Here is a 95,003-nt window from a genome sequence, read left to right as displayed (position 1 = left end):
TGGAGGCGCCTCCCGGAGTCGAACCGAGGTCCACGGATTTGCAATCCGCTGCATAGCCACTCTGCCAAGGCGCCTTTTATTACGCTTCAGGGCTCTACCCCGTTGCGTTGGTGGCTACTTTACGGATTGAGAGAAGATAGTCAAACAAAAATATTTCATTTTCTGTTCGTTTGATTTCTTTTAAGTCAATTCGACCAAAGTTCGATCTTATTGGCTTAAAACGAAGCAATATAAATCTCGCTTTCAGTTCGTTTTGTCCCATGAAACATTAAGGCGTTTAATAGTTGCTGACCCTTTTTAGCAATCTTCCCACAACATTAGGGTGATAAGACCAAGTGTGATCAAACATCGACATTAATGCAGGATTTCCGTATTTCGATAAGCTAATCGCGTGAAAACGGTTTTTCTTCGCTTTGAGCGCATCCACTTTGGCCAGTAACTCGTCTTGTTGTTTTGGCGCGATAAAGTCGGAAATGACTACCATGTCTGCGTTTTTATATTTATCACCGCTCATCAAGTCGATAGATTTAATCAAAGTTGGCTCTAAGTCTGTACCACCATGGAAGCTATAAGTTAGAAAGTCCGCCGCCTCGCGCAGACCATCTTGTTTGGTTAGTTCGTAGGTAATGTGTTCCGTAGAAAAAATAATGACATAGCAATCACGTTGCTCCGCTAGTGCGATTTGCATCAGAGCATAAGCCATGGCTTTGGCGCATTGCTCAGGAAAGCCACTCATGGAACCGGACGCGTCCACACAAACAATGAAGGGGCCTTTTTCGATATCTACCGCTTTATGGTCAGGTCGGTGAGCTTTAACTTTACGTAACGTGCGCGATTTGCCTTGTGTACGATAGTTCATGAGCCGTTTATCAACTAAGTGTTTATAGAACACAACTTCAAGTTCAGGATACGCCAAAAACATCGTTTCGTTGGGAAGTAGCTTATTTAGATCATCGCTTTCGTGAATACCGACAATATCATCCGTCGCCTCATCACTTTTCTCTTCGACCAATTGAAGTTCTTCAGTGGGCGCACGATTTAGTTCAGGATCATTTACTTGCCCCGCCATACGACCGAGTTGCTCCGCAATTTCTTGCAAGCCTTGGTGCTTCTTCAGAAACTCAGCATGGCGTTTCATCACCGTTAAGTCTGTTTTACTCAACTTGGCAGATGCCATATCCCACAGGCGCCCTACACTTTCAGCGTCACCCGACTCCGTGACTTTATCCATATTACGCATGGTTTCCATACGTTGATACAGGTCATTCAGCACCTTTTCTTTATTGGCTTCAAGCTCGCTTACTTGCGCTTGTTTTATAGCATCGGTGAGGCTTTGGTACCATTGATCACAAAAGTAATGAGGGAACATAGGGTTATTCATCCCTTTGTTCTTTTCCATCATTCGGCGAGCTTGCATGTAAAACGCAGAGTGCCATTCTAGCTTTTTAATCACATCTTCGATGTTTTCAAAAAACGCCTCTTCATCCCAATGAATAACCTCTTGATATAAAGACAGCTCTTGTTGGAAACGCTCTGTCTCACATACCTTGGTGATCCGTTTTTTGACGCTGCCTCGCCACTTTAACAAGTGACCTTTGACCGAAGATTTAACACATCGGTTTTCTGCCATCATCATGACTTGTGAACGCGCCATCAAATCATTAACTGCGCTATCGATGATGCCGGAGTCGGCCACCATCAGCGCGAGGTTAAGTCCGTCTGCACCTAGCATGTCGTCTCCTTATGAGAAAAACTGATTTAAGTTTTTAAAGCGTTGGATAACTTTTTCACTTTCTGCTTGGATTGATTCAAGTCTCTGACTTACCTGTTGCAGACTCGACTCCATTAGGCGGGGTAGTTCAGGATCAACAAAGCTATGCGGAAGCGCATCATGAAAGTTCGCTTTCACCTTGCGCATATGGTGTTCTGCCTCACTAAGCTGATTTACGGTTTTTTCGCTCTGCGTTAACCACTTTTGGTAAAGCTCTACATCCAAGCCCTCTTGAGTCACTAGGCTAACCAAAATGCCTCGGTTCGCGATATCACGGATAACTAGGTTATTCGCCGCGTCAACATCAAATCGTAAACGGCACATGTTGGTGTTTTGATTGACGTAACCATACACATCACCGCTTCCCTCTTTAATGACTCGATCTAACTCATCTTTGGGTACATAAACCCAGCGGCTATCACCTTTTTCTGATTCTGAAACCGACATGTTGCTTTGCAAGACAACCAATTTAACTAAGTTAACGGCTGCGCCAACTTTGTACATCTTGGCTTTAGAGGTATCAAAGCGCATGGTTTCTTTACGCAAAATACCCGTTGCCGCTTCAGACGTTAACGTCATGCGGTAGGCATCTTCAAGTTCATGTTGAACATCAACCAAAGACTCACGGCAGTACTCAATTTCCTGCTCCGCGTCTTGTTGATCAAATGCATGTTTTAAGGCGAACTCTTGAACCACTTCACGTACCACATCTCGCGATTCAGGACTGTTCCATAAACAATCTTGCAGCAGTAGAAGGTCAAGCGGATTGATTTCATCGCGACCATTAAAAAACGCGCTCGCTTTTAACAACTTCACGGCTTTCTTCCAGCGGCGGTCAGAGACATACATGTCGGTATTGGCCACATCACCAAACTGAGCTTCAACTTTGCTTTCTAACATCGTTTTAAGCTGGAAAAGCTTTTCGAATGCATTGTCGGTTAACGTCAATTTGTCGAGCTGTTGTTGCCATTGATGATATTCTTCATCAGTTATCGCTAGGCCTTCTGGTACTTGTGCCTCTTGCGATGTGCCAACAGTCAACATCGACTTAAAGTTTTGTTTATTCTGAATTCGATTCACAAACACACGCACCAACATGCGGTCGTAGAGGGCATCCAATCCACTATCTTCATCGGGTAATTCATTGGAAGCCGATACCAACAAGCGCATTGGTACACGCTCGATATCGCTGCCATTTTTGAATGTTTTCTCATTAACCACTGTCAGCAATGTATTAAGAATTGCAGGGCCCGCCTTCCAGATTTCATCCAAAAATACGACTTGTGCAGTTGGCAAATACCCTTTAGTTAAGCGAACATAACGGCCGTTGTCTTTTAGCTCTTGGATACTCAGTGGCCCAAACACCTCTTCAGGGGTTGAGAAGCGCGTCATCAGGTATTCGAAGTAACTGCTGTTATCGAACGCTTGGATGAGTCGTTTGGCAATTAAGCTTTTTGCAATACCAGGGGGACCTAAAAGAAAAACACTTTCACCAGCAAGTGCAGCAAGAAGGCAGAGCTTGATCGTATGTTCACGCTCATAAACGCCATCCGTTAACGCTTTCGCCAATTTATTGATGCGTTCTGAGAGAAGCGCTTTTTCGGCATTTGAGGCAAATAAGGTTTGTGTCATACGTTCTCCGGCTGCTGAAGTGGTATTGCGTTAACATTTTTATACACTTGTTATAACTTTGTTACAAATGTATTTTGTCGAATTCCCCTTATAGCAGATGCTTTTCCCCTTCTTGACGAAGCAATCAAAGTTTCCATTTATGAGACATTGCTCACTTAAAGTGCAAACGCTTTCGTCGTGTTGCAGTATTTTTTGCTTTTGTTTCCCACCATTTGTGGTTAATGTCGAAAAACGTCAAAAATGCGGTAACAGCTAGGGTTCATAACTGCATGAGCAAGATAATTCATAAATGGAAGCAAATTTCTCTGATTGAAGAAGACGTTGTGCTTCCTACAGGACAGGCAATTACGCACACCACAATCCATCATCCGGGTGCTGCGGTGATTCTCCCTATTACAGCGGAGGGTCACATTGTCCTTGTCCACCAATTTCGGCCTTCACTTAATAAATGGCTATTGGAACTTCCTGCTGGTACCAGAGAAGGCAACGAAGAGCCACTCTGCTGCGCCAAAAGAGAGCTAGAGGAAGAAACGGGGTTTAGTGCAGAGAAATTCACGTCTCTCGGCCAAGTCACCCCTCTTGCCGGATTTTGTGATGAGATACAGTATCTATTTGTTGCCGAAAAGCTCAATAAAACAAACCGTTACGAGTGCGATGAAGACGAAGTGATTGAGGTCGTCACCTTGTCAATCAAGCAACTCGAAGAAAAGATTGTCGATGGCACGATCACCGATGCCAAAACGATCGCTTGCTTAAGCAAAGCGCGCCTTTGCGGATATATTTAGGACTTTGACCAAGGAGACATTCATGGATTTTCGATCAGATACCGTTACACAGCCCACCCAAGCCATGCGAGAAGCCATGTTTAAGGCCCCCGTTGGGGATGATGTTTATGGTGATGACCCTACGGTCAATGAGCTTGAAAAATTTGCTGCGCAGCTTGCTGGTTTCGAAGCAGCTTTGTTTACCACTTCAGGCACTCAAGCCAATCTGCTCGGTTTAATGGCGCATTGCGAGCGGGGAGATGAATATCTATGTGGGCAACAAGCACATAACTACAAATACGAAGCTGGTGGCGCGGCGGTTTTGGGATCAATTCAACCTCAACCAGTCGAAAATAACCCAGATGGCACGCTACCATTTGATAAACTGGCTGCTGCGATTAAACCAGATGATTGTCACTTTGCTCGCACTAAGCTTCTCAGCTTAGAAAACACAATTAATGGTAAAGTACTACCTCTGTCTTACTTAGCAGAAGCACGTGACTTCGTGAATAAACATAACTTGCAGATGCATCTAGATGGCGCTCGCGTTTTTAATGCAGCCGTTGCACTTGATGTTCCGGTAAAAGAGATCGGTCAGTACTTTGATTCAATGACGATCTGTCTGTCGAAAGGTCTGGCTGCCCCTGTTGGCTCGCTACTGCTTGGTAGCAAAGACTACATCGCAAAAGCACGTCGCTTAAGAAAGATGGTCGGCGGTGGTATGCGTCAAGCGGGTATTCTTGCCGCAGCAGGCAAACTTGCCCTTACCGAACAAGTGGAACAGCTAAAACAAGATCACATCAACGCAAAAACCTTAGCGGAAGGCTTAGCAGAACTGCCTGGTTTTTCAGTCAACCCTGAATTTGTTCAAACGAACATCGTGTTCGCGAAGCTTGATCCTCAAGTGGACATAGTAAGTATCGCAGCGAAACTAAAGGAACAAAACATCACGATAACCCCTGGAAATCCAATTCGTTTTGTAACTCATAAAGATATTTCAGCGAAAGACATCGACACTTTCTTATCAAGTATAAAATCTCTACTTTAATTTGATTTTGATCATTGAGCTTCCCCTAAGGGGAAGCTTTATTGTATCGGCATGATTTTTAGCGAATAGATAACCTCCATGCTCAGATTTGTACTTCTAATCTCTTTTATTTTCTCTTCCGCTATCCATGCCGAGCCGTTTGGTGATGCTGATAAAGGTAAAATCAAATCACCTAGCTGTGTCTATTGTCACGGTGTTACAGGCATCGCAACGAACAACACCTATCCAAGCCTTGCTGGTCAAAATACTCAGTACCTTTACAATGCAATGAAATCTTACCAAGCCGGTGAGCGTAAAGGGCCACTTGCAGAAATGATGGCAGCACAGTTAAAAATGTTAAATGATGAAGACCTTCGTGATGTCGCTGCTTTTTATGCAGAACAGAAGGAAATCAAGTGATTAGATCACTTGTAGATGCACTATGAAAGCTCGTGAATCATCCAAACTCAACGCATATTGAAACATTAACCCAACATTTGACCACAAAACAATCAAATTAACTTCACTTCAAATATTTGATGAATTTATAGTTCAACATAAGCATTAATATTGACTTTTTATTCTATTTTATCGATATTTCATGCTTTATTGAATTTGACGTGAAGTAAGTTATGTCTCACACACATGCGCAACCAGCAGACTCGGTTGCTACCCCTAAGTCGTGGCAGATGCCAGATACCCTCATTTTGATCTTCATTGTTGGTATTCTTGCTGCGATTCTTACCTACTTAATTCCTGCTGGTCATTTTGATAGCCAACAGGTGACCTACATGGTCGACGGTGCAGAAAAAACTCGCACAGTTATCGATCCTTCTTCTTTCTCTTATGCAACCGACGAAAACGGTGAATTGGTTTACAACAAAGTTGGCCTGTTTGCTTCTGGTGGTGGCATTGGTTTGATGAACTTCCCTTTCGAAGGGCTAGTTTCTGGCTCTAAATGGGGCAGCGCAATCGGCGTGATTATGTTCATGTTGGTTATCGGCGGTGCTTTCGGCGTTGTAATGCGCACAGGCACAATCGATAACGGTATCCTGCGCCTTATCGATAAGACCAAAGGTAACGAAGCGCTATTCATTCCAGTGCTATTTTTGCTGTTCTCGCTAGGCGGTGCGGTATTTGGTATGGGTGAGGAAGCCGTAGCGTTTGCGATTATTATCGCGCCGCTTATGGTTCGCCTTGGTTATGATGGTATCACTACGGTAATGGTTACCTATGTTGCGACTCAAATTGGCTTCGCTACTTCTTGGATGAACCCTTTTTCCGTAGCTATTGCGCAAGGCATTGCGGGTGTACCTGTTTTATCCGGCATGACAGTACGCATGGGGTTATGGGCTGGCTTTACGTTAATCGGTATCGCTTTCACAATGATCTACGCCGCTCGTGTGAAGTCAAATCCTAAACTTTCTTACAGCCATCGCACAGACCAGTATTTCCGTCAGCAAGAGCTTGGCAATCAAGATTCTCGTTGGAACCTAGGTGACACACTCGTTATCCTTACGGTTATTGCGACCACGGTGTGGGTCGTTTGGGGCGTAGTCGCTAACGCATGGTACATCCCAGAAATCGCTTCTCAATTTTTCACTATGGGCTTTGTTGTCGCGATCATCGGTACGATTTTCCGCCTAAACGGTATGACGCTAAACTGCGCAGCTGATGCATTTAAAGAAGGTGCAGCTATTATGCTTGCACCTGCCCTATTAGTGGGTTGTGCAAAAGGGGTATTGTTGATCCTTGGTGGTGGTACAACTGATGAAGCGAGTGTACTGAACTCAATTCTAAACAGTGCTGGCGGCGTGATCAGTGGGCTTCCTGACGTAGCTGCAGCATGGTTAATGTATGTATTCCAATCTATCTTCAACTTCTTTGTCACTTCAGGCTCAGGACAAGCGGCACTAACGATGCCTCTACTGGCCCCTCTGGCAGACATTGCAGGAGTTACGCGCCAAGTGGCAGTTTTGTCATTCCAACTTGGCGATGGCTTTACTAACGTTATCGTCCCTACTTCGGCATCTCTCATGGCAACGCTTGGTGTCTGCCGTATCGACTGGGGTGACTGGGCAAAATTCTGCTGGCGATTTATTCTATTACTCTTTACCCTATCAAGTATCGTCGTTATCGCAGCTCATATTATGGGTTTTGCGTAAAACGAAACCAATTGGTAATTAAGGCGAGACATGTTCTCGCCTTATTAATATTCATGGTATGACGACGCTAAGGTTTTAGATTAGCTTATGGTTTTGGAGTGGTAACTTTAATGGCAACACAATTTCTCGATGACATGATTCAGGGTCATCAAGTGATTCAATCTCTCAATGTAGCAGACCTAAATTCGGGCGAGCATAAGTTTTGGTTTCGCATCGCAACGAATGCTCTCTCTCAGTGGCAACACCTACCTGTGCTAGTGTTCAAAGGTGAAAAACCTGGCAAGAAGATCATGATTACCGCAGGGGTTCATGGTGATGAGTACAATGGTGTGTTAGCAGCGCAGAAAACTGCTCGAGAGCTCATCGGCACTGAAGTCGCTGGTACTGTCACTATTGTTCCAACCATTAACATGCCAGGTATGCTAAACCACAGCCGCGATTTCTATTCCGCAGACCCTGACGCGTCTCCTGCAAACTTAAACCGCTTTTTTCCTGGTGACCAAAACGGCAATGAGGCCCAACGTTACTTATATGCATTGTGGAATGATTTGCTCAAGCCAAATGCTGATTTAGCCATTGACCTTCACACTCAAACCAGTGGTGCGGCCTATCCACTTTACGTGTTTGCAGATTTCCGAATCGAGCAATCATTAGAAATGGCTCGTCTCATTAATCCTGATGCGATTTTAAATGATCCTGGAGATGCTGGCGTCCTTGAAACGGTTTGGAATAACCATGGTGTCCCAAGCATTACAGTTGAAGTAGGTATGGGGCGATACACCGAGCAAGAACTTATCAGTCGAACTGTAACAGGCATTTTTAATGTGCTGAAAAAGCATAACATTGTTGAAGGTGATATGGACCCTATTACGTCATGCTTGGAAGGAAACGAAATCGTCAGTGTAAAAGCGACACACGGCGGCTTTGTACTGCCTCATGTCAGTTTGATGAATTTTGTCGAGCAAGGCCAACTTCTTGCGATTCAATACGACAGCTTTGGCGCTGAGATTAAACGCTACACCGCCCCAACAAGCGGCACAGTACTTAGCCACAATGTTGAATCTATTCGAGCACCAGGTTCCCTGATCGTTCGTTTGATTAAGTAAACCATAACCGTTTGTTGATAGATCAACCTTTCGACGCTCACTCAAATTTATATAAGCCCCATCACGAGTAATCACAAATGATGGGGCTATATCCATTTTGACCACATTAAGTTACGCGGTAACAAATTACTGTTAAGCGAAATGACAAACTGAGCTCTTAATTAGGAAGCTGCCCCTCTGTCCGCTTTTTCAGCCACGCTGATGAACTTAAAGCTGTCTTTGTTTCTCTTGTTCAACAAAAATGAGCTCGTCGATAGCGAAACCTTTCTCTTTAGCTACGTACTTAAAGCGCTCCACTACTCTCTCATCAACGTTAGGCGTTCTAGACAATAGCCACAAATAGTCGTGGTTGTAACCGGAAACAAACGCATAGTCATAGTTTTCACCTAGCTCAAAAACAATGTAAGAAGAGTATATTGGCCCAAAAAAGGAAACCTTTAAGTGTCCAACCGTTTTATCTTCAACAAAATAAGCTTTGCCTTCAGCTTCTGACCACTGTCGCTCTTCTTCGGAATATCCACGGTTTATCACCTTAACCCCACCATCCTCGCGAACCTGATACTCAGCGGTAACGTTGGATAAGCCTCGCTCAAATGAATGGTCTAGGCGTGCAATTTCGTACCACTTACCTAGATATGGCTCTAAATCGAAATTATTGACGGGTTCCACCCCATCCGGCTTCGAGGTACAACCAAATAAAGTTGCAAGTGACAAAAGTAAAAATATTTTTATCGATTTCATACAACACCTAAATTTTAATTAGTGATTGATTTTACTCTAGAAGATAACAAATCGATCACTAAGCCGCACCATCACCTTCATAGGTACACATCACAATTCTTCATCAATAGCGCACTGAACACCGAAACCTCGTCATCTCAGCAAATCGTTAACAAGATTGCTCTATTTTTGACTTACAAGCTGACCATGCTTGTACATTTTGTCAGCATTTAACCCTATGCATATAGAAACTTTGCACAACATAGACATTCGTAGGCATATCACCCTCCTATAATACGTTGCGTTATAGACAGAGGTTATTGTTATGAAATTAAAAACAGTGTCAGTTTGTGCACTTTTGGTGTTACTTGCAGGTTGTCAGCAGGAAAAGCCGAGCGAAACGACACAATTAACGACCTCAGCAGATGTATGTAATGCACAAGGAAACATGCCAGGTGGGTGGAATGAGTTTAACGCGACCCCTGATGCACAAAAGGCAATGGCCTTTGTTTTAGAGAAAATGGACACAATAGCGTCGTTTAAACAAATACTGAATGTTCACGCGCAAATCGTTAGCGGCGTCAACTATGCTATTGAGTTTGAATTGGATGATGGCTCTGTTTGGAACACGATTGTTTATCGCAACCTCGATGGCGAATATGCGATTACCCAATCGCCAAAAGAAGGCCACTTTTGCGAACAGTAGCGACTTAGTCAGAAAGCCCCAACATTAGGGGCTTTTTGATCTAACAGTAGTCACTGAATTAGACAGCGAAGCGACATTGAGATTTAATCGACACCGTTGAACCAAGTCTTGATGGTTCTACATCAATCCTCTGCGCCATTTGTTCTTTCAACTCAGAAACGTGAGAAATAACACCGATCATGCGCCCAGTCTGTTGCAGGTCCACTAGCGTTTGAATAGCAAGATCTAAAGACTCTGGGTCTAAACTACCGAAGCCCTCATCAATAAATAAAGTGTCTAAACGAATACCGCCACTATAGGATTGCACAACATCCGACAAACCAAGTGCCAGAGCAAGCGCTGCCATAAATGATTCACCGCCGGAAAGTGTCGCAACATCACGCGTTTTTCCTGTGTAGCCATCTTCAACCATTAAATCTAAGCCGCGACCCGCAGCACCTTTGAAGCCCTCTGTTTTTCGAGCAAGAATATAGCGCCCTTTACTCATAAGGCTTAAACGTTGAGAGGCCTGAATCAGCACATCATCCAACAGTACACCAAGAACAAAGCGATGTAGGCTAACCCTGCTGCCTGTTTTACCACTAGCAACGTCGTACAACGTACCAAAGACTTTGTATTCTTCTTCTAACTTACTATTTTTCTCATGCAACACGGCAATATCTTTACGAACCTTTTCAAGACGTTCAAATATTGAGCGTGTGGTATCAAGTTGATTCCTTACTTCAATATATTGCGCCTGCAGAGTGGTTAACCTGTCGTTAAACGACTCTAAATTAGGCCTTTCAAGATCTTTCAATGCATGATTTAAATCATGTAGTGTTTGCTCAAGCTTGGTTTGTGCCTGTTTGAAGCTGTCTATTTCTTGCTGCCAGGCTTGAAGTTCATCATCTCCCACTCGACTACTTAGATAATGGCTTTCATCTTCAAATTTACTCGCCTGTAGTGCCTCATTCCACGCTAATTCTGCTTGGCTAAGTTTTTGCTCTGACTCAGATAACCACTGCTTGTTCGTCGCTAAGTGACTTTCCGCATTTGATTTCTCCAATATCGCTTGCTGCAAAGCGTTTTGCGCCTTTTCTAAGCCTGTGTTCAAACTCAGAATTTGCTCTTTTGTCAGCAAAATTTCACGTTCAAGCAAGTCAGCGGAACTGTATTTTGGGTCAATAAAAGCTTGTAATTGAGCCAATTGTTCTTGGTTCGCTTTAACGGTTGATTCATTTGCCGCCATTTGATTCTGCAGCTCATGAATTTTATTTTCACCCACGACGCAGCGTTGATTAAGCTGTTCAACGTTCCTTTCTAGTTTTTCAATATCAATAGCTTGTAGACGTAGGAGTTGAGCATTAAGCGCTTGCAAATCATTTTGAACCGTCGAGATCTCAGATGTAGCATACTCACCCAACTCCTCTTTCAACTGGTTACACTGATTCTGATACTGACTAATGACAACGTTATGTTGTTCTAGCTGATTGCTTAGTTGGTTCAACAAGGTTTGAGCTTCTCGCTCTTTAGCTCTAGCCGCCTGAACTTGCTCTTTTGTAACGGCTTCTTCAACAAACGTTGCGGGGTTAGGATGCGTTTCGCTACCACACACCGGGCATGCTTCACCTGCTTTTAGTCGCTGCGCTAATACTGCCGCTTGAGCGTTGTGCCACTTAAGCTCTATCGTATCAGCGGCTTGTTGACGCTGCATATAGCGCTGACTGGCTTCGTGTAGTGACTGCTGCTTGCCTACAGTTAGCGCATTGAGTTTAGAGAGCTCTAAAGTAAGATCATGCAGCTTTTGTAGATCCTGTAACAGCCGTTGTTTTTGTTTTATTTCCGCATCGATGCTGCCAATAAGCGCAACATCAACTCGTGCTTTCTCTAGCTCCTTCTGTCCCTGCTGGGCCTGTAACGTTAACTTATCTTTTAGTTCTATGTACTGTTTTAACGTTGCTTCAAATTGTTGTTTTTGTTGATAACCCGCCGTTATTTTACTTTCCAAATTGTCTTTCTCGACCAACTTGTTTTTCATACTTTCAAGTTGATACTGCAGTTGCGTTAACTGCGGGACCTTTGCCGCTGCCTCTTTTGCACTTTGCTGCAAGTTTTCTTGTTCTCTCGCAACGACATTAGCTTTTTCGAGACTCTCTTCCAAAGCTACGATTTTTTGCCTAAGCTCTTGCGTTTGAGCCTTTGCATTTTGTAATGAGATGTAGGGCAACTCTATCTTATTGGCATTTTTAGCGTTTTCTAATTGCTGTTGACGAGCTTTTATCGAATCTGAGTGTTCTAGATGCAGCTTGAGTGCGCTTTCTGCTTGCTCTCGTTTCGAAAACTCTCCATTCAAGGTTTCCGCTTTTTGCAATTCAGATTTAGCAGTATTGAGCTTATCTAACGCTGCTTGCTCATTCTTTTTATCAGACTCTAATTGCTTAGTTACTTGTTCCAGTTGTTGTAATAGTTCTTGTTCAGAACTCGCTTCTGCAACTTGTAAAGCACCTCGAATTTGATTATCAAATTCGCCTTTCGCTTTACTAATTGCACTCGCTTTATCTTTGAGCGCGTACTCAATTTTTTTATATATGTCAGTTTGAAAGAGCTGGCCAAAAATTTCTTCACGCTCTTTAGAGCTAGCAAGCAACAGTTCTCGGAATTTTCCTTGAGGCAACACCATAACTTGACGAAATTGAGTTTCATTCAAGCCAATAATATTGCTAACTTCAGTTTTAACCTGAGTCGTCTTGCTGGTGATAAGCGTTTCAGTCTCACCGAGTTCATAAAGAGCCGCAGTGTGCTTTTTAATCGTCATCCCTTCACCACGGGCCTTGGGCGCTTCCTGCTCAGGGGATCGAACAACTCGGTATTGTTTGCCGTGTAACGAAAATTCGAGAACTACTTCGGTTGGTAAGTCTTGCGCGGATAAGTCACACCGCATCTGAATACCTTGTCGCTCATTACCTGTGGTTTCACCATAAAGGGCGAAGCAAATGGCATCTAAGATCGACGTTTTACCGGAACCTGTAGGACCATTAATCAAAAATAGAGGGTTACTGCCAAGCTTCTCAAAATGAATGATTTCAGTTTTTGCAAACGGACCAAAGGCTTGCATGGTTAGTTTAATTGGTTTCATCTTTGGTCCCTATTGCTGTGATAATTGCTTAATAATGTCAGTAACAGCTTGCTCTTGCTCTTTAGACAACTGGCTATCTTGCGCCTCAATAAAAAAATCTCGGAACATATCAATTTCGCTTCGCGCCAACTTTGCTTGCGCCATTTCCTGCTCTACCCCAATTAACATGCCAGGTTTCTCAAGGTGTAAAACGTTTGGATACACTGAACGAAGTTTTTCCATTGGGTTTAAAATCGCATGTTTATCCATCAAACGAACTAACAAATAATCTTCATTCTTGGGGTCTGTTTTCCCTTGCTCAATAACTTTATCCAGCTCGCCCTCTACAATACGCATTTCATGAGGAGCCGTAAGATCAATATGCTTTGCAGAAACGAATCCTTTCTTGTCCAGTTCAACTAACGTGAAACCTTTTCTCTGGTTCTGTTCACCAAAGCTATACTTCATGAGAGAGCCAGAGTAACGGATATGCTCTGCGCCTTTCTTTTGAGGCTGATGCAAATGACCAAGTGCGACGTAGTCAAAATCTAAGAAGTGTTCATGACTCACGCGATCAGAACCACCAATAGATAATGGTCGTTCAGAGTCTGACTCGATAGCCCCATCAACAAAACAGTGACTCACGAGCACGCGCTTTTGCTCAGAGATAAAGCGCTCTTTAATTTGCTCAACAAGCAATTGATGAGCCTCATCATGAGTGGATACCGAGGCTTTGTAGGCAAACCTGACCTGTTCAGGGTCGTTATAAGGCATACCATAAAACGCGACCTCGTCCGCAGAGTCCGTTTTTATGATGATGGGAGTGAGCATCTCTTCAAAGTTGCTAACAATATGGAGACCTGCATTTTTCATTTGCTCTGAGCCGAAACCTAACCTTTCTGCACCATCATGGTTGCCAGATATCAATATCATTGGTGTTTCTAACTCGGTACAAATGCGTTTCACGACTCGATTTAACAGTTCTATTGCAACCGTTGGTGGCACCGAACGGTCATAGATATCTCCCGCCACTACAACTGCATCGACGGGGTTGCGTTCAATATAGTTAATCAGTTGTTCGAGTACTGCTTGTTGATCTTCGAGTAGTGATACGTTGTGGAATTGTCGACCAAGATGCCAATCTGAGGTGTGGATAAACTTCATTCGAATTCACTTTCCGCCAATTCTATGAGTAGGCTTGCTTCTGTCAGAGTCCATGTACCGTTTATAAAAAGGAATGCGTCACGGGTGGGATCTCGAACAAACCAAAACTCAAGTTATTTTATATCGGTAAGGATATCTTGAGTCGAACAGCTTTTCATGTGGTTTGTGTTCTATGGCTGGCTATTTAATCAGAAAGCGAGAAGAACACTGTAAAAACGCGGTGAGCAAAGCTATTTTGAAAAGCAAGCTGCGCCTAGTCATTGTCCAAACATCATTAAAGGGCCAGTTTCGAGTCAATCCCCCATAACATTTGCATCACTAAAACCTCAGCTACTAGAAGGAAAAGCAATAGCCAGACCTATTCACTACGCCAATTGTATATTACTCCTACCGCATAGCCATCTGACTCGATGTCGGCTTGCAACACGTGAAAGTCTGGGCAGGGGCTGCTTCTTTGAAGCTCATCAATCACTAACGCTTTTAAAACGCCGCCACATGCACCCAATCCGCCAAGTTTGATATCAACAAATTGATACTGAGTTTGATCGGTCACCCACGGAGACAAGAATTGCATTGAGTTTAACCATTGCGGTTCTTCCTCATTAACGGATAAATACAATTGACTGAGTGGATGTTCACAACTTACTCCTAATTGCTTAAACACTTTGTCCACGGCGATGCGTTGTTGTTTGGCATCTAAATCAATTCGAACAACATCAGGCACAAGACCTGAATGTCGAAAAAAACACTTGGTTAAAATGATAGAGCTTTGAGGTTTGACATGCCCTTCTACATCACTCGTAACCTCTATAGCCAGTATCCAAGTCGCTTGCGTTTCATTAACTTCACGATTTATCCGATTTAGTGCCATCAAAAATGCAGCTTGGCCATAAGGATAAAAGTAAATTTCAGTATTGACAGTTTGGTCAACGAAAATAGAAAGCTCGCTTATCAATGCTTTAAGCAAACTTTTGTCCACCGAAGATGGTAAAAGAACACAGAGATTCTCCTTGATATCAGCTTGCTCAAGACTCTCGCGCTCAGAGCGCACGAGGCTTAATATATGCTCATCTATTGATTGAGCAAAGTCAGGGGGTCGGATTTCCTCGGACAATCTAAAAGAATCATCAGCTATCTCGCGAACGGTGTGTGAACGGCCATTAAAGGATAGAAGATGCGTTTGAAATGCGAGTGGCATCTAGCCTCCGATTAAAACCGTAGGCATACCAGATAGAATTTTGCCACCATGAGACGTTGAATCGCCGACTCTCGCGGCTGGTTTACCGTTGATTGTTACGCTAGAAGAACCTGCTGAGATACTATCCGGAGGACCGATACAAATAAGCTTGTCGCCTTGTCTTGCCGCAGGTATCCCGCCAATCGTTACGTTTGGTGAACCAACAACGACGGGACCACCGACATGCGGTATCTTTCCTGTTTTTTTAGGGCAAAGATGAAAGCTGCCCAAAATTGCGGCTGGTTTACCCACTTTAAATCACCTTAGTTCAATGAAATTTGCCCAGCTTTAAGAGCAATAGCTGAGCCGTTAATGGATATTTTATTACCTTTGATATTGATTTCTCCAGAGCTAGACATCTGAATAGAAGCACCACCTACTTTGATCTCGACGCTCTTTCCTGCATTAAAAGACAGTACTTCACCCGTTTCATTCGAAAAGTTTTTACCTACTTTCAAGCTCGCGTTCTGACCAACCTCTTGATTAACATCATTGGTCACTTTTTCGGTTTTACTGTTTTCAACGGCGATATCAACACAGTCTTCAACTAGCATTTGGAACAGTTTTTCAGCATGAAGATAAATGTGCTCTTCACCAGGCTTATCATCGAAGCGCAACTCATTAAAACTGGATGTACCTTTTTGTACAGAGCGTGATTTATAACCACTCTGAGAACTTTGCTCTGGTAAAGCGTAAGGAGGGAGTTGACTACCGTTATATAGTGACCCCGTAACGATTGGTTGATCAGGGTCTCCGTTAACAAACTCGACGATGACCTCTTGTCCGACTCTAGGGTGAAACACCGACCCCCATCCGTTACCTGCAATATTTTGCGCAACACGAATCCAACATGAACTATTTACATCGTATTTACCAACACGGTCCCAGTGAAACTGAACTTTGATACGGCCATGTTTGTCTATGTAAATTTCACCATCTTTGTTCCCCGTAACTACTGCGGTTTGCAAACCTTTCATCTGAGGTTTCGGGTAGTTAACTGAAGGACGCAGGATTGTCTTTGAGTCAACACAACTAAACGAGACTTTGACACCTTGCGCACCGGTCCCACCTTGACCAGTCTGGTTATAAACAGCAGCAGACAAAAAAACAGAAGACAGTACATATTCTTTGCCGACTCGAGATTTATCTTCATGCTTTTTAAACTTGAAGCACTTGCCCACACTGAATGTTCTGCACGTAGCCTCGCCACGACACAAATATGCATTTTGCTGTAGTGCTTCTATTGCATGCGTGTTTCTTAGTGCGTATTGATCATTGCTCTCCATTTCACCCATGTATTCAAAATACTCGCTTCCAGGTACTGTAAAAAAATCACTTTCACCCTTTGCAGTATTTTTAGGATTCGAAGAAGGCTTGAGCATGTTATAGCCTGACTTTTGACTCGCTTTAGTAGTCAGAATTTGCGTTTCATGCCAAGAAGAAATGTGGCTAGATTTCGCCGTACCTGTATCAAAATCGACTAAAAACTCAGTACCCGGCTTATAAAAACTGATGTCATCAAAAATACTGAGCGTATGGGCAGACTTAGTATGTGTAAAACAAAATGATAGCCCCTCCTCCGATAACAGACGTCGAACAAATTCAAGATCTGATTCTTCATATTGTACTTTGTATGTGTATTTAGGATAGGACTTGGTTAACTCAAAACTAAAGGCAACACTATGCTCCGATAGTACTTCAGAGATAATTTCCTTTATATCTTTATGCTGAAATATTCTGCAATTTTTTCGATATTCAGCGAAACGTAATTTAGGCTCTATTAATAATTCTATGTTTTTATAATTTTCGCCTTTATGTGTATTAGAAACCCTTTTCCCTTCTAATCTTGCAGCAGAAACATAACCATGCATATAACGAGGATTTGAAGAAACATCCTCATTATTTTCAAGGGTAATGGTAACTTCCTTACCAATAATTTCGTTTAACTCACTTCGTTGATCATTAAAGTAAGCTTTAGCACGCAATGAAAAAAGTTCTGAGATCTCTTCTCTATACTCAAACGAGTTTAGTATGATGGCATCTTTACCGAATGGCGAAGAAATTCGGATGAAATTGTTATCTTGAGTTGCTCTTTTCATTAAATACTTCTTTCAAAAAAATGCGGAGGAATACTCCCCCGCATGAAAATTACATTTGTTGACCTTTAACACCGCTGTAGCCGTATACCAATGGAGCAGAAGTGTTGTTCTTATCGTCAGTAGGAGTCACTGTCATCATCATTTCTGTGTAAGAAATTGTGATAGTTTCAACTGGACGATCGTCTTGGATAGAAACTGAGTAGTTAGAAATCATCGCATCAGTCAGTTCGATCTTCATGATCTCTTCAACCTTCTCACCCTGCTTAGTAATATGGAAAACCGCTGGTTTACCTTTACCAATCGTCGCTTCTTTAAATAAGTCAGGAGAAGAACGGTCTTGAAGTTTAGTGATAGTCAAATCATATAGACGAGTAGCGCTCGCTTCACGGTCCATCGCTGTACCAGTGTATGATGAGATCTCACGACCTACACTCCAATCTACAGATAGTAGTGTAATCAAATCTTTGTATTGCTCGGCTGTTGCCTCACCCTTAATATCTGCGTATTTAAGATACGTATTAGACTGCATGCTAATCTCCTATAGCATTATTAATTGACATATATCGTAGTAATTTAATTATCTGACGTTTGGTGATAATTAGTGATTAATGTATCAAAAACTTCATTTTAAATACGCCCTGTTATATCTTTAAATAAGATTTAATTTAAGCGTTTTTTATAAAAAATAATAGTTAATATGAACCAACTCCCAATTATTATTGAGAGTGTAAAGGATGTTAAACTATTGAGACATCAAGTCCACTAGTTGTACCTTTAACAATAATTTCATCAAACGTCTTATCATTAAGAATTGCATGCAATATTTCATGAGAAATCTTCGGAAGCAATGTATTTTCTATGGTTGTTTGTACCACACGCGCACCACTCCCAGACTCATTGCTATTGTCTACAATATCATTAATTAGTTCCTCATCAAAAAACAGGTCAGCGTTATAGTGCTTACGAATACGAGTCGTAATTTTATCCAACTTTAATTTTGTTATTTCTATCAATACTTTTCTTGATAGAGGCAAATAAGGTAATACGTTCACACGCCCTAAAAATGCAGGTTTAAAGTCGACCAACAAATCATCGCGTAAAGCATCTTTTAGTGCTGACGGCTCAGGAGATAAATCAGGATCAGAATACAAAGACATCGTCGTTTCGGTCCCTGTGTTCGCGGTCATAATAATAATAGTGTTTTTAAAGTCTATATCTCGACCTTCACCGTCTTTAATTGAGCCTTTATCAAACACCTGATAAAAAATATCTTGAACACCAGGGTGCGCTTTTTCCATTTCATCGAGGAGAATTACACTATAAGGTTTACGTCTAACAGCTTCAGTCAGTACACCTCCTTCTCCATAACCGACATAACCAGGAGGAGAACCTAATAGCAATGAGACTTTATGCTCTTCCTTAAATTCTGACATATTGATAGTCGTGACATTTTCTTCACTACCATACACTTTCTCTGCAATCGCCAAAGCCGATTCGGTTTTACCCACTCCGCTTGGTCCGGTCAGGAGAAATACACCATTTGGTCGTGTCTCATCCGTGAGCTGCGCACTCGCGGTTTTTATCACTTCAGACATGAGCTCTAAAGCGTGATCCTGCCCGACAACTCGCTTACACAAACTTTCTTTCAAACCCAATACTGCTTGGATTTCATCATCCTGAAGTTTACCCAACGGTATACCGGTCCAATCCGAAATAACTTCTGCGATTAGCGCTTCATTTACATGCGAAAAAACTAAGGGCTGTGAGTTAGCGGAGAGGTTATTTTCAAGCTCTTGTAACTTGTCTCTCGCAGTCTCAGAACCCTCCTGGATTATTTGGGTTCTAAGTGACTTAGCTTCACTTACCCATTCTTTTTCTTTTTCCCAAAGTACTTCTAATTCAATAATGTCATTAGATAGCGCATCAATCTCTTTTCGGACACTTTGCAGCTGCACATCAAGAGATGCTCCTAGCCGATTCTCTTGGCTAAGATGCTCATACTCAGCTTGCTTTGCTTTAAGTTTATTTCTTTTCGCATCTAGGCCTCCCGGTGTAGATGACTGACTTAACGCAACTCGAGAGCAGGCCGTATCCAAAACAGAAACCGCTTTATCTGGCAGTTGACGACCATTAATGTATCGAGCTGAGAGTTGGACCGCTGCATTGAGAGCTTGGTTAGTGATATGAACATCGTGGTGTTGTGCCATTACATCAAGTAAGCCTCGTAACATTTCGATCGCGAGTTCAGGGGCAGGCTCATCAACCTTTACGACTTGAAAACGCCTAGTTAAAGCTGCATCTTTTTCAAAATACTTTTTATACTCTGCCCACGTTGTTGCTGCGATCGTTCTGAGTTCACCTCTCGCTAATGCTGGCTTCAGAATATTCGCCGCATCACCTTGGCCCGCTTGCCCACCACCGCCAATTAGGCCATGAGCTTCATCAATAAACAATATAATAGGCTGTGGAGCGTCGTTTACTTCCTTAACAAGGTTCTTAAGCCTGTTTTCAAACTCACCTTTCATGCCTGCGCCGGCTTGCAGTAACGCCAAATCCAGAGACTTAATTGCCACATTTTGCAGAGCGGGAGGTACATCGCCATCAATGATCTTTTGCGCCAAACCTTCAACAACGGCTGTTTTTCCAACACCAGCTTCTCCCGTAAGAATCGGGTTGTTTTGTCGGCGTCTTAATAAAATATCGATCATTAGGCGAATTTCATTATCTCTACCAATCACCGGATCTATTTTACCTTCCCTAGCTTGCTCAGTAAGGTCTGTTGTAAATTGATTCAAGGCGGAATTCGCGTTTGACTGCGCTAAGTCATTCGATCTTGATTGAGGCGCATTACTTTCTTTAAAGTTCAATAAGCGAGATGGTTCTATCTTGTTTAGTTCAGGACTAATCGAACCAGCCATGTTGACTAACGTATCATCAGACAAGTAGGCAAATAAAAGATGGATGCACCCCAACTGTTCTTGATTGAATTCAATGGTTGCAGACAACAAGGCATTTTGCATAACAGTCACCGTATGAGCTGATAGCCCAGGCACCGACTGGCATCCTGTTTTGTATTTTTCTAATGCCTTTTGAATATCGGTTTCAACCTTGATTTTATCGACATCAAATTCGTCAAAAACTTCAGAGTAAATATCGTCAGGATGGCGGATAATCATCATTAACCAGTGAGACATTTCAATACTGTGATGAGTTCGGGAGCTTGCCATAGCAGCTGCCTGTTCAAGCGTTTCCTTAGCCTGAGGAGACAATCTTTCGACCAACGCTGAAAGTGAGAGTGAAGCCATTACATTTCCTTTAAATAGTAATTGTTATAGTTCGATCTTTTGTACGTTCGTGTTTTTTAAGCACAGAACCAATACCTAACTGCCCCTGCTGTTTCGATAAACAAGCTTGTGGTAGCAAACTATGTTTGGTGGTGAGCTGCCACTTCAGTTGTTTATGTTTTCCAATCAACTCATAAGCAGCGTTCTTAATGATTGCTATATTGGGTTGGTTAGGAAGCAATTTACTAACTAGCTGTTTATCTTTTGGCAGAAATTCTATTGTTGTCCCCGCGTTGATGTTCCATGCTTTCGAACCCAAAGACGCTCCTAAACCAAGTTGAGCAAACTGCCCTTCAGGCATAGTTCGGGATGCAAGGCGTGTTTGCTCTTCTTTCGTAAGGTGTAACCATTGTCCTTGAAATTCATGAACTTTTACTTGGCATCCAGATAAACATTCAAGAATACTTTTTAGTCCACCTTTACTTCTCACTGGTGAAGCAAACACACCACCATAGTGCCGGGACAGTGAACTCCCTTTCCCAGTTAATGCCGATTTACAGCTTTCTAACGGCGAACGCGCGCCCTGCGCATGCGCACGAGACTGAACAGTCAGCTGACTCAGTTGCCAACATCGATAATAAAGAGATAATAAGCGATGATTGAAAATATCGTAGAAGTCCACCATAGCCGTATCGCCTTCTTTTTGGCGATGTAAAGCTAATTCACTATAGTGCTGGGGAAGCACACCTTGCTCACCCGTTAGGCCTATTAAATTGGTCTCAATCTCTAACTTGCTGTCATCTATATTTTTCAGTTCACAAAGCTGAGCATTTTCAAAACCTAATGATGGATTAACCTTTAAGTTTAGCTTTTCATGCTTCGGTAACGCATCTGTTCCTATTTGCGCCTCTGCTTGCAGAACTTCGTGTTCAATAAGATGAATCGCTTCAAACAATGGATGTTGCTTTAATTCTCGATAAAATTGTTCCGCGCTCATAGCAACACCTTATCGCCAGTTAATGCGGGCCATAGGTGGAAAGACTTTCCCGTGGACTTAAGTCTTATTTCTAACTGCGTAAAAATGTTAATTTCAGCATATTGCGAGAAGTAAACAGATAAAACACTACCTAAGAGAAAGATCTGCTCTTTGGGTAAAATTTGATCAGAAACCGTCAAAATAATTTTTATACCGTGCGCAAATCCAACTTTGCCTTTCTGACTAATTCTTCCTGTAGTAGGCTCAAACTCTAACTTAGTTAAAGCATCGATTACCGCTTTCGTTTCTGCTGTCCCAGAAAATGCATAGAGATTAAGGGTCTGCTTCAAAGTTGCTAAACCATCTTCCTCGGTAAAATGGTTTAAAGTTAAAAGCTTAGTTAACTGCCATCGTGTGCTTTCATCCATTTCTGGCCGAATAGTTTCTGATAAAGAAACTAAACAACGAACAGATTCGAAATTGTCATTTACCTCCGGTAAAGATACTTGCGGCAGCCCACCTCCAAATGGAAGTTTCTGCGCTAAGTTGCGGTTACAGCACTCAGCTTCCACGTACATTAACCAGTTTTCCCGGCTATCCGGGCTGAACAATTGATGTTTTTTATCAACAAAAGAAATGTAAGTTTCTCTACCTGGCTCATCATACCCACCAGCCCAGTTCTTATCCTCACGTCTCATCAACCAATAAATCTCACTAGTGTTCGTATAATGCGTGTGCTCACCAGCGTGATAACATGGCAAATTGTGGTACGTTTTGTTCCAATTTCTCAACGTTACGTCAGAAATTGAGACAACCTCATTACTTTCAGATTCTTGGTATTGCGGAGACAAGTGGTAATCGTATTCAGTTGGTAGAATACGCTTAGGCTCCATAATACTTTTAAATAAGTTGATTACAGGCACACAACCTACCATTAAGCTTTCTTCGTCCACTTGCTTTGGAAGCCAGTCATCGTTGGTATCAAAGTAAAAATACAGTTCGAATTGCTCTCCAAGATCTAGCTCAGATAATCCAAGTTCGGTGATATCAAAGAACATAAACTTCTCAGGAAAGTGCAAATACTCAACAAGTAATCTTGCTCCTGAAAAGCTTCTTTTACTGTATGACACAACTTTCTCATCTTCTGAAAATCCCACTTCAGAAAGATGTCTTTTGGTTAAAGGACGAACTTCTTTGCCATCCACAACAACAGATAAACCAATTAGGTTTTGAAACAGCATTTGGTAGAGCTTAAAAGTCAATTGAGATTGACCGTTTAAATAGAAGCGCAGCCGTTCTATCCCCATTTCACCAAGAGGAGTCTCTTCATCTTGAGCCGTGAGCTGTACTTTCAAAACTGAATGAGCATTGCTTTCCCATCGTGAGCCAACTGGCTTGAAAGGCGCATTTTTAAAAACGCCAGAGGTCACATCAACAGGATACATTCTGACCGGATAACAAGTTCTAAACTCGCACTCATGATATCCAGGAGCACCGATAACAACTCGCTCGCCTTCTTCTACATCAAAATAAGAGGAAGTGGAGTTAGAACAGCTCATTTTAATGACTGACATTGACGGGATTGGGGCGTGAAAATCCGGATATAACTGTCCCATCAAAGACTCTGTAAACTGAGGGTAACTATTGTCTAAGCTTTGTCTAATCCTTGCTGTTAGAAATGCGCAGCCTTCTAACAATCTTTCTACGTGTGGATCGTCAACCTGTTCCTCACTAATACGAAGTCTCGCAGCGATCTTAGGATACTGCTCACCAAACTCTTGCCCTTTGTGACGCAAATAAGCTAACTCGCGATTATAGTACTTGAGAAACTCTTCACTCATTTTGCTCTACTCAGTTTCATACCTAAATTTACCGGCTCTACTTCAGAATTGAATCGCACTTCATGAATACTGTTATCAATTAAGCAAGTGGCATTTATCTGTAACCTCAATACCCTATCAATAACGTTTTTCTCGTCCGAAATCTGGACATGAGGGTTCCTTAACCTCGGCTCAAACTCTTTAATTGCATCATGAACGATGTCGCAAAGCTGATTCTGCCCTTCTTGGCTGCTATAGGGCATTGAGGAAAAATCTGGCAGCCCATAGTTCAATATTGAATAACGAACTTCTAGAAGATCATCAGGAATATTTTTCCATCCAATACGACTATTCAGCATCGACTCTAGATCTCTAAGTAAGCTGCTCAACATCTGTTGCTGGCTTGCAGGGAAGTCTTTCTCATCTCGAGTGAGAGGATCACTATCTATCAATTTGTCGAGCAGAGAAACGGTTAACGACATGATATTTCTACGCTATTTGTTTCTGTTCTAATAATGTAGTCAAATCACAGATTGGAAGCGCTGAGTCACCGACTAACCAACATTTTTGACCCAAGCCAACAAAAGATTCTTGCTCACCAATCTGCTTCCAATCCGTTTCTCGACCTAACTTTTGCGCATCGGTCTCTGAGTCAACATATGTCAACGGCATATGGCCTTCGCCTTCACCAAGTCCATCGATATCAAACTCGACAGGTCGCCAAATACTCTCTAACAAAGAAGTAGGTGCTTTAACTTCTAGCGTATGGATGCTCGATATGGGTACAAGAAAATAGTTACCTGCTGTAGAAAACAGTTCAATGTAACCACCTAAACGATCATCAATATCTCTAGCATCTTCGTAGTTTGTGCCGTTTACGTTAAACCCTTTAATAGTGCGATGCTCTTCAATGCGATGCGATAGACGTGACGCTTCTTCGTACTCTTGATTTCCGAGAGCAAGATTAAATCGAACAAGCTCTTTAGTTAATTCCTCATCACCTAATACTTTGGCACTAGCCGCACCATTGATAAAATCCTTTCTAGCTTGAGCTGCTTTCACTAAATGTCGTAGCTGACTTGCACCAGGCAGATACTCAGGAAACAATTTAATCGATTGCATGAGCTGAGCGTCCGCACGCTCGAAGTCCCCATCAATGCAAAGAAGCTCAATGAAGGAACTTCTCAAGCTCGCATCTTTAGGGGTTGCTTTAATTTCATCAATTAATTGCTCTAGAGCGTGTTGCAATAGGCCTTGGGACAAAGCATTTTTCCATTGAGTCATTGTTATTTCCTTACACCATGTGCTCTGGTGATAATTCGGTAATTAATTTAATGCTAGATACCATTTGATCGAGTTGAAAATGCGGTCGCAAATGGATAACTGAGTAATAATGTCCAGGAGTTTCTCTTTTCTCTCGAACTGTAATTTTCGCTTCATTTAGGGGGTATTTAGCTCGAAGCTCATCAGACGCTTCATCTGATGCGGTAGTGTACTGATGTAACCAGCGTTGAAAGTCACGCTCTAGGCTTTCTGCGTCTTGATACCCACCAATTTTGTCACGCCCCATAACCTTGAGATAATGTGCGACTCGCGATACACACAATGTGTATTGCAACATCGATGTCAGTTTTGCATTCGTTGAAATATGCTTTTCTGCGTATTGTTTGGGCTTGTAGAGAGATACATTCGAGGTCATCCCCACCATATCGGTCTCAGGTATTGGAGAAATAGAAATAAAACCGCACTCAGACAATTCTTGTTCTTTTCTCTCAGAGATTTTCAAGTTTAACGGACATCTTTCACGATCATTCTTGCCATTAACACGCATCTTGCTCCTTGTAGGAGCGACGATAATACCCTGACTGTAATCGCCTTGTTTAATCCCTCGCATATGCGTGAACCAACCATGTTCCTGAAATGCTCTAATTGATACGGCAGCAAAACAGTACGCACTACTCCCCCATAGCAAATCTCGGTTGGAGTCGTAGATGTGTTCTTGAAAATTGAATTTATCATTCCGCGAGCCATCACTTTTGTATGGCTGACGGAACAAGACGTTAGGTGCAGTCAAACCAATAAATTTAGCGTCATCGTTGTCTCTCAAACTACGCCACTTTGCATAATCTTCCTGTTCAAATTGGGCCGCTATATCTCTTATCGCAGAGAGTTGAGCGAAACTATCAACACCAAACATCTCTGGCGATGCAGACATGATAAATGGGCTGAATGCTGCAGCTGCAGACTGAGAGATCTTACTCAACACAGACAGATCTCTATCAAAATAATTTTTACTAGGATCACAGCGAAGCTGATAATCTCCAACCACCACACCAAAGGGTTCTCCCCCTGCCATCCCATATTCATTTTGATAGAGCAACTTAAATAGTGCTGATTGGTCAAACTCGATGGCTTTTAAAGCATCTTTACTGATTTCATTCCATGTCGCCGTTAAAACCTTAACTTTTACAGAATCCGATGAACGAGAATCAAGCTGTTCACATAAATACCTAACTCCAACCCACCCCCTTTCGAGCTGTTGAAACTCAGGATGATGTAATATTTCATTTAGTTGAGATTCTAATAGCTCATCAATGCGGTTAATTGTGTTCATCACACTATGACGAAAGCTGTCCAAATCTCTTGAACGTGTACCTTCTAGCCAAATTCGAGCTGACGATACAAGATCAGAAGATTCATTGAATCGAGTCAACCACGGGCTATCAAGTTCAGCGTAGCCTCCGGTACTGAACTCATGTTTTAGCTTGCTAGGGTCGCGAAAGTTAAGTGACACTGCTAATTCCATCTAGAACATAAAGATTGGTCATGGCTGGCCTTTCGACCAGCCAATTCGTTTCTTATCCACCTGACTGAGGGATCTTGGCCACAAGTCGCAAAGATGTAGTCAGTTCTTCCATTTGCAACCAAGGTTTCAGCCATGCTACGGCATTGTAAGAACCAGGTGCGCCAGGAATTTCCTTAACCTGAACACGAGCGTCTGCTAGAGGGTATTTCGCTCTGATCTCTTGACCACCGCCTTCAGAAGCATTGACGTAACCTAGGATCCAGCGGTTCAGCCAAGACTCAACGTCTTCTGCTTCCATAAAGCTACCAATTTTATCTCGAGCCATTACTTTCAAATAATGCGCAAAACGAGATGTTGCCATCATATAAGGTAGGCGGGCAGAAATGGCCGCATTGGCCGTTGCTTCAGGGGATTCATGGTTCGCTGGTTTTTGACAGGTTTGCGCACCAAAGAACACTGCATAGTTGGTGTTTTTGTAGTGACAAAGCGGTAAGAAACCAAGCTTACCAAGCTCCGCCTCACGTCTGTCGGTAATACCAATCTCTGTTGGGCACTTCATATCAGGGTCGCCATCATCACTCATGAAGAAATGCGTTGGCAAGTTATCCACTCGACCGCCGCCTTCTGCACCACGGATGGCAGTACAAAATCCATATTTTGAAAATGCGTCGGTTAACTTAACACCAAGAACATACGAAGAGTTCATCCAACAGTAGTCGTTATGTTCAGCGTTAACAGCAATACCTGAAACAGGATCTACTTCGAACTCTTCAAACCCAAACTCTTCGACTGGAGCGGTAGCTTGTCCGTATGGCAAACGAGCAAGGACTTTTGGCATCGTCAGACTAACGAAGCGCGAATCGGCACTCTCGCGGAACGAACGCCATTGGGCGTATTCTAGTGATTCAAATACCTTATCTAGGTCGCGTGGTTTTGACAGCTCAGTCCACTCATCAAAGCCGAATAGTGCTGGTGAAGCCGCGGACAAGAATGGAGAGAAGCCAGAAGCCGCTACATTTGACATTAGGCGTAACGACTCAATATCTTCTGGGTGGTTGGTAAACTCATAGTCTCCAATCAATGCACCATACGGTTCACCACCAGCACTACCAAACTCAGACTCGTAAACCTTTTTAAAGATCTGGCTTTGATCAAACTCAACAGCTTTGCTCAAGTCTTTATGTAGCTCTTTCTTGGTCATGCTCATCATGCGAACTTTCAGAGTAGAGCTAGTCTCTGAATTCATCACTAGATAATTTAAGCCGCGCCAAGAACCTTCGAGTTTCTGTAATTCTGGGTGATGCATTACTTCAGACAACTGATCAGAAATCTGCCTATCGAGCAAATTAATCGCTTCACGAAAAGTTACTGTTAGGTTTTTGTTCCAAGTAACTGTCCCTTTCATTGCTTCTTCAGCGAGCGTTTTAATCAGCTCCTCAGCACGAGAAGCTTCGGTCTGCTTAGTCGCACCAATAGCTTGATCTAAGAATGAAGTTGTCTGTTCATTAACTGTTGGATCTAACTGTTTTTCAGCTTCAGTCGTCATTATTCCGCTCCTTCAGTACTATCTGACTTCGCTTTCTTGTCAAGATCTAACTCGCCTGCAAGTCTTGCCAGATTGTCTGTATTGTTCAAAACATCCTCTAGGATATTTTCAAGCTCTTCTGAGCGGTCAACTTTTGTCATCAAATCACGCAGTTTATTACGCGTTTCCATCAATTGGCGTAGTGGATCAACTTGATTTACGATCGCAGCAGGCTCAAAGTCTTGCATTGATTTAAAGTTTAAATCGACCTCAAACTGTGAATCGTCATTCGCAAGCTTATTCGCAACTTTAAACTTCACCGATGGATTCATTTTTTTGAGTACATCGTCAAAGTTATCTCGATCGATCTGAATAAAACGGCGGTCTTTTAATGGCTTCAACGCTTCTGTGTTTTGACCAGCGAAATCACCCATTACACCTACAACAAAAGGCAGTTCTTTCTTAAGAGTTGTACCTTCAGTTTCAACATCATAGGTAATGTGGACACGAGGCTTCCGTACTCGTGATAGTTTCGAGTGGATACTCGTCATACCATTCTCCCTTTATTAATTTTCATTTTGTTCTGCTATGCCAACCAAACGGAAGTAGCTTTTCTTTGCATCCCCGTCGGAGATAAGTTCCGCCAGTAACTCCGGCAGAGGCATCCCACACCAACGAATAATCTGTTCGATGGAGTAAGAAACTGGTGAGTGAGGTTCACTCTCTCGGAAGAAATCAGCTACTTGCTGCAATTGTCTAATTGCCTGCTCTCGTGATTTCATGTTTGTCGCTAATAATGCATCACAACTTTGTGCACTTAACGGTTGTTCAGAAGAAGATTCATCAAGATCCTCTAGCTCTTCAATCACTGCTTGTGGTTGATTAAAACGATCTCCAAGAAGGTGCTTTAATGCCGAGTGTATTGATTCAAGTCTTTTTGATATATAAGAGCTAGGAGTCACATCACCGACCGCTTCATCTAATCGCTGACTGAATTCATTAAATGATTCCGTAGCGAACTCCAAATCCGTGATTAATTCTCGATAAAACGTATCAGAAGTCGACTTAACCGTAGTTGTAATTTCAGATAGCTCCACAGCCCCAAGCTCGACTCGATTTCGGCGCTTATCTTCGTCTAAGCGCTCAAGCTCTATAGCTTGCTGATATTCCCAATAGGCATAAGCTTGCTCCACGCCTAAGTCAGTCAATGGTATACAAGCAATTGGAAAAATAAGTGTTCCTTCACTATCGATACCATTGAGGCCAATAATCGCCGATATTCTTGTCTCAATACCATCTTCATCAGGCATTGGGTACAGATCATCCCAAAAGTTCTCAATTAAACTGGTTGCGAGTTTGTAGCCAACGCCCATACCACGAAAACCATACAATCGAGTTAGGGCTTCTATAAGCCAGGCAACAAATTCCAAATCTTTAGACTGATTCGTGAGTATTTCTGGGACATCTTCAATAAATACTCGCCATAAATTACTGTGGGTATAGATACTTTCTTCTTCTATAAGAGCATTACGTTCAGCGTTGCGGGCGGCCATACGCTGATCTTTCAACCGATAGTAAGCAGACTGTGGTGATACATCCTCTCTAGGATCAACACCTGTAGGATTTTCTTGAGATATAGGAGCCAACGCTTGTTCATACCAATCAAACATTTCATTACTCATAAGCTCTCCCTCTTAGAAAGACAGGTATTGTTGCGTCTTCTCTAGTTACTGTTTCGCACTCCGTTTGCGCTTGGCGAACTTTGATCAAAGCACAAGTTACGTTATCACTTGCGCCCCGAACCAAAGCCGAATGCATGAGCGCTAATCCAGCTTGGTTGACTGAGTCTGCATACAATGTCCGATGAATTTCATCACTCGTAAGTTCCTTAGAGAGCCCATCGCTACAGAGTAAAAACTGATCGCCGTCAGCCAATTGCCCTGAAACTTGATCAATAGTGACACTTTCGTCGACCCCAACAGCTCTGGTAATAACATTTGCAAGAGGGTGAGATTCGGCATCTTCAAATGCCAATAAGCCCTGATCCACTAAGTCCATGACTTGACTATGATCACGTGTTTTTTGGACAAAATTACCACTTCTAAGCTGGTAAATTCGGCTATCACCCACCCAAAGACAGTGGTAATACCCATCCTGAATAAACAACAAAACAAGTGTTGTTCCCATCGTTTTACCGTCTAAGTGATTTTGTGCGTATTGGTAAATTTCTAAGTTCGCTTCTTGAACCACTCTTCGGATATCATCGATATTAGTACTGGAGACATCCTGCATGTGGCGCGCGACTCTATCCACTAGCATCTGGCTTGCTATATCGCCAGCACTGTGTCCACCCATTCCATCGGCAACCACCCAAATATGCTGTTCTGTCATATCCAACAGAGCATCCTCGTTATAAGGGCGTACTTTTCCTGCGTGCGATTTAGCAAAGGTAAAATAGTTCCAATTCATTCTTCTATCCTACCAATTCCACTTTTTCCAGCCGCCATCAAGCATGGCTGAAAACTGACCAATTGAAGGGAATCCACTAGTAATGAACATGCATGGTTCAACCTTCGTTGAACCTTCAGTCCACCAAAAACATGGTTTACTCAATTTCTCTTTAATGAGGAAATTCAAAAGCGTGTTTTGATCAGTATTGCCGTGATCATGAAAAACTGTAGATATTTGGCTTTGATAAAGAAACTCCAGAGACCTCACTTCACTTGTCACATTCGCAACGAGGTCATTTTTTTCTTGAGTACTCTTATGCCAAACATCAAAGACAAAGTCGTCCTCAAGTACTGAAAGAGCAAGAGCGGCACTGTCCTCGGTCCAAGCTCTGTCACCCCAATATTGCGCAGCTTCACCTTTTACGGCACGAGCTATAGTAAAGAAAAAGTATCTACCGCATGCATCAACACTAGGAATCATGCTACCAATGTAGGTTGAGTCTTCTAAATAGCTAATATCCAAAGCAAAGTGCCACACAGGAGCCGTTAAAAAGTGCTCATTCCAGCTTTCGCCCAGTTGTTCCCTGCTGACTGCAATAACCGCCTGTTGCCAATCATGCCAACGCTCCGAGAAATCTTGTGATAAACCATCTTTCACAAAGTCCCCTTTTGCAGGCATTTTACCGATATATCCCCAGCCTGATGTTATAAGGTTCGTGGACATCTGAACCTCTCCATTTCATTTGACCAAAACGGATTAATGGCACTAGAAGGAATAAGCTCTAGTTGCACCTTGTTTCCCTTTAAATCAATCATAACTATATTGTCTTTACGCGATTCTGGCCTTGCTTTAAGTGATTGATCCAAAAGCTTGAATATGCCCCACTCACCTTCATAGGTATGCGCAATTTCGCGTTTAGATTCAGGTGGTGTGAACACAATTCGAGTCTGATCTTGACCGGCAGGCCAACTCAACGATTTAGCTCTTGCTGGTCCATGCTTATAAACCAAATCTTGTCCACCCAACTCTAAGACAAATCGAGTAATGTGCTGGTCTAGATAAACAGGCTTCATACCAAACTCTACGCGTAATGAATTATCAGATTCAAAGAAAGACTGCCTGATACGTTGCGCTCTTTGAAAGACCATTAGTGTTTCTGGACGAACTCCAATTTCCTTTTCTAATCGCCAACGACTTTTCGAAGTATCCACAAACGGTTCGAGGTATTCTTGGAAGAATGCGTCAAGCGTGCCCCCATAACCAAAGAATCGCTTAAAGTCTTTCAATCTGACTTCTCTGCTCGCATTGGGCTCGAATGGATATCTGCCAGCAATAGTCCGCTGATAAGGACGCACCACTTGTGTTACCCAAAGTTGATTTAGATGATCCTTCGAACCGCTCTCCGCAAACTTGACCGACTCTTGAGAAAGCTCACCTAGCCATTGATTAAATGGTCTCGGCAAAAGTTCTTTAGCACGAGCAAAGGAAGCTGCGACATCTTGTGTAACGGTTCCATCTAAAATACTTTTGTAGGCAATTTTCTGATTGTTACCAGAGCTTGATAAGTCACTTAAATACGAACGCAAGTTAATCATTGCTTGTTGAATATCATCAAAGTCTTGCTCACCAAGGCGTAAAATCTCTGAGAAATGTGATTCGACTTCTTTACCTGGCAGAGCAACATTGAAACCGTTTTCTTCAGGTAAATACATGTCTAGTCTATCTGCCGTATTTGAAAACTTAACTTTGGCAACTTTACCAGCAACTTCAGAAGCGGCTTTTTGATTTTCTGACAATGATACTTTTGATAGAGCAACCTCTTTTTGGATTGCTCTCAACAAAGATTCGATTGGTCTTTCAACTCCAGATAAAACCCTCGCTTGCTCTGTCGCAAGTTCTAGGCTCGGAGCCTGCTTCAATTGAATATCTTCGATCAACGTTTTCCATTCATTAACATAATCTTGATAGTATCGAGACTGAACGCCTTGGATGGCACTATCTTGATCAATTTCATGAGCCTTAAGATCGTCACCATAAACCCAGTTCTCTTCCATTAGGCTTTTTACTGTACGGTTGATCTGAATCTGAAAAATGCTATGAAAACCATTGTACGTGTAGAAACCCGAAATGCCTTGTGATAGCGGTTTTCCACTAGCTCGCTCGAACTGCTCAAGCCCTTTAGGTCCCAATACATCAGTCAAGCGAAATGAAGGTACATGACTCTTAGAAAATTGTATTTTCATTCGCTGATAAGCACGTTCAGGTAGAGACATTTGAGTCAACACTTCTCGAGCACTCGTCACGGCAGCAGTGTTGTAAGTAAAGCCTTGTCCATCGTTGCCTAATAAATATTGAGTGTGCTGTAGCAAACGTCTTCTTAAGTCTGCGTTTAGCTCACCCGGATATTGACGTTCGAAATAAAAGTTAAACCAAGCCAACACTTCATCTTGTTGATATTTGTCTGGATTGAATAACATCAAATACGTTTTTAACGTTTCGTACAAATACTCACGATGCTGTTGATTGCTCTCCATTTCTGACACCAAGCTATCAAGAAGCAGAGGGGCGTAATATTGGGTCAAAGCATCAGAATATGCATTGTTTGCCGCCTGAGACACTTTGTCTCCCTGATAGAGACCAAACCTCTTTACAGAGTCGGCATCACCGTAGTCGCTTTGCTTTCCGAGAGGAAGCGTCATCAACTTATCTAATGTTTCTACAGCTGAAACAATATCCGCTTCAAAATCTAAACTTTGAGCGCCAATCATTGCATCAATATGGCTCGCTTGTTCATTGGTATCGACAATTAACTGTGAGTTCCACTTATAACTCATCAACCAAAGCGCAGAAGCTCCTAGCAGTAGCATTGTACATCCAATGTAAACACCTCGACGCATCCAACCTGACTGCTTTTGATAGTGACGATTAACTGTTCCTAACAGTTGCTCTTTGAAAATAACCTTGTCAAAAAGATTCTTTACGAAATAACTATGAGAACCAGTCTGACTCTTTGCTAGAGCTAAACGATTTAACCCAAGTCCATTGGTTGATTCATTCATCAGCTTATCGACTGGTAAGCCTTCTTGAACCGAACTCAACATAAACACACCACGAATCAAGGCAGGCTCTTCAAAACTGTTTTGTGCAAAAATTTCAGCTAAAAACTCGTCAAGATTAGCTTGTAGCACTCTTAATTGCTTTGGAAATTCAAAGATAAGCGCGCGTTTATCTAAATCGTCCTCAGTTTCAAGTATTCTAAGCATACGGGCATCAAGGCGCTCCAACATGCCATGAAATTCTTTGTTGAATAGAGAAATAACGCCTCTTTCATCATCCACTTCACGAGGGAACATGAAACCAAATAAATCATCTCGTTCTTCCTTACTTAAATCGGCAAAGAATTCATTGAAACCGGCAACTAAATCCATTTTGGTGAGCAATACGTAAATCGGAAACTGCATGCCTAACTGGTTTTTCAGTTCTTGAAGTCTCGACTTAATTGCTCGAGCATGAAGACTTCGCTCGGTTCGAGTCTGAGACATCACGCTGGCTAAACTTATCGTAACAATCGCACCATTAATTGGTCTTTGCGTTCTATACTTTTTCAACAATCCTAAGAAACCATGCCACGCTTTAGAGTCGACCTTTTCTTGACTGTCTTGTGTCGTATACCGGCCAGCCGTATCTATAAGAACTGCTTTATTTGCAAACCACCAATCACAGTGGCGAGTGCCACCTACACCGGCAATAGAGTCAGAGCCAAGGCTGTCTCCTAATGGAAACTCTAACCCCGACTGCTTTAATACGGTTGTTTTCCCCGTTCCAGGAGGGCCAATCAACACATACCACGGTAAGTCATACAAGCTTCTCTTGCCTTTGTGTGTTTTCGTCACTACTTTGACAGCTTGCTCAATACGCTCGCGCATTAAGTCAATTTCACTTGCTGCTTCTTTATCTGATTGGCTATCAACCTCAAGCAACGTTTGAATACTTTCGTCTTCTTTCACCTTTTGCTTATGCTGCTTGGTAACGTTAAATATCGCCCAAAGCAACACCAACACTAGAATAGTGACTAGCCGTTGAAAGTCACTCTTTAGGGGCTCATATCCCGCTATCGCAATAAGTGGACCAACAACCCAAATGAAAATAGAACAAGCAGCGACACCGATAAGACCGAGAAACCATCTTTGAGTAAATATTCTGCCAATTTCTTTAATACGCATCTCTATCTACCTATTATTAATTCGCGACAAGAAGGTCGATTTCAATCCGGCGGTTAATAGCTCGGTTTTCATCACTACTGTTTTCAACTAATGGTCTTGCATCCCCCAATCCCTCGGGTATCACTCGCCCTTCTAATGCACTATTCGAGATCAGTTGTTCAGACATAGCAGTGGCTCGAGCTAATGATAGGTGCCAGTTCGAGGGATATTTACTCGTGAAAATAGGCCTATCGTCGGTGTGACCAGTAACAATGATCTTGCCTTGGGTCGACTCCAATGTTCTCGCAAGCTTAGAAATAACGGGTTGGATGTAAGCGACAACATCAGCACTACCTGATTCAAATAGATCTTGAGACTTTAACGAAATTCTTACCCTGTCTTGCAGCGGCTCAACATTGATTAGCCCCTTACCGATCTCAGTTGCTAGATACATTGAAATCTTTTCTGCAATTGGCGCTGATTTTGATTCTGACGTTGCATCTTGGTTAAGTTGTTGCGGTTGAATCAAATTGACTAATTGAGAAAAGGTGCGATTGGATGCCTTATTTAGCTCATAGCTAAAATACATATATATGCAGACCAATAATGCCGCCGTTACAGAACATACAACCCAAAGAGGGGCTCTATCAGAAGCCTTTGAGCCATTCAAAATGTGTTGGTCGATACTATTACTTAGCTCCTGAGGGACTCCTCTCCCATAAGACTTAAGAGTAGCAATAACCTGTCTTCTCAATTTCCGGTGCGATTCCAGTCCATTTTTTTCTAAACGGTATTGACCCAGAAACCCGAGAGATAAGCACACATACATTAGTTCAAGCAAATCTAAGTTCGCATCTGGTTTCGCCATGCACTTATCAAGATGCTTAAAAAACGCTTCCCCACCTTGACTGCTAGCATAGAAGGAGCTAAGTAATGAATCGTGACTCCAGAATGAATGCCCACCCCAATTGGTGTTAAGGACAACTTCATCTAGTGAACAGCATAAACAATAACGAGCTGTATCAATGGTATCCAAATCAACGTCATGCTGACGTAATCGGTTCTCATAATCTCTAAGCTTTTGTGCCAATGTCTCTTTTAGAAACAACGGATCGGAATGAGTCGCTGTCGACCGAATTTGACCGATAATAGATAACAGGCCATTCGCCTCTGCTAGTAGAGAGTTATTCCCATAAGCGACCACTGAATCATTGTTCACCAATTCAGGGCTTTTTGAGATAACTACGGTATTATCCACAGACTTTTCTGATTGTGGTTTCGATGCGGGAGCTCTTCCACCCGGTGTTGGTTTTACTATCGTTTGTTCCATACAGAGCGCGCCTATTTATTAATACTCCAAAGCTCAAGTTCAGCATTCGGAAAATGCCCTGATAGGTGAAGCGCAATACCGCCACTATCTTTTAGCCTCATCCAAAATGGCCCTTTCTTGACAACTTCGAAATAGACATAACCCGTTTGGTAAGGAATCTGTCTCGGGACGACACTCAACGGCACTACGTTTATACCGTTGATCTGATTATTAATTAGATCGCGAATCTGTTCTGCGGGGCCAAACTTGAGTTGCGCTGGGACCAGGCGTCTTATTTCATCTGTTGTGGTATCTGCTTTAATTGCTAGCACAAATTGGCATGACTCAAGCAAGCGTTTATCTGGAAGTGGCGTCACTTGAATACCGTACTGGCGAGGCTCCAACGGAAGTTTGGTCGCAGTTTGGTCAAGAACAACACTGAGGTACTGACTGAGTATCTGATTCAACTCGCTATAGACACTTGATACATCTAAGTGATCATACGCAAGCAAACTTGGGACTCTTTTAGTTTTATTAGAAAAAGTGGCTAACTCACCAATGTAACCTTTAAGTGTCGTCGCTAATTCCAGTGGATGTAACCTATCTAACTCACTGAAATGCTTTAACTTAGCCTCATATCGGTTCAGCATTTGGAGCATGATGAAATCAACAGCAGATGCCGATGCAGATTTACCCTTAATCAAGCGCTGCGCAATAACGTCAGCACGCATCTTTGTCATCGCGATAACGTTACGTAGATAAGCTGACATAACTTTGTCGCTAAGGAGGTTGATAAGCGGAGGAACGTACTCATCGTCTAGTATAACTTCCCCTTCAGGAGTTACCTCTTTGATCCTTAAGATAGGTAACTCCACATAACCCGCTAATTTGTCATTACTCGCTTTCAACTCTAGGTTAAGGGCTGCAACTTGGATGGTTTCTTCATCTTGTCCTGTAAGGTTATCTATCACGTCGATATCTTGAAGTACATAACGAGAGACGATCGATTCGCTTACATCCGAAACGTTTTTACCTGTAACACTTGAAAGAGGGAGAGTTATTTTTACTAACGTATTTTCAGTGTTTTTATCAATAAGTAGAGGCGAAACTGAATCGTTGGATATTAACGTATTAACCAACGTCATATCTGGCAAAACAGCTTCAAGATGCTCAAGTTCAATAAGACCACCTTTTAGCGCGTGTTTTTTTACTCGACATTTCCAAACTCCCCAATTGTAAGCCCCACCTAACTGATGTAAGCCCTTGAATTCTTGAGAGGTTGCGCGTTCTTGTTGTTGGAAGTGCTGGGGACGTAAAAACATTCCTTCGCACCAAGCCGTCTTGGAGTATTGCGTCATTTATAATTAGCCAACTAAACGTTATTTAACGACCAAAGACAGATCTTCTAACAATACTTGATATGTGTTGTAACCGGTCTTATCCACTTTAATGACTTGTCGCCAATTTGAGTTTTCAATATCTCGAAACGCTACGACAATGCCTAAATATTCTGTCTTTGGAGACATACTTGCTTGATATGTTTCTTTCTGACCTGGAGTTAATGAAACTTCATATTTATTCACTAAATCAGGTCCTAAGACTTTTTCACTTTCTTCATAAATAGAAAAAAAGTCCTGGCTTTCGAAAATGGTATTTGACGTTAATTCAAATACATACACCACTACAGGAGAAGGCCTGCCGTTTGAATCAGGATTAATGTTATGACTTGCTGCTATTTCTAAATCTGAGTATGGATCAACAACTAGGTTCGCTGCTGAGCACCCAAATAAATCTATTGAAATTAATAACAAAATATATTGGTAAAACTTTTTCATCACCCTAATTCCTAGCCTTTGTTTTTTAATGCTAATTCATAGTGCTTAGCGAAGTCTTCTAAATAGAACGGAGACTCTTTATTGATAATATCATCGGATAACTTTTCATGAATATCCTCAAACCTCTTCCAACTTTGAGCATATTTTCTAGCTGGAATAACCATATTAATAACCGTGTCTTTCGCTAAAGCATCTGAGTATATAGAAGTAGGTTCAACAAGTGACATAACACTCGAAACCGTACCTTCAACACCTTTCATTAAGGCTTGCTCATGACTTTCGATGTCATTAAATGCTTCTTTAATGGCTGCATTTGGCTTTAAGAAGCTAGCGGTTTGACGGTTATATAAGTTATGAATCGCATCTTCTAAGTTTGCAGAAAACTTTAAAGGGTTATTTTCTGACTTACGAAATGCGGTATGACTAAGTCGATTTGTTTGTTTAAACACTGCTCTGTTATGCAGTGTTTCCATTAAACCAACTAGCATCAAAGAAAATGACTCCCCCAGTTGTTCGAACCATTCCTCTCGGTTATCGCTGGGAATCATCATTGGATCTATACCCACCCCTCTAACAAAAGCCGCAAGTTCACCCCCATTGGTATCAAAGTTGGGAGTCGATAGGTGTTCTGATTGTCGGTTAACTTTCGGTAAAGTTTCAGATACGGTGCTCTGTTTTTCGGGCTTTGGGATATCAATAAAATCATCGACTAAACCAATATCTAGCTGAAAGTCAGAAGGAACACTTTCGTTTAAGAGTTCACTAGCACTAAGGCCTAGGTCAACAAATTCTGCTTCCGATGGACTTGAGACTACTTCAGGGGGTGCGCTAGAAAGACTTTTACTTGTCTCAAGACTGAATACATCTGTATCTGTTTGAATAGAAACTGAAATTTGATAATCCCCTAAGCTAACCATATCGTCATCGCTTAGTGCTATTTCATTTCCTTGACCCACAGGAGTTACAGCATTATTTACAAAAGTACCATTAGTTGAGAGGTCTTTTATCAAGTATTTGTCACCAAACTTAATCAGTTCTCCGTGGGTTCCGGATACCACTCTTTCAGGATCTGGTAGTGTCCAATCACATTGTTCAGACCTACCAAATGTAACCTTGGCATGTTCATCACTTGACTCAAACACGAACTCACTCTCAATCTCTGGAGTAAATTTGTGAAAACTTGTTATGGTTAAAACCAACTTCATGTAAACCTCGCCAAAGACCTGCTAGATATTATTTTTAATTTTATTATTAACTGCTTTCTTATTAACAGTAAGATTAATAAAAATCTTAATACTGCCATTGAAAATCATGCACGGAATAATGAATCATTTTTTTATCAAAGCAATCACGTATTGTTCAACAATTTTAATTATCCAACCAAGTTCAAATTTTTGACACTTAGACTTTCATCAATAAAAAAACGAATGTTAGTTTGGCCGAGAAATTCTAACATAATGACTTTTCATTGAGCAGAAAGGTATATATTCCCCCATCATTTATACGGAGTTCTTGTGATGGAAGACAGTAATAAAAACAATTCTATAAATAACGAAGAAAGCGGAGATAAAACTAAAATTGTAAAGACTCAAAAACGAGACAATGCAATTAAATCAACCAAAATCACTAATAATGAAACCTCCGTTAAAAATAAAAATGAAACAAATACAAAACTGTCTCAAAAAGAAAACACTCCGTTAGTTAATAAGAAAAAAAACAATAAAGATGACCCATTAAATAATAACAAAGATGTTATTAACGAAAGCTTAATAGGAACGACCGTTAAAAATCGGTATGAAATTGAGTCGGTTATTGGGCATGGTGGGCTTTGCGATGTTTACTTAGCTAAAGATAAGATTCTTGAATCTTCAGGTTCAGAAACACCCTACGTTGCGTTAAAAATATTACAGAAAGAGTTTGCTTCTCAACCAGAGACTGCACGCATGTTAATACGTGAAGCTCAACAAACTCAAAGGTTAAGCCACCCTAATATCATTAGGGTTTTTGATTTTGGTGTTGATGGCGAAATATACTTTTTAGTTATGGAGTATATTAACGGAGAAACATTAGAGAGTTTAATACAGCGTTCTAGGCCCCATGGGCTGAAGTTTAATGCAACTTTATCAATCCTAAATCAGGTACTCGATGCACTCTCATATGCTCACTCTCTTGGTGTAGTTCACGCCGACCTAAAGCCCGCTAATGTGATTTTAACGTCTGAGGGTAACGTTAAGCTGCTTGATTTTGGTGTATCTAAAACTCATCAATTAAAGCAGGATCAATATGCGGCTAAACGTAAATCCGAAAATGTTGAAACGCTTGGTTATACTCCCAACTATGCATCACTCAACCTGTTATCCGGTAAGGAACCGAACTTAAGCGACGATATGTTTGCTCTATTTTGTATTGCTTACGAGTTATTGAGTTGCAAACACCCTTACGCAAGAACTCCAGTTAATGAAGCTCTCAAACAGAAGATCAAGGTCTCTAAACCAACTAACATGCCCGCATCTAAGTGGCCAATATTTTCAAGCGTATTTTCAACTGGCATCATTCCGAACGAGCTGACCCCTGAGCAGTTGAAACGCAAATTGAATATGCGCTATTGGCCTATCGCTAGCGGCGCGGCAGCGAGTATATTATTAGTTAGCGGCATTGTATTTGGTTATCAGCAGCAACAAGAAACCATCGCCACTTTGGAAACCGTTATTAGCAAGCAAAATGATCAAATTGCCGGACAAGAGTGGCAGCTTGATACGCCAGCAGAAAAAAGTTTGGCACTGATTGATAGTGAAAAAAGCTTACATCCAGTCGTTAAGGCTGGCTTATTACGCTTACACAAGACCTATATTCTCAGCGAGTTTGAATCTGAAATTGATCAGGTTTTGAATTCTGATGCCAACAACTACCCGAATTATGATGAAATTGAGTCCATACTTGATAAAGCAAAAACCTACTACCCTGACTCACATAAAATAGAAGTTCTTGCCTTAGATATTCAGTCAAGCAAGCACTCCACGTTACTTTCGATAGCAAGGCAAATCAACAGTCAACTTGAAAAGTCTCGGTACAGTAAAGAAGACGGCAGTAAATCCATCTATGAGCTCAAGGATGAGTTAAATCAGATTCATCAAGGTTATCCTTTCACGCCAAGTTCGTTATCTAGCGATGTTTTCGGTCAGCACCTCACTGAAGCACTCAAAAAGAAAGACGCAGCTGCACTTGTTGCTCTTATTAAGGTTGGGAACACCTTCTTTTCAAACGTAGAAGAGCATCAAGAGAACTTACAGATAAGTAATGCGATGAAAGATGCAGTGCTGGAAATGAAATTATATGAGACAGCGCTAGATTCCAACAGCCCTCTACCGTTTCCAGAAGATGCCGCTAGAATCCTGTTCCAAGAAGAGTTTGAAAACTTTTATTCTCGCCTAGAAAAGGCAAGGACGACAACTCATCTAGATAACTTGGTGAAGGATGTGGATCTGTTCTCGAAAAACTTTCCTATTGGTTTTCAGGATGTTAACGATTTAAGATTCAAAACTGCTGATAAATACTTACGCTTCTCCGATATATTGCTTAATAAGCGAAGGACTTCAAGCGCAAGACGCGCTATGAAGAAAGCCAACGAGCTTATGAAGCAAATAGAACAGGACTCTAAGCAAAGCTAGTAATACAAAAGGGACGCGAGTCCCTTTTTTGCCGTAGATTACTTGCCAATATGCAACTAGATTGCTAATTTATACTTGTACTTAATGAGGAGAGTTAGCCTTGACTGAAGGAATAGTCAAAGTTGGCGAACGTCTGGCGTCCGTATGTAACGATAGCCTTAAACTAGGACTGCAAGACACTTACCGACTCGGCGTTTTACTTGGAAACATCCCCTTTGCTACTTGTGTTAAAAACACGCGAGTTGAAGTTTTTTCATCCCTACATTTCGACCATTGCCGTTTGGATATAAGTCAAAATATCTTTAACAATGACTTTCTTTTTGTAAGTTTATCTCAAGCGACAAGCAAACTATTTCTGCTCAAATACTGGTTATGCCATTCATACCTTCGGCTAAGCCTTCATTATCCGAAACATTCCTCTACCTCAACGTTTAATAGGGGTATACATGATTAATTTTGATGTTCTCAATACATACATGGATAACGACGTAGATCTGATCGTCACTGTTTTTTCTACATACCTTGAAGATCACACGAATGATATAGAGCGTATAGATGAGCTATATACAAGCAGATGTTGGTCAGAACTCTATCTATTAGCGCATAGTTTAAAGGGCATTCTAGAGAGTTTCGGAGAAGACACCGCGGTCATTGCGTTTCAAAGAATAGAAGAAAAAACCAGAAACGATACAGCGCCAGATAGCTCAGATATAGCTATAGTTACTAAAGAGCTAGCTGCAATTAATCAACAAATCTTCACTTACTTGAAGAATATGCAATAAAGAAATTCAAGGCTTAACTGGGGGAAATATGGCAATGAATAATAGCAATTTCAGGGAGTTGATTGAGTCTCTCAAAGACTTAACACCAACTCAAAAAAGGTACTTACTTAGCCGTACAAAGATGGCGCTAGATGATGAAAGTAATATGTTAAACATCAGTGATATTCTAACACCAGAAGAGTTGGAGGCGTTACTATCACCGGCACCAACAACGAATACAAAATAACAATGATATACAACGCAACCGTCAGATTAACGCTAGGGACCAAGTGAAGCAAATCGACTTTGCTTGGTTGTTAGTTTCTCTCCCTATTCCTTTTCACTACAACAAACGTATTGTTTTCGAAACCTTTTTCCAATGTAAACAGGTCAGATAATTGAGCGACTAACATCAGTCCGCGACCTGAGGAGGACCAACTATCGTCATCCATTAAGTTAGGTGCCTCAATCTGTTTATTTTTATGTTGGATGAACGTCTTTTCATTGATCGGCGCTCCGCAATCAGAGACTCTCAGTTCCACGAAACCGGACACTTGGTCATCCCCAACCCTACACTCCACTTCAATTGGTAGGCCTTCTATTTCACTGTAAGAATGAATATAAGCGTTATTCATGAGTTCAACGACACAAAGCTCCAATGATTGAATTGCATTTAAGGGGATTTGATGACCCATCAAAAACCGAACAACGTCTTTGCTCGCACTTCGTGAGTGAGTAAGGGAGCTCCCGTAAGTTCGTTTAAATTCGCTCTTTGACATTCTTTTCCTTAAAATCGAGCCTCTCACCATGCCATTTTACCTGTAAAAGGCTGGCATCATCATCAAACTCATCTTCGTTATGCCAAGATTGTACTTTTTTAAAGACGTCTCCCACTTGGTCTTCAACTGTCAGCGTGCAAACAGCTTTTATACTCGATGCCAATCGTTGTAGTGAAAACATCTCCTCACCCTGCCTCGCTTCAATCAAACCATCCGAATAAAGCCACAATGCATCGCCCTCATCCAGACTAATTTGGTTACCGATATATTCCATCGGCTGCATTGCACCAACGATAAAGTTATCGTCACCTATCTGTTCCATCGTTTTCGTACTCGTTCGCCAAACTAAGATCCTGGGGTGGCCAGCCGTGCAATAGCTAAGTTGCCCTGATTTTGTGTTAAGAATGGCGTAAGCCATAGTAAAGTAAAGTTGACTGTTTCTAGTTTGCTGATAACGCCGATTTAGCCGTTCAATCACAGATGCAGGCTCACTTACGCAATAGCCGTCATCTCTCAACTCCATCGTGATCGAATCAGGCCCCTGACTTTGAGATAGCGTCTGTTGAATAGAAAAAGCCATCAAAGCTGAAGAAATACCATGACCAGAAACATCAAATACATAAAACGCAACATGTCGTTCATCGAGCTCCAAATACCCCAACATATCACCACCAATCTGGGAGCATGGTTTGTAGACATAGCTAAAATTTACATTCTGAATAGTTGATTCAGCAGGGAGTAGTTGCTCCATCAGATGACTAGCAGACTGTAGGTCTTGGTGAATTGTTTGATAGGCCGCATCTAGCTCTTTATTTCTCTCAACGAGTTTGTTGTGCAGTTCTAAAGTACGAAACCCCGCACGGATTCTGGCCTGAAGTTCCTCTACAGACGTCTTCTTATCTACGAAATCATCTGCGCCAGCATCAATGCCTTTCACGATCGAACTTTGGTCATTTCTAGAAGACAGTAGAACAAAGAAAATGTAACGTTCGCTAACTTTAGATTTTAATTGGCGACACAATTCAATACCATTAATTCCAGGCATCATTAAATCACTCAGCACAAACTGAATATCAGGGCGGTGGGTTAGCACTTCGAGCGCCGCTCGTCCGTCTTCAACAGCAAGCACTTCATAGCCTTGCTTTTCCAATGCACTGCTGATGTAAAGCAGTACTGTTTTACTGTCATCGACCAAAAGAATGGGTTTCATCTTCCGCCTTAATACGGTTGCTTTACTGGCTAACGCAAAACACTAGTCACTGACTGCTCATTTCTAAAACGGCTGTAGTCTTCGGCTAATAATTGGTGTTGATATCGAGTGTAAGACAACGCTTCATTAGAAATTAGTATCTGATGCTCTTTTTCGATTAACTGACTTTGCAGCCTTTCAATCTGTTCATTCTGCTGTGTGTAATTGAGGTACAGTGCGAATAGACCAAAAACCGAAACCATTAACAGGGCGATTAGAATATTATTGATAGTTTTCACTTGAATACTCATGACCTCTCCTTGTCTATTATTAGACTTTCCATGATGAAAGAGAGCGTCTACGGACCAAGAGCTCAAGGCTCTAAAACGCAACGAAGCAAATTGAGGTTGTTTTTCCAATTATAGGCGATAGGAGAAAAAATAAGAAAAATCTGAAAAAATTTGAATATCCTGCTGAGTTAAGAATCGGTAAGGTGGTAGCAGCGAGCTATCATCCACTCGCTGCAATACATTAACTCTGAAATGCAGGTCTAGCTAAAATTTGGTTATACCATCGAGCAATGTTTGGCGACGTCGATAGCACATCAATTTCTAGGCCTTTAATTGCGAAACTGATCAAAATAAAGCCTGTTATATCGACGATAGTAAAATGGTCTACGGCGATAAAATCATTATGTTCAAGGCGCTTGTCTAAGACAGGCAGAAATTCGTAGACGCGTTGTTTTGATTCTTCGCCCCATGCTTCAACGCAACGTTCTCTGTCTCCATAAACTCCGGTCATGTTTCGAAACGCCTGAAATGCCGCATTTAGTCCTTGGAACTCCACCACACGATGCCACATTTCCACCTGAGCACGTTCAAGCTGGTTAGCACCAAACAGCGCCAGATCATTTTCAAACGCTTCATCTAGGTAGCGACAAATCGCCACGCTTTCGCAGATCGCTGTACCATCATCCAGTTCCAGTAAAGGCACTTTGCCGTTCACGCTTTTCGATTTAAACGGTTCAGATAGGTTATCGCCCTCACGAACGTTCAGCGCAATTCGCTCAACCTCGCCACCGATTTCCTTTAGAAAAATGCTAACTCGCTTACAACTTGGAGTCATTGCGGTTTCATAGAGCTTCATTTCACATCCTTTTATCTTTTTCTAACCGATTGGTTAGGATATACTGTAGCCAGTTTATAAACGATCAGTCAAGAACTTCACTATCAAAAATTTTCAAACAGTTGTGGGTCTGTTTGCTGAGCGAGATTTTTGATGCCGTTTGTGAGTTCACATGAATTTGGGGGCTGATACCCAAGAATAGATGGGTATTCATCATATTGGTTCAGTTCGAACGCTAGAGGTTCTCTGTACCATCCCTCCAAAGCAATTTAATTACCCGATAAGCAGACCCAGGCAGGTAATTTATGGCAAGAAAAGCCAACTTCGACCGAGATGAAAAGCTTCTCGTGGCTATGGATGTGTTTTGGCGCAAGGGCTTTGCGAACACGTCTATCTCGGATCTCACCGACGAGTTGAACATCAACCGCTTCAGTCTTTACAACACCTATGGTGACAAGCAACAGCTCTACTACGAAGCGCTCGATACCTACTTGAAAAAGGTCTCGCTACCGTCACTGAATGATTTGGAAAAAGACGACGCGTCTTTACCTGAGTTAGAATCGTTCCTCAAATCCTTTGCTGAGCTGCAGCGCAAACGTAACTGTGGGTGTTTTATCCAAAATGCGTTGATTGAGCACGCTGGCGAAGACGATGATGTGCTGCGTAAAGGGCATTTCTTATTTGACCATCTTATCGACATCATTGCAGATGCGCTGACCAATGCGCAAAAAGAAACCTTAGTGCCGAAAACGCTTAAACCAGAAGAGCTTGCTCGTTTTGTTCTCAACAACATGCAAGGCATGCGCGTACTTGGCAAAGCCAAACGTTATGCCGACTTGGATACGGCGCTTTCCTGCTTGCTGGTATTGATTAGGAAATAACATGTCGATTGAAGTGATAGCAGTACGTCTTACCAAGGGCATGGACTTAAAGCTGATCTTAGCGAAATTGGTCGAGCAGCATGGTATCAAAGCAGGCTCGATTGCCTCATGCGTTGGCTGTGTCTCTCACCTCAACCTTCGTTTGGCAGGTGCAGAGAGTACGTTAACCAAACAAGAACCATTTGAAATCGTCTCTGTGATGGGAACCCTAACGCCTGAGCATCAGCACGTTCATATCTCGGTGTCTGATCGTGAAGGACGAGTTTGGGGTGGGCATTTAATGGAAGGCACGGTTATAGATACCACCGCAGAATTGATCATCCATTCTTACTCAGAACTTGAGTTCACTAGAGCGATGGACGACTCGACTGGCTATACCGAACTACAAGTGAACCCTTCCAAATAATTAAAAGCTCCAGAGCCATACTGTGCTGTCTCTGGAGCTTTATTCGCTTGTCTCTTACGCTAAGAATTTACTCATATCGAGCAAGCTAATTTCGAGGATCATTCTTCGACTAAATAACAAACCTGATCATCGTCGACCGTTACTTGCCACGTTTTTAGACAGTGCGCTTCGTCTTCCAAACACTGCCCACTCTTTAAATTGAAGTGTTGTTTGTATAGCGGTGATGCAACACACATCTCACCATCGATATCACCGACAATCCCTCGACTCATCACATAAGCCTTACCAATTGGGTCCCAATCCTGAACAGCGTAAACACCGTTATCAGGAATGTAGAATAACGCAACATGCTCGCCTTCAATCAATACAGTGGCACCGATGAACGGCATTAAGTCATCAAGCTGGCACAATTTCACTTTGGTTAAAGCTGCCATTTACACCTCCTGTTTCACTGGAATACGCTGACCGCGCACACGTTGGTACGGCAAGACTTTGCTGCCCGACGTGCTGTTCAAAAAAGGACGGAACCGTTGCAATTTTTGAGGATTATCCAACGTACTCTTCCACTCACATTGATAGGTATCTACGACGCGCGCCATTTGTTCATCCAACGAGTCACATAGATTCAGAGAGTCATCCAAAATCACTTGTTTAAGGTAATCTAAGCCTCCTTCCATGTTCTCCATCCACACCGACGTACGTTGCAAGCGATCTGCGGTGCTGACGTAGAACATCAATACTCGGTCAATCATGGTGATCAACTCTGATTTAGATAAGTCGGATGCAAACAAATCAGCGTGTCGTGGTCTCATGCCGCCATTACCACAAACGTATAGATTCCAGCCGTTTTCGGTGGCGATCACCCCAATGTCTTTACTTTGCGCTTCTGCACACTCGCGAGTACAGCCCGATACGGCAAACTTAAGCTTATGGGGCGCTCGCAATCCTTTGTAACGGTTCTCTAACTCAATGGCTAAACCAACCGAATCATCAACACCATAACGACACCAAGTAGAGCCGACGCAAGATTTCACGGTGCGCACCGATTTACCGTAGGCATGCCCTGTTTCAAAACCAGCATCAATTAAGGTTTGCCAGATTTCAGGAAGCTGTTCTAACTGCGCACCAAATAAATCCACGCGCTGACCGCCAGTGATCTTGGTGTACAAATCGTATTGCTGAGCAACTTCGCCTAACACGATAAGTTTGTCTGGTGTGATTTCGCCGCCCGGAACACGAGGCACAATCGAGTAAGAGCCATCTTTTTGTAGGTTTGCCATAAAAGCATCGTTAGAATCTTGCAGAGATTGATGCTGTGGTTCCATGATGTGTTCATTCCACAAAGAAGCAAACACAGATGCCGCTGTAGGCTTACAAATATCACACCCATGCCCTTTGCCATGCAGTGCAATTAAGGTGTCGAAGTCTTTGATTTGTTCCACTTGGCAAATATGGAACATCTCTTGGCGACTGAGCTCAAAGTGCTCACAAAGGTGGTTGTTAACCTCTACCCCCATGGCTGCCAATTGAGTATCCAATACCGACTTCACCATATTGCTACAGCCACCACAGCCAGTACCGGCTTTGGTGTTGGTTTTAAGGTCTGTCAGGTTGGTAGTGCCGGCTTGAATCTCGGCAACTAAGTCGCCTTTTGTGACGTTGTGACAAGAGCAGATGATAGCGCTGTCTGGCATCTCTCCGTCCAGCATTCCGGTATCAAACAGCAGGTTCGCTGCGTGGTCTGGCAGGACTGTTTTGTTCAAATAACACTGCAAAAGCGCGTCGTAGTCGCTGTTGTCACCGACGAGAATCGCACCAAGCAATTGGGTACCACTCGCATCAACCACCAGCTTTTTGTAGATGCCTGCAACCGCATCTTGCAATACCATTTCTTGTGCGCCTTCGGTTTGCATTTGTGCATCGCCGATAGACGCCACATCCACCCCAAGCAGCTTGAGTTTGGTGCTCATGTCTGCGCCTTTAAAACCTTCGCTTGGCATACCAGTCAGGACATCGGCAGTGGTTCTCGCCATGGTGTAACCGGGTGCGACTAAACCAAAGATCTTCTGCTCCCAAAGGGCACATTCGCCAATCGCGTATATGTTCTCATCGCTGGTTTGGCATTGGTTGTTGATCACAATGCCGCCTCGCTCGCCTACTTCTAGTTCAGCTATTCTTGCCAACTCATCTTGAGGACGAATGCCTGCGGAGAAGACAATCACATCCACTTCGAGAGGATCTTTGTCTTTAAACACCATACGATGCTTAGCCGTTTCACCATCGCAGATTCGTTCCGTACCCGTTGAGGTGTGAACGGTTAGCCCCAGCGCTTCAATCTTCTCTTTTAGCACTAAGCCAGCACCATCGTCTAACTGCACGGGCATCAGGCGAGGCGCAAATTCAATAACATGAGTTTCTAACCCCAATAATTTGAGTGCGTTTGCCGCTTCTAAACCCAACAAGCCGCCGCCAATCACTGCGCCTGTTCTTGCGCCTTCACATGCCTTTTTGATTTGTGAAAGATCATCAAGCGTGCGATAGACAAACACGTTGTCTCGGTCTTTACCTTCAATTGGCGGCACAAATGGGTAAGAACCGGTCGCGAGCACAAGTTCGTCGTAACCCAGCACATCTTCACCATCAAGCAGAATGCGCTTTTGCTCTCTGTCGATGCCTGTTACTTGGCTGCCAAGTACGAGTTGGATGCCATGCATGTCGTACCATTCTTGGTTACTCAGCATCAAATCATCATGAGACTTACCCGCAAACAAAGAGGACAACTGTACACGGTCATACGCGATAAAACGCTCTGCACCAATCACGGTAATTCGGTGCTCCAAATGCGCGTTTTTCTGCACTAATTGCTCGACGAGGTGTTGCCCGACCATACCGTTGCCTACCACAACGATGTGGCTCAATGCGTTCTTTACTGGAATCGTTAAAGGACTGTTCATCGCTGCCTCCTTATGCCGTTTGCGCTGCAGTTTTGGGTTTGTCTTCTTTCGAAGCAGGAATCTCGACTTTGGATTGCTTCTCGTAAAGGAACTTCAGCACCGCTTGTCGACACTTCTGATACTGCGCATCATCCGCCAGTGCGACACGCTCACGAGGGCGAGGTAGATTCACTTCTAACACTTCACCAATGGTTGCTGCCGGTCCGTTAGTCATCATCACGATTTTGTCAGATAGCAGCACCGCTTCATCCACATCGTGAGTAATCATGATGACGGTGTTGTTTAGCTCGGCTTGGATCTTCATCAGTGCATCCTGTAAGTGCGCACGAGTTAACGCATCCAACGCACCAAATGGTTCATCCATCAGCAAAACCTTCGGTTGAAGTGCCAGTGCTCTCGCAATGCCGACTCGCTGCTTCATACCACCCGAGATTTCGTCCGGCTTTTTGTGCGCGGCATGCTGCATTTGAATCAACTCCAAATAGTGATTCACTTGCTCCTGAATCCACGCTTTGCCCTTTTTGCCGGCAATTTGTTTTACTGCGAGCTCAACGTTTTGATACACGGTTAACCAAGGCAATAATGAATGGTTTTGGAACACCACTGCGCGGTCGGGTCCCGGTCCAGCTACTTCTCGTCCATCGACGATCACGCCGCCGTCTGTTGGCATGTGTAGCCCAGCGACTAAGTTCAATACCGTTGACTTACCACAGCCAGAGTGGCCAATTAGAGACACAAACTCGCCTTTATTGATTTGTAAATCGACGTTCTTAAGCGCGATGAACTCGCCATCTGGCGTTGGGAATCGCATCCCTAAACGCGTTAGATCTAATAATGCTTTTTCCATGATCTTTTCCCTTATCTCAACGCTTGTTGTTTATTCCAAGACAGCCACTTTTGAAGTTGCAACATGCCTCTATCGAGCATCAATCCAATAAAGCCGATTGTGATGACGGCGACCATAATACGACCCAATGATGCCGAGCTGCCGTTTTGGAATTCATCCCAAACGAACTTGCCTAACCCAGGGTTCTGCGCAAGCATCTCTGCCGCAATCAATACCATCCAAGCGATACCTAAAGAGAGACGTAAACCGGTGAAGATCATTGGAATGGCAGAAGGTAAAACGATGGTGCGAATGTGCTGCCACCACGAAAGTTGAAGCACTTTACTCACGTTGATTAAGTCTTTATCAACGCTCGTTACACCCACTGCGGTATTAATCAGCGTCGGCCATAAGCTACACAGCGCTACAGTGATCAGAGAGTTAATGAACGACTTAGCAAACATCGGGTCATCACTCACATAAGTGGCACTTACAACCATAGTGACGATAGGCAGCCAAGCTAAAGGTGATACGGGCTTGAGCAGTTGAATGATTGGGTTGAACGCTTGATACAGCCCTTGATTAAGACCAAGCACGATGCCAAGCGGAATCGCGATAACCGTCGCCAGCAAAAAGCCCGCAGTTACGGTCACTAAGCTTGTTATGATTTGGTCGAAGAACGTCGGTTTACCTGTGTAGGGACGAATCTTCACTTCCGCGTCCGGATTCTTGGCTAACTTCGCAGCATTACGTTTTTCCTGACGTTCGATAAACGCTTGTTCCTTTTCTCGCTCTTGCCAATGGTCATCGACAAGGTTGCTGAACTGCTGAAAAGTTTGCACAGGTCCCGGTAGCGTACCTAATGAAGTTTGCACTTCTCTCGCTGCTAAGTGCCACATTGCCAAAAAGATCAGCAAGCCAATGACGGGCAAAAGCACCAGCCGACTTCGGTTCACTACCTGCTTAGCAGGAAACAGGGAAATGACATTACTAGACATACTCACTCCTAAGAAATTTACATCCTTGTTGCCACAAGCGAATTCCCTCGCTTGTGGCGTTTATCGTTATGGTTAAACCTTGTCTTTTCCTTTAAGCCCGATAGAGAACTTCTCTAGATATTTATTTGGCTCGCGACCGTCATAAACGATGTTGTCGATAAAGTGTGTTTGTGGCGCACGGAAACCATCTTCAGCACTAAAATCTGGGAAGTCTTTTTTGCTCAACACACCATCTTCAATCAGTGCTTGAGCTGCTTGTTGGTAGATATCTGGACGGTAAACCTCTTTCGCCACATCCATGTACCAATCATCGGATTTCTCGCTTGAGATTTGTCCCCAGCGACGCATTTGAGTCAGATACCAAATCGCATCGCTGTAATACGGATAAGTGGCGTTGTGACGGAAGAACACGTTGAAGTCTGGCACGTCTCGTTTGTCGCCTTTCTCGTATTCAAATGTGCCGGTCATCGAGTTGGCGATAACTTCGGCATCGGCTCCAACGTATTCGCTTTTTGATAGCATCTTCACTGCTTCTTGGCGGTTGGCATTGTCGTTTTCATCCAACCAATGTGCAGCTCGAATCAAGGCTTTCACTACGCGAATGTGCGTGTTTGGATACTTCTCAGCCCAAGCTTTGGAAACACCAAACACTTTCTCTGGGTTGTTCTTCCAGATTTCGTAGTCGGTCACGACTGGCGTACCAATGCCTTTGAATACGGCTTGCTGGTTCCATGGTTCGCCTACGCAGTACCCTTTGATCGTGCCCGCTTCCATTGTGGCTGGCATTTGTGGTGGCGGTGTAACACTCAAAAGAACGTCAGCATCCAACTGGCCACTGTTATCGCCTGAGTCTGGTGCGTAAAAGCCTGGATGAATCCCACCTGCCGCTAACCAGTATCGCAACTCATAGTTGTGCGTCGATACAGGGAACACCATCCCCATGTTGAACGGTTTGCCTTTATCCAGATAGCTGTCGACCACAGGCTTCAGTGCATCCGCTTTGATTGGGTGAACTGGCTTGCCATCTGGTTGCTTTGGAATGTATTGCTTCATCTTCTCCCAAGTATCATTGGAAACCGTGATTGCGTTGCCGTTCAAATCCATACTGAACGCAGTAATCACTTCTGCTTTTGTGCCAACACCAATCGTTGCGCCCAATGGCTGACCAGCGAGCATGTGCGCGCCAGCAAGCTCACCGTCGATGACTCGGTCTAATAGCACCTTCCAGTTTGCTTGTGCTTCTAAAGTGACGTACAAGCCTTCGTCTTCAAAAAAGCCTTTCTCATAAGCAACCGCCAGCGGTGCCATATCGGTTAACTTAATAAAACCAAACTTCAGGTCTTCAATTTCTGGCTCACCTAACTCTGCCTTTACGCTGACCGTGGTGAATACCGATAACGAAATTGCTGACACTTTCAGCATCGAACTCCATTTCATTGGTTTGCTCCCATAAAAAAAGCGCCACTACTCCGAAGAGCAGTAGCGCCGTTGCTAAGTCTACAATTACCGCCGTTGATAATTGAGATAAGCGATTCAACAATAAACCCAATTCTACTAATCCAATTACTGTGCCAACTTATTTTTCACATTAAATACAATGAATTAGCTTGTTCTACCGTTTCTTATTCCCTGTTATTGCTTGCTGATAGTGCAACACGCACCACGTTAGAAAATGCACCCTAACCCCAAAGTGGTAGAGCAACTAATCCAATACTTCCAAAGTAGTTATCAAATTCTTGGCAACTTGTGCGAGCGTTTGGCTCGATTGCATGGCTGAATTTCTAAGCGCTTTATAAGCCTGATCTTCATCAACGCTGTGCATCTTCATCAGCAGACCCTTGGCTTTTTCCACCAGCTTGCGCTCTTCAATCTTATGGGTTAGCGATTCAATTTCCGATTGCATACTTTCGAATTTCGCTCTCACTAGTGTCGCATGTTCAATCCAAGGCTGAAGCGCAAACTCACTATCGTGCGGCATGAGCACATAGTCCATTTTTTCTGATAACCGATTGATATCATTAGATGATAACTGCTTTAAGACGATAAGAAGTGGTGCCGATTTTCTACGGCAGAAATCGACGATCAAACGTAGTTCCGCGGTTGGTTGCTGCCATCCAACCACAACGCTTGCTGACGGTTCTCGTTGCATTAACGTTTCTAGTTGTGCCAATTGGCAACCCATGATGTTGTCGTAATCTTTGCTCAATAAGCCGGACAATCGAGCCTGCTCTTGGAGGCTATCGCAGCATACTATGATGGGTGTTTTTGACGTTGATTGAGTCATGCACATTCCTTGTTTATATCTCACTCACTAAGAGAGACATAACAAGGAATGTGCCAACTAAAGCTGAAGCATTTTAACTAGAGGCAAGATGTTCTTTGAAGAAGCCGAGTGTACGCTCCCAAGCGAGCGCCGCTTCTTCCGGAGCGTAGCGAGCCGTTGAGTCGTTATGGAAGCCATGGTTGACGTTTTCATACATTAACGCCTGATATTGCGCATCGTTCGCGATCAATTGCTGCTCATAGGCAGGCCATGTGTCGTTGACGCGCTTATCGAGCCCTGCGAAGTGAATCATCAACGGCCCTTTGACCTGCTTTTGAATCTCTTGCGCCGCCGGTGTTCCGTAGAAAGGCACACCTGCATCCAGCTCTTCTGGCATTACCGCTGCAAGCATATTAACGATGTATCCACCGAAACAGAACCCAACCGCGCCTAATTTACCGTTCCCACCCTCGTAGTGTTTAATGAAATTAGCAGCAGCAATAAAATCTTGTTCGATCTTGGCTCTGTCCATCTCTTTCTGCATGGCGCGACCTTCATCATCGTTCCCCGGATAGCCACCGAGTGGATAAAGCGCGTCAGGAGCGAAAGCAATAAAGCCGTCTTTCGCGAGTCGTCTGGCGACATCTTTGATGTATGGGTTTAGACCTCGATTTTCATGAATCACCAACACTGTCGGCGATTTTAAGGTCTTCTTTTGTGGCACAACCAAATAGCCGCGACCTTCTCCATGTCCATTGGGCGAAGCAAAGGTTTCATAGGTTGCTTTGATCTCAGGATCATTAAAGGAAACTTGCTCTGCGAGTGCATAATTTGGAGTCAGAGCATCAACCAGGGCCGTCATACTAAAACCTAAAACAGCGAGGCCACCAAGACGGTTGAGAAACTCTCGACGAGAGATTTTGCCATGTGCGTATTCGTCATACCAATCGAAAGCTTCTTGTGGAATGGGATGTGACGCCTTGTTGTTAGAATTTGAGTGCTTTAGAACCATTATCCTTGTCCTCATTTCTTATCGAAAAGTAAACTCATCAGGCCTCACTGATGTTTGCCCCAATCAGCTGTGAGACACTTCAAGTGATAAATACATCACTGACAAGCTTACACAAACAATAGATAAAGGATTCCGATCCAACAACGTTTCGCGGTTAGCTCGTCACAGGATTAACTGCCACAACAATAGTTTTCCCAATAAGTAAACGCATGTTCAAAGGCGTGTTCCCTATCGTGCACTTGAGCAAAGAGTACAACTGTCATCGTTGCCAAAACCGTATTCGCCATTTGGTTCATGTCATCTTCTGACGTCCCAAACGGACAGTTCGTAGGCATTGGCACCTCAGACAGCATTTGCTCCGTCCAGTAGTGCAATGTCACGCCGCTTGTTTGGCTTAACCATACCGTTTGGCTTACTTTCGGGTTGTATTCTGATTCGCCCGATTGCCCTTTGAATGACACAACAGCGTGAGCGGTTTGACCGATTTCATATTCGACTTCTGCATGAAGTTGTTGGAAACCAGGATGGAAGCTACCACGAATACCAACCGTTGCTTGCCCCGGATTCAATGCTCGAACCACGGTATTAATCGGCGTTCTAAGCCCATAACGATTCTTCCAACCGATCATGGTTTCTGCTTGTGGAGCAAATGCGCTGAGCGGTAGATACACGATGTTTTGTGTTTCTAAGACACGCTTTGCTTCTTCTGCTGATTCCGCTTTCTCGATAGCAAACTTGTCGAGGTAATCTTCTGCGTGTAAACGTCCAGATTGACGGTCGTGATAGCCATGCATCAGCACTTTATGACCATTATCGGCAAGGATCTTCGCTGCTAACAGGAGCCAAGGCTGACCTGCCGCTTCACGTTTGCCTGCGTAACATGGCCAGTCGATGTCTGCACCAATAGCAGGCATGCGGGATTGGAATGCTTTCACAAAGCCAGCGATTTCTTGTTGAGTCTCGTTTTGTACGCGGATCAGCATCAGCAGCATTGCCATTTGATCATCATCGCACTCTCCGTTTAGGTATTCATCCATAACTCGAAACGCTTGGTCAAAGTTCAGTGGTTTTCTACCACGTTCGCCACGACCGACTGTTCTGATACACTCCAAAATGCTGCTCATATTCCCTCGTATTCCGTCACTGACTGTACGGTTTCTATTAGTTGTTCGCGCAGTTTGACAACTTCTCCCATCACAATCAATGCTGGGCTGATGCCTTTAAGTGTAATCGATAACTCATTGAGCTGATTGAGTTGGGTAACATGCACTTGTTGTTGAGGGCTGCAACCATGAGTGATGATCGCGACTGGAAAATCTTCTCTCAAACCAGAGCCTATTAAACTCGTTTGTATTTGCGATGACTTTTCTAACCCCATATAGAAGACTAACGTTTGTCCGCTTTGCATCAGTTGGCTCCACGCTTCAAATGCGCCTGTTACCACTTGCCCCGTCACAAAGGTAACGCTACGAGCAACGCCACGATGAGTCAGCGGAATCAAGCTGTTTGCTGAACATCCAATCGCAGCGGTAATGCCGGGAATGACTTCGTACGCGATTGAGTGTTTGACGAGTGCTAACGCCTCTTCACCTCCACGGCCAAATACAAAAGGATCTCCCCCTTTTAAGCGCACAACTCGCTTTCCTTGTTGAGCGAGCGATACCATCAAGTCACAAATTTCTTCCTGACCAATACTAGGTTGTCCGCATCTTTTGCCCACGTAAATCCAATCGGCTTGTGGCGAAGCCAACTCCAAAATATCTTTGTTAACCAAACGGTCGTACAACAGTACCTCTGCCGACATAATCGCTTTCACAGCCTTTACCGTTAACAAGTCAGGATCGTGCGGCCCTGCTCCGACAATCGAGACAAAACCTTTGTGGTTCGCGTCCAGGTCTAGTGAATGGTCTTCTAAAAGTTGGTTCAGTTTGCTTGCTTGATCATGCTTAGAAAAGCGAGACGAGCGTTCTTGTTTCTGACTCGCTTGTCCTTTCTTAAACCAAGACTTTTGATAAGGCGCTTCCATGTGCTTATCCTCTTTATGACTTACTTTATTTGAATAGCCAAACTTTGCTGGTTCGCTTGCTGTTTGCCCTTTTGATGCTGATGGCTGTCGACCATTTGTTTGATTTGAGAGACGCACGAGCCACAGTTAGTACCGCATTTGAGTTTGTTTTGAAGTTGGGTCACTGACGTGCAGTCTTGTTTCTCCATCGCGTCATGTATTTGTTTATCGGTAACGCGGAAACAACTACAAACCAGTTTGGCACTGCTTTGCGATTGAGTGATGGTAAGCAGTTGCGATAGCTCCATCGGCTTGCCAATCAAGCCGGTAAAGTTGGTGTAGTCGGTTTGAATCGGTTCACTAGACACCACCAAAACAGAGCGAATGATACGCACGTCTCCAACAAGGTCATAGTCCACCGCTAGCCAACCTTGGGCAATATCTATCGTAATTCTGCGGCTCTTTTCCGTTCGACAAAAACTCTGCTTCTTTGGTCGCTTATCATGTGCAAAGCGCCAAATGCCCAAATTGCTTTCTGCTTGAAATGCGCTGTAGATAAATTTACCGGAATCAAACTGTGTACCGATGAACATACCGTAGGTTTTGACCGCGGCGTCTTGCACTTCAACATAAGACGACTTAAATGCAGGCTGCCCTGAAATAGGGTCTTTTGCGCTGTTTACTATCGCATTAACACTACTTTCACCGCCATATCGACCCGCCCAGTGCATTGACATAAACAGCTCCTGAAAACCCAAACCTTCATCAATGGCAACTTTGGCATAAATACCGGTGTTTGAAGCAGGCTGAAACAGCTTGGTGAGCTGTCCTGCTTTTAAGCGATTTTGAGTGGCAGAGAGCGTGTTCATGTACACGGTTGGTTCTAACTCTGAGGCGGCAAGGTGGGCGATATGCCCTGTGCGCGTCATGGTATGCCATTGGTCACGTTGCCTGCCCGTATTGAGCCACCAGCCTTTTGTTCTTTCTAAGCGCGTTGGAGATTCACTGGTCACGACAAAACGCGCTTTTCCATCTGGGTGTGAATAGACGCCATCAGCAAAAGGGCGCTCTCCTCCCCATTGTGTCGGCACCCACTCTTCGTATTCTTGCTCGGTTAAGTTGGCGTATTGAGAAAGATCTAGCTTCAATGGCGAATCTGCATTCATGCCTGTCATCGCGGCATATTCCCTGAATACCGCCCGCTCAGAAGTAAACGCAAAGCCATTTTGTGTCTTTTCCAATGCACACAGAGCTTGCCCAACTTGGCTTATCGCCCACCAATCTGATTTTGCTTCACCGGGAGGCGTTTGAAACTGGCGCTGCCTTGAAAGTCGACGCTCAGAATTGGTCACCATGCCTTGCTTCTCCCCCCAGCCAGCGGCGGGTAGCAATAGGTCCGCGTAATGCGCTACATCCGAATCCGCTGTGATATCGGAAACAATCACAAACGGACAAATCTCTAGTGCACGTTTTACCAATTGGTTATCTGGCAAAGAGACAACAGGATTGGTTGCCATGATCCAGAGAACTTTAATCTCACCACGTTCTACCGCCTCAAACAGTTCAACAGCTTTTAAACCGGGCTGAGTGGCAATTTCTGGTGAATCCCAAAACGCCTGCACTTGCTTTATAGACTTTGCGTCAAAAGCACGATGAACCGCTAACTGGTTTGCCAATCCACCGACTTCTCGCCCACCCATCGCATTGGGCTGACCTGTAATAGAAAACGGCCCACAACCTGACTTGGCAATTTTACCCGTCGCCAAGTGTGCATTAATGATTGCATTGCCTTTGTCGACGCCATTTTCGGCTTGGTTTACCCCTTGGCAAAACAACGTAATTGCGGTTGGGCTTTGCGCAAACCATTGGAAGAATGTCGTGAGTTTTTCTTCTGAAATGCCAATGGAAGACGTCAAATTAGTGACATCGTAACGCAAATCAGAAACTTCTTCTCTAAGTGCATTAAATCCGTCGGTATAAGAATTTATGTATTCAGAATCAATCAATTGTTGTTCAATAAGAAACTTGAGCAGCCCATTGAAGAGTGACACATCACCATCGTTTTTAATCGGTAGATGCAAATCCGCTTGCTGTGCGGTGACCGTTTCACGCGGGTCAATGACCACCAGCTTGAGGTTAGGATTGTTTTCTCTCGCTTGTTGAATACGTCGGAATAAAACAGGGTGCGTCCAAGCGGTATTAGCACCGCAAATGATCAATAGCTCAGTCTTATCAATATCGTCGTAATTGACGGGAACGACATCTTCACCAAATGCTCGTACATGAGCCGCAACCGCCGAAGACATACACAAACGCGAGTTCGTATCGATGTTTGCGCTGCCAACATAGCCTTTCATGAGTTTGTTGGCGACGTAATAGTCTTCCGTTAACAACTGCCCTGACACGTACATCGCGACGGAATCCGGTCCAAACTCCGCTTTCGCTTGATGAATCTTTTCAGCAATCAGATCCGTGGCTTGTTGCCATTGCACCTCTTGCCCTTGAGGTCGTTGCTTGGTGACAAGCTTTGGATACAACAAGCGCGAAGGCATATTCAAACTCTCTGCCAGCGCGACACCCTTCACGCACAGTGATCCCGCATTTGCAGGATGACACGCATCCCCAACGATTCCTTTCGCATTGACCTCGACACCACATCCAACACCACAATAGGGACAAGTGGTTTTTTTGCATCCTTGCGACATAACACCTCCAGTGTGATTCAGCCCAACTTACTAGCAAAAAAAAGCCTCTCCCGAATCGAGAGAGGCAGCAATGCCTTTAACGCTGTTAGTACATTTTCAAAAAGTAATACCCTATACCGCTCTCGCCTGCTATTAAGAGCGGCGCATCGAGTTATCGATGAACGTTTATGTAAAGCAAGTGAGGTGCCAAGATTAAAAACCCTTACCATACAAATGGTTAGCTTAAAACCAATTATAGCAACGTAATGCTACGCACTGATTGTGTGCAAATTTCGGTCATTATCGTGCAGTATTACTTTACTAATTCCATAACTAACCTGGATTCTTCGTCACCAAAATAATGCGCTTCTTCTTCTAACGTTTTAAAGCCAAGGGAGAGGTATAAAGACAATGCAGGTTGGTTCTTAGGATCGACAGTCAATTTCACGCTTGAGCCTAACGTCAACGACGCAATAACGTTTTCTAGGAGGGAACGCGCAATACCTTTACCTCTATGTTGAATATCGACGGCCAATGACATGATCCAATATTGATGTGCATTTGTGCTAGTCGTTAGCAATATATACCCTGCGACCTGCTCTCCCTCTTTTGCTACCAGTAAACTCTCTCCCCAACAATCAAAAGCTTGCCGAAAGAAAAATTGAGGATAGGCGTGTTCTCCAAATAAAGTATTTTCGAGCTTATATATGGCAAATAAGTCCTCTTTTTGCGCAGACAAGATGTCCATTCAATGACTCCTTCTTTAACATGAATGGCAGCAGTATACCTAAATCTCATCTAAATGACGGGACACAAACATCTCAATTAAGTGCTTAAGAAATGTAATATTCTTCCTGAAAATTAGGCCTAACTCACTTAGAACATACATCCGTGATCAAGTTTTAACCGCAAAATCAAAAACCACACAAGATGAAAATTTCAATACATACAACCATTAAATGCATTAAAATTAAGAACTTTATTCTGGTTTATTGAAAAATTCATAGTTGGATAATTTACAACCACCCCAAGTTCACAGCATTATTCACCAAGCTTCGCATGTGATAATAAACACTAAAACCTTTACCATTTTCAGCATTATTATTTTTATAAAAGCGAGTTTTAAAGTGAAAGAATCTCGAAATGCCTTAAATCCTAGTGAAATAAACACAACCACAGCTTGGTCAAAACATGATACACATTGGGTTCTTAGCCTATTTGGAACAGCCGTTGGCGCAGGCATCCTGTTTCTGCCAATTAACCTTGGGATTGGTGGTTTTTGGCCTTTAGTCGCGATGGCAGTACTTGCTTTTCCAATGACCTATCTTGCGCACCGTGGCTTAGCTCGTTTTGTACTATCTTCTAAGATCAAAAACGCAGACTTCACTGATGTAGTGGAAGAGCACTTCGGCGCGAAAGCAGGCCGTTCTATTTCACTGCTGTATTTTCTTTCGATCTTCCCGATCCTGTTGATATATGGGGTTGGAATAACAAACACAGTAGATAGCTTCATGGTAAATCAGGCTGATATGGCTTCTTTACCTAGACCTTTGCTTTCTGGCGTACTAGTGTTTGCACTAATTGCTATTATGATGGCGGGTGAAAAAGTAATGCTACGGGCCTTTGCCATCATGGTGTTCCCACTTGTTGCCATTCTTGCCTTTCTATCATTTTACTTAATACCGAACTGGACCATGCCTGTCATGGATGTGCCAGAAGCGTCAGCTTTTGCTAGCACTATGTGGTTAGCAGTTCCTGTAGTGATTTTCTCGTTTAGTCACGCAGCTGCAATTTCAAGCTTTGCAAATGTACAACGTCGCCATTACGGTAAGCAGGCAGATGCCAAATCCGAAGTTATTCTTCGTCGCACTAGCATTATGCTGATTGCCTTTGTTCTTATTTTTGTATTTTCCTGTGTACTAACACTGTCACCTGAACAATTGGCTCAAGCAAAAGAACAAAACGTATCCGTATTGTCTTACTTAGCGAACGCAACCGATAATCCATTTATTGCAACACTTGGTCCTTTAGTAGCGTTTGTTGCTATCACTTCATCTTTCCTTGGGCATTTTTTAGGTGCGCGTGAAAGCTTAAGTGGTTTAATTAACAAGCATTTTAACCTATCTGAGAAGCGTGTTGATCGTATCAGCGTGGCAGCACTGTTCTTCTCAATCTGGGCGGCCGCGATCATGAACCCAAGTATTCTTGGTATGATGGAAGCATTGTCAGGGCCTGTTATTGCAATGATCTTATTTATTATGCCAATGTTAGCGGTGTATAAAATCGAGGCGATGAAACAATATCGAGGAAATGTCTCTACTTACTTTGTTCTAGCAGCAGGCATTGTGGCGGTAAGTGCATTGATTTTTAGCTTCTTCAGCTAATAACTAAAGACTAGCTTGGATTTTCAGGGGAATACCTTACACAAGGTTAAGGTGATTCCCTGAATTTTCTTACTCTTTAAAAGGTAATCATCGTTACCCTTGACTCTTAAATAAGAGCGAAAACACCCGCAATCATAAGTACTGAAGCGATGCAGGTACGGCCGATAATGCCGAAGTGCGAAGGTTGAATCATTTCATTATGCATAGTTAATCTCCTATTTATTATAAAAGCCATTTTTTATTGGCTTAATAACACTATGTCTAATATCCAGTTTTTTAACAACCCATACAAACATTAAATATTTATGACAGAAACGTAATTTTTTACACTTCGCCCTGATTTTGAGCGATGAATCCGCGGCTTAAATCATTAGATTGAGTCCACCGAATATGCTCGCCTACCTGTCATCGTTACCTTATCTATACCATCGCCTAATCATTGCATAAGTTTTCAATAGATTTTGTTTTATAAATCATAATATTATAGAGATCCTTCTCGTATCTCACTCCCAAAACACTTTGCCACTGGGAATCCATCCGCACTTAACCAACAAGAAATGGTAGACTTAACTGGTATTCGGTTAAGAGATCACATTTTATTAATACGCTCATGCACTTCTCAATTAAAAAACTGGCTTGCGCACTTTGTACTGCACTTGGACTTTTCTTGCATCCCACCAACGTACTGGCGAGTACCGAAAAGCAAGCTTATCTGGAAGAACACATTTCAGCAGAAAGCAAGCCCATGTTAAAACTCTACTTTCGCTCGATGGGTAAGCCGCGATCAATTCAAAAAGATGAGTTAAATGCGCCACAGAATGCATCAGCGGAGTCTCTTGCTCTGTATTACTTTGCACGAAAGTACCTTAAGCGTTACGAAGGCGTTCCATTACCGAAAGATATGCCCGATTTAATCGAATTCGGTAAAAAGCACCATTTGGAATGGGTCGTCGCTGAAGCACAGCTCAATAAGGCTGTAACAATGATTGAGCAAGACGATAACTGGAACGCAGAATTGTTACTCCATGACGTTGTTTCTACAGCCCGTGATCTTGGTTATCTAGCATTAGAAGGCCGTGCTTACCGCTGGTTAGGCAATCTAGAAGTATCTCGAAATCAACTACGCAGTGGCCTAAAATATTATCGCAATGCCTATGAGTTATTAGAAAAAACAGTGTTTGAAATACAAGTCGCGATGACACTGAACAACATTGGGACGGTCTACATCGACGCATCAGATTGGGCTCGGGCCAACAGTTACCTAACGCAAGCCCTCGACACTTACCTAGAGAGCGAATATCAATACGATAATAGCTTTTTTATGGGTGTTATCTACGCAAACCTTAGCATCGTTCACTCGAGCCTCGGAGATAACAAAAAAGCGGAATATTATTTCAATGAAGCCATTCGACTTTCAATGCAAACGGGGTCGGACACAGTCAAGCACCACTCTTTATCCAGCTTTTCACAAATGTTGAGCTCGGTAGGAAAAATTGATGATGCATTAATGGTCGCACAACGTTGCGTAGACCTGCCCATTCCAAAAAATCTAGAAATGCTAAAAACGTCTTGTTACGAGGCATTTGCAGAGGCTTACCTCGCAAACAAACAATACGATAAAGCTATTACAACAGCACTTAACGTTCTAGAACAAACTAAATCAACCAGTGAATTAGAGCTGCGTCAGCGTATTGATATGCTTTCGGTACTGGTAAACGCTTATCAAATTCTTAATGACTATGAAGCGGCTTTTCATTATTTAACCCAATTAAGAGAGCTAGAGGCTGAGTTTTCTCATCATATTCATGGTGAAGAGATGATTAACATTAAGTTTGACCTCGAAGCTAAGTTAGCCCAGAAAGAACTCAAATTGCTAGAAACAAAAAATGCGCTACAAGCCTCTGAACTGCGTTCACAGCGCTATCGAGAAATGTTCTACTTTATCGCTATTGCGGCAATTGGAGTCGTTGGTTTTCGTTACGTACTGCGCGTTAGACGTATTAATAAAGCACTCACTCAAGAAAATACTACCGATCCATTAACTCAACTGCATAACCGTCGCTATCTTCACATTTGGTTGGACAAAATGGCTCGTAGAAGCCCAGATAGAACATTTGCCTTAGCCGTTTTAGATGTCGATCATTTTAAAACCTTTAATGATCAATATGGACACGATATTGGCGATAAAATGCTGACTCATATTGCCACGCTATTTAACGAATCCACTCGCTCTGGTGACCTACTCATTCGCTGGGGTGGAGAAGAGTTTGTCCTATTATTCGAAGTACAGCGAGTTGAAGATTGCGCTAAGTTTTTGGAGCGATTGAGATATACTGTTGAAAACACACCATTGGTGGTTGACTCTAAACCATTAAGCGCGACAATTTCCCTTGGAGCAGTGGACAAACTGTCGGCACAAACAATTAAACAAGAATGGGATCAGTGGTTTTTCTTGGCAGACCAAGCTTTGTATGATGCGAAGCAAGCTGGCAGAAACCAGTTCATCATTCACCCTACATCATAAAAAAGCACACATGAAAAAAAATCTAATCATTATTACTTTTGCGCCTCTATTTCTTATGGCGTGCAGTAATCAGCAAGCATCTCAACTGGGAATGCGCAGCAGCAGTGTCAACGTATATGCCCAGCAAATGAGTAACACTCAACTATGTGAAACTCTCTACTACAGCCGTGCAACTAACCAAACCAAAGTGGCGATTGGTGCTGAGTTCAATCGACGTGGATTAAACAAAAAGTGGTGTGATAAAGAATTCGATAAGTTGTTCATTAAAAAGTGGATTGATAACGTGCTGCCTGAGGAAAAAGCCGAACCTAAGAAACCAATCGCAACTATTCAACCCGCTTCAACTAAATAACCCCCCTCTTGAAGCAGACGGTACACTCGTATTTTCTGCTTTTCACTTTTCATGCATGCTCGATGCGACATATAAAAACCTCATAGTTTCAGTAAATTAACAAAGACTTATGTTGTCCATCGAACTTTTAATGTAAACAAGTTGTAAATGGTTTTCGTCCTTATTCTTTGTCGTTAGCTTTGTTTGTTCCTGTTAGCGGAATATGAAACAGGAACTAAAAAATTCCAAACAAAGACATGAGGTCAAAAATGGAAATACGCATTAATCGCCTATTTGCTGCTATGTTGGCAGTAGGCATTGCACCTGCCGTCTCGGCGTTTGATCCACTCTATTCTGAACAATGGCACTTAGACAACACGGGGCAAACTGCGTTTGCGGCTAATCCTGCTGTTGCTGGGAACGACTTAAACACTAAGCTCACTCAGGCAATGGGGATTGCAGGTGTTGGTGTGAAAGTTGCCGTTATTGATTCTGGAGTGCAGATCGATCACCCCGACCTTGCAGGTAATATAGTTACAGGTAGCAGAAACTTCGTCGAAGACTCTTCATTCCCACCAAGTTATCCGGTTGATACTAATGGTCATGGCACTGCTGTAGCCGGTTTGATTAGCGCCGTCGGCAACAACGGTGAAGGCGGACGCGGTGTCGCTTCTCTCTCTTCCCTCATCGGTTTTAACTGGTTAGCCAACCAGACATTAGAAGGCTGGTTAATCTCCCATGGCATGGACCCAGCAACACGTGATGTTCGCGTATTTAACCAAAGTTACGGTTTCAGCCCTATAAACCCGATTACTTTTGATGAAAGCGACCCTCAACTAAAACTTGAAATGGACGTGATGAAAAACGTCAGCGAGAGTAACGCCTGGGGTCGAGGTGCTGTATTTGTAAAGTCAGCAGGTAATGGTTACCGTTATTTCAATGCAGGACGATTCTTCGTATTGCCAAGTAACTTCTTTGCTGGTGGAGACAATCAAGGCTTACCGATGCACAACTCTGCTCAGTCTTATGATAACGCCAATTACTTCAATTTAGTCACTAGTGCACTACGAGCGGATGGTACGCGAGCGAGTTACTCATCGGTGGGTTCGAACGTGTGGGTTGCAGCACCAGCAGGTGAATATGGGCAAGATTTCCCTGCTATGGTCACCACTGATTTAATGGGTTGTGAAGAAGGGCAAAATACCAGTGATGGCCTTGGCATTAATGGGTTACACGGCGGAACGGAGCTCGATCCGAACTGTAACTATACCAGTACGATGAACGGAACCTCATCGGCTGCGCCGAACACATCGGGTGCCATCGCGGCAATCATGTCAACCAACCACGCACTTTCTGCTCGTGATGTACGTGCTTTACTAGCGGAGACAGCAAAAGTAACGGATAAAGCGCATCCAGGCGTACAGCTTGAATTTACTAACCATAAAGGTGAACAGGTTAGCTACGAGGCAATTGCCCCTTGGCAAAAAAACGCAGCAGGCGTAGATTTCCATACTTTTTATGGCTTCGGCGCTGTAGATTTAGATGAAGCGATGCAACGTGCTCGCATGACGAATCGCGTTTTGCCAACTCAAGTCATTACGCCATGGGTTAATAACGCTACAGAAGTAAGTGTACCCGATGCAAGTCTAGTTGGTGGTTCTTCAAGTATCGCCATTGCCGATGAGCTGACAGTAGAATCCGTTCAAGTGACATTGACACTGGACCACGCTCGTCTGCCCGACTTAGCTATCGAGCTCATTTCGCCATCAGGGACTCGTTCCGTTTTGCAAACACCGCGCAATGGTCTTGTTGGTCAATCTCTTGATTCATCGATTACTGGCTACAAAGATCAATTAATGTTGTCTAACCAATTTTATGGCGAAGATGCAAAAGGCGAATGGACGTTGCGAGCAATAGATACGAACGGCGATGAAGTCTATTCTTACATTGCATATTTCAACTCTTCCACCATCTATGACGTTCCGATGGCAAACAACGCTCAGCCCGGTGTTATTAAGAACTGGTCAATGCGCATATTTGGACACTAAGGAGTCAATAACATGAAATACAAATCATTTTCTATGCTGGCTCTCGTTATCATGACGTCGAGTGTATACGCTGAGCAACAGCTCTCTCAACAGCCTGCACCAGAACTGTTTGTGCCATCAGAAGCGGTTGAGATTAATGGCCAAGATTATCGAAAAGTGCAAACTGGCACTATTAGAACCCTATCTGAAGACGTAAAACTTCAAGCGGGTGATGAGGTGTTTAAGAATGCGTTTAGTAACGTATCCAAAGCCACTGGACTGGTTTATATCACCGTAAACAATCCTAACGAAGCGAAAGCAGTCGCCAAAGAGTTAAAATTAGAAGTTATCTTCGCAGAAGGGGAATCAGCGGTGTTAAAAGCATCTCAAGATCAAGATCTGCTAAGTATTAGCGACTACCTAAACGCAGACAGCCGGGTAAAAGCGTCTAAAATTGAACTAAACAGCGGTAAATACCGTGCACAATAATTCTCTAACAAGAGAAGTTGGCCTGTAAAACCATGCCTCAGCGATTGCTGAGGCATTTTTATGGGTAGGAACAGATACGCTATTATTCTTTAGTAACATTTCGCATAACTAGTATGATACCTAAACACCCTACTCGCTTGCGCCTGTCATTTCTTAAACAAAATAATTTCCGTTCTTAGCTCTTCTTCCGTGGTTTCCTTCGGACTATTCAGGTAGCGTTCGATTCCTAAAGGACTGGTTTTGACTTTCATGCCACTCTGACGAACCAAGTTCATCGCTAAAGCCCATGCATTTCCCAAAAACTGATATTCACCTCGGTGTTCGACGACAAATGTTTCACTCTCAGGAATGGTACCAGTAACCGCCCCTTGAGGCGCTGGTACTGAGTTATGAAGAGGAAAGCAAGTGATAAACTCGAATGTACCTTTCTGCATATCCATCGACTGGTAATAACAAAACAATTCACCATTCACGGATAGGGTTTCGTCACTAATTAACTGTTCTAGTTGCTGAACATGCTTCTCAATTACCGAACCTAATTCCTGCAAGCTAGCCACACCCTTGATCCCAATGTAATGAATTTGAGGCAACGTTCGGTTACCTATTTCGACTAAGTCTGAATGCACTCTTCCGGTTTCAAGCTTACTTTTGAGCATGCGTAACCCACGTTGATAATCCATCTCTATCATCGACTTAAACATACTTTTCAGAAAGAACAGATACCAAGGGACGCGAGATTGCATTTGCCATTCGACTAAACAGCCATTTTGTGACGGCGTCACGATTAGAGTCACCTTTCCATGGCTCTTGATTGGGCGAAAGAAATGTAGCTCCATATCTAATCGATGCTCTTGAGTACTTTCCAGTACAATCGCGCCAGTCCCAATACGCTGACCATTCCATTGATAACCAGCTCCAACGTGGCCCTGATTATCACTGAATGTCAGCTCGCAGCTTGGTTCAAGAATGATCCATGGCGACCAGCTGGGCCAGTTATTGAAGTTCTTGAGATAGCCAATAATTTCACTTTGATTCTTATTAATTTCAATACTTCGGCTGACCTGATAAGAGAGCATAACGGTTCCTCGAGTTTCCGCTTCACTAACTTCAGTCTAATTCAAATTCCAGTTTTTTCTTGTTTGACTGCGGGTTAGATGCGTACGACAAGAAAAATCCAGAGCGTTAATTCTCACTTGAATCAATACGCGCAAAGCTAAGAGCAGAACTCCACTTTTGCACTAAATCGAACACCATCATCGTCCAGTACTAACGCCCACCCCATCCGTTCACATATTCGTTGTACGATAACAAGCCCACAACCATAACCAGCGTTGTACGTCTCGTTGCCATCGTGACGGTTTAGGATCTTAAGCGCATGACCTTTCAACTCAATTTCAATATCTCCCACACTATAGCTAAAGGCGTTTTTAATCAGATTGTTGATAACAATGGTCACAAAACTCTCTGGTGCATTCACGACACCACTATGTTGTTCGTGCAAAGCGTAATTCGAATCTTGCTTGGCAAATAAAGGAGCCAGCTCTTCCAGTTGTTTTTGTAAACAAGTAAGAAGCTGATGCTCTCCGTAATGCTGAGGCTCTATTTTCTCTTTACCAAGTAAGAGAAACGCTTCTGTCAGTACACGCATCTCGTCACAAGCTGACTGCATCCTCGTGATGGCTTTTTGCGCAACTCGAGGTTGATCAGGAAGACGCGTCAGAATGTCTGTTGAGCCTTTAATCACCATGATTGGCGTTCTCAACTCATGCGATGCAAAACGGCTAAATTCTTGTTCTCGTTTGAAGTAGCCCGCGATATCGTTCTTATTATCCAGCAAAGTCTGCTCTATCTGGCGTGTTTCGCTGAACTTAGTTTCAACTTGGAAAGCGGGTTGATCCGGTGACATTTGGCTAATTTTGTCTTCAATTTGCGCTAATGGCCGAGACAATATTCGCACCATGTAAATGCCATACCCAACCATGACAAATGAAAACAAACCACCGAGCAGCAGCGTAAACTGATGCAGCGAGCTTTCGTATTCGTCCAAGTAATCATCTGAGTCATCTTGAAATACAATGTACATAAGCCCCTTCCCTGAGGGATGGTTCAATACAACAAAGTGTTTATCTTCTTCACCAAGCAGGTATTCATAAAAACCAGGTGAAGTAAAAGAGAGCAACCAATCCGGTGTCGGAGCTTCACTCCAATATGAGTTGAACTCCAATACGTTTGGCAATGGCGCATCCCAGCCCTGTTTCTCGAAATTCTCACTATAAAGCGCAGCTTCAGTATCGAGCCAGTGATGTAAACTCAGCACTTCCAGTTTGTTTTCTGCCACATAAATCAGCGACCAAAAAAGAGTAAACATCACAAACGTCATGACCCCAAAACCCCAACGGATCTTGCGATAAATGCTTGGATATTCGTTATGCTTTAAGTCGGTAACCTTGTCCATGAATAGTCTCTAATCGTGATTCTTCAAAACCTTTGTCTAGCGCGGTTCTTAAACCGTAAATATGGCTACGAAGTGCATCACTTCCGGGTGGTTCGTCTCCCCACACACTATCGATCACTTCTGTGCGCGAGACCGCTGCTGGAGCACGTTGGAGGAGCAATTTTAAAATTTTAGTTTGAATTCGACTCAGCTTAATTTCTTTGTCTTTTCTCGTTACTTTTCCTGTCCGCGCATCTAAACAAATATCTGCAAATTTGAGCGCTCCGATATCTTGTCTTGGACCACGATTAGCCAAAGCATGAACACGCAAACTGAGCTCTTCCATCGCAAATGGCTTCATTAAATAATCATCTCCCCCCGCTTTAAAAGCCGCGATTTTGTCATCTAGCGTATCTTTTGCCGTTAGGAAGAGAATTGGCGTTCCACATAACTTATCTTGTCGAAGCTTCTGTACCGTACTGATGCCATCGAGCTTCGGCATCATGATATCCATGATGATTACATCGTAATGATTTTCCTCGATTAACTTAATCGCAGCCTCTCCATGAAACGCACAATCGATAATCATGCCTTCGAGCTCAAGATAGTCTGCAATCGTCTCCGAGACGTTATGGTTGTCATCTACAATTAAAATTTTCATAAAATCACATTTCTTCACGATCTCTTCACGATATGCCCAATAAGATACAGGCAATTTCCTAAACTCGCTCGTAAATTGAGGTTAATACAATGAAAAAACTCGCTCTTATTTCTGTAGTAGGTTTGGCATTGTCTGGTTGTGGTGGTTCAGGTGGTGGCAGCAATAGCGATAGCACACCAACTCAACCAGCAGTGAAACCAAGTGTAGCGATTGGCTCTGTTGAAGCGGTCAACGCTGAAGAAAGCACGTTAACCGTCAATGGACATACGTATCGTGTGTCTGAGGTGGTTTATGACGACACACAAGTGCAATTGGCCGATGTAAAACCAAAAATGGTGGTTCGCGTGGGGTCAGATATTCGGCAAGCTTCGGACAATGGCGTCCGAGTCACACTTGAACCAACCATTACTGGACGTGTTACAGCAATTGATTATGTGAAGAAAACATTTACGGTAAACGGCGTAGATCTGCAGTTTGACGGTTTAAGTGATGATATAGAGATCAACGACTGGGTGATGGTGTCATCCTTGCCGACTGCGGATGCGGGTTATCGAGTGTTGTCTGTGGTCGAAATCGACGTAGATAACGATTACCCAGCCCTTGGAAGCTACTACGAACTGGAAGGTCGCATTACTAATACCGATGAAAATGCTGGCACGTTTGAGCTTGGTACAAATATAACCGTATCTTACGACAACATTAGCCAACTTAGCATCGGCCAATGGGTGGAAGTAGAAGGTGAAATGCAAAACGGCATCTTCATGGCAAATGAGGTAGAAGTTGAAGGCTACGACGTCATAGGCAATGACAGCGATGTGGAAGGCATCGTCACATGGGTTGCAAATGACTACAGTGAGTTCTCACTAAACTACCGAGGTGCATTCTTCATCGATAACGCAACACGATTTGAAGATGGCAGCAAAGCGAACCTAAAACAAGGCCAAGAAGTGGAAGTAACGTCTGTCATGAAAAATGGCAAACGCATCGCTACCGTTATTGAGTTTGAGCAACCAGACTTTGACGATAACAACCAATGGCAAGGTAAAGAATTTGAATGTGAAGGATACGTATCAAACTACGATGCTGAAGCAAGAACATTTGAAATCGAGCGTTGCGAAAACGACGCAGATCAATTGCTAAACAACACGACCGTTGTGATTGATGCACAAACACGCTTCCAAGGCATTGAAGAACTTAACCTAAATGGTGCTCGTGTCGAAGTCGAAGGTGTGATCATTAACGACCAAAATATTGCCCGTGAAGTGGAGTTAGACGTTTACGACAACTAATCCCTTCTACGCTTAAGAAAAAGTGTCACTTCGGTGGCACTTTTTCTTTTCACCTTACTTTGCTTCCCAAGCTCAAACCAACAAATTCTCAGTCAAAGCCTTTTCTCTCCGTTACACTTTACCTATGTTTCACAACATTGGTGACGACTATGAAAAAACGCAACCTCATTTTGTTAATCTTGTTTTTTGGTTCAGCCACGAGCTTAGCTAGCGTTATGGATCCTGACTGCGATGCAGAAAAGGCAGCTAAAGCCGCTGCGACAAAAGCCGTGGTTGGTGTTGGGGGTCGCTGTACGCCTAAAGAGGCACTGAAAGATACCGCAGTTGATGCAGGAAAAGACAAATTACCAGATGAAGGGATGGCGGGTAAAGCTGTTGATGCAATGACACCGGAAAAAGAGAAGAAAACGATGAAAGACGTAACCAAAAAGCTCAATAAAGATTGATACGCTTTCTTGTAGTTAACTTTAATAGCGAAACTCCCCCCTCCCAAAAAAAGAGCGCCGATTGACGCTCTTTCCGAACTCTAATAGATAACCAATTATGCGGTTTCTGCTTCACCTATCCAATGATAATGGTGGTTGGCTTTTTTTCCCACTAAACCGAGCTCTGCCAATTCTTCAAATACCTTGTCTACCTCTTCCGCAGACAGCCTAAACTGTTTAGCAACGGCTTTTTTGGTGCACGTAATTTGATGCGTTTTAAGTGCATCGCTAACTTGCTCTAACAAGGTTTTCGGTTCCTTTGGTTCTTCTGGCTCCGGCGCAGCTGGTATTTCTTGCTCTTCTTCCTCTTTTATATGAGGAAGATAACCCGCAGGCGCTGGGTCTATATCGCGAACTGTTTTCAATATCATGTCCTCATTTCTGCGATAGAAATATCGGAACCGTTGCTCTTCACCAATCAAGCCAACAAAAAATGCAGCAAAGAAGTCCAAAAGAATCGAAAGAAATACAACCAAGCCAAGCTGAGCTTGCTGAGAGGTGGTACCAAATGCGTTGGCTAGGCTATCAATCAAACCAATCACTGAGCCTTGCGTAACCGGCGGTAAACTATCACGCTCCATAGCCAAGCGTTGCTGCTCTTCACGTAAGGTTTTGTTTTGATCCTGAATGCGAGTTACACCAGTCGCGATACGCTCCATCTCGATGTATTTCTGCGCTGCCATATTGTTGAGCTCAATCTGCTTATCGATTGCCGCAATCTGACGATTAAACGCTTCCACTTTCGCCTGCTCTACCGAAATATGACTTTGTGCACTATTGGTTGCACTATTAATGCCACCAATACTACCGCCAATGGAAATCGCAGCTAAGACTAAATAAAACACGAGAGCGGTTGCTGCTCCTGTGTAGTTGCGATGGGCTCGGCGCTCACCGTATTCATACCAAGCGTAAAATTTACCCGCTTCAAAAATGATCGCTAAACCACCAAATAAGGTTTGCATCATCGGATTTTCGTCGATAGACAAAAACAGCAATAGAGAAAAAATAGTCGATGCTAAAATCGCAGCACCGGTGAATGCATATACACTCACCATGGCAAATCGACCTTTAGGGTATCGATATCCAATCTGTTGTTCGTATTTCATTTGAGAAATTTCTTAAGATTAATCGCCCCTCCGACTAAGTAGGACGGACGTTTCTGGCATGTACAAAGGAGCGCAGAATACCGTATCCTTTATTAAATTACTGTCATAATTCCGTTAATGGAAAACAAGTGAAGATTCGGTGTGCATTTTGAATCGATATCAGCCAAATCTAGCACGTAAAAACACCACCACGACACCCACTAACCGAAGCTTCAGTGGCATATAAGAGAGATTAATTCGGTATCTTCAAAAGCGACTAGGCAAGACTGACAAGTTGAATTGGAGGTTGTGAATGTCAGCCGAATCAAGACATTAAAGCGTTAAAAATAGACAATAAAACAAATAATGCACACTTGCATCACCTTTTAGTAAACTGATAATTACATTGTTTGGTTAATTTGTTAGTATCCCGCGCCGAAGAAGATAAGCACTCAATTGTATGGAAAACACTCTAATACAGCACAAACACCATCGCTTGCACGCTATTGCGGTTATTATCGCGGTGTTGTTTCAGTTGTATTTAGCGTCCACAGCCGCTCTTAACCCTACACAAGTTCACAGCACAACTTGGCTCAACAAAGTCCAAAGTGAAAAGGTTTTACTGTGTACCGCAGATGGTTTCAAATGGGTGGATATCAATACGTTGATTGAGGCTAACGCTCAATCTTCTTCTAAGCTCATCCAAGATCTTAACTTACACGACGGCTTCCAGTTTGAATGCCCGCTTCTTCAAGCTGTTCAATTCTTTCTTTTAGTTGCGATTGGGCTTTACCTGACAACCATCCATTGGCTGCGCCGAGTAAAGTATGCACTGACGACTTATCACTTTTCAAAATGCGATAAGCTCGTTTACAAACACATCGCGCCTAAGCACTCTCCGCCGAGTGTTTTTCCTGCCTAACAGGCATCTAATCATTGACAACTTTATTCAAAAATAACGATGACTCTGTTTGTTGTCCATTCAGAGAAGCTATTAATTCAAAAGGAAAAACACATGCTTAAATCATTAAAAACCGCCGCTATCGCGCTTATTGCTGTCATCGCTAGCCCACTGAGTTTAGCGCACGATTATGAAGCAGGAAAAATTCATATCGACCATCCATGGAGCCGCGAAGCGCCACCAAACGCACCTGTTATCGGTGGTTTTTTTCAATTAACCAACCACGGTGACAGTGAAGATGCATTGATCGCAGCAGAAAGCCCAATCGCAGGGCATGTCGAAATTCACACGCATAAGAAAGAAGATGGTGTGATGAAAATGATTAAGATTGACGAAGTGCGCGTTCCAGCCAATGACTCAGTGTTGTTTAAGCCAGGCAGCTTCCATTTAATGATTTTTAACCCAACACAAACTCTTAAAGAAGGCGACCGCTTCCCTATGACGTTAACATTCAAAAACGCGGGTAAAGTGGAAGTAGAAATGGCGGTTGAAAAACAAGGTCACATGGAAAAACACATGCACCATTAATGACGTAAACAAAAGTGCCCGCTGATTTAGCGGGCATTTTTATCTCAGCTTAGTCAAAATCATTATCCAACAGGTCCTAACTCGACTCTTCAGAACAATGGTGATAAATAACGCTTGGCGAAACGGGGTCACATATCATAACAGCGTGCTCGGGCAAGAGATTCTAAATCACGCTCGTCCCTCACTATTCAGAATGACCTTGAAAGACTTAAGATCCTAAAAAGGTTCCCTACCCGCTTAAAACTCAACCTCTCGACAAAGTTCTCCAACCATCACTTGGCAAGCCTAAATGAAATCATAAGTTTGGCAACAAAGACCCACTGTTAATCGGCTTTCTTTCTACTTGCAACAAACCTCGGCCCAACGAGCTAAGCCCGCAGCTATAAGCTCAATTGTTTATATATCCCGATTATCCTGACTAGATACAAATCATGCACGACCGTAAAAGTCGATATATGCCACTGGATGAGTCAGCATCTAAAGAAAGTACGTGATCGACTTCTCATTGTTGGTGTTTCTCTGTTTATTAAAACTATTTGTATTACAATAATACTCTATGTTAAATAAAAATCCTTTCCAACTCTACAAACATGAGAGAACACCATTATGTCTACTAAAATTGCATTTATTTCTGGTGCTACTGGCGGTATCGGCTTCCAAGTAGCAAAGCGTCTTGGTCAGGATGGATACACGGTCATTCTAAACGGCATTGAAGATGAAAAAGGTTCGGAGTGTGTCTCCAAACTACATAACGCAGGAATTGAGGCTGAATACTACGGTTTTGACGTTACAGATGAACATGCCGTCGATGAAAACATCAATGCTATTGGTGAAAAATACGGCAAAATCGATGTTGTCGTTAATAACGCAGGTGGTCTTGGTGGTCGTAGTCCTATTGAAGGTATGGAAACTGATTTTTTCCGTAAAGTCATGGCTTTAAACCTCGATAGTGCATTCTTCGTATCACGCGCAGCGATTCCATTTCTAAGAAAGTCTGATAATGCATCAATTATCAACTTCACTTCAAACGCTGCTTGGAATGCAGGTGGTCCAGGTGCAGGTATTTACGGTACATCAAAAGCCGCCGTTCATACATTAACTCGCGCTTTAGCTAAAGAGTTAGCTCCGGCTGGAATTCGAGTCAATGCAGTATCTCCTGGCACTATCGATACACCATTCCATGCTCAAATCAAAGCAACCAAGCCTGAAGTATTTGCTTCTTGGGCAGACAGTATTATGCTTGGACGCCTAGGCAAGCCAGAGGAAGTCGCCTCTGCTATCTCTTTTCTGGTAAGTAAAGATGCATCATTCATTACCGCAGAAACACTGCAAATTGGTGGTGGTCAAGCTTTAGGCATTTAGTACCAATAAGTCTTTTTACCTATCAGTAAGTACGCTTTAGTACTGATTTGATAACGGCCGCAGTATGTTTGTACTGCGGCTTATCCTTATGCCACCTCGCCTTTCACCCCATTTGTAACGTTTCACCCATTTTTTGGTATGGACAGTATTCCTGTAGCTGGAACAAAACCACTTGTATTACAATAAATTTTATTTTTTACGTTATTTAAGCCTCCTAAAGGCTTTGTTCACGATAAAAATGGAAGCGTGATGAATCCGCTTTTCTTATATACACTGATGAATAAAACCCTCACAAATCTTACTTACATCTCACTTTTAGAAAAAATCCATCCCAAGCCCGCTATGCTCATAATTTTCAATTGCAAAAGCCACAATAGTCATTATGATTATCAACAAGCAATATAATCATACAATATTATTTTTGGAGTTAAAATGACTAAACCTATCATTGGTTTCATCGGCCTAGGCTTGATGGGCGGAAACATGGTTGAAAACCTACAGAAACGTGGTTACGAAGTTGCTGTAATGGACCTCAATAAAGATGCTGTTGACGCAGTACTAGCTCGTGGAAACGCTTCTGAAGCTTCTTCAGGTAAAGAGCTAGCAGAGAAAAGTGATATCGTGATGCTGTGCCTAACAACATCTGAAGTTGTCGAAAAAGTTGTGTACGGAGACACTGGTGTTCTAGCTGGCATGTCAGAAGGTAAAACACTCATCGACTTCGGTACATCTATTCCAGCTTCAACGAAGAAGATTGGCGCTGACCTTGCTAAGAAAGGGGCTGGTATGATTGATGCGCCTCTAGGTCGTACACCTGCCCACGCAAAAGATGGTTTACTGAACATCATGGCCGCAGGCGACGTCGAAACATTCAATAAGGTTAAGCCAGTGCTGGACGATCAAGGTGAAAACGTATTCCACCTTGGCGCACTAGGCTCTGGTCACGTAACTAAGCTTGTGAATAACTTTATGGGTATGACAACCGTAGCAACCATGTCTCAGGCATTTGCTGTTGCTAAACGTGCTGGTGTTGATGGTCAACAATTATTCGACATCATGTCTGCAGGACCATCAAACTCACCATTTATGCAATTCTGTAAGTTTTACGCCGTAGATGGCGAAGAAAAACTAGGCTTCTCTGTTGCAAACGCAAACAAAGACCTCGGTTACTTCCTTGCTCTATGCGAAGAGCTTGGTACAACTTCCCTGATTGCAGAGGGCACTTCTAAGAGTCTACAAGCAGCAGTTGATAAAGGCCTTGGTCAAAATGACGTTCCAGTCATCTTCGACTACTTTGCAGAGCTAGAAGCTTAGTCACACTCAGTTGTGACTAAAAGCCCAGCTACTAATGTAGCTGGGCTTTTTTTGTTTTTCCTCTTCCCCTGACGCTCATCACTCCTTGATACCCTAGCCACTCCATTAAGGTTTTGCAGGGCTGCCTCTTCCAATTCTCTTATATATTTTCCACTAACACTTCAAAACCTCTCTCCTATTTCTGGCGTACGCCTCATTAAAGCTACGTCTGATTTAATGCTTTTTCTTTGCTAAGAAGGCACACATATTTATTTAAATAGACAAAGCATCAGGTTTGGGGTGTAAAGTGTAAACACAGCGTGCAAAGAAAGTTAGATTGCTTTTTCGCTTTAGGCTGACGACTCTAATGCGAATATAGTCGCACCTTATTGGGAGTTCCCCAATACAACGAATAACAACAAACGATGCGCCACGCTTTCTCAGTCAGCGTGATCAAAAAATCCCACGGCTTTAACACCGCGGGATTTTTCATTGAGAGTCTTTAACTTTGGTTAGCTTTTCGCGTTAGCTAACTTTGGGCTTTTAGGCCCTCGTGCTGCGTTCACCAATAGAACACCCACCGAGAGAACAATCGCACCACACAAGATAAACAGTAGTCGACCAGATGGTTCATTTGGAATTAGAGCCATAGCTAGGATACCGAAGCCCGCTACGCTGATAAGCTTGCCAAGCATGCCGCGCTGTTTTGTATCTAGGTTCTGCTGCTCTTCGCTGTCAGCCACAAGTGGCGTATTCCAGTTCTCGAACAATTGGTCCACTTCTTTTTCACGCTCAGGCGTCAAGCCTTTGTAGAAGCGTGTTGTTAGTAAGAAGAAACCACCAGTGAAGACAACGTGCGCCGCTAAGCTCAAGCCAACTTTAAGGTCAGCCCACTCACGTGCTGTTAGAGCTTGTTCTAGTCCGAATAGGTGCTCAACATCTTGTGCTTGTAGAGAGATACCGAAGATGTAAGAAACAAAGCCACCAACAACCAGTGTTGCCCAACCAGCCCAATCCGGCGTCTTACGAATCCACATACCAAGTAGTACAGGAATCAGCATTGGGAAGCCAATTAATGCACCGACGTTCAGTACGATATCGAACAGGCTCAAGTGACGTAGTGAGTTAATGAATAGACCGATACCAATGATGATGAAGCCCATCACGATAGTCGTTGCTTTACTCACGATAACCAGTTCTTTTTGCGACGCTTGTGGACGCACAATCGGGCTGTAGAAGTTCATCACAAAGATGCCCGCGTTACGGTTAAGACCAGAGTCCATTGAAGACATGGTCGCCGCAAACATTGCTGACATCAGAAGACCCACCATACCTGCTGGCATTACGTTTTGTACGAATGCTAGGTATGCTGCATCACCACCTACTGAGCCGTATTGCTCTGCGAAATCAGGCATAAATGCCGCAACGTACCAAGGTGGTAGGAACCAGATGATAGGACCAACAATCATCAGCACACATGCAAGACCTGCAGCTTTACGTGCGTTTTCACTGTCTTTTGCACATAAGTAGCGGTAAGCGTTGATGCTGTTGTTCATGACACCGAACTGTTTAACAAAGATGAACACAACCCAAAGGATAAAGATACTGAAGTAGTTCAGGTTGTTACCCAGCATGAAGTCGCCGTGGAAGTTCGACACGATGTTGCCAATACCGCCACCATGGAAGTATGCCGCCACCGCACAAGTGATCGTCACTGCCATGATAACCAGCATCTGCATAAAGTCAGATGCAACAACCGCCCAAGAGCCGCCTGTTACCGCCATTAGCATTAGCACTAAGCCCGTAACGATGATGGTCGCTTCCATAGGAATGTTGAAGACCGCTGCCACGAAAATCGCAAGACCATTCAACCAAATACCGGCCGAGATCAAGCTGTCTGGCATACCAGCCCAAGTGAAGAACTGCTCTGAAGTCTTACCAAAACGTTGACGAATTGCTTCAATCGCCGTCACTACACGTAGTTGGCGGAACTTTGGAGCAAAATAGAGGTAGTTCATGAAGTAGCCAAATGCGTTGGCTAAGAATAGGATTACAACAACGAAACCGTCGTTGAACGCGCGTCCTGCAGCACCTGTAAACGTCCATGCTGAAAATTGCGTCATGAAGGCGGTAGCACCTACCATCCACCATAACATCTTACCGCCCCCTCGGAAGTAGTCACTGGTTGAGGTAGTGAACTTACGGAACATCCAACCAATTGCAACTAAGAAGAAGAAGTAGGCAAGAACAACAAGAGTATCAATAGTCATTTTTTCAGCCTTTCAAGTTTGATCATTTTCTAATGTCTAGACTACTCTCCTCACAACGCCATTTGTACTACAATAAGCTTTAATTGTGATCTAAAGCATAAGTTATTCAACGAAAAAAAACACGTCAAACCCCTTACTTTCCTAGACCAATGGCTTTCTAGGAGATAATTGCCACTCAGAACACCTCAATATATTGTAATACAAATTATCTAATTGAAATTTATTAGAGTATGTAATATTTTTCTTCTTCGCGCTTTGTCTGAAGATCAAAAATGCACGGCATTTCTTTGAAGGAAACGTAATGAGATGTTTCGAAAAAATTGGATAGAAAGTAGGATTTATATGAATGCGATTTTTAACTCTCGCCTTTTTCAAACTTTCAAACACAAAAAAGCGAGCTCTGAGGCTCGCTTTTCATTCTTTTCGCTAGTTTTATCGGGGTATTACGACACTTATGCTACGTGAGCTACTGCGTCGCGAACCAATGTACCTAGTTCATCCCACTTACCTTCATCGATAAGTTTTGTTGGAACCATCCAAGTACCGCCACATGCCAGTACTGAAGGGATAGACAAGTACTCGTCTACGTTGCCTAGGCTCACACCACCTGTTGGCATGAATTTCACTGGGTAAACCGCCGTAAGCGCTTTAAGCATACCCACACCGCCAGATGGCTCAGCAGGGAAGAACTTAAGTGTACGCAGACCCATTTCCATCGCTTGCTCAACAAGGCTTGGATTGTTTACGCCAGGTACGATAGCTACGCCTTTGTCTAGGCAGTATTGAACCGTACGAGGGTTAAAACCTGGGCTTACGATAAAGTCCACACCAGCTTCGATCGCTTGGTCAACTTGCTCGTTAGTTAGGATCGTACCTGCACCGATCAGCATTTCTGGGAACTCAGCGCGCATAGCACGAATCGCTTCTGCAGCACACTCTGTGCGGAACGTGATTTCTGCGCAAGGCATACCGTTTTCAACCAAAGTGCGACCTAGAGGAATCGCATCTTCTGCTTTGTTGATGGCAATAACAGGAATTACTTTTAGGTTTGCTAGTTGTTCGTTTAATGTCGTCATAAGAGTGTACTCGTCGTCGTTAACTTGAGTTCAATAAATCACTGCAGAGCGCCGATTACTCAACGCTCCGCAAAAGAATTACAAAGGAAGATCTGGCATCACTTCACGTGGAATGATGGCACCTTTATGTTGAATTACCGCGCCAGCCATACAGTGACCAGAGTAAGCCGATTCAGCCGCGTTACCGCCAGTCAAACGCTTCGCCAAGAAGCCTGCACTGAAAGAATCACCAGCCGCTGTTGTATCAATCACGTTGTCGACTTTGTTTGGCGCCACGTATTGCGCTTCGCCATTCGCGACAACCAAGCAATCTTTGCTACCACGTTTGATGATGATTTCATCCACGCCCAGTGAAGAGGTTCTCTCGATGCATTGTTCTAAATGCTCATCACCGTAAAGCATTTGCTCATCTTCAAATGTGAGCAGTGCGATATCTGTGTGCTTAAGGATCTTAAGATACCAAGACATGGCATTCTCGCGGCTTTCCCACAATTTAGGACGGTAGTTGTTATCGAAAATAACCTTACCACCTTGTGCCTTGAAGCGCTCAAGGAAGCCAAACAGTTGCGTCTTACCCTCTTCAGTAAGGATCGCTAGTGTAATACCGCTCAAGTAAACCGCATCGTACGAGTAAAGTTTGTCGACTAATAGCGGAGACTCGTTTTGTTCGAATAGGAATTTAGCGGCCGCCTCGTTACGCCAGTAGTGGAAGTAACGCTCGCCAGTTTCATCGGTTTCGATGTAGTAGATACCTGGTTGCTTTTCTTTAACGGAAAGAACCAGACTAGTATCGATGCCCTCTTCTTGCCATGCTGATAGCATTTCTTGGCTAAAAGGATCGTTACCCAGAGCCGTTACATAGCTGGTTTTAATATCGTGAGCTTTGGTCAAACGAGATAAATACAGTGCGGTATTCAACGTATCACCACCGAATGACTGCTTTAGCTGACCTTCCTTTTTCTGTAGCTCAACCATACATTCGCCAATGACCGCGATGTTTAATGATTTCATGTTGTCACCTTAGCAACTGAGGTTGCGCTATAGATTATTTTAAGAAGTCTTCACGAGCTGGGTTGAAGATGTCTAGAAGAATGCTGTCTTGCTCTAGTGCAACCGCACCGTGCATCATGTGCTTACGAGCAAAGTATGCATCGCCTTCTTTCAGTACTTTCTTCTCGCCTTCGATTTCTGCTTCAAAGCTGCCACGTACTACGTAACCGATTTGATCGTGAATTTCGTGAGTATGCGGAGCGCCAATCGCGCCTTTATCAAAACATAGGTGAACCGCCATTAGGTCATCTGTGTAAGCAACAATTTTACGTTTGATACCGCCGCCTAGCTCTTCCCACGGGTTCTCATCTAATACAAAGAAAGAATTCATCGTCATACTCCTAAAAAGTCTCTATTAAAGCGAACCCTACGGCACTTCATTCTTAACCATGCTTTATTAAAAGGTCCTCTTAAAAAAGCGTCGTATTGATAAAAGTGAAACGCGAAGCGAAAGGGTCTGCTGTCGAATTGGTAACGAGCATATCCGATCTATTTTAATTGCCATACAATATATCTAAAAATATGTGATATTCATCAAACGGAGCTCGCTAAATCATTCCAATTAACGATTGATAACGTCGAAACATCAACCACAGCAAGGATTACCACAACAATATAAATCAATGGGTTAGCTAAATTCGCGTGATTTCACTCTCCCTTTTTGCCACAAAAACTACACCCAAACCTAATATTGTATTACTTTATAGAAAGTTTAAGAAAACAACACACTTCATCTGAGGGTGGTAAAGAAATGACTACACAACCGATTTTGTTGACTGAAGCAGAAGTCGAACTACTAAGAAAGGAAGTCGGAAAGCCGAGCTTAATGGGCAAATCCATTGAAGCGAATCGCAAGGAACTTGAAGCCTTTATGCGTCTGCCTCTAGACGTACCAGGTCACGGCGAAGCGGGTGGCTACGAGCACAACCGCCACAAACAAAACTATACCTACATGAACTTAGCGGGCCGTTTGTTCTTGATCACTCAAGAAGAAAAGTACGCGCAGTTCGTTAAAGATCTTCTCGCTATTTACGCAGAGAAGTACCTCACTTTTGATTTCCACGTACAGAAAAACACTAACCCAACAGGTCGTCTTTTCCACCAGATCCTTAATGAACACTGTTGGTTAATGTTTACTAGCCTTGCTTACTCTTGCGTGGCATCAGTGATGACAGAAGAAGAGCGCACAGCCGTTGTTGAGCGCATTTTCGAACCAATGCTAGACATGTTCACAGTGAAATACGCGCACGATTTCGACCGTATTCACAACCACGGCATCTGGGCAGTTGCAGCTGTTGGTATTTGTGGCCTAGCTATTGGTAAACCTGAATACCTAGAGATGTCGGTATACGGTCAAGACCGTGATGATACCGGTGGCTTCCTAGCGCAAATCTCACAGCTGTTCGCCCCTTCTGGTTACTACATGGAAGGTCCGTACTACCATCGTTATGCGATTCGTCCAACTTGTGTATTTGCAGAAGTAGTACACCGTCACATACCCGAAGTAGACATCTACAACTACAAAGACAAAGTGATTGGCAACACAGTACAAGCGATGCTAGCAACGGCTTACCCGAATGGTGAGTTCCCTGCCCTAAACGATGCATCTCGTACCATGAGCATTACCGACATGGGTGTTCAAGTTGCAGTGAGCGTTTACAGCAAACACTACGGTATGGATGACAACATCCTAGGTATGGCGAAGATTCAAAACGCCGTTTGGATGCACCCATGTGGTCTAGAGCTTTCTCAAGCTTACGATAAAGCTATCGCAGACCGTGAAATCGGTATGCCTTTCTGGCCAAGTGTGGAACTAAACGAAGGTCCAACTGGTAACAACGGTGCACAAGGCTTTATCCGTATGCAGGATAAAACCGGTGATGTGTCACAGCTTGTGATGAACTACGGTCAACACGGCATGGGACATGGTAACTTCGATACGCTTGGCATTACCTTCTTCAACCGTGGTCAAGAAGTGCTGCGTGAATACGGCTTCTGTCGCTGGGTAAACGTAGAGCCTAAATTCGGCGGTCGTTACCTAGACGAAAACAAATCGTACGCACGTCAAACTATCGCGCACAACGTGGTAACGATTGATGAGCAATGTCAGAACGGTTTCGATGTAGACCGCGCTGATTCAGTGCACGGTTTGCCTCACTTCTTCAAAGTAGAAGGCACTGAAATCAACGGTATGAGTGCGTTTGCGAACGACCACTACCCGAATACAGACATGCAGCGCAGTGTGTTCATGCTTAACCTCGATGAGCTTGAAGCACCGCTACTGCTAGACCTTTACCGCATCGAAGGTGAAGGCGAACATCAGTACGACTACTCTCATCAATACGATGGTCAAATCGTACGTACTAACTTCGATTACCAAAGCTTTGGTGAACTGAGCACGCTTGGCGATGACTTCGGTTACCAACACCTTTGGAAAGTAGCAAGCGGCAAAGTGCAAGATACGGCGCTGGTTAGCTGGCTACAAAACAACACCTACTACACTTGGTTAGGCACAAGCAGCAGCGCGAAACAGAACGGCGATAATGAAGTGATCTTCACTCGCACTGGCGCCAATGACCCAAGCTTTAACCTACGTAGCGAACCGGCATTCATTCTACGCAGCAAGGGCGAATCGACGCTATTTGCTTCTGTGCTAGAAACACACGGCTACTTCAACGAAGAGTTTGAGCAATCGGTGAATGCACGTGGTCAGGTGAAAGATATCCGCGTCGTGGGTTACAACGCCGTTGGCAGCATCGTAGAAATCACGACTGAAAAATCACTGGTTACTGTGATGATCAGCAATGTGCTACGCGCTGACGACCAAACCCCACACCAAGTAGAATTGAACGGTAAAACCTACAGCTGGAATGGCTTCTACTCTCTAGAAGTAAACGCATTCGGGCAGGAGAAATAATAATGAGCTACCAAACCCAGTCTTACCAACCGCTATTAATGAACTTTGAAGAAGCGGCAGAACTAAGCAAAGCACTTGGCACGGATAGCCTATTAGGAAATGCACTTGCACGTGACATCAAACAAACTGACGCTTACATGGCAGAGGTAGGTATTGAAGTTCCAGGTCACGGCGAAGGCGGCGGTTACGAGCACAACCGCCACAAGCAAAACTACATCCACATTGATCTAGCGGGTCGCCTATTCCTTATCACTGGCGAACAGAAATACCGCGATTACATCGTGGACATGCTAACGGCTTACGCGAAGGTTTACCCGACGCTAGAAAGCAACACCAGCCGTGACTCTAACCCTCCGGGTAAGATCTTCCACCAAACTCTGAACGAGAACATGTGGATGCTATACGCGTCTTGTGCGTACAGCTGCATTTACCACACGTTGGAAGAAGAGCAAAAAACACTGATTGAAAACGACCTGTTCAAACAAATGATTGAGCTGTTCGTAGTCACTTACGGTCACGACTTCGACATCGTACACAACCACGGTCTGTGGGCTGTAGCAGCAGTCGGTATCTGTGGTTACGCAATTAACGATCAAGATGCAGTAGACAAAGCGCTTTACGGCTTGAAACTGGACAAAGTTAGCGGCGGCTTCCTAGCTCAGCTAGACCAACTGTTCTCGCCAGATGGCTACTACATGGAAGGTCCTTACTACCACCGTTTCTCGCTGCGTCCAATCTACCTATTTGCAGAAGCGATTGAACGTCGTCAGCCTGAGCTTGGTATTTACGAGTTCAACGATTCGGTAATCAAGACCACGTCTTACGCAGTATTTAAGACGGCATTCCCAGATGGTACTTTGCCAGCACTGAACGATTCATCGAAGACGATTTCGATCAACGATGAAGGCGTAATCATGGCAACGTCAGTATGTTTCCACCGTTACGAGCAGTCTGAAACGTTACTTGGCATGGCAGACCACCAGCAAGACGTTTGGGTTCATATCTCAGGTAAAACATTGTCTGACGCGGTTGCAGCAACAGACAACATCAAACCATTCAACTGGGGCAGCCTATTCGTAACAGACGGCCCAGAAGGCGAAAAAGGCGGCGTAAGCATTCTTCGTCACCGTGACGAGCAAGACGACGACACCATGGCGCTTATCTGGTTTGGTCAACACGGCAGCGATCACCAGTACCACTCTGCGCTAGACCACGGTCACTACGATGGTCTGCACCTGAGCGTGTTTAACCGCGGTCATGAAGTGCTGCACGATTACGGCTTTGGTCGCTGGGTAAACGTTGAGCCTAAATTTGGCGGTCGTTACATCCCAGAGAACAAGTCTTACTGTAAGCAGACCGTCGCGCACAACACAGTAACGGTTGACCAAAAGACGCAAAATAACTTCGACACAGCGCTAGCAGAAACCAAGTTCGGTTCTAAGCACTTCTTCAAAGCTGATGACGAAAAACTGCAAGGCATGAGCGGTCGCATCTCTGGTTATTACAACGGCGTAGACATGCAGCGCAGCATTATTCTTGCTGAATTGCCAGAATTCGAAAAACCACTTGTGATTGATGTTTACCGCATCGAAGCAGATCAAGAGCACCAATACGATCTGCCAGTGCACTACTCTGGTCAAATCATCCGTACGGATTTTGAATACGACGTAGAAAGCACGCTGCGTCCAATGGGCGAAGACAGCGGTTACCAACACCTATGGAATGTGGGTTCAGGCCAAGTTGAAGGCAGCTCGCTTGTAAGCTGGTTGCACGACAACAGCTACTACTCGCTAATCACAAGCGCAACAAACGGCGGCAAAGTGTTCTTCACTCGCACAGGCGCAAATGATCCAGACTTCAACTTGAAGAGCGAACCAGCACTGATCCTACGTCAATCGGGTCAGAACCACGTGTTTGCCTCAGTGCTAGAGACACACGGTTACTTCAACGAGTCTATCGAAGCATCAGTTGGCGCTCGTGGTCTAGTAGAGTCAGTCACCGTCGTTGGCAACAACGAAGTGGGTACTGTGATTCGTCTGCAAACAACCACAGGCAACGCTTACCACTTCGCCATCTGCAACCTTGACGAAGACAAGCAGAACGCGGCACATCGCGTTGAGTTCGACGGTGTGACTTACACTTGGGAAGGCGCATTCGCACAAATTTAATCTTTAGCTAGTCACTAAAAATTAATGTAAAAATCGGGAACTAATTCAAAGCCGGACGCCATGTTCGGCTTTTTTTGATTGTTTACATGACTCTACATGAGCTTATCAATTAGCGTTTAATCATAGTAAAACCGTTAATAACTCTTAGGAAAAACAGACATAACTTAACCTTACGCCTTATCAAAGACACCACTTATAGATATAGAACTCTTCTGAGATTTAATTAACACTTTTACTATTTAACTTATGACTAAACTACTCCCCAATAACACTAAAATGATATTGTATTACAAATATTAAATGGTATAAGAGACGTACTACTGTGTTTATAAAATCAACTAAATTGCTTCTAATAAGCTTCTCTGGGCTTGGATTAATAGGGTGTGGAGGAAATACCTCCCCTACAAGCCAAGATGATAAACCAAATATTCCACACCAAGAGCATGTAGCACCATACTCAGTAGCAAAATTTCAAAACATATTGAGTAATTCAGATTTACAAGTATCAGATCCCAATGGGGAGGAGGGAAACAAAAACAGTGACGTCAAAAATGGAGCATTCTCGGATTATAAGAGTGACCACTTTTACGCAGAAAAGGATTCCAATTACCTTGTCTTTAAAATGTCGAACTACAAAATGCGCTCAGAAGTTCGTGAGCGAGAAAACTTCAACATTTCAGAACAAGGCGTCTTTAGAACTTTGTATGCAGATGTTCGATTACCAGAGATTAACCTTGCAATGGCTAGCTCCCCTGCAAACCACGATGAAGTCACTTTCCTGCAAATTCATAACAAAGGCACAGATACTTCTGGTATAGGTGCTATCCCACACCCTTTGTTACGAATCGTTTGGGAACAAGAACGAAACAGTATCACTGGTCATTACTGGGCGGTAGTAAAGAACAATGCCATAGATTGCAGTCTACCTTCTAGCGCATCAGATTGTTATGCAACATCATATGATCGTTATGATTTAGGAAAAGCCGATCTCAACGCATTCACGCGATTCGAAGTAAAAATCGGAGAAAACACATTAACCATTAAAGTGAACGATGAGCAAAAGGTAAATGTAGATGTATCCTACTGGCAGCACCTCCTGAGCTACTTTAAAGCCGGAGTTTACAACCAGTTTGAAAACGGTGAAGCAAAGGTACAATTTAAGCAGCTAGGACTAACCAAAACTGACCATACTGATTCAATAGCCTGGAATATTGACGATTGGAAATTAACCATTCCTGCAAGCAAAAATGATTGGTATGGTTTTGGCGGTGACAGCGCGGCTGAATTAGAGCCTGAGCGTTGTAATTCAAGTAAAGATCCTCTGTCTAACGAAGAGAGCGTTTACCAACGCGAGATTGATTTATCATACTTCAATGTTATTGACGGTAGCATGCATTTCCGTGCCGATATGGGTTACGGCACGTCAACGGCCAACTCCAGTTACATCCGTTCAGAGTTGCGAGAGCTCTACATCAGTACTAACTCCCCGGATTGCAGCACCAGCGATGAAGAGACAAGTTGGTATATTGAAGATAGTCGTACCGGTGCAACTTCGCATACGCTAAACGCAACACTAAGAATTAACGAATACCCTAAAATCGACGGTCAATTACCAAAAGTCGTGGTAGGCCAGATACATGGTTGGAAAATCAGCCAAGCACTCGTGAAGCTACTTTGGGAAGGTGACAATAAGCCAGTCCGAGTTATTCTGAACGATAACTACAAACTTGATAACAACAAAGACTGTACTGATTGCAACGCATTCAGCGTTAAGCTTGGTACCTACGCGGTAAACGAAGACTGGCAATATACGATCCGTGCCGATAAGGAAGGACTGTTTTTAGCCACCTACGATGCAGATGGCAGTAATATGGTCTCGCACACACTGAAGTGGGGAGAAGCATACTCAGACACCGCTAACAACAAGTCCTATACTCTTACTGAAAGATGGGCATCGCCTGATATTGCGTTTTACTTCAAAGCCGGAATTTACCCTCAGTTTAAACCTGATAATGCATATCGAGGAGAAATCTTTGATGTGAGCTTTAGTGCTTTGAGCACTCTTCATCAATAGTCATTTCAATCTCTTAGCAATAGGCTTGCTACTTTGCTCTAAAGCAACGAACAAAGCTCATACTGCCGCCACGGGAAATTTATTTTCTCGTGGCCTCTTCTTTTAGAACACCACAATTCAAATCGCTTCACGCATAGTGTTTCCTTCTACGATAAATATATAAATCAACCTCCACTTAGGCAGCTTAAAAAAAGCTTCTATAGTTTCATGAGATATTTATCTACCCTAACGCTGAGTTATTTTAAATTTAACCAATTAAACTACTCTAATATACATTCGCACTTAAAAATAAACATTGTCAGAAGATAAAAGCAATCAATAATTATTACTTATCTATGGTGATAAATTTTTAAATTAATTTATCCATGTCAATTAAAATAATATTTGAGCTGTTTTATTCTTCTATAGAAAAAAAGCCCTCAGCTACAAAGCCGAGGGCAAAGGACTTCAATCAACTAAAAGTGATAGAACTAGCCTTGGTACTTACCAAAAGATTGTTTTAATTTATAGAAAGTAGCTTGTGCGTAATCATCTGGATTACCGTACATATTCTGGTTATAGACACCGGCTTTAAAGTACATATATCTGCCACCTTCGTCATAGCCACTGTCACTCATATCTACGACTTGAACAACATCATCTTTACCATCACGTTTTACCGTAACTGTCATTGTGTTGCCTTTCACATCAATGATGTAGCTGAATTTTTCACCTAGCGCGATGCCATCGTCACCGATTTCACCAGTCATATCACCCACTAAGCTGTAGTAATCCTCTGTTCCAGTTTTGGTTTTTTCGTGAGCAAAGTAAACTGTACCTGTTGGTTGGTCTGGTAGCTTACGATAATAAAGACGAATTGGCTCATCATCTTTGTCATGAATCTGGCCGATAATAAAGCGGCCAACTTCATGCGACTGACCAGTTGTGGTTGCGTGGTCAATCTTCAGAGTAGCTTCAAGCGTACCGTCTACACCACCCGCTTCTTTTTGATCTTCAACTGGTGCAGAACTGAATACCCAGTTATTAGGATTTACACCTTTTGTGCTGTAAGACTTATCACCAGCACGAAGCATGGTACGTAACTCAGTTCGCGCGTATTTAGTGTTTTCAGAAGTTCGAGCGCCTTTCACATAGCTCTTGAATACCATTCCGCCATCATCTGCTGTGTAGAATATATCAGAGTGTTGGAAGCCGTTAGCCAAGTCCCACTCATCAATATCATCAGCACGACCATCTTTGTCATGGTCGAAAGGTGTCGTCAGTTTCCAACGTGTTAAGTCAAAGTTTTCACCCGGAGCATTTGTAGCGAGTGGCTCTTTCGGTAACGTAGGGTAAGGCATCGCTTTAGAAAGATCACACGTCACAGTCGTTTCACAAGGACGGACGATTGGTGCTCCAAAGTCGCCTTTACGATTCTTTTTGAGTAAATCCTTTTGTGCCTTTTGCTCCGCTTTCATTTGCGCAATCATAGCCGCTTCAGCGTTAACGACGTCATCAGTAATGATGTGGCTTGCCGGACAGGCATTAATTCCGCAATTAACTGCAGCTAACTCAGTAACTGAGTTCCATTGGTTTTTGCTATTACCGTGGCCAACGTAACGAACATAGCGTGCTTTTACTGCAGGCTCAAACTGGAAGCGCTCTAAGCCAAGTGCGCGACCAGAGCTTTGCGCACCCTCAATAACCGTCACCCAGTTTTCACCATCAGTACTAAACTGAACATCAAATTTGCTGACGCGTTCGTTACCTTTGCTGAACGAGGCTTGAATTGCGTCGAACTCATAAACCGAGCCGTAATCCAACATCGCCCACTCACCATCACCATTTGCTGACCAACGTGTCATAATATCTTGGTCAAACAACTGCTCTGGAACATTACCATCATGACTACTCGCCGTTATCGTAACGGGAGTCAGAATATCAGCACCAGTTTCTTGGTTGTTTGGAAATGGATCTACCATGGTCGCCGTACTATTACAGCCCACAGCAAGTAAAATAGAAGAAGCTAACAAGCTTTTGAAGAAAATATGCTTCATGTAATCTAACACCTACAATATAAAAATGAATTAACAGCTCTTTTGCTGTAACAACAATTAGGCAATAACACTCGGGTTAAAAGCTGTATTTAAGACCAAGGCGTGTTCTCAATTGGCGGTCATCCGTGGTTGAACCATCCTTACCTTTGACATTCCACAATTCAAAGTAAGGACGGAAATCTCCCATTTGGTAACCAACAATTAAGCCAGCATCCCACTCAGAATCTTTCCAATCAGATAAACGCACTTCGTCATAGTTTTTGTTGTAGTTGATCTCATAGCTCAGCTTGACGTTATCAAGGTACTCGTTATCAAACTGACGCATATCGTAAGAGCCTGTCAGTGTCCACTTACCTTGTTCAACTGTTTTCCCAGCAACGCTTACCGAAGTACCATCCGTTAGTGTTTTGTTACCTGCACCATCTGAATAAACTTGAAATTCGTGTCGGTAACGTAAAGCGGTACTTAAGCCAAAAGAGGATTTGTAACCAACACGAACTTGTGGTTTATAAGTGGTTTTTTCGTCATCATCGCCAAAAGTAATAGGCATCCCTGGTTGGATAAACCATTGTTTATTTATTTGGTAGCGAACTCCCCAATCAAACTCAGAATCACCAGCAACGAGTTGATCCCAAAAATGCGAGTTGTCGTAACTATGGAATTTTTGTTCAACACCAAAGTTCAGTTTGGTCTGATCGTTAATTTTAGAACTACCACTAATTTTGATACGTTGGGCATAAGTTTCACTCTCATGCTTATATTCTGCGCGATAGTCTAAAGTTGCTGCGGAAACCGCTCCCGTCATTAATGTGGAAGCAACGAATAGGGACATTGTTGTAACTGCTTTCATGATTATATCTCTCTGTATATATTTTTTGGGATACCACTTAAATCCCTGGATTTGATTCAACACTATTGAATTAATGTATGACAAATACTAGTTAATTAATCATGAGAGTTCTGTGATATTAATCATGTAAGTGCCCCTCAACTGACAATTTGTATTATTATATATTCAAAAGTGTTAGCTATGTCTGATTCTAAAACGACCTTTGTAGACATCACTTACAGAGAAATGTTTTAACTCGTTTCATATGATAAAGAAGAAGATTAAAAAATATAAACAACAATAAATTCAATGACTTAAAATAAAAAATCTTGATGTAAAATCAAATTTCTTTCCTAAATCACCTTTAGTTTTTGCTGTTTCTCTATAAAGAAAGCCCTCAACCTCATAAAGGTTCAGCTCTTATTGATGTTGATATTCAACTATTTTGTGTGACTTATTCATCACTTCAGTGAGCGATCATTGTATCTAGTGTGAGTCGGATCATTCTATTGATAAAACCATCTAGATGACAGAAATTATTTGTCTAACAATATTACATAAATAAAAACACATAGAAGTGAGTACCTACCATGCAAGTAACAAAAATTGCAGCAGCAATTGCTATTTCCACAGGTTTGTTAACCGGATGTAACACTGATTTAAGGGATGCACCATCAGCTCCCCCACCAACAGAAACTGAGTCTGAGTTGAGCCAAGGTATGTGGGATATTTCAACACCAGCCACTGTGGCGAAATCCGATGATGAGCACGACCTGCCAAACGTCTATGTCTTTGAAGACGGTACGCAAAAGTATTATAACGATGATGATAACTTCGGTACTTACACAATCTACACTTCAACTTATACCGAAGATAAAGATACAGAGACGCTTACATTCAACCTTTATGACGAGAGCGATCTAGGTAACCCTACCGAGTTAACAGGGACTTATGAAGTTTCAAACGGCATGTTAACCATCTCAGGAACAAATGACGGAAAGTTCACCGGTAACGATGAATCAGAAAACGATGCGGTGAAAGATGCAGTTGCAGCGGCAAATAATGACGCTGGCGATAACAACGTCGTACAAATTTTGGATACCAATAAAGGTGGAACAGAAGAAGACACCGGTGAGTTACGAATCAAGCTGTCTGATTCAACGAGTGTTTCAGAAATTTCAACAGGCCGACTAACTGTAGATCTAACTTACCAGCATCATGAAGAAACAGAACAGGAAGCCGACGGTTCTGGTGACAATGCTTACATCTCATTTTATGCAGCAAAAACCTCGAATTCCAACTTGCATGGCGAAGTGGCATTTGAAAACGGCAAAATCAAATACCGCGATGCAAGTGGAAACTTGACGGAAACAGGCGACACGTTTGAGTTAGGTGAAAACCTCGCGATAGAAGTCAGTTGGATAGAAAACTTCTTCTCTTTTTCGGTTAACGGTAAACAAATAGGTGAAATGTTACCTGTCGCTGATGGCACCGCTGTAACTTATGTATCACTGAGACTAGGTGATAATGGCAACACTACAAACTTTGAATTAAATGCAGACAACTTGAAGATTTACTCTAGTGATTCGGGCTCTGAAGTGTTGGTTCTAGAAGAGGATTTTGACAACTACATTCCAGGCTTAGACCTTGCGACAATTTACAACAGTGCATCAAGCGAAGCGGTTGTCATTTCAGACGGAAGTTCTAATCCTGATAAACCGTCAGAAGACGTGAGTGAAAACTTTGACTCATACCCAGTAGGAACAAATATCAGTTCAGCAAACTCTAGTTGGAAAGAATACAATACGGTTGCTGATGACTCCTCCACCTTGACCTCCGTGGCTGTAGTAAGTGATGACGTATCAAAGAGCGGCACTAACTCTCTGCTAATATCCGACACAGATACGACCAACAAACCATACGTTACGCGCGAGTTTTCAAACGGAGCAACATCAAACGGTAGCGTGTCATTCGATGTTTACATTCCGTCAGACAACGAAAAAACTACATACATTAATGTGGGCTCAGGTAAAAACAACTCAGATCGTTACTACGAATTGAGAATTTCGGGTAGTGGTAAAGTTGAAGCCGAAGCAGGATCAGATGACGTAGAAATAGGCACTATTACGACTGACGCTTGGAACTCAATGTCCCTAGCTTGGGATGGTGATGAGATTAACGTTTCTATTAATGGAAAAACGGTTGATGCACCAAGTCAGTCCGAAACAGGCTTAGACGCAACGAATACACCATCACAACTGACTATTTATGTAGGGGACACAAGTGGTGCTTCAACAAAAGCATATTTCGATAACATCGATTCAAAGCAACTCTAGTGTTATTTTGTAGCACTTGATACTAGGCCAGGCTTTCGAGCCTGGCTTTATTTTTTTACCTCTTCAGAAGGACAAAATTCAACACAATACTCTAAATTCAAGCCAGTCCCAGTGATTGCTTGCTCTATCTTGTTTCTTACCTTTTAAAGAATTCCACTGAAAACAAAAGCCTCATCAAATCGATGAGGCTTAAGTAGAAATCGAGTAGCTCTTAGTTTTCTATTAGTTTCAATTTTGATTTAGCTTGAGCTTAGAAAATGTCACGCTATTATAGTCACCGTTTTTCTTGTCGACTGAAAAATCACCGGTGCCCGCACATCCTGTACCCCACACAGGGTGAGACTCACTGACGCTACATTGACCATAAGCTCCTGCTTTAAAATAGAACATGTCTTCTGCGTAGCCATGCTCAAAGTCCTTACTATCAATCCCCTTACTGAGATCTATGGAATAATTTACTGTCTCGTGGCGTTCTGTTTCAAACGTCAAGTTCATCATAGTTCCTTGAACTTCTATCTTGTAGCTGAACTCTTCACCAAGAGCGATACCTGCTTGGCCTGGTTCTTCAAGGTTATCCCAAGTATTTCCCCATACTGGATATGCAATATCAATACGATTTGGATCTTCCTTCGCTAGGTTACGCTCGTAGTTCCAAAATACAGAGCCCATTTTGTGTTCTGGGAATTTTTTATAGAAGATTTTAATGGGTTCATTTCCATGTCCATAACCTTTACCCTCTTTTATTCTTGCATCAATTTTTTTCGCGTGGATTTGACCGACAACAACAGAATGAGCAGGCCCTTTTTCTGGAAATTTGGCGTGTTCAGAAACATGGTTCACTTTCAAGGTCGCTTCCAACGTTCCACCTACGCGACTGTGTTTAGCAGCCTGAGGGTGGCTCGATAAAGCCCAATGGTTTGCTAAATCATCGGTTTGAATAGAAAAGTCAGCGCCACGAGGCATTTCACGTAGTTCAGAGCGAGCATTCTTCGAGTTTTTTGTCGTTACCGCTTTATTCTGCACTTCAAACACCAAGTTGCCTTCTTCGTTCAAGAAGAAGAAGTCTTTGTGTGAATAACTCAGCATCGCCACACCCTCGATTTCGTCCACTTTTCCGTCTTCATTGATATCGGAAGGAATAGTGATCTTC

77 protein-coding genes and 1 tRNA gene (1 of these 78 cut by a window edge) are annotated in these 95,003 nt (G+C 43.1%); 26 read left to right on the top strand and 52 right to left on the bottom strand.

Going from position 1 to position 95,003, the window contains the following annotated elements; translation table 11 throughout:
* The 3 genes from R7E29_RS22335 to R7E29_RS22325 form a co-directional block, all read right to left on the bottom strand.
* A tRNA-Cys gene (locus R7E29_RS22335) sits at positions 1-74 on the bottom strand.
* Positions 75-277: 203 nt separating this feature from the next.
* The gene (viaA, locus tag R7E29_RS22330) at positions 278-1,732 is read right to left on the bottom strand and encodes an ATPase RavA stimulator ViaA (RefSeq protein WP_054576740.1); all 1,455 of its coding nucleotides are present in this window, start codon (positions 1,730-1,732) and stop codon (positions 278-280) included.
* Positions 1,733-1,741: 9 nt separating this feature from the next.
* Positions 1,742-3,403, bottom strand: coding sequence for an ATPase RavA domain-containing protein (locus R7E29_RS22325; protein WP_213906680.1), 1,662 nt, complete (start codon positions 3,401-3,403; stop codon positions 1,742-1,744).
* Between the two features lie 269 nt (positions 3,404-3,672).
* On the opposite strand from R7E29_RS22325, the gene R7E29_RS22320 reads away from it, so the two are divergent.
* From R7E29_RS22320 to R7E29_RS22300, 5 genes are all read left to right on the top strand, one after another.
* Positions 3,673-4,188 carry an NUDIX hydrolase gene (locus R7E29_RS22320; RefSeq protein ID WP_005375979.1) on the top strand — a complete coding sequence of 172 codons (516 nt, stop codon included), beginning with the start codon at positions 3,673-3,675 and terminating at the stop codon, positions 4,186-4,188.
* A 22-nt stretch (positions 4,189-4,210) separates the two neighbouring features.
* The gene (gene ltaE / locus R7E29_RS22315) at positions 4,211-5,215 is read left to right on the top strand and encodes a low-specificity L-threonine aldolase (protein WP_005375978.1); all 1,005 of its coding nucleotides are present in this window, start codon (positions 4,211-4,213) and stop codon (positions 5,213-5,215) included.
* 78 nt (positions 5,216-5,293) lie between these two features.
* Entirely contained in the window at positions 5,294-5,614 is a 321-nt protein-coding gene (locus R7E29_RS22310) for a c-type cytochrome (RefSeq protein ID WP_033907021.1), read from the top strand.
* 212 nt (positions 5,615-5,826) lie between these two features.
* Positions 5,827-7,359: a putative basic amino acid antiporter YfcC gene (gene yfcC / locus R7E29_RS22305; RefSeq protein ID WP_005387492.1), complete on the top strand. Its 1,533-nt coding sequence runs from the start codon at positions 5,827-5,829 to the stop codon at positions 7,357-7,359.
* Positions 7,360-7,469: 110 nt separating this feature from the next.
* A complete protein-coding gene (locus tag R7E29_RS22300; RefSeq protein ID WP_053303674.1) occupies positions 7,470-8,465 on the top strand; it encodes a succinylglutamate desuccinylase/aspartoacylase family protein in 996 nt (331 codons plus the stop codon).
* 207 nt (positions 8,466-8,672) lie between these two features.
* Here the strand turns inward: R7E29_RS22300 and R7E29_RS22295 are convergent, their stop codons facing one another.
* Entirely contained in the window at positions 8,673-9,206 is a 534-nt protein-coding gene (locus tag R7E29_RS22295; protein WP_054576742.1) for a lipocalin family protein, read from the bottom strand.
* A gap of 304 nt (positions 9,207-9,510) precedes the next feature.
* On the opposite strand from R7E29_RS22295, the gene R7E29_RS22290 reads away from it, so the two are divergent.
* Positions 9,511-9,891, top strand: coding sequence for a cystatin family protein (locus R7E29_RS22290; protein ID WP_054576743.1), 381 nt, complete (start codon positions 9,511-9,513; stop codon positions 9,889-9,891).
* A 58-nt stretch (positions 9,892-9,949) separates the two neighbouring features.
* Here R7E29_RS22290 and R7E29_RS22285 read toward each other — a convergent pair whose 3' ends face one another.
* From R7E29_RS22285 to tagH, 22 genes are all read right to left on the bottom strand, one after another.
* On the bottom strand, positions 9,950-13,006 hold the full coding sequence (locus tag R7E29_RS22285) for an AAA family ATPase (protein WP_054576744.1): 3,057 nt from the start codon (positions 13,004-13,006) through the stop codon (positions 9,950-9,952).
* Between the two features lie 9 nt (positions 13,007-13,015).
* Complete coding sequence (locus R7E29_RS22280; protein ID WP_318083091.1) at positions 13,016-14,149, bottom strand: exonuclease SbcCD subunit D; 1,134 nt, start codon at positions 14,147-14,149, stop codon at positions 13,016-13,018.
* Between the two features lie 358 nt (positions 14,150-14,507).
* Positions 14,508-15,347: a hypothetical protein gene (locus R7E29_RS22275; protein WP_017633638.1), complete on the bottom strand. Its 840-nt coding sequence runs from the start codon at positions 15,345-15,347 to the stop codon at positions 14,508-14,510.
* Entirely contained in the window at positions 15,348-15,638 is a 291-nt protein-coding gene (locus R7E29_RS22270; protein WP_005375969.1) for a PAAR domain-containing protein, read from the bottom strand.
* A gap of 11 nt (positions 15,639-15,649) precedes the next feature.
* Positions 15,650-17,485 (bottom strand): type VI secretion system tip protein TssI/VgrG, encoded by a 1,836-nt coding sequence (gene tssI / locus R7E29_RS22265; protein WP_053303677.1) that lies wholly within the window; start codon positions 17,483-17,485, stop codon positions 15,650-15,652.
* Between the two features lie 49 nt (positions 17,486-17,534).
* Positions 17,535-18,014 (bottom strand): Hcp family type VI secretion system effector, encoded by a 480-nt coding sequence (locus tag R7E29_RS22260; protein WP_005375967.1) that lies wholly within the window; start codon positions 18,012-18,014, stop codon positions 17,535-17,537.
* Between the two features lie 208 nt (positions 18,015-18,222).
* The gene (gene tssH / locus R7E29_RS22255; protein ID WP_054576745.1) at positions 18,223-20,790 is read right to left on the bottom strand and encodes a type VI secretion system ATPase TssH; all 2,568 of its coding nucleotides are present in this window, start codon (positions 20,788-20,790) and stop codon (positions 18,223-18,225) included.
* A gap of 10 nt (positions 20,791-20,800) precedes the next feature.
* Entirely contained in the window at positions 20,801-21,766 is a 966-nt protein-coding gene (gene tssG / locus R7E29_RS22250; RefSeq protein ID WP_005375963.1) for a type VI secretion system baseplate subunit TssG, read from the bottom strand.
* Positions 21,763-23,586 carry a type VI secretion system baseplate subunit TssF gene (gene tssF, locus R7E29_RS22245; RefSeq protein WP_053303679.1) on the bottom strand — a complete coding sequence of 608 codons (1,824 nt, stop codon included), beginning with the start codon at positions 23,584-23,586 and terminating at the stop codon, positions 21,763-21,765. The genes tssG and tssF overlap by 4 nt, the downstream gene beginning before the upstream one ends.
* Entirely contained in the window at positions 23,583-24,047 is a 465-nt protein-coding gene (gene tssE / locus R7E29_RS22240) for a type VI secretion system baseplate subunit TssE (RefSeq protein WP_258630922.1), read from the bottom strand. Before tssE ends, tssF begins: the two co-directional genes overlap by 4 nt.
* A gap of 7 nt (positions 24,048-24,054) precedes the next feature.
* On the bottom strand, positions 24,055-24,849 hold the full coding sequence (locus R7E29_RS22235) for a type VI secretion system accessory protein TagJ (protein WP_017635622.1): 795 nt from the start codon (positions 24,847-24,849) through the stop codon (positions 24,055-24,057).
* Between the two features lie 10 nt (positions 24,850-24,859).
* Positions 24,860-26,371: a type VI secretion system contractile sheath large subunit gene (tssC, locus tag R7E29_RS22230; protein WP_318083086.1), complete on the bottom strand. Its 1,512-nt coding sequence runs from the start codon at positions 26,369-26,371 to the stop codon at positions 24,860-24,862.
* 52 nt (positions 26,372-26,423) lie between these two features.
* Complete coding sequence (gene tssC, locus R7E29_RS22225; RefSeq protein WP_005375950.1) at positions 26,424-27,917, bottom strand: type VI secretion system contractile sheath large subunit; 1,494 nt, start codon at positions 27,915-27,917, stop codon at positions 26,424-26,426.
* Complete coding sequence (gene tssB / locus R7E29_RS22220; protein ID WP_005387524.1) at positions 27,917-28,447, bottom strand: type VI secretion system contractile sheath small subunit; 531 nt, start codon at positions 28,445-28,447, stop codon at positions 27,917-27,919. The genes tssC (R7E29_RS22225) and tssB overlap by 1 nt, the downstream gene beginning before the upstream one ends.
* A 15-nt stretch (positions 28,448-28,462) precedes the next feature.
* Positions 28,463-29,578: a type VI secretion system protein TssA gene (tssA, locus tag R7E29_RS22215; RefSeq protein ID WP_017635624.1), complete on the bottom strand. Its 1,116-nt coding sequence runs from the start codon at positions 29,576-29,578 to the stop codon at positions 28,463-28,465.
* The gene (locus R7E29_RS22210; RefSeq protein WP_054576746.1) at positions 29,571-30,365 is read right to left on the bottom strand and encodes a PP2C family protein-serine/threonine phosphatase; all 795 of its coding nucleotides are present in this window, start codon (positions 30,363-30,365) and stop codon (positions 29,571-29,573) included. Before R7E29_RS22210 ends, tssA begins: the two co-directional genes overlap by 8 nt.
* A 9-nt stretch (positions 30,366-30,374) precedes the next feature.
* Positions 30,375-31,070, bottom strand: coding sequence for a type VI secretion system-associated protein TagF (gene tagF, locus R7E29_RS22205; RefSeq protein ID WP_054576747.1), 696 nt, complete (start codon positions 31,068-31,070; stop codon positions 30,375-30,377).
* Positions 31,052-34,570, bottom strand: a complete 3,519-nt coding sequence (tssM, locus tag R7E29_RS22200; protein WP_054576748.1) for a type VI secretion system membrane subunit TssM — start codon at positions 34,568-34,570, stop codon at positions 31,052-31,054. Before tssM ends, tagF begins: the two co-directional genes overlap by 19 nt.
* Before the next feature lie 16 nt (positions 34,571-34,586).
* Positions 34,587-35,879: a type VI secretion system protein TssL, long form gene (gene tssL, locus R7E29_RS22195; protein ID WP_033907010.1), complete on the bottom strand. Its 1,293-nt coding sequence runs from the start codon at positions 35,877-35,879 to the stop codon at positions 34,587-34,589.
* 11 nt (positions 35,880-35,890) lie between these two features.
* Positions 35,891-37,216, bottom strand: coding sequence for a type VI secretion system baseplate subunit TssK (gene tssK / locus R7E29_RS22190; protein WP_081008347.1), 1,326 nt, complete (start codon positions 37,214-37,216; stop codon positions 35,891-35,893).
* Between the two features lie 21 nt (positions 37,217-37,237).
* Positions 37,238-37,693, bottom strand: coding sequence for a type VI secretion system lipoprotein TssJ (gene tssJ / locus R7E29_RS22185; protein WP_054576750.1), 456 nt, complete (start codon positions 37,691-37,693; stop codon positions 37,238-37,240).
* Positions 37,694-37,704: 11 nt separating this feature from the next.
* Positions 37,705-38,898, bottom strand: a complete 1,194-nt coding sequence (gene tagH / locus R7E29_RS22180; protein ID WP_054576751.1) for a type VI secretion system-associated FHA domain protein TagH — start codon at positions 38,896-38,898, stop codon at positions 37,705-37,707.
* A gap of 312 nt (positions 38,899-39,210) precedes the next feature.
* Between tagH and R7E29_RS22175 the strand changes: the two genes are divergently transcribed.
* The 3 genes from R7E29_RS22175 to R7E29_RS22165 all read left to right on the top strand — a co-directional run bounded on the left by R7E29_RS22175 (position 39,211) and on the right by R7E29_RS22165 (position 42,369).
* On the top strand, positions 39,211-41,361 hold the full coding sequence (locus tag R7E29_RS22175) for a serine/threonine-protein kinase (protein WP_054576752.1): 2,151 nt from the start codon (positions 39,211-39,213) through the stop codon (positions 41,359-41,361).
* A gap of 446 nt (positions 41,362-41,807) precedes the next feature.
* Positions 41,808-42,143: an Hpt domain-containing protein gene (locus R7E29_RS22170; protein ID WP_054576753.1), complete on the top strand. Its 336-nt coding sequence runs from the start codon at positions 41,808-41,810 to the stop codon at positions 42,141-42,143.
* 34 nt (positions 42,144-42,177) lie between these two features.
* Complete coding sequence (locus R7E29_RS22165; RefSeq protein WP_025767706.1) at positions 42,178-42,369, top strand: hypothetical protein; 192 nt, start codon at positions 42,178-42,180, stop codon at positions 42,367-42,369.
* A gap of 70 nt (positions 42,370-42,439) precedes the next feature.
* Here the strand turns inward: R7E29_RS22165 and R7E29_RS22160 are convergent, their stop codons facing one another.
* The 4 genes from R7E29_RS22160 to R7E29_RS22145 all read right to left on the bottom strand — a co-directional run bounded on the left by R7E29_RS22160 (position 42,440) and on the right by R7E29_RS22145 (position 45,236).
* Positions 42,440-42,901, bottom strand: coding sequence for an ATP-binding protein (locus R7E29_RS22160; protein ID WP_025998580.1), 462 nt, complete (start codon positions 42,899-42,901; stop codon positions 42,440-42,442).
* Positions 42,882-44,111: a PP2C family protein-serine/threonine phosphatase gene (locus R7E29_RS22155; protein ID WP_054574313.1), complete on the bottom strand. Its 1,230-nt coding sequence runs from the start codon at positions 44,109-44,111 to the stop codon at positions 42,882-42,884. Before R7E29_RS22155 ends, R7E29_RS22160 begins: the two co-directional genes overlap by 20 nt.
* 29 nt (positions 44,112-44,140) lie before the next feature.
* Entirely contained in the window at positions 44,141-44,401 is a 261-nt protein-coding gene (locus R7E29_RS22150) for a hypothetical protein (RefSeq protein ID WP_017820228.1), read from the bottom strand.
* A 220-nt stretch (positions 44,402-44,621) separates the two neighbouring features.
* Positions 44,622-45,236, bottom strand: a complete 615-nt coding sequence (locus R7E29_RS22145; RefSeq protein ID WP_054574314.1) for a glutathione S-transferase family protein — start codon at positions 45,234-45,236, stop codon at positions 44,622-44,624.
* Between the two features lie 284 nt (positions 45,237-45,520).
* Between R7E29_RS22145 and R7E29_RS22140 the strand changes: the two genes are divergently transcribed.
* The gene (locus R7E29_RS22140; protein WP_005375904.1) at positions 45,521-46,096 is read left to right on the top strand and encodes a TetR/AcrR family transcriptional regulator; all 576 of its coding nucleotides are present in this window, start codon (positions 45,521-45,523) and stop codon (positions 46,094-46,096) included.
* A gap of 1 nt (position 46,097) precedes the next feature.
* Positions 46,098-46,502: a PPC domain-containing DNA-binding protein gene (locus tag R7E29_RS22135; RefSeq protein ID WP_054574315.1), complete on the top strand. Its 405-nt coding sequence runs from the start codon at positions 46,098-46,100 to the stop codon at positions 46,500-46,502.
* A gap of 98 nt (positions 46,503-46,600) precedes the next feature.
* On the opposite strand, the gene nirD is transcribed toward R7E29_RS22135, so the two are convergent.
* The 11 genes from nirD to R7E29_RS22080 all read right to left on the bottom strand — a co-directional run bounded on the left by nirD (position 46,601) and on the right by R7E29_RS22080 (position 59,992).
* On the bottom strand, positions 46,601-46,936 hold the full coding sequence (gene nirD, locus R7E29_RS22130) for a nitrite reductase small subunit NirD (protein ID WP_054576754.1): 336 nt from the start codon (positions 46,934-46,936) through the stop codon (positions 46,601-46,603).
* Positions 46,937-49,456 carry a nitrite reductase large subunit NirB gene (gene nirB, locus R7E29_RS22125; protein WP_054574317.1) on the bottom strand — a complete coding sequence of 840 codons (2,520 nt, stop codon included), beginning with the start codon at positions 49,454-49,456 and terminating at the stop codon, positions 46,937-46,939.
* Between the two features lie 10 nt (positions 49,457-49,466).
* The gene (locus R7E29_RS22120) at positions 49,467-50,303 is read right to left on the bottom strand and encodes an ABC transporter ATP-binding protein (protein WP_005450080.1); all 837 of its coding nucleotides are present in this window, start codon (positions 50,301-50,303) and stop codon (positions 49,467-49,469) included.
* A gap of 11 nt (positions 50,304-50,314) precedes the next feature.
* On the bottom strand, positions 50,315-51,280 hold the full coding sequence (locus tag R7E29_RS22115; protein ID WP_005375889.1) for an ABC transporter permease: 966 nt from the start codon (positions 51,278-51,280) through the stop codon (positions 50,315-50,317).
* 72 nt (positions 51,281-51,352) lie between these two features.
* Complete coding sequence (locus R7E29_RS22110; RefSeq protein WP_054576755.1) at positions 51,353-52,717, bottom strand: CmpA/NrtA family ABC transporter substrate-binding protein; 1,365 nt, start codon at positions 52,715-52,717, stop codon at positions 51,353-51,355.
* Between the two features lie 265 nt (positions 52,718-52,982).
* On the bottom strand, positions 52,983-53,564 hold the full coding sequence (locus tag R7E29_RS22105) for an ANTAR domain-containing response regulator (RefSeq protein ID WP_054576756.1): 582 nt from the start codon (positions 53,562-53,564) through the stop codon (positions 52,983-52,985).
* Positions 53,565-53,637: 73 nt separating this feature from the next.
* Complete coding sequence (locus R7E29_RS22100) at positions 53,638-54,555, bottom strand: dienelactone hydrolase family protein (protein ID WP_048625125.1); 918 nt, start codon at positions 54,553-54,555, stop codon at positions 53,638-53,640.
* A 170-nt stretch (positions 54,556-54,725) separates the two neighbouring features.
* Positions 54,726-55,679 carry a glycosyl transferase family protein gene (locus R7E29_RS22095; RefSeq protein ID WP_054576757.1) on the bottom strand — a complete coding sequence of 318 codons (954 nt, stop codon included), beginning with the start codon at positions 55,677-55,679 and terminating at the stop codon, positions 54,726-54,728.
* The gene (cobA, locus tag R7E29_RS22090; protein ID WP_054576758.1) at positions 55,676-56,581 is read right to left on the bottom strand and encodes a uroporphyrinogen-III C-methyltransferase; all 906 of its coding nucleotides are present in this window, start codon (positions 56,579-56,581) and stop codon (positions 55,676-55,678) included. Before cobA ends, R7E29_RS22095 begins: the two co-directional genes overlap by 4 nt.
* A gap of 20 nt (positions 56,582-56,601) precedes the next feature.
* Positions 56,602-59,265, bottom strand: a complete 2,664-nt coding sequence (locus tag R7E29_RS22085) for a nitrate reductase (protein WP_054576759.1) — start codon at positions 59,263-59,265, stop codon at positions 56,602-56,604.
* A 292-nt stretch (positions 59,266-59,557) separates the two neighbouring features.
* Positions 59,558-59,992, bottom strand: a complete 435-nt coding sequence (locus tag R7E29_RS22080) for a GNAT family N-acetyltransferase (RefSeq protein ID WP_017634213.1) — start codon at positions 59,990-59,992, stop codon at positions 59,558-59,560.
* Between the two features lie 379 nt (positions 59,993-60,371).
* Between R7E29_RS22080 and R7E29_RS22075 the strand changes: the two genes are divergently transcribed.
* The 5 genes from R7E29_RS22075 to R7E29_RS22055 all read left to right on the top strand — a co-directional run bounded on the left by R7E29_RS22075 (position 60,372) and on the right by R7E29_RS22055 (position 66,999).
* A complete protein-coding gene (locus R7E29_RS22075) occupies positions 60,372-61,628 on the top strand; it encodes an aromatic amino acid transport family protein (protein ID WP_054576804.1) in 1,257 nt (418 codons plus the stop codon).
* Between the two features lie 610 nt (positions 61,629-62,238).
* Positions 62,239-64,152 (top strand): tetratricopeptide repeat-containing diguanylate cyclase, encoded by a 1,914-nt coding sequence (locus tag R7E29_RS22070; RefSeq protein ID WP_081008348.1) that lies wholly within the window; start codon positions 62,239-62,241, stop codon positions 64,150-64,152.
* A gap of 10 nt (positions 64,153-64,162) precedes the next feature.
* Entirely contained in the window at positions 64,163-64,504 is a 342-nt protein-coding gene (locus tag R7E29_RS22065; protein ID WP_054576760.1) for a hypothetical protein, read from the top strand.
* A 248-nt stretch (positions 64,505-64,752) separates the two neighbouring features.
* A complete protein-coding gene (locus R7E29_RS22060) occupies positions 64,753-66,531 on the top strand; it encodes a S8 family peptidase (RefSeq protein ID WP_017820240.1) in 1,779 nt (592 codons plus the stop codon).
* A 12-nt stretch (positions 66,532-66,543) separates the two neighbouring features.
* Complete coding sequence (locus R7E29_RS22055) at positions 66,544-66,999, top strand: hypothetical protein (protein WP_005375850.1); 456 nt, start codon at positions 66,544-66,546, stop codon at positions 66,997-66,999.
* A 146-nt stretch (positions 67,000-67,145) separates the two neighbouring features.
* On the opposite strand, the gene R7E29_RS22050 is transcribed toward R7E29_RS22055, so the two are convergent.
* From R7E29_RS22050 to R7E29_RS22040, 3 genes are all read right to left on the bottom strand, one after another.
* On the bottom strand, positions 67,146-68,075 hold the full coding sequence (locus tag R7E29_RS22050) for an SRPBCC family protein (RefSeq protein WP_017820241.1): 930 nt from the start codon (positions 68,073-68,075) through the stop codon (positions 67,146-67,148).
* A gap of 137 nt (positions 68,076-68,212) precedes the next feature.
* Positions 68,213-69,454 (bottom strand): sensor histidine kinase, encoded by a 1,242-nt coding sequence (locus tag R7E29_RS22045; protein WP_054576761.1) that lies wholly within the window; start codon positions 69,452-69,454, stop codon positions 68,213-68,215.
* Positions 69,426-70,094, bottom strand: coding sequence for a response regulator transcription factor (locus R7E29_RS22040; RefSeq protein ID WP_053303698.1), 669 nt, complete (start codon positions 70,092-70,094; stop codon positions 69,426-69,428). Before R7E29_RS22040 ends, R7E29_RS22045 begins: the two co-directional genes overlap by 29 nt.
* A gap of 89 nt (positions 70,095-70,183) precedes the next feature.
* Here R7E29_RS22040 and R7E29_RS22035 point away from each other — a divergent pair, with 89 nt between their 5' ends.
* Both R7E29_RS22035 and R7E29_RS22030 read left to right on the top strand, forming a co-directional pair.
* Positions 70,184-71,383: a DUF5666 domain-containing protein gene (locus tag R7E29_RS22035; RefSeq protein WP_054576762.1), complete on the top strand. Its 1,200-nt coding sequence runs from the start codon at positions 70,184-70,186 to the stop codon at positions 71,381-71,383.
* A 149-nt stretch (positions 71,384-71,532) separates the two neighbouring features.
* Entirely contained in the window at positions 71,533-71,829 is a 297-nt protein-coding gene (locus R7E29_RS22030) for a hypothetical protein (protein ID WP_053307751.1), read from the top strand.
* Positions 71,830-71,924: 95 nt separating this feature from the next.
* Here the strand turns inward: R7E29_RS22030 and R7E29_RS22025 are convergent, their stop codons facing one another.
* Positions 71,925-72,974 carry a hypothetical protein gene (locus R7E29_RS22025; protein ID WP_054576763.1) on the bottom strand — a complete coding sequence of 350 codons (1,050 nt, stop codon included), beginning with the start codon at positions 72,972-72,974 and terminating at the stop codon, positions 71,925-71,927.
* Between the two features lie 439 nt (positions 72,975-73,413).
* Between R7E29_RS22025 and R7E29_RS22020 the strand changes: the two genes are divergently transcribed.
* The 4 genes from R7E29_RS22020 (at position 73,414) to R7E29_RS22005 (ending at position 77,118) form a co-directional block, all read left to right on the top strand.
* Positions 73,414-73,875, top strand: coding sequence for a hypothetical protein (locus tag R7E29_RS22020; protein WP_005388493.1), 462 nt, complete (start codon positions 73,414-73,416; stop codon positions 73,873-73,875).
* A gap of 93 nt (positions 73,876-73,968) precedes the next feature.
* Positions 73,969-74,442, top strand: a complete 474-nt coding sequence (locus R7E29_RS22015) for a copper chaperone PCu(A)C (RefSeq protein WP_005375841.1) — start codon at positions 73,969-73,971, stop codon at positions 74,440-74,442.
* 606 nt (positions 74,443-75,048) lie between these two features.
* The gene (locus tag R7E29_RS22010) at positions 75,049-75,804 is read left to right on the top strand and encodes an SDR family NAD(P)-dependent oxidoreductase (RefSeq protein WP_054576764.1); all 756 of its coding nucleotides are present in this window, start codon (positions 75,049-75,051) and stop codon (positions 75,802-75,804) included.
* Positions 75,805-76,236: 432 nt separating this feature from the next.
* On the top strand, positions 76,237-77,118 hold the full coding sequence (locus R7E29_RS22005; RefSeq protein ID WP_053349960.1) for an NAD(P)-dependent oxidoreductase: 882 nt from the start codon (positions 76,237-76,239) through the stop codon (positions 77,116-77,118).
* Positions 77,119-77,609: 491 nt separating this feature from the next.
* On the opposite strand, the gene R7E29_RS22000 is transcribed toward R7E29_RS22005, so the two are convergent.
* The 4 genes from R7E29_RS22000 to R7E29_RS21985 all read right to left on the bottom strand — a co-directional run bounded on the left by R7E29_RS22000 (position 77,610) and on the right by R7E29_RS21985 (position 81,824).
* On the bottom strand, positions 77,610-79,367 hold the full coding sequence (locus tag R7E29_RS22000; RefSeq protein ID WP_053349961.1) for a sodium:solute symporter family protein: 1,758 nt from the start codon (positions 79,365-79,367) through the stop codon (positions 77,610-77,612).
* A gap of 452 nt (positions 79,368-79,819) precedes the next feature.
* Positions 79,820-80,443 carry a bifunctional 4-hydroxy-2-oxoglutarate aldolase/2-dehydro-3-deoxy-phosphogluconate aldolase gene (locus tag R7E29_RS21995; protein ID WP_005388506.1) on the bottom strand — a complete coding sequence of 208 codons (624 nt, stop codon included), beginning with the start codon at positions 80,441-80,443 and terminating at the stop codon, positions 79,820-79,822.
* 78 nt (positions 80,444-80,521) lie between these two features.
* Positions 80,522-81,454 (bottom strand): sugar kinase, encoded by a 933-nt coding sequence (locus tag R7E29_RS21990; protein WP_054576765.1) that lies wholly within the window; start codon positions 81,452-81,454, stop codon positions 80,522-80,524.
* A gap of 34 nt (positions 81,455-81,488) precedes the next feature.
* A complete protein-coding gene (locus R7E29_RS21985) occupies positions 81,489-81,824 on the bottom strand; it encodes a cupin domain-containing protein (protein ID WP_005450851.1) in 336 nt (111 codons plus the stop codon).
* Between the two features lie 420 nt (positions 81,825-82,244).
* Here R7E29_RS21985 and R7E29_RS21980 point away from each other — a divergent pair, with 420 nt between their 5' ends.
* The 3 genes from R7E29_RS21980 to R7E29_RS21970 all read left to right on the top strand — a co-directional run bounded on the left by R7E29_RS21980 (position 82,245) and on the right by R7E29_RS21970 (position 88,652).
* Positions 82,245-84,410: a heparinase II/III family protein gene (locus R7E29_RS21980; protein WP_054576766.1), complete on the top strand. Its 2,166-nt coding sequence runs from the start codon at positions 82,245-82,247 to the stop codon at positions 84,408-84,410.
* Between the two features lie 2 nt (positions 84,411-84,412).
* Positions 84,413-86,578, top strand: coding sequence for a heparinase II/III family protein (locus R7E29_RS21975; RefSeq protein ID WP_054576767.1), 2,166 nt, complete (start codon positions 84,413-84,415; stop codon positions 86,576-86,578).
* 322 nt (positions 86,579-86,900) lie between these two features.
* Positions 86,901-88,652 carry a polysaccharide lyase family 7 protein gene (locus R7E29_RS21970; protein WP_054576768.1) on the top strand — a complete coding sequence of 584 codons (1,752 nt, stop codon included), beginning with the start codon at positions 86,901-86,903 and terminating at the stop codon, positions 88,650-88,652.
* Positions 88,653-89,122: 470 nt separating this feature from the next.
* Here the strand turns inward: R7E29_RS21970 and R7E29_RS21965 are convergent, their stop codons facing one another.
* The gene (locus tag R7E29_RS21965; RefSeq protein ID WP_017821221.1) at positions 89,123-90,688 is read right to left on the bottom strand and encodes a polysaccharide lyase family 7 protein; all 1,566 of its coding nucleotides are present in this window, start codon (positions 90,686-90,688) and stop codon (positions 89,123-89,125) included.
* Between the two features lie 76 nt (positions 90,689-90,764).
* Positions 90,765-91,538, bottom strand: coding sequence for an oligogalacturonate-specific porin KdgM family protein (locus R7E29_RS21960; RefSeq protein WP_053307760.1), 774 nt, complete (start codon positions 91,536-91,538; stop codon positions 90,765-90,767).
* Between the two features lie 569 nt (positions 91,539-92,107).
* On the opposite strand from R7E29_RS21960, the gene R7E29_RS21955 reads away from it, so the two are divergent.
* Positions 92,108-93,853: a hypothetical protein gene (locus tag R7E29_RS21955; RefSeq protein WP_054576769.1), complete on the top strand. Its 1,746-nt coding sequence runs from the start codon at positions 92,108-92,110 to the stop codon at positions 93,851-93,853.
* Positions 93,854-94,081: 228 nt separating this feature from the next.
* Here R7E29_RS21955 and R7E29_RS21950 read toward each other — a convergent pair whose 3' ends face one another.
* Positions 94,082-95,003, bottom strand: the 3' portion of a protein-coding gene (locus R7E29_RS21950) for a polysaccharide lyase family 7 protein (RefSeq protein ID WP_054574338.1). 122 nt of this gene lie beyond the right edge of the window; only the last 922 of its 1,044 coding nucleotides appear in the window; its start codon lies beyond the right edge, outside the window; the stop codon is at positions 94,082-94,084.

It is taken from the genome of Vibrio sp. Vb1729 (genome assembly GCF_033338655.1).
Taxonomy (GTDB): Bacteria; Pseudomonadota; Gammaproteobacteria; order Enterobacterales; family Vibrionaceae; genus Vibrio; species Vibrio alginolyticus.
Note: the sequence above shows the minus strand (reverse complement) of the source record. Positions and strands in the feature narration are given on the sequence as shown.

Coding starts and splice junctions, on each gene's coding strand:
- viaA (WP_054576740.1), bottom strand. CDS start 1,732: ATGCTAGGTGCAGACGGACTTAACCTCGCGCTGATGGTGGCCGACTCC.
- R7E29_RS22325 (WP_213906680.1), bottom strand. CDS start 3,403: ATGACACAAACCTTATTTGCCTCAAATGCCGAAAAAGCGCTTCTCTCA.
- R7E29_RS22320 (WP_005375979.1), top strand. CDS start 3,673: ATGAGCAAGATAATTCATAAATGGAAGCAAATTTCTCTGATTGAAGAA.
- ltaE (WP_005375978.1), top strand. CDS start 4,211: ATGGATTTTCGATCAGATACCGTTACACAGCCCACCCAAGCCATGCGA.
- R7E29_RS22310 (WP_033907021.1), top strand. CDS start 5,294: ATGCTCAGATTTGTACTTCTAATCTCTTTTATTTTCTCTTCCGCTATC.
- yfcC (WP_005387492.1), top strand. CDS start 5,827: ATGTCTCACACACATGCGCAACCAGCAGACTCGGTTGCTACCCCTAAG.
- R7E29_RS22300 (WP_053303674.1), top strand. CDS start 7,470: ATGGCAACACAATTTCTCGATGACATGATTCAGGGTCATCAAGTGATT.
- R7E29_RS22295 (WP_054576742.1), bottom strand. CDS start 9,206: ATGAAATCGATAAAAATATTTTTACTTTTGTCACTTGCAACTTTATTT.
- R7E29_RS22290 (WP_054576743.1), top strand. CDS start 9,511: ATGAAATTAAAAACAGTGTCAGTTTGTGCACTTTTGGTGTTACTTGCA.
- R7E29_RS22285 (WP_054576744.1), bottom strand. CDS start 13,006: ATGAAACCAATTAAACTAACCATGCAAGCCTTTGGTCCGTTTGCAAAA.
- R7E29_RS22280 (WP_318083091.1), bottom strand. CDS start 14,149: ATGAAGTTTATCCACACCTCAGATTGGCATCTTGGTCGACAATTCCAC.
- R7E29_RS22275 (WP_017633638.1), bottom strand. CDS start 15,347: ATGCCACTCGCATTTCAAACGCATCTTCTATCCTTTAATGGCCGTTCA.
- tssI (WP_053303677.1), bottom strand. CDS start 17,485: ATGAAAAGAGCAACTCAAGATAACAATTTCATCCGAATTTCTTCGCCA.
- R7E29_RS22260 (WP_005375967.1), bottom strand. CDS start 18,014: ATGCAGTCTAATACGTATCTTAAATACGCAGATATTAAGGGTGAGGCA.
- tssH (WP_054576745.1), bottom strand. CDS start 20,790: ATGGCTTCACTCTCACTTTCAGCGTTGGTCGAAAGATTGTCTCCTCAG.
- tssG (WP_005375963.1), bottom strand. CDS start 21,766: ATGAGCGCGGAACAATTTTATCGAGAATTAAAGCAACATCCATTGTTT.
- tssF (WP_053303679.1), bottom strand. CDS start 23,586: ATGAGTGAAGAGTTTCTCAAGTACTATAATCGCGAGTTAGCTTATTTG.
- tssE (WP_258630922.1), bottom strand. CDS start 24,047: ATGTCGTTAACCGTTTCTCTGCTCGACAAATTGATAGATAGTGATCCT.
- R7E29_RS22235 (WP_017635622.1), bottom strand. CDS start 24,849: ATGACTCAATGGAAAAATGCTTTGTCCCAAGGCCTATTGCAACACGCT.
- tssC (WP_318083086.1), bottom strand. CDS start 26,371: ATGGAATTAGCAGTGTCACTTAACTTTCGCGACCCTAGCAAGCTAAAA.
- tssC (WP_005375950.1), bottom strand. CDS start 27,917: ATGACGACTGAAGCTGAAAAACAGTTAGATCCAACAGTTAATGAACAG.
- tssB (WP_005387524.1), bottom strand. CDS start 28,447: ATGACGAGTATCCACTCGAAACTATCACGAGTACGGAAGCCTCGTGTC.
- tssA (WP_017635624.1), bottom strand. CDS start 29,578: ATGAGTAATGAAATGTTTGATTGGTATGAACAAGCGTTGGCTCCTATA.
- R7E29_RS22210 (WP_054576746.1), bottom strand. CDS start 30,365: ATGAATTGGAACTATTTTACCTTTGCTAAATCGCACGCAGGAAAAGTA.
- tagF (WP_054576747.1), bottom strand. CDS start 31,070: ATGTCCACGAACCTTATAACATCAGGCTGGGGATATATCGGTAAAATG.
- tssM (WP_054576748.1), bottom strand. CDS start 34,570: ATGCGTATTAAAGAAATTGGCAGAATATTTACTCAAAGATGGTTTCTC.
- tssL (WP_033907010.1), bottom strand. CDS start 35,879: ATGGAACAAACGATAGTAAAACCAACACCGGGTGGAAGAGCTCCCGCA.
- tssK (WP_081008347.1), bottom strand. CDS start 37,216: ATGACGCAATACTCCAAGACGGCTTGGTGCGAAGGAATGTTTTTACGT.
- tssJ (WP_054576750.1), bottom strand. CDS start 37,693: ATGAAAAAGTTTTACCAATATATTTTGTTATTAATTTCAATAGATTTA.
- tagH (WP_054576751.1), bottom strand. CDS start 38,898: ATGAAGTTGGTTTTAACCATAACAAGTTTTCACAAATTTACTCCAGAG.
- R7E29_RS22175 (WP_054576752.1), top strand. CDS start 39,211: ATGGAAGACAGTAATAAAAACAATTCTATAAATAACGAAGAAAGCGGA.
- R7E29_RS22170 (WP_054576753.1), top strand. CDS start 41,808: ATGATTAATTTTGATGTTCTCAATACATACATGGATAACGACGTAGAT.
- R7E29_RS22165 (WP_025767706.1), top strand. CDS start 42,178: ATGAATAATAGCAATTTCAGGGAGTTGATTGAGTCTCTCAAAGACTTA.
- R7E29_RS22160 (WP_025998580.1), bottom strand. CDS start 42,901: ATGTCAAAGAGCGAATTTAAACGAACTTACGGGAGCTCCCTTACTCAC.
- R7E29_RS22155 (WP_054574313.1), bottom strand. CDS start 44,111: ATGAAACCCATTCTTTTGGTCGATGACAGTAAAACAGTACTGCTTTAC.
- R7E29_RS22150 (WP_017820228.1), bottom strand. CDS start 44,401: ATGAGTATTCAAGTGAAAACTATCAATAATATTCTAATCGCCCTGTTA.
- R7E29_RS22145 (WP_054574314.1), bottom strand. CDS start 45,236: ATGAAGCTCTATGAAACCGCAATGACTCCAAGTTGTAAGCGAGTTAGC.
- R7E29_RS22140 (WP_005375904.1), top strand. CDS start 45,521: ATGGCAAGAAAAGCCAACTTCGACCGAGATGAAAAGCTTCTCGTGGCT.
- R7E29_RS22135 (WP_054574315.1), top strand. CDS start 46,098: ATGTCGATTGAAGTGATAGCAGTACGTCTTACCAAGGGCATGGACTTA.
- nirD (WP_054576754.1), bottom strand. CDS start 46,936: ATGGCAGCTTTAACCAAAGTGAAATTGTGCCAGCTTGATGACTTAATG.
- nirB (WP_054574317.1), bottom strand. CDS start 49,456: ATGAACAGTCCTTTAACGATTCCAGTAAAGAACGCATTGAGCCACATC.
- R7E29_RS22120 (WP_005450080.1), bottom strand. CDS start 50,303: ATGGAAAAAGCATTATTAGATCTAACGCGTTTAGGGATGCGATTCCCA.
- R7E29_RS22115 (WP_005375889.1), bottom strand. CDS start 51,280: ATGTCTAGTAATGTCATTTCCCTGTTTCCTGCTAAGCAGGTAGTGAAC.
- R7E29_RS22110 (WP_054576755.1), bottom strand. CDS start 52,717: ATGAAATGGAGTTCGATGCTGAAAGTGTCAGCAATTTCGTTATCGGTA.
- R7E29_RS22105 (WP_054576756.1), bottom strand. CDS start 53,564: ATGACTCAATCAACGTCAAAAACACCCATCATAGTATGCTGCGATAGC.
- R7E29_RS22100 (WP_048625125.1), bottom strand. CDS start 54,555: ATGGTTCTAAAGCACTCAAATTCTAACAACAAGGCGTCACATCCCATT.
- R7E29_RS22095 (WP_054576757.1), bottom strand. CDS start 55,679: ATGAGCAGCATTTTGGAGTGTATCAGAACAGTCGGTCGTGGCGAACGT.
- cobA (WP_054576758.1), bottom strand. CDS start 56,581: ATGGAAGCGCCTTATCAAAAGTCTTGGTTTAAGAAAGGACAAGCGAGT.
- R7E29_RS22085 (WP_054576759.1), bottom strand. CDS start 59,265: ATGTCGCAAGGATGCAAAAAAACCACTTGTCCCTATTGTGGTGTTGGA.
- R7E29_RS22080 (WP_017634213.1), bottom strand. CDS start 59,992: ATGGACATCTTGTCTGCGCAAAAAGAGGACTTATTTGCCATATATAAG.
- R7E29_RS22070 (WP_081008348.1), top strand. CDS start 62,239: ATGCACTTCTCAATTAAAAAACTGGCTTGCGCACTTTGTACTGCACTT.
- R7E29_RS22065 (WP_054576760.1), top strand. CDS start 64,163: ATGAAAAAAAATCTAATCATTATTACTTTTGCGCCTCTATTTCTTATG.
- R7E29_RS22060 (WP_017820240.1), top strand. CDS start 64,753: ATGGAAATACGCATTAATCGCCTATTTGCTGCTATGTTGGCAGTAGGC.
- R7E29_RS22055 (WP_005375850.1), top strand. CDS start 66,544: ATGAAATACAAATCATTTTCTATGCTGGCTCTCGTTATCATGACGTCG.
- R7E29_RS22050 (WP_017820241.1), bottom strand. CDS start 68,075: ATGCTCTCTTATCAGGTCAGCCGAAGTATTGAAATTAATAAGAATCAA.
- R7E29_RS22045 (WP_054576761.1), bottom strand. CDS start 69,454: ATGGACAAGGTTACCGACTTAAAGCATAACGAATATCCAAGCATTTAT.
- R7E29_RS22040 (WP_053303698.1), bottom strand. CDS start 70,094: ATGAAAATTTTAATTGTAGATGACAACCATAACGTCTCGGAGACGATT.
- R7E29_RS22035 (WP_054576762.1), top strand. CDS start 70,184: ATGAAAAAACTCGCTCTTATTTCTGTAGTAGGTTTGGCATTGTCTGGT.
- R7E29_RS22030 (WP_053307751.1), top strand. CDS start 71,533: ATGAAAAAACGCAACCTCATTTTGTTAATCTTGTTTTTTGGTTCAGCC.
- R7E29_RS22025 (WP_054576763.1), bottom strand. CDS start 72,974: ATGAAATACGAACAACAGATTGGATATCGATACCCTAAAGGTCGATTT.
- R7E29_RS22020 (WP_005388493.1), top strand. CDS start 73,414: ATGGAAAACACTCTAATACAGCACAAACACCATCGCTTGCACGCTATT.
- R7E29_RS22015 (WP_005375841.1), top strand. CDS start 73,969: ATGCTTAAATCATTAAAAACCGCCGCTATCGCGCTTATTGCTGTCATC.
- R7E29_RS22010 (WP_054576764.1), top strand. CDS start 75,049: ATGTCTACTAAAATTGCATTTATTTCTGGTGCTACTGGCGGTATCGGC.
- R7E29_RS22005 (WP_053349960.1), top strand. CDS start 76,237: ATGACTAAACCTATCATTGGTTTCATCGGCCTAGGCTTGATGGGCGGA.
- R7E29_RS22000 (WP_053349961.1), bottom strand. CDS start 79,367: ATGACTATTGATACTCTTGTTGTTCTTGCCTACTTCTTCTTCTTAGTT.
- R7E29_RS21995 (WP_005388506.1), bottom strand. CDS start 80,443: ATGACGACATTAAACGAACAACTAGCAAACCTAAAAGTAATTCCTGTT.
- R7E29_RS21990 (WP_054576765.1), bottom strand. CDS start 81,454: ATGAAATCATTAAACATCGCGGTCATTGGCGAATGTATGGTTGAGCTA.
- R7E29_RS21985 (WP_005450851.1), bottom strand. CDS start 81,824: ATGAATTCTTTCTTTGTATTAGATGAGAACCCGTGGGAAGAGCTAGGC.
- R7E29_RS21980 (WP_054576766.1), top strand. CDS start 82,245: ATGACTACACAACCGATTTTGTTGACTGAAGCAGAAGTCGAACTACTA.
- R7E29_RS21975 (WP_054576767.1), top strand. CDS start 84,413: ATGAGCTACCAAACCCAGTCTTACCAACCGCTATTAATGAACTTTGAA.
- R7E29_RS21965 (WP_017821221.1), bottom strand. CDS start 90,688: ATGAAGCATATTTTCTTCAAAAGCTTGTTAGCTTCTTCTATTTTACTT.
- R7E29_RS21960 (WP_053307760.1), bottom strand. CDS start 91,538: ATGAAAGCAGTTACAACAATGTCCCTATTCGTTGCTTCCACATTAATG.
- R7E29_RS21955 (WP_054576769.1), top strand. CDS start 92,108: ATGCAAGTAACAAAAATTGCAGCAGCAATTGCTATTTCCACAGGTTTG.